The sequence below is a fragment of the Streptomyces sp. NPDC031049 genome, from assembly GCF_055571015.1.
The window spans coordinates 1-113981 of sequence record NZ_JBVIGC010000013.1; the positions used below are offsets into that span (position 1 = coordinate 1).

The window sequence follows — 113981 nt, forward strand, 5'->3', positions numbered from 1 at the left end:
AGGAACGGACGCTTCCTTTGTACTCACCCGAGAGACTCTCTCGCGGCTTTCCTCCGGGCGCTTCCCTTCGGTGTTTCCGACTCTATCAGATCTTTTTCTCGACCTGACCCCCAGTCAGCGGGGTTTGCCTTCCGGGCTGTTGGGCCCTTCCGACGTCTCAAACCTTAGCGGACTCTCTCCGTGATTCCCAAATCGAGGCGGAATCGCGTCGGGAATTGAATTCGGGCATGCCGAAGTCGTTCCCAGTGGGAGGTCGTGCTGTGGTGTGAGGTGCCGCTCGTGCGGCGGAAGTGCTGTCGCAGAACCGTTACGGCGCTGCGGCAACCCGAAGAACTTTACGGATCGCCCAGGGGGCTGTCAAGCGGCCGAGGTCGGTCGGTTCAGTCGAGGTCGCTGAGCCGGCCGCCGGCGTCCGGCTGGGCGTGCTCCACCCTGCGCAGGAGCCGGGTGAGGACCTCGCCGAGCGCCGTCCGCTCGTCGGGGGTCAGGTCCTGAAGGAGGTCCTCCTCGAACACGGAGGCGAGTCGCATCGCCGCCAGCCACTTCTCCCGGCCCTCGTGCGTCAGCTCCACGATGACGCGCACCCGGTTGGACTCGTCGCGCTCCCGGGTGACCAGTCCCTCCGTGACCATGCGGTCGATGCGGTGGGTCATGGCGGCCGGGGTGAGCCCGAGGCGCTTGGCGAGGTCGCCGGGGCCCAGCCGATAGGGGGCGCCGGAGAGGACGAGCGCCTTGAGGACCTCCCACTCGGCGTTGCTGATGCCGAGGTCGGCGGTCTGGCGGCCGTACGCGACGTTCATCCGGCGGTTCAGGCGGGACAGCGCGGAGACGATCTTCTCGACCTGGGGGTCGAGGTCCTGGAACTCGCGCTGGTAGGCGGCGATCTGTTCTTCGAGTGTCGGCTCGCCGGCCTCTGAGGTGTCGCCCATGGACCGCAGTATGGCACGGGACTGCTTTGCCTTGAAGTCCTTCGCTGTGTACTCTTTAGCTTCGAAGTTTAGCTTCTAAGTCTTCACTCCTAACGACTCGGGAGCCGGTCGCTCCCGGCTTCCCACTGCTCAGAGAGAGGTGAACGTGACCAGGGCGATGGGCGCAGCGATGCGCCGGATCCACGTGGGCAACGCACTCAGCGCGTTCGGACTCGGTTTCACCGTCCCGTACCTGTACGTCTACGTGGCGCAGGTACGGGGACTCGGCTCGGTGACGGCGGGCCTGGTGCTCGCCGTCTTCGCCGTGGCCGCGCTGATCGTGCTGCCGTTCGCCGGGCGGGCCATCGTCCGGCGGGGCCCGCTGCCGGTGCTGCTGGTCGCCCTGGTCACCGCGGCCCTCGGCGCGCTGAGCCTGGGCGTGTCCGCTCAGGCGGGCACGGTGCTGCTGTCCGCCGCCGCGCTGGGCGCGGGGCAGGCCGTGATGCAGCCCGCGCTCGCCACGATGATCGTCGACTGCTCGACGTCCGAGACCCGGTCGCGGGCGTTCGCCATGCAGTTCTTCCTGCAGAACCTGGGCCTCGGTGTCGGCGGGCTCATCGGCGGTCATCTGGTCGACACCTCCAGCGCCGCATCGTTCACCCTGCTCTTCGCCATCGAGGCGGCGATGTTCCTGGTGCTGGTCGCCGTGCTGGCGACGGTGCGGATGCCGCACGCGCCGCGTGTCGAGGAGGCGCCGGGGCAGTCGGGGCGCGGCAGCTGGAAGCAGTTGCTGGGCAACCGGGCCATGGTGCAGCTGTGTGTGCTGGGTTTCGTGCTGTTCTTCGCCTGCTACGGCCAGTTCGAGTCGGGCCTGAGCGCGTACGGCGTGGAGGCCGCGGGCATCTCGACGTCCGCGCTGGGTACGGCGCTGGCGGCGAACACGCTGGTGATCGTGGTCGCGCAGTTCGCGGTGCTCAGGTTCGTGGAGCGGCGCAAGCGCTCCCGTGTCATCGCCGCGGTCGGGCTGATCTGGGCCGTGGCCTGGGCGGTGGCCGGGTACGCCGGTCTCGGGCACGGCAGCCAGGCCATGGCGACGGCCGCGTTCATCTCGACGTACGCGCTGTTCGGGCTGGGCGAGGCGTTGCTGTCGCCGACGGTCGCGCCGCTGGTCGCCGATCTCGCGCCGACCGGGATGGCCGGGCAGTACAACTCCGCCTTCGCTCTGGTGAAGCAGCTCGCGCTGGCCGTGGGGCCGGCCGTGGGCGGCCCGCTCGGGGCCTCGCTGCACGCGCCGTACATCGTGATCTTCCTGCTGTTCTCGCTGGGGATCAGTGTGCTGGCCGTCCGGCTGGGGCGGCAGCTCACCGACGTGCAGAACCAGCCCTCGCTGGCGCGGAGCCGGGTGGTCACCCAGGGCGGCGCGCCGGCCGGGTCGGTGGCCGCGGCCGACGCCTGACCGGCCCGCGCGCCGCGCGGGCCGCCGCTGCGGCCGGGCCGTCACTGCGGCCGGGCCCGTCACTGCTTCGGCAGGACGAACTCGCACCAGACGGCCTTGCCGCCGCCGGGGGTGCGTCTGCTTCCCCAGTGGGAGGCGATCGTCGCGACGATGGCGATGCCGCGGCCGGACTCGTCCGCCGGTTCCGCGCGCCGGCGGCGGGGCAGGTGGTCGTCGCCGTCGGTGACCTCGACGATCAGCCGGCGGTCGGTGCGGCGCAGGCGCAGCCGCATCGGGGGCGTGCCGTGCTGGAGGGAGTTGGCGACCAGTTCGCTCGCCGCCAGGACGCCCAGGTCGTGCAGGTCGGCGGGGAAGCGCCAGCTGGTCAGGACACCGGAGGCGAAGGCACGCGCGCGGGGGGCCGCCTCGACGCCGCCGAGCAGTTCCAGTGCGGCGTTGCGGAACAGCTCGCTCTCCGGGCCGGTGCGGGCCGGGTGCTGGAGGACGAGGACGGCCACGTCGTCGTCGTGGTCGGCGGTGACGCCCGCCGAGCGGACGAGCCGGTCGCAGATCACCTGGGGGGTGCCGGTGGCACCGGCCAGGGCGCCCTCCAGGGCGGCGATGCCCTCGTCGAGGTCCTCGTTGCGCCGCTCCACCAGGCCGTCCGTGTAGAGGACGGCGGTGGAGCCGGGGCCCAGCGGGACGGAGCCGGAGGTGTGCATCCAGCCGCCGGTGCCCAGCGGCGGTCCGGTCGGCTCGTCGGCGCGCAGGACCTGGCCGCCGTCGTCACGGACGAGGATGGGCAGGTGCCCGGCGGACGCGTAGACCAGCCGGCCCTCGTTGGGGTCGTGGATCGCGTACACGCACGTGGCGATCTGGTTCGGGTCGATCTCGGCCGCCAGGCCGTCGAGGAGCTGGAGCACCTCGTGCGGCGGGAGGTCGAGCCGGGCGTAGGCCCGCACCGCCGTGCGCAGCTGGCCCATGACGGCGGCGGCGCGCACGCCGCGGCCCATGACGTCGCCGATGACCAGGGCGGTGCGCCCGCCGCCGAGGGTGATCACGTCGTACCAGTCGCCGCCGACCGCGGCTTCCGTGCCGCCGGGGTGGTAGGTGGCGGCGATGCGCAGGTCGTCGGGTTGTTCCAGCTCCTGGGGGAGGAGGGAGCGCTGGAGGGTGACGGCGGTCTCGCGCTGGCGGCGCTCGCTGGCGCGGAGGCGTTCGGCCGCCTCGGCGTGGTCGGTGACGTCGGTGGCGAAGACGAGGACGCCACGGCCGTCGCCGGGGCCGCTGTCGGTGACCGGGGTGCAGGTGAAGGTGTAGGAGCGGCCGTCGGGGGCCTTGCGTGACTTCAGGGTGCGGGGCCGGCCGCTGCGCAGGACCTGGTCGAGGAGGGGGAAGAGGCCCAGTTCGGCGAGTTCGGGGAGGGCCTCGCTCGCGCGTTCCCCCAGGGGGCGGACGCCGAAGGCCGTCGCGTAGGCGTCGTTGACGTAGGCGATGCGGTGGTCGGGGCCGTGGACGAGGGCGACGAGGGCGGGGACGCGGTCGAGGACGTCGCGCACCGGCAGGTCGTCGACGGCGGGCACCGGCGGTGCCTCATGGGTGAGCTGCTCGGCGCGGGCGGCGGGCACGGAGCCGTCTCCCCGTCGGTCGGGGCTGATCGTCGTCGTGTCGCTCCGCGCGGCGGCGCGGCGCTGCGTACCGGGGAATCGGGCGCTCCAGCGCGTGAAGTTCACGAATCCTTGCCTCGTGTAGTTGTCGGCGGCCGGCTCCGGGACCGGCCGGGGCCCCGGGGGCCGCGCGGGGGCGAGCGGCGGCCCGCCCGCGGTGGTGGACCAGTCTGGCAGGGTGCCGACCGGGCCGACATCCGTCAGACGCCCGCCCGGCCGGTGGAGTTCCTGGGTCCGGTCAGGACGACCCCTTCGGGTTGTCCGGGGGCTCCTGGGAAGGCTTTCCACCGGCCGCGAGTTCGAACTCCGCCCGGGGGTGTTCGAGTGAACCCAGGGACACGATCTCCCGTTTGAACAGGCCGGCGAGGGTCCATTCGGCCAGCACGCGGGCCTTGCGGTTGACGGTGGGGACGCGGCTGAGGTGGTAGGCGCGGTGCATGACCCAGGCGGGGTAGCCCTTGAGCTTGCGTCCGTAGACGTGGGCGACGCCCTTGTGGAAGCCGAGGGAGGCCACCGAGCCCGCGTACCTGTGGCGGTACGTCTCGAGTGGCTCGCCGCGCAGGGCGTGGGCGATGTTGTCGCCGAGGACCTTGGCCTGGCGCAGGGCGTGCTGGGCGTTGGGGGCGCAGTCCGTGCCCGGCTCGGCGGCGGTGACGTCGGGGACGGCGGCGGCGTCTCCGGCCGCCCACGCGTGCGTGGCGCCCTCGATCGTCAGCTGCGGGGTGCAGCGCAGCCGGCCGCGGGCGTCCAGGGGCAGGTCGGTGGCGGCGAGGACCGGGTGGGGTTTGACGCCGGCCGTCCAGACGACCGTACGGGTGGGGAAGCGGGAGCCGTCGCTGAGGACGACGACGCGGTCCGCGCAGGACTCCAGGCGGGTGCGCAGGCGTACGTCGATGTTGCGGCGGCGCAGTTCGGTGACCGTGTAGCGGCCCAGGTCCTCGCCGACCTCGGGCAGGATGCGGTCGGTGGCCTCCACGAGGACCCATTTCATGTCCTCGGGTGTGAGGTTGTGGTAGTAGCGGGCGGCGTAGCGGGCCATGTCCTCCAGCTCGCCGAGTGCCTCCACGCCCGCGTAGCCGCCGCCGACGAAGACGAAGGTGAGGGCCGCGTCGCGCAGGGCGGGGTCGCGGGTGGAGGAGGCGATGTCCATCTGCTCGATGACGTGGTTGCGCAGGCCGATGGCCTCCTCGACGGTCTTGAAGCCGATGCCGTGGTCGGCGAGACCGGGGATGGGCAGGGTGCGCGAGACGGAGCCGGGGGCGAGGACGAGTTCGTCGTACGGCAGCCGCGCCGCGCCGCGGCCCTCCTCCTCGGTGGCGAGGGTGGTGACCGTCGCGGTGCGCGCGGCGTGGTCGATGGACCGCGCCTCGCCGATGACGACGCGGCAGCGGTCCAGGACCCGGCGCAGCGGTACGACGACGTGCCGCGGGGAGATCGAGCCGGCGGCGGCCTCGGGAAGGAACGGCTGGTACGTCATATAGGGGTCGGGGGTGACGACCGTGATCTCGGCGTCGCCCCGCCGCAGCTCCGTCTCGAGCCTGCGCTGAAGTCGCAGGGCCGTGTACATCCCGACGTAGCCGCCGCCGACAACGAGAATGCGCGCACGTTCCTTCACCATCCCATGACGCACCCGCCGCTTGCGTTTGTCCACAGGCCCGGCAATTTGTGTGACCGGAGCGCCGGAACGCACGGGCTCGGCCGAATTGTCGCGGTGCCGGGAAAGCGCGCAGGTCAGCGGTAGTGTGGAAGAGATCGGGCGGGTACACATTCCGGGTGAGAACCGCCCGTACTCCGATCGTGGGGCACGCCGTGCGGAACCTGCCCCTTCTGAATTGACCCCCGCTCAACTATGTTCGTGTCGACGGGGCGTGGGGGGAAGTGCTGATCGGGTCCGCGACGGGCGGGGCCGGGAAGCGGCCCGTTTCGCACGCTCCGGCTTTCGATGGCGGGGAGAGTCTCCGGGGGGAGACGTCATTACCGGGGGATTGTCATGCATGTTCAGGACCCTCATTGGTCGTCCACCGTCGCCGCCGGCGGCACGATGAGTGCGGCGGCGGGCGGCGGACGCGCGGACGGGCCGCGCACGACGCCGTTGCGCGTGGACGCCCAGCGCAATCTGGAGCACGTGCTGCGCGCGGCGCGCGAGGTGTTCGGGGAGCTGGGGTACGGGGCGCCGATGGAGGACGTGGCGCGCCGGGCCCGGGTCGGGGTGGGCACGGTGTACCGGCGCTTCCCGAGCAAGGACGTCCTGGTGCGGCGGATAGCCGAGGAGGAGACGGCCCGGCTGACCGATCAGGCGCGGGCGGCGCTCGGCCAGGAGGACGAGCCGTGGTCGGCGCTGTCCCGTTTCCTGCGGACGTCGGTGGCCTCCGGCGCCGGGCGGCTGCTGCCGCCGCAGGTGCTGCGGGTCGGCGTGGCCGACGAGCGCGTCGACGCGGTCGCGGCGGACGAGCCGCGGGTGCCGCAGCAGCGGATGCAGCCGGGCTCGGGCGAGCTGCGCCTGGTGCCGGACGAGCCGGGGCCGGCTTCCGACGCGGCGACGGCGGAGGACGACGCGGGGGCGGCGGCGCTGCTGGAGGTCGTGGGCCGGCTCGTGGAGCGGGCGCGCGCGGCGGGCGAGCTGCGGCCGGACGTGTCGGTGTCGGACGTCCTGCTGGTGATCGCCACGGCGGCGCCCTCGCTGCCGGACGCGGCGCAGCAGGCGGCGGCGTCGGCGCGGCTGCTGGACATCCTGCTGGAGGGTCTGCGCTCCCGGCCGGCGTGAGCCGTCGGCCGCGGGCACTCGAGCCTTCCCCGAACGGGTGATCTTCAGTACTGCGTTCCGGCGATTCCCCACGGACGGGTGATGGTGCCTACCGAGGGGTACCGTCCGTGGGCCGCTGTGGCACGCTGACCCGGTGTTCAGGACGGGTCGGTCAGGCGGCGGGGGCTTTCCGCGATGAGCGTTGAAGAGCGGGGCGGGTCACTCGATGACGGGGACTCCGAGACCGGCGGTCCGCCACAGGTCCCGAGCCAGGGCGGGCCGGTGTCGGTGCCCGAGGCCGGGCCCGCCGTCCCCGCCCAGCGGGAGCTGCACGAGGACAGTGTGCTGCCGCCGCCGCGCGAGCTGCCGGCGTCCGACGCCGAGCTGATCGGGCGGATGCGCTCGGGCGACGACTCCGCGTACGAGGAGCTGTACCGGCGCCATGCGGACGCGGTGCGCCGGTACGCCCGCACGTGCTGCCGTGACTCCCACACCGCGGACGACCTGACCGCCGAGGTCTTCGCCCGCATGCTCCAGGCGGTGCGTGGCGGCTCGGGTCCCGAGCACGCCGTACGCGCGTACCTGCTCACGTCCGTGCGCCGGGTCGCCGCCGGCTGGACGCAGTCGGCCCGCAGGGAGCAACTGGTCGACGACTTCGCGGTGTTCGCCGCGCAGGCGTCCCGGGCGTCGTCGGGCTCCGACGACGACACGCTGGAACTGGGCGCCGATGTGCGGGCCCTGCACGAGGCCGAGCAGTCCCTGGCGATGCAGGCGTTCCGGTCGCTGCCGGAACGGTGGCAGGCGGTGCTGTGGCACACGGAGGTCGAGGACGAGTCGCCGAGCGAGGTGGCCGCGCTCTTCGGGCTGGACGCCAACGGCACGCGCGTGCTGGCCAGCCGGGCCCGTGAGGGGTTGAAGCAGGCCTATCTCCAGGCCCACGTCAGCGCCGCCCTCGCGGACGACGAGGAGTGCGCCCGCTATGCCGACCGGCTCGGCACGTACGCCCGGGGCCGGCTGCGCACCCGGGCGGAGCGGGGGCTGCGCAAGCATCTGGAGGAGTGCGCCAAGTGCCGGCTGGCCGCCAGTCAGCTCCAGGAGGTGGCGAGCGGCATTCCCGCGGTGGTGCCGGTCGCGGTCATCGGCTGGTTCGGCGCCGCCGGGTATGCCAAGGCGGCCGGGATCATCGCCGGGGGCGCCGGTACGGCCGGTGCCGCGGGGGCCGCGGCGGCTTCGGCGGGGGGCGGCGGCGCGTCCGGCGGGGCGGCGGCCTCGGAAGGGCTGGGGGCGCCGGTGAAGGCGGGAATCGCCGCCGGTGTCGTCGCGGCGGGGATCGCGGCGGTGGTGCTGGCGCTGGCCGGCAGCGAGGGTCCGCAGTCGCCGCCACCGCCGAAGGCGGCTCCGCCGACGTCCGCGCCGGCGGCCCAGCCGTCCCCCCAGCCTCCGCAGCCCCCGGCTCCGCAACCGCCGGCGAAGCCCCGCCCCACGCCGCCACCCCCGACGCCCAGTCCGACCCCCACTCCCACTCCGCCCCCCACTCCCACACCGACGCCCACACCGACCCCCGCGCCCACGCTCACCCCTTCTCCGACGCCGACACCCACTCCCTCGCCCACCCCTCCCCCGCCGCCGGCTCCGGAGGTCTACCGCTGGAGTGAGCTGTCGTACGACGTCACGGGGGACGGTACGGGGCCCGAGATGCGGTTGGGGGAGAGCAGTTGGGCGTGGCAGCGGTCGGGGGTGTCGATCGCCGGTACGCGGTACGCGCACGGCGTCACGGTGCACGGGCGGTCCGAGGTGACGATCGACCTCAACCGCGCGTGCTCGTCGTACGAGGCGCTGGTCGGTGTGGACGACCTGATGATGAAGCTCGGCAAGGTCCGCTTCTCGGTGCACGCCGACGGGGTCCGGCTGTGGCGGTCCGGGGTGGTCGAGGGGGGTGATCCGGCGGTTCCCGTGCGGGTGGGCCTCGCGGGCCGGGAGACGGTTCGCCTGGTGGTCGAGCCGGTCGGCCCGTTCGACAAGGTGACGCTGGCGGATTGGGCGGAGTCGCGGTTCACGTGCACGTAGGCCGCGCCCAGGAGATGCGCCGGCGGTGCGGCAGTGGCTGGCGTAGGGGCGTTGCGCAGCCCGGCGGAACGGGGTGCCGCCCGCGCCCACCCGTGCCGCCCCAGCGGCACGACTGCCCGCGGGCTGCGGCAGTCGCCCGCGGATTGCGGCAGTCGCCCGCGGCGCGCAAGCCGCGATCAGCCGGGGCGCTGTCCCGCAGACGCGTACGGCGCGCAACCAGGCAGAGGCTGGGGCGCTGCCCGCAGACGCGTACGGCGGGGAGGGGTCGTGTCGGGGGGTCTCCGCCCGCAGCGGTTGCCGCGTCAACACGGTCCACCCCCGTAACAGGCCGATTTCGCGACGTTCCGAGGACGGAGGCCCCCCGGCACGGCCCCGCACCACCCACCGGACCGTAGGCGCTACGCGCACCCCACCGAAGCCGCAGCGGCGCCGCAGGCATCCACCCACCACCCCGCACCCCACACGCGACCCGAACCCCCACCCACCCCACACCCCGCACAACCGCCGGAGGCACCCGCCTACTGGCGGACCGCCGGCGGGACTCCGCCTCCCAGGGCGCCCCTCTGGGGTGCGATGCCGGACGGGACCGCGCGGGCCCTCGCCGGGGTGCCCGTCCAGCAGGTGCCCCGCCGCGCGAGCAGGCGGATCAGCCACAGTTCCAGGGAGATCAGGTCCGCCAGCCCGTCCAACGGCAACGGCTCCCCCGCCGCGGCCGCCCGCAGGGCCTTCCGCACGACCCGCGCCTCCACCAGCCCCGCCTCCGCCAGCAGCGGCCTCTCGAACAGCCCCAGCAGGGTGTCCGCGGCCACCCGCACCCCCGCCCGCGCCGTCACCGCCGTCACCGCCTGCGTCGGGGCGCCCCAGCCGCTCGGCAGCTCGCTCACCCCGGCCCGCTCCAGCACCGTACGCAGAATCGCCGCCCGCGCCCCGGGCCGCACCCGCAGCGCCTCCGGCAGCGCCCGGCACGCCCGCACCACCTGGTTGTCGAGGAACGGCACGTGCAGCCGCTGCGAGCGGATCTCCGCCGCCTGCTCCAGCACCCGCACCTCCGCCGCCTGCCGCGCCAGCGCCGCCCGCGCCCGGAAGTCACCGGGCCGCTGCCCCGGCCCCATCCCCGACCGCTGCACCGCCGCTTGCAGCCGAACCGATACTTCAGCCAACGCCTCCCCGGTCAGCCACCGCGCCGCAGGCCCGGGTCTGCCCCAGGTCAGCGCGGCCAGCGACGCCTCGAGGGCCCCCGGCCCGGCCCCCGCGTCCCCGCCGCCCGGAACCGCACCCGACGCACCGCCCGACGACCCCCACGACGCCGACCCCCCGCCGAGCGCCCCGTCGAACCGCCGCCGCAGCAACTGCTCGGCCAGCGCCTCCAGTCCCACCCGGTACGGCGTCCGCGCCAGCCGCCGCGCCGCGGCGTACACGCGCGCCGGGACCATCACCGACCCGTCGGCCTTGGCCAGCGCCGCCACCGGACGCACCAGATGACGCCGCTTGCGGTCCATGAGCAGGTCGGCCAGCCGTGCCGGATGCGCGTCCAGCACCTGCCGGGCCCCGTACCCGGTGAAGTGGTCCGCGCTCCCGGCCGCCAGCCGCGCCCGGTGCCGCGCCGCCGTGACCAGGCACGCCGCCGGTTCGTCGGTCAGCGGCCCGTCGAGGTCGGCGTACGGCAGCGCCTCCTCGGCGCCGGTGACCACCACGTGGTGCAGCCGCGGGTTGGCCGCCAGCGCCCCGGCCCGTTCCAGCTCGGCCTCGCGCCCGCCGACCGCCAGGTCGTTGAAGGTGACGGCCAGCAGCCGCTCCCCCGCGCCGGTGCCGTGCCCGAGCACGGTCCCCGGCCTGCCCGGCAGCCCGGCCGCCAGCAGCGCCAGCGTTCCCGACGCCGGCCCCCCGGACAGGTCCGCGCCGATGCCCGGCACCGGCATCCCACGGGCGGCGCGCCGTTCCGCGGGCCCCATGCCGGGGACCGGCCCGGGGTCGATGCCGTCGCCCGGCACGTGCCGCGGCGCGGCGAGCCGGGTCCGCACCGCTTCCACCAGCGCGTCCCGTACGCCGTCCACCGCGCTGTCCGCGTCGGCCGGGGGTGCCGCCACCGCGAGCGAGGCCACGGGTTCGTATCCGGCGATCTCCCGGGCCCCGGCGCGCAGGATCAGCGCATGCCCCGGCGGAATGCGTTTCACGCCGTCGTAGGGGGTGGAGTCGTCCAGCGCGGCCGGTACATCGGGGGCGGCCAGCAGCGCGGCGAGATACCCGAAGTCGAGGTTGGCCTCGACGAGGTCGGCCAGCGGCAGTGCGGCGGTCGCGTAGGCCGTGCCGCCGGCCCAGGGGGTGTAGAAGACCGGGCGCGCGCCCGCGAGGTCGCCGCAGACCGTCACCCGCCGCCCGACCTGGACGACGGCCGTGTAGCTGCCCGGCCAGGCGGTCAGGTGCCGAAGTGCCCCGCCCCGTGCGGCGAACAGCGCGACCCGCAGCTGTTCGTCCGTCGCGCCGCAGATGCCGAGCACGGCGATGCGGGTCTGCGGGTCGGCGGAGACGACCCGCACCTCGTCGGGGCGCCAGTCACCGACGGCCCAGAGCGGATCGGGGTCGCCCCACAGCAGTTGGGAGCCCACCGGTTGCAGGGTCTCGCCGTCGTACCCGGTTGCCCCCGCGGAGCCGGTGCTCATGGAACCCGTCAGCCCCCCGGCCCCCGCCACACCGGCCGCACCGGTCGCGCCCACCGTCCCGGCGGCTCCCACTGCTCCCGAGGCGGTGCTGCTCCATCCCACCAACCACCGCATCGCCGCCTCCACAGGCTGTGGACAACCAGTGCACCGTACGAACTGGTTCCCCATGCTGCCATGAAGGGTGCGCCCCTGAGCGTCGGCGGAGCCGCTTGTGCTCCCCCGGATGCGCCCCCGCGGACACGCGCGCGAAGGTGCCGACACTCCGCGACCGGGTGGAGACTGCGACGTGAATGCGCCCCCGTTACGCGCCCCCAGAACACCCAACGCGCCCTCAACTGCCGTGGTGGGAGCGGAAGTCACCCGCAGAAGGCGGGGTCGATTTTCGGCCAAATCACCGTACCGGAGGCGTGTTCGAACACGCTCCGTACAGGGCCGCGCGCCCCTCGCCCGGCGCGCGGTCCGGGAGGCGGAGCACGCCTCCCGGACCCGTCCGCCGCCCGCGGGGATGAAGGCGGCGGTGTCCCCCAGCCCACTGGATCCAGTACAGCGGGCCGACCCACGCACGGCCCATGGAACCGCTCCCCCGGTGGCCGGAGAAGAGCGCACGGACGGGCGCACGGCCACACAACGGGAGCACATGGCAACAGTCCGTACAGAGGCCGCACTTCAGTACGGACCACAATCCCGCCATCCGGAACAATGCCTCTTAACGCTTGGGATGCGGCGAACTACGCTGGGTTTACGAATGCCGCGTGGTTATGCCAGTGCGGCAGCCGTCTGTGTCGAGGGGTGGCGCATGTCCAGGGAGCAACGCGGGCCGAACGAAAAGCTCGGCGCCGTTCTCGCCCTCGCGGGAATCTCCAACGCAGGCCTCGCGCGACGCGTCAACGACCTTGGCGCCCAGCGGGGACTGACACTTCGCTACGACAAGACCTCGGTGGCGCGCTGGGTGTCGAAGGGCATGGTGCCCCAGGGCGCGGCGCCGCACCTCATCGCCGCCGCGATCGGCCAGAAGCTCGGCCGTCCGGTGCCGCTCCACGAGATCGGCCTGGCCGACGCCGACCCCGCGCCCGAAGTGGGCCTCGCCTTCCCCAGGGACGTGGGGCAGGCGGTGCGCTCGGCGACGGAGCTGTACCGCCTCGACCTCGCCGGCCGCCGCGCCGGCTCCGGCGGCATCTGGCAGTCGCTCGCCGGATCGTTCGCGGTGAGCGCATACGCAACGCCCGCCTCGCGATGGCTGATAACCCCGGCCGACAGCTCGGTCGCGCGTGAGGCGAGCCCGGCGGAGGGCTCCGGCGCACCGATCAAAGTCGGCCACAGCGATGTGCAGAAGCTGCGTGAGGCCGCCGAGGACGCCCGCCGCTGGGACTCCAAGTACGGCGGCGGCGACTGGCGTTCGTCGATGGTCCCGGAGTGCTTACGCGTCGAAGCGGCCCCGCTCCTCCTCGGCTCCTACTCCGACGAGGTCGGCCGCGCCCTGTTCGGCGCCGCCGCCGAACTGACCCGGCTGGCCGGCTGGATGGCCTTCGACACCGGCCAGCAGGAGGCGGCCCAGCGCTACTACATCCAGGCGCTGCGCCTGGCCCGCGCCGCGGCGGACGTCCCGCTGGGCGGCTACGTGCTGGCGTCGATGTCGCTCCAGGCCACCTACCGCGGCTTCGGCGACGAGGGCGTGGACCTCGCCCAGGCCGCCCTGGAGCGCAACCGGGGGCTGGCCACGGCCCGCACGATGAGCTTCTTCCGCCTGGTCGAGGCGCGGGCACACGCGCGTGCGGGCGACGCCCAGGCGGCCGGCGGCGCCCTGAAGGCGGCCGAGAGCTGGCTGGAGCGGGCCCGGCCCGGCGACAGCGACCCGAACTGGCTGGGCTTCTACTCCTACGACCGCTTCTGCGCGGACGCCGCCGAGTGCTACCGGGACCTGAAGGCCCCCCGTCAGGTGCGCCGCTTCACCGAGCAGGCCCTGTCCAGGCCCACGGAGGAGTTCGTGCGCTCCCACGGCCTGCGCCTGGTGGTGTCGGCGGTCGCCGAGCTGGAGTCGGGCAATCTGGACGCGGCCTGCGAGCAGGGCGTACGCGCGGTGGAGGTGGCCGGGCGGATCTCCTCGGCGCGCACCACCGAGTACGTGAAGGACCTGCTCCACCGCCTGGAGCCGTACGGCGACGAGCCCCGCGTCGCGGAACTGCGCGAACGCGCCCGCCCCCTCCTCATGACGCCGGCCTGAGCCCGGGCGGGGAATGCCGCCTCCCGGGGTTTGAGGCGATTGTCAGTGGCGCAGTGCACTATCGAACCGGGAGGTGGAACAGGTGATCGCTCACGACTGCGACGTGCTGGTGATCGGCGGCGGCATCATCGGTATGTCGACGGCGCACGCGATCACCCGCGCCGCCCCCGGCACGCGGGTCACGGTGCTGGAGAAGGAACCGGGCCCGGCCCGCCACCAGACGGGCCGCAACAGCGGAGTGATCCACAGCGGCGTCTACTACCGCCCCGGCTCCCTCAAGGCGCGGTACGCGGTGCGGGGCGCCGCCGAGATGGTGAAGTTCTGCGCCGAGTACGGCATCCCGCACGCCGTCACCGGCAAGCTGATCGTCGCCACCGACCGCGCGGAGCTGCCCCGGCTGCACGCCCTGGTCCAGCGCGGAAGGGAGAACGGCATCCCGGTCCGCGAGCTGGGCGCCGCCCAGATCGCGGAGTACGAGCCGGAGGTCCGCGGCCTGGCGGCGATACACGTCGCCACCACGGGCACCTGCGACTACGTGGCGGTGGCCCGGCAACTGGCGCAGTCCTCGGGGGCGGAGATCCGCTACGGCGCGGAGGTGCTGCGCATCGACCGCCGGCCGTCCCTCGGCGTCGCGGTCCGCACCCGGTCCGGGGACGTGGTCCGGGGCCGGGTCCTGGTGAACTGCGCGGGCCTGTACTGCGACGAGATCGCCCGCATGACCGGTGACGACCCCGGCATGCGGATCGTCCCCTTCCGCGGCGAGTACTACGAGCTGGCGCGCCCGGAGCTGGTGCGCGGGCTCGTCTACCCGGTCCCGGACCCGGCCTTCCCGTTCCTCGGCGTGCATCTCACCCGCGGCATCGACGGCAGCGTGCACATCGGGCCCAACGCGGTGCCGGCCCTGGCCCGGGAGGGCTACGGCTGGGGCGTGCTGCGCCCGCGCGAGCTGGCCGGCACGCTCGGCTGGCCGGGGACCTGGCGGATCGCCCGGCGGCACTGGCGGTACGGGGCGGGGGAACTGCGGCGGTCCCTGTCCAAGGGCGCCTTCACGGCGGCGGTGCGGCGGCTGCTGCCTCCGGTCACCGAGTCCGACCTGGTGCCGACGGCGGCGGGGGTGCGGGCGCAGGCCGTCCTGCCGGACGGGACGCTGGTGGACGACTTCCTGATCCGGGAGGGCGCGCGGGCGATCCACGTCCTGAACGCCCCGTCCCCCGCGGCGACGGCGTCCCTGCCGATCGGCCGGGAGGTGGCCCGCCGGGCCCTGGAGGCACTGGGGCACGCATGAGTGACCGGCATGATCCTCACGCCCGGCGCCGCCGCCGGGGGCGGGGCATCACGCGGCCCGGCGGAGCCGGGTGCCGCAGGCATCGGACGCGGACCCCGCCCACCCGCACCGGCACTCGCGCCTGCGCCGCATGTCACGCCGTAAACCGGGCTCGCATGTCACGCCGTAAAATCGAGGGCACTGTGTCTGACTCCCAGCGTGCCTCCGAACGCCCCACCGCCCACGCCCCCGCCCCCGCCCAGGCCCCCGGCGAGTCGATTCGCCGTGTGCGGGCCAAGGGGGAGCCCCGCTTTCCCGACGGGCCGAAGGCCGACCCCGCCGGAGCGCACTTCGAGCGGCGGATCCGGAGTTTCCAGCCGCGCCGCAGCCGCGTCACCGCCGGCCAGGCCGACGCGTTGCAGCGCCTGTGGCACACGTGGGGCCTGGACATCGACGGCCGGCACGTCATCGACCTCACCGACCTCTTCGGCAACGCCAACCCCGTCGTCCTGGAGATCGGCTTCGGCATGGGCGAGGCCACCGCCCAGATGGCCGCCGCCGACCCGGACACCAACATCCTCGCCGTCGACGTCCACACCCCCGGCCAGGGCAACCTGCTCAACCTCGCCGACCGCGCCGGCCTGTCCAACGTCCGCGTCGGCAACGGCGACGCGATCATCCTGCTCCGCGAGATGCTCGCCCCCGGCTCCCTCGACGGACTGCGCGTCTACTTCCCCGACCCCTGGCCCAAGAAGCGGCACCACAAGCGCCGCCTCATCCAGCCGGACTTCCTCACCCTGGCCGCGTCCCGGCTGAGGCCCGGCGCCATCGTGCACTGCGCCACCGACTGGGAGCCGTACGCCGAGCAGATGCTCGAGGTCCTCACCGCACACCCCGACTTCGAGAACACCCGGCCCGACGGCGGATTCGCGCCCCGTCCCGCCCACCGCCCGCTGACCCGTTTCGAGGGCCAGGGACTGGACAAGGGTCATGTGGTGAACGACCTGCTCTTCCGCCGCGTACACCCCAGCCGATAACCACCGACCGCCCCGGGTACCTGAAGCCGGCTCCTCCCGCCGCACCGCGGGCGGCGCCCTCGTCTCGTTAGGGTCGATGCCGTGGCCACCTGCCCTCCGTCCGCCCACCGCGCCCTGCACTGGTGGCAGCACGCCCGGGTGCGGCACGGCGCGCTGACCGCCCTGCTCGCCCTGTCCGGCCTGGTCATCCTGGCCCTGGTCCGCGAGCAGACCGGAACGCAGGGCTTCCTCGTCGGCCTGGGACTCGCCGTCCTGCCCGTGCCCCTCCTCCTGGCCGCCTTCCGCTGGCTGGACCGGGTGGACCCCGGCCCATGGCACAACCTGCTGTTCTCCTTCGCCTGGGGCGCCTGCGCCGCCGCGCTGATAGCGATCGTCGCCAACAGTTTCGCGACCCGCTGGATAGCCACCGCCACCGCCGACCCGACCGGCGCCGACACCCTCGGCGCCACCGTCATAGCCCCGGTCGTCGAGGAGACCGCGAAGGCCGCAGCGGTCCTGCTGGTCTTCCTCTTCCGCAGACACCACTTCACCGGCATCCTCGACGGCGTCGTGATAGCCGGCGTCACCGCCACCGGCTTCGCGTTCACCGAGAACATCCTCTACCTCGGCACCGCCTTCGGCACCGACCAGCTCACCGGCGGCCAGGGCATCGCCTCCGTCACCGCGGCGACGTTCTTCGTCCGTGTCGTGATGTCGCCGTTCGCCCACCCGCTCTTCACGGTCCTCACCGGCATCGGCTTCGGCATCGCCGCGATCGCCCCCGCCGCCTGGCGCGTCCGCCGTCTGCTGCTGCCATCGGCCGGCCAGCTGCTCGCGATGGGCCTGCACGCCCTGTGGAACGGCTCGGCGTCCTTCGGCGAGTACGGCTTCTTCGCCGTGTACGCGGCCTTCATGGTCCCGGTGTTCGGGCTGCTGACCTGGCTGGTGATCCGGACCCGGCAGCGGGAGCTGCGCACGGTGCGGACCGAGCTGCCCGTGTACGTGGCGGCCGGCTGGCTGGCACCGGCCGAGCCGTTCGCCCTCGGCTCGATGCGCGCCCGCCGCATCGCCCGCGAGTACGCCCGCCGCCACGCCGGGAAGGCGGCGGCACGGGCGGTGGCGGAGTACGAGGCGCACGCGACGTCGCTGGCCCTCCTCCGGCACCGGGTCGGCCGGGGCGGGGCCGGCGCCGACTTCGTCGTACGGGAGGGCCGGCTGCTGGAGGAGCTGTGGCGCCGCAGGGAGGCGGCCCGCCCGGCGCTGGACTACGCGGCACGGGCCACGGCGCCTCCGGTGCCGGTGCTGACGGCCCACGCCCTGCACTGGCCGGCGTACGTCCCGCATGCGCCGTATGCAACGTATGCACGGTATGCACCACACGGAGCGTATGCCTCGCGTGCACCGCATGCGCCCTACGGCCCGTACGGGCCCCCGCCGGCCTCCCACCAGCCGTACCGCCCGTGAACCGGAACCGGCAGCCCTGACGTCGGGGGGTTTGCCGTCAGGACCGCCGGGGTTCGGTGCGGGGCGGCCGTCAGGGGTTGAGGCCCTTGCTCCGCAGCCAGGCCAGCGGGTCGACCCCGCCGCCGTCCGCGGTGTGCACCTCCATGTGGAGGTGGGCGCCGGTCACGTTGCCCGTGGCGCCGACGCGGCCGATGACGTCTCCGGTGGTGACCTTCTGGCCGACGCTGACGCTGATGGAGGACTGGTGGGCGTACCAGATCTCGGTGCCGTCGTCGAGGGTGAGCACCGTCTTGTAGCCGTACGACCCGTCCCAGCCGGCCGACGTGATGGTGCCGCTGTGGACCGCCTTGAGCAGCGTGCCCGTGGGGGCGGCGAAGTCGAGGCCCGTGTGGTAGCCGGAGGACCAGTAGGCGCCGGCCTGACCGAAGGTGGAGGAGATGGTGTACGAGGAGGTCGGCAGCGTGTACTGCTTGGCGAGCTGGGCCAGCCGTTCGGCCTCGGCCTTCTTGCGGGCCTCCTCCTCGGCCTTCTTCTTGGCCGCGGCGGCCTTGGCCTCGGCCTCCTGAGCCGCCTTCTCGGCGGCCTCCGCGGCCTTCTTCTCGGCGGCGGCCCGGGCCTCGGCGGCGGCCTTGCTCTCGACCTGCGCCTGCTGCTGCTCGGCCTGCGCCAGGATCCGCTCCCGCAGCGACTCACCGGCGTCGGCGGCGCCCTCCTCGGTGTCCGCGGACGACGCCACGGCGACGTTGCTGAGCGGCGTCGCGGAGCCCTCGGGGGCCTTCTCCTCGTCGGAGATGAGGGAGCCGACGTTCGGCAGGTCGGGCATGGAGATCGACACCGGCGGCTTGCCGGTCTGCGCGCTGGCCATACCGCCCGCGCCGACGGCCGCTATGACACCGACGCCGAGGACGGTGGAGCTGCGGGCGAGTCCGCCGCGCTGCTTGGCGACGCGGTGCCGGCCGCGGACGGGGCGGACGGACTCCGCGGTGGGGTTCCACTCCTCCCACGGGCCCTCGTCGCGGGTGGGCGCGCCGTAGGCGAAGGTGTCGCCGTCGCGCTGGCTGGGCACGAACGGGGCCTCGGGGGCAGGCCGGTTGGACGCCACGTGGGCGTACTCCTTTCCTTCCTTCTCCGCCTACCGGGTTAGCTGACGGGTTCGGAGCAGGAAGGTCTCCTACGCGCGTAAACGGGCCGTGTCTCCACGGCGGCATACGCCCGATTCACCCCAAGGTGGTGGTTCCCCGGTTCCTGTGCATCTCTGCGCAGGATTCGGCGCGTGCGCACGGAGCCGCCTTCTGTGACGGCTGGGACGACCGCGCTGCGTTATCGAACGTTAATAGACCCGGGGCTCTTATTCCAAGCCGTTCCTCTTGATCATTAACGATTTCGGCACGGACGCATGCCTCACGACCGGCGAAAAACGGGCGACTTGACCGCACCTCAGCCCGCCCTCGCCCGCCATCCTTCACCCCTCGACGCCTGACGGTATATCAGTTGTTATGCGGAGGGCGCCTGGCCGGTCACCGCTCGTGACAATGATCAAGGGCGGTGCGGCCGGCGCACCGCGAGCAGCGCCATGTCGTCCGCCATGCCACCGCCCGCATGCCGGCGCACGTCCTCGGCGAGCACGTCGAGCAGCTCGACGGGGTGGCCGAAGACGCGTCCGGCGAGCCGCTCCCGGGGATCGTAGAAGGCACCGCGGGCGTCACGGGCCTCGGACAGCCCGTCGGTGTAGAGCAGCAGCGTGGCCCCGCCGGGGAAGCGGGCCTCCTCCGCGCGGTCGGGCCAGACGCCCAGTTCCCCCATGCCGAGCGGCAGGGCGGCGTCGCGGGCGGTCAGGGTGCGCAGGGCGCCGTCGGCGTGCAGCAGCAGCGGTGGTGGATGGCCTCGGTTGACCAGGCGCACCACGCCGTCGCCGTGCGGGAGTTCGGCGAGGACGGCGGTGGTGAAGCCCTCGAAGTCGTCCAGCCCTTCCCGGCGGGCGCCCTCGCGGGCCAGCGCCCGCTCCAGCCGCTGCGCGACCGCCTCCAGCGTGGCCTCCTGCTCGGCGGCCTCCCGGAACGCCCCGATCACGACGGCCACGGCCCCCACGGCGCCCATGCCCTTGCCGCGCACGTCCCCGACGATGAGCCGGACGCCGTGCGGGCTGTCCTGCACGGCGTACAGGTCGCCGCCGATGAAGGCGCCCGCCTGGGCCGCCTCGTAGCAGGCCGCGATCTCGAAGCCGCCGATCCGCCCGGCGGGCTCGGGCAGCACCGCCCGCTGGGCGGCCTCGGCGATCTCACGGGCGGAGGCGAGCCGCTCGCCGGTGCGCCGGACCAGCGCGTTGACCAGGACGGCGAGGACCGCGACCGTCGCGATCGTGACGAGCTCGGTCATCGAGTCGATCTGGTGGGCGACGCCGAGCGTGAGCTGCAACGTGACCACCACGGCGACGGTCGCGATCCCGGTGAGCACGGTGCCGCGCCGCGAGTAGAGCGGGGCCGCGGTCAGGGGCGCGGCGGTGTAGAGGGGGCCGGCGGTGAAGTAGCGGGGGGTGAGGAGGTCGTACACGGCGCCGACGGCGATCAGCAGCACCGGGAGCAGGCGCACCAGCGTCCGCACGGCGGGCCGCCGCCGCCACGGGGCGCCGGCGGCGGGTACGGGCGGCGGATGAGGGCCGGGGCCGGACCTGCGGCCGGGATCGTGAGCCCCTTCGTGAGGCCTTGCGTACGGACGGCCGTACGGCCTCTCGTCCGGCCCCCCGTCCAGATCACCAGGCCGCACCAACTCGTCTCCCGCCACGCGCACGTCCATGCCGCTTGCCGTCCCGCCCGTCCAGGTTTGCCGGACCGGGGGCGGGGAGCGAGCGGTGAGGGCCGACCGGATGACGCACCGACGCCGAACGCACCGACGGCCGGAAACCCTGATGGGTCCCGGCCGTCGGCCTTCAGTAGCGGGGACAGGATTTGAACCTGCGACCTCTGGGTTATGAGCCCAGCGAGCTACCGAGCTGCTCCACCCCGCGTCGTTGTGTCACCAGCATACGTCATCCGCGGGACCCGAAGCACACGGGTTTCCCGTGACCTGCCCCACCACCCCCGCAGGCCCCCTGTCACCGCCCCGGATTGTCCGCGTGGGTCAGCGTCTCCCAGGAGACGAAGAGATCGTCGGTGCCGGCCGGCCGCGTCTTCACGGCGAGCTTGTGCGCGTCGGGGACGGAGTCACCGAGCCGGTTCTCCAGGTGGTTGAGGAGCACCTCCAGGTCGGGTCCCATGTTCCGCTCGACCTTGCCGCCGCACAGCCACTTCGGCGCGGAGCCGGCCAGCTGGTGGCGGGCGTGCAGGGCGAGCGCGGCCTTCAGCCGGTCCTCGGCCTCGCCGTACAGGTCGACGCCCTGGTGCCACGCGGTCTCGGCGATGTGCGCGGCGGCGGCGATCGAGTAGCCGACGTGCGCGAAGTTGCGGCACGTCTCCTGGGTGACGCCGTCCTTGTACACCGTCTGGCCGAACCAGTACGACGCCAGCTGCTTCGGCGTGGCGATGGTGCTGCCCGCGGGGGTGAGCGGCAGCTTGCCGTCCTTCTCCAGGTAGAAGTAGGCGGGCACCCGGTCCCGGAAGCGCTCCAGGGCGTCGTTGAAGGCCTTGTGGTCGTCGAGAAAGACCGCGGCGGAGACGGCGCCGTCGGTCATGATCAGGTCCCAGTTGCCGTTGAAGTCGGGGACCTTCTTCGTCAGTGCGGGCAGATGGGCGGTGCGCAGCATCTTCTCGAACCGCCGCACCCGGTCGGCCGGCCAGCCCCCGCCCGGTGTGTGCCGGACGATCTCGGCGGCGCGGGACCAGGTCGAGGCGGTCCACCCGGCCTGGAGCCCGGCGTTGTCCCCGGTGTGCTCGGTCAGCTTCGCCGACCAGGCGTCCATGATCTGCCGGGCCTTCGCCGCGTGCTGCTCCTTGCCGGTGACGGCGAACAGCAGGGCCTGGGTGTAGGCGGCGATGGCGTCCTCGCGCTCCTCCTCGCAGCCGCGGCCCGCCTCCTTCCCCGCGGGGCAGAAGACCGTGGCCGCCGGCCGGGGCCGGTGCCTGTAGGAGCCGTAGTCGCTGTCCCGCATGCTCAGGTACGCCGTCAGCCAGGGTTCCTTCCCGGCGGTGGCGTTCTTGCGTACGGTGTCCAGCTGGGCCTTGGTCACGAGGACACCGGGGTGGGTGAACTCGGTGTCGGCGGGCAGCGTGCGCACCATCGACCGGCTGCCCGGTTCCTGACCGCACGCGGCGAGCAGTCCCGCGGCGAGAATCCCGACGACCAGGGCCGTCGCCCGCCTGCCCACTGACCTCATTGCCACCTCCGCGTCGGCCTCCGGGACGGTCAGTGGCAGCGTGCCCGGGGCGGTGGCGGGACGCAGGTCGGGTTGGGCCGATCGGCGGCCCCGGGAGGGCGGCTGCCGGGCGGGCGGACAGGCGGACAGCTGCCGGACAGGCGGGCGACTGCGGACAGGCGGACGGCCCCGGGCGGGCGGGGTTACCGGGTCGGTCCGGTCAGCCCAGCAGGTGGTGGTTGGGCGCCTTGGCCCGCCCGGCGTACTCCTCCAGGACGATCACCTCCGCGCCCCCCGCCGCCAGCACCCCGCTCCCGTCGGCGCCGGCGACGAACGTGTCCGGCTCCCGCCACGCGGTCACGACCCGGCGCACGCCGGCGTCGAGGATCAGCCGGGCGCAGGGCGCGGGGCGGGAGGCCCGGCGGGCGCAGGGTTCCAGGCTGCTGTACACCGTCGCGGTGGTGAGCCTCGGGTCGGCCGGGTCGACCTTGGCGAGGGCCGCCTCCTCCGCGTGCACGACCGGGTCCCCGCCCTCCCGGGAGTGCCCGCGCGCCAGTTCCGTGCCGTCGGCGGCGACCACGACCGCCCCGACGCTGAACGCCGTCGTGGACGGCGGGCACAGCTCGGCCAGTTCGCAGGCGAGCGCCAGCCAGTGCCGGTCGGCGGCGGAGGCGAGGGCCCCGGTCCCGGGAGCCGTGGGCAGGTACCGCATGAGGACGACGTCCTCGATCCGCCGCGTCTCCACCAGGCGCAGCCGGCCGCGCTGGTAGCCGCCGGGACCGAAGAGGCGGGGCGCGTCCGGGTCGCCGACGAACAACGGCGCGAGCACCAGCTGGAGTTCGTCGGCGAGGCCCTGGAGCAGCAACTGGGTGTGGACGGTGCCGCCGCCCTCCACCATGAGCCGCCGTACGCCCCGTTCGTCGTGCAGGTACTCCAGTACGGCCCGCCACTCCACCCGCGCGCCCAGTGCCACGACGTCGGCCGCGAGTCCCAGCGCCCGGGCCCGTTCGGCGCCGCCCTCGGTGGTGAGGACGGCCTTGTCGCCGCCGGTGTGCCAGAAGTTCGCCGCCGGGTCCAGCTCACCGGTGCCGCTGACGGTGACCTTCAGCGGGTACTCCGGCCGGCCTGCGGCGACCCGGGCGGCGCGCCGCTCGGGGGAGTTGACCAGCAGCCGCGGATTGTCGGCCCGGATCGTGCCGGCCCCGACCAGGATGGCGTCCACGGAGGCCCGTACCTCGTCCACCCGGTCGAAGTCGGCCGGTCCGGACAGCAGCAGCCGCTCGGGACCGGTGTCGTCCAGGTAGCCGTCGAGGGAGACGGCGGCAGACAACAGCACGTAGGGCAGGGGCATGGGCGGGCTCCGGGCAGTGGGCGGAAGCGGGCGGGCGGGTGGTGGCGTCGCGGACAACGCTACGTACCGCCGGGCGGGCGCACCGCACCGGCCGTGCCGCTGTCGCGGGAATCCGGGCGCGCCGGGTGCGCCGGATACGCCGTGTGCGGCCCACGCGCTCCATACCGAAAGGATCTCGCCACTCTTCGATCGGAAGAGGTCGGTTTTACGATGTCGGCCGCGACCGCCTGGATGCCTGTCGGGTCGCGGTAGCGGTAGGGGTGGCCGGTGTGAGTACGAGCGGTGACCAGTCGTGGCGCGCCCTGGTGCGGCGGGCGCTGGCCGGGGAGGGCGGCGCGCCGGCGCTGGTGCTGGTGGAAGGGGTCGCGGGCACCGGGAAGACCCGGCTCGCCGAACAGATGGGGCGCCTGGCCGAGCAGCTGGGGGCGACGTGGCTGCGGTGGCGGTGCGGGGGCGTCCGCGGCGGTGGTGGTCTGCCCGGCGGTGGTGGTCCTCCTGCCGGCGGCTGGCTCCCTGAAGGCGGTGCTCCTCCCGGCGGCAGTGGCCCTCCCTACGGTGGCGGGCTCCCCGGCGGTGGCGGACTCGCTGGCGGCAGCGGGCTCCCCGGCGGTGGTGGTCCTCCTGACGGTGGCGGGCTCCCCGGCGGTGGCGGGTTCCGTGGTGGGGAAAGCTTTCCGCAACCCGGGCCCGCGGGCCGGGTGCTGCTCCTGGCCGACGACGTGCAGCGGGCCGGGCCGGCCGAACGGGAGTGGCTGCGCGACCTGCTGGAGCGGGCCCGGCCGGGCCTGGCGGTCGTCCTCGCCTACCGCGTCGAGGAGTTGGAGACACCCGGGCTGCCGCTGGGCGCGCCCGCTCCGCACTGCCCGGCGGAGCTGGAGATGCTGCGCCACGAGGTCCGGCCGTGGGATCTCGCCCGGGTGCGGCAGGCCGCCGCCGACGTGCTCGGGGAACGGTGCACGCCGGACGCGGTGGAGCGGCTGCACGAGCGGTCCGGGGGCGTGGCGCGGGTGGTGACCGACCTGCTGGCCGCGGTGCGCGACACCGGCCGGCAGCGGATCACCGCCGCCGACGTGGACGCCGCCGGGGTGCCGGCGCGGCTGGCGCACCTGGTGCTGGGCCGGGTGGCGGGGCTTTCCGCGGCCCGCCGGCCGGTCGTGTGGGCCGCCGCCGTGCTGGCCGAGCCGGCGACCGGCGACGAACTCGTCGAGGTCTCGGGCCTCGGACGGCTCGCGGGCCGGGCCGCGCTGCTCGGCGCCCTGTCCTCGGCGGCCCTGGTGGAGACCGCCGACGGGCGGTACGCGTTTCCCGTACCGCTCGCGGGAGCGGCCGTGTACGCCGTGGTCCCCGGTCCCGTACGGCAGGAGCTGCACGGCAGGGCCGCCGACGTGCTGGTCAGGCGGCAGCCGGTGCCGTGGACGTCGCTGGCCCGGCACCACCGGGCCGCCGGGCGGGTGCGGGGCTGGCTGCGGGCGGTGGAACGGGCCGCGGTGGCCGCCGCCGGTGCCGGACGGCACCACGAGGCCATCGGCCTGCTGGAGCGCACGCTCGCCTCGCCCCAGGTGCCGCCGCAGGCACGGGCCCGGCTGGCTCCGGTCCTGGCGCGCAGCGCGGTGGTCGGCCTGCGCTCCGACCAGACCGTCGAGGTGCTGACGCAGATCGTCGAGGACGAGGCGCTGCCGCTGTCGGTGCGCGGCGCGCTGCGGCTGGATCTCGGGCTGCTGCTGTGCAACCAGGCCGGGCTGCCGGAACGCGGCTGGCGGGAGCTGGAGCGCGCCGCGGCCGAACTCCGCGACGACCGGCCCGATCTCGCCGCCCGCGCCATGTCCGCGCTGGTCCTGCCCTACGGCGCCCACACGCCCCTGCGGGTCCACCAGGCGTGGCTCGAGAGCGCGACGCGGGTCGCGCGGGACAGCGGCGACGAGGTGGTGCGGATGGCGGTCGCCGCCAACCGGACCGGTCTCGCCCTGAGCTGGGGGGACCCCGAGGCCTGGCGACTGCTGGCGGCCCTGCCGCGGGACAGCGCCGACCCGGGCTGCCGCCGGCACGTGGCGCGGGCGCTGTGCAACGGCGTGGAGTACGCCGTCTGGCTCGGCCACTACCGGCGGGCCGAGGAGCTGCTGGCCGAAGGCATCGCCCTGGCCTCCAGCAGCGGCGCACCGTTCACCGAGCACACCGCCCTCGGGACGCGGCTGCGGCTTCAGTGGGCGACCGGGCAGTGGGCCGGGCTGGCCCGCCGCTGCGAGGAGTTCCTGGCGGCCAACGCCGGCCTGCCGGTCATCTGCTCCGACGCCCGGGTGGTCCGCGGGCTGCTGGCGCTCGCGCAGGGCGACTTCAGCGGTGCGCGGTCCTGGCCGGTCGATCCGCAGATGCCGCTGCCCTTCGACGCGGCGCCCGCCCTGTCCGCGATGGCCTCCGCGTCGCTGGTCCGGCTCGCCCTGGCCCGTGCGGACCTGCCGGCCGCGGTGGACGAGGCGCGCTCGGCATGGCGGGCACTGCGGGCCAAGGGCATCTGGGCCTGGGCGGCCGAACCGGCGCCCTGGGCCGTGGAGGCCGTGGCGCGCGGCGGCGACCTGGCGGAGGCCGCCGCGATGGCCGACGAGTTCGAGGCCGGTGTACGGGGGGCGGACGCGCCCATCGCCGTGGCCGCGCTGGCCTGGACGCGCGGGGTGCTCGCCGAGCTGTCCGGGGCACCGCTCGAGGCGGCGGGCCACTACCGCCGGGCCGCCGCGCACTACGCCGCCCTGCCGCACCCGTACGCCTGCGCCCTGACGACCGAGGGCGCGGCCCGCTGCGTCCTGTCGGCACCGGCCCACGCCGAGGGGCTGCCGCCGGCGACGGGGGGCGCCCCGGCGGACGCGTCGGACGCAGTGGGCGCGTCGGACGCGGTGGGCGCGTCGGACGCGGCGGACGCGGCGGACGCGGCGGACGCGGCGGGAGCGTCGGGGCCGTCGGGGGAGTCGGGGGCGTCGGGGGCGATGGCCGGTCCGGAGGGCGGTACGGGGGACGCGGCCGGCGGGATGCCGGGCACCCCAGGACCGGCAAACGCCCCCACCCCTGCCGACCCCCCGCCGCCGGCAGGCGGCCCCGCCCCTGCCGACCCCCCGGCGCCGGCAGGCGGCCCCACCCCGCCGCGCACCCCCGCCCCGGGCGCCCCGGACGGCGAGGTCGAGGAGAACTCCGTCACCTGGGCCCTGCACGCGCTGCGGTCCTGCGTGGAGCGGTACAGCGGGCTCGGGGCCGTATGGGACGCCGCGCGGGTGCGGGCCCTGCTGCGGGCCCACGAGCCGAGCAGCGCACCCGCCCCCCGCGGCCGGCCCCCCTACGGCTCGGCCCTCTCCCCCCGGGAGCGGGAGGTCGCCGAGCTGGCCGCCGCGGGCCTCACCAACCGGGAGATCGCCACCACGCTCCACCTGTCCCCGCGCACCGTCGAGCACCACGTGTCCGGAGCCATGCGCAAGCTCGGCGTGCCGTCCCGGCAGGGCCTCGCCGCCCGGTGGGCCACCCTGACCGCCGCGCAATCCGCGGAAGCGGGCAGCAAAGGGACGTAACACCCCGCCGGCAGGGGTTAATTGGGTATCCGTGACGCCGGGTTCCCCCATGGGCGGGCGTGCCCCGAGGTCATAGGTTCCAGCCACCGGCCGATGGGACACGGGGACGCGGAACTGGTCCTTCCTGATGTCGTCCCCGCACCCCACCCGGCCGGTGACCGCACCGGCGGCGGGTTCCCCGCGCCGTACGGACGGCCGGGCCGCCACTCCCCACACCTTCCCTGCCCGCGGCCACAGGGAGTGGCGTGTCATGCCCCGGACATAAGTGCCCGGGTGTGGACACGCCGCTGCGACCACGAGAGGAAGCACCCTTGAACGGGTTCAGACCCCTTCGCATATCGGTCCTCGCGGTGACCACCACCGCTCTGCTGGGCGCCGGAGCCGTCACCTCGCTCGCCGCCCCCGCACCGCAGGACCGGCCCGCCCCGCCGGCGGCCACACCCCTCGCCGCCGAACAGCCCGTCGAACGCCTCATCGTCGGCTACAAGCCCCAGGCCACCGAGGCGAAGTCGGACACCGCCGCCGACAAGGACGCCAAGGCCAAGGGCAAGAAGGCCGGCGAGTCCCTCGGCTTCGACCGCCGCCTGGGCACCGGCGCCGCCCTGGTCGACCTCGGCGCGGAGCTCGGCAAGAAGGACACCTCCGACGTCATGGCCGCCTTCCGCGCCGACCCGGACGTCGCCTACGTCGTCCCGGACCAGCGGATGTACGCCACCGCCGTCCAGCCGAACGACACCGAGTACAACCGCCAGTGGGACCTGTTCGAGACCGCGGCCGGCATGAACGTCCCCGGCGCCTGGGACAAGGCGACCGGCGCGGGCGTCAAGGTCGCCGTCATCGACACCGGCTACGTCGCCCACTCCGACCTGGCGGCCAACGTGATCGCCGGCTACGACTTCATCTCCGACCCGTGGATGGCCCAGGACGGGGGCGGCCGGGACAGCAACCCCGCCGACCCGGGCGACTGGATGAACCGCGGCGAGTGCGGCACCGACGCGAACGGCCAGCCCGTCCCCGCCCGCGACACCAACAACTCCTGGCACGGCACCCACGTCGCCGGGACCATCGCCGCGGCCACCGGGAACGGCAAGGGCATCGCCGGCATCGCCTACGACGCGTCCGTCCAGCCGGTCCGCGTCCTCGGCAAGTGCGGCGGCACCACGGCCGACATCATCGACGCCATCACGTGGGCGTCGGGCGGCTCCGTGGCGGGCGTGCCCGCCAACCCCCACCCCGCCGACGTCATCAACATGAGCCTCGGCGGCGGCGGAGCCTGCGACTCCGGCACCCAGAGCGCCATCAACGGCGCGGTGAACCGCGGCACCACCGTCGTCGTGGCGGCCGGCAACAGCAACGCCAACGCCGCCCAGTTCAACCCGGCCAGCTGCAACAACGTCATCACCGTCGCCGCCTCCGACCGCGAGGGCAACCGCGCCTCCTACTCCAACTACGGCACCGTCGTGGACATCGCGGCCCCCGGCGGCGAGACGGCGGTCAGCTCCGCGAACGGCATCTGGTCCACCCTGAACACCGGCACCCGCAGCGTCGGCAGCGAGACCTACGCCGCCTACCAGGGCACCAGCATGGCCGCCCCGCACATCGCCGGCCTCGCCGCGCTGATGAACCAGGCGAACCCCGCCATGACGCCGGCCCAGATCGAGACCGCGATCAAGAACAACGCCCGCCCGCTGCCCGGCTCCTGCTCCGGCGGCTGCGGAGCCGGCCTCGCCGACGCCACGGCCACCCTCGGCGGCGGCGGGACCACCCCGCCGCCCACCGGCACCGTGTTCACCAACGCCGACAACGTGACCATCCGCGACAACGCGACGGTCACCTCGTCCATCGCGGTCAGCGGCGTCAGCGGCAACGCACCGGCCGACCTGAGGATCGCCGTCGACATCAAGCACACCTACCGCGGCGACCTGAAGATCGAGATCGTCGCCCCGAACGGGTCCTCGGCCGTGCTGAAGAACACCAGCTCCAGCGACAGCGCCGACGACGTCGTCACCACGTACTCGGTCGACGCCTCCGGCGTGGCCGCGAGCGGCACCTGGAAGCTGCGCGTCACCGACGTCTACAGCGGTGACACCGGCTACATCGACTCCTGGAGCCTCACCTTCTGAGCCCTACGCACCCGAACACCAGCGCCCGGACCCGCCGACGCCGGTCCGGGCGCTGGTGCGTCCGCGGTCTCAGTCGGGTCCGGCCCAGTCGAAGGTGATGTGCTTGCTGGACTGGCCCTCCCGGCTCCACTGGAATCCGTACGCGTCGGCCCGGTCGACGGTCGCCCGGCCCCAGGTCGCCACCTGGCCCGGTCCCGTCTCGGAGCCCGGAAGACCGGTGACCCGCACCCGGACGCCCTCCGGGGTGGTCGGGCCGGTGAGCGCCTCGGCACGGGCCTCGACGCGACCGGGGATCGTCACGCTCCAGGAGCCCAGGTCGTCGTCGATCCGGAAGTCCACCGGGGCGTACTCCATGCCCCGCATCTCCATGGCGGCGACCTTCACGAACTCCGCGGGCCAGCCGCCCACCTGGCCGCTGAAAATGGTCTGGACGGCCTCGCGCTGCGCCTCGTCCGCCCGTTCGTCGATGAAGAACGCGGCGTACGAGTCGTGGTGCTCTCCCCAGACGTTGCCGACGAAGGAACCGAGCATCAGCACGTTGAGACCGTCCAGGGCGACGTCTCCGTAGCTGCCCTCGCGTATGTGCCAGGCCAGCACTCCGTCGCACTCGCCGAACGTGGGCGGCTGCGCGAAGGAGCACGGGCACGGAATGTTGCATTTACAGGCATCGAACCAGTCGCCGCTGATGTGCCAGCGGGGAACGGTCGTCGGTGTCTGAGCCGTGTCAGTCATCACGGAACCTCCTCCACCTCCCTTCCATCGTGCACCCGCCCCGGTCCGTACGGCCACGGGTGCGGGTGCCCCGGCGACGTGCTGTCCTGGAAGGAGACCTCCCACCGGCGGCCCGCCCGTGGAGGAGACCCGTGAACCAGCCCCGGACCACCCTCGCCCGTCACCGGCGGATGCCCGCCGCCCCTCCGCTGCGCCAGGGCAACCTGCTGCCGCCCCGGGTGCTCGCCACCGCGTGGTCCCTGCTCGTGCTGATCGCCGTGCTCGCCTGGGTGCTGACCGCCGGGCAGGCGGGTGACATGGGCGTCGAGCCGGGCACCATGGGGATGGACGTCCCCCTGTTCCTGCTGCTGTGGCTGGTGATGATGGCCGCCATGATGCTGCCGTCCGTCGCTCCGGTGGCGATCACCTGGGCGCGGTGGATCGGCCGGCGCTCGACGGGCGCCGCGCGGACGGCACGGACGGCGGCGTTCGTCGCGGGCTACCTGCTCGTCTGGACGGCCTTCGGCCTCCTCGCGTACGGCGCCCTGGCCCTCACCGGTGACATCGTCCGGGACCATCCCGGCGCCGGGCGCTGGATCGGGTTCACCGCGTTCCTGCTGGCCGGGCTGCAGCAACTGGGACCGCTGAAGGACGTGTGCCTGCGGCACTGCCGCAGCCCGATGAGCCAGCTGATGCGTTACGCGCAGTTCCGGCCGTGGGTCCGCGACCTCCGTGTCGGGGCACACCACGGCCTGTACTGCGTGGGCTGCTGCTGGGGACTGATGGTCGTCCTCGTCCCGCTCGGGGTCATGAACATCGCCGCGATGGCGGCGGTCGCCGTGGTGATCTTCGTCGAGAAGCTGTGGCGGCGGGGACCGGTGTTCTCGACGGTCGTCGGCCTTCTCCTGCTGGTCCTCGCCGTCCTCTCCCTGTCCCAGGAATGGCTGCTGCCGGGACTCGAGCCGGCCGACACGCCCATGGACATGGGCTGAGAGTCCGGGAACGACGAAGCGCCCCGACCGGCCGGACCGGTCGAGGCGCTGTCGCGGCAGGCCCGAGGCGCTGTCGCCCGCCTGCGCACCGTAGGCCCTGTGGGACTCGAACCCACAACCAATGGATTAAAAGTCCACTGCTCTGCCAATTGAGCTAAGGGCCCGGGCGGTGTTGCGTGATGTTGCCACCCCGAGCATAGCCCGACGCGGCCGTGACTCCGATCGGGTATCGGAGTCACGCCGCGTCGGGCGTGCTGTGGACTTGTGTACCAGTGTCAGCCGTTGCGCTTCCAGCGCGGCTTGTCGTCACGACGGCCGAAGGAGGAACCGCGGTGGTCGTCACGGCGGCCGTACGGACGCTCGTGGCCGCCGGAGCGGAAGCCGGGACGGTCGCCCTGGCGGTCACGGTTGAACGGGCGGTCGCTGCCGCGGTGTCCGCCGCGGTCGTCACGACGGAAGCCGCCACGGTCGTCACGGCGCTCGAAGGAACGGCCACCGCGGTCGTCACGACGGAAGCCGCCACGGTCGTCGCGCCGCTCGAAGGAACGGCCACCACGGTCACCGCGGTCGTCCCGGCGGAAACCGCCACGGTCGCCCCGGTCGCCCCGGTCACCGCGGTCGTCGCGGCGGAAACCGCCACGGTCGTCGCGCCGGTCGAAGGAACGGCCACCACGGTCACCGCGGTCGCCCCGGTCGTCGCGGCGGAAACCGCCACGGTCGTCCCGGCGGTCGTGAGCACGGTCCCGGTCACGGTCCCGATCGCGGTCGCGGTTGAAGCCGCCGCGGTCGTCGCGCCGGTCGAAGGAACGGCCACCGCGGTCACCGCGGTCGTAGGACCGGTCGCGGTCGAAGGACCGCCCGCCCCGGTCGGCCTTCTCCACGTCCCGCGCGCCCGGCTGCTCCGGAACCGAGACCTCCGCCTCGGCCGCCCCGCTCTCGGCGACGACGGCCCCGGCGATCACCGCCGCCGGGTCCTCACCGCGCTCCCGGGCGACCTTGGCCAGCAGCCGGTCGGCGTCCTCGCGCAGCTCGGAGGCACGCCGCTGGGCCCGCTCCAGCTCCTTGGTGAGCTGGGCGACCTCGCGCTCGGCCTGCTGGGCGGCGTTGCCCGCGGACTCCGCCTGGACCTCGGTCATCGACCGGGCACCGGTGATCTCGGCGACCTCCGGGTCGAAGGCCGCGCCGCCCTGGATGATGTGGCGGGTGGCGTCGACGCCCGCGTCCTCCATCAGGCGGAAGATCTGACGCCGCTGGTGCGGCAGCGACAGCGAGACGACCGTGCCGGTGCGGCCGGCGCGGGCCGTACGGCCGGCGCGGTGCAGGTAGTCCTTGTGGTCGCCCGCCGGGTCGACGTTGAGGACCAGGTCGATGCCGTCGACGTGGATGCCGCGCGCGGCGACGTCGGTGGCGACCAGGACGTTGACGTACCCGTCCTTGAAGTCCGCCAGCGTCCGGGTCCGGGCGCCCTGGGTCATGCCGCCGTGCAGCGCGTCGGCCTTCACCCCGGCCTCGCGCAGCTGGTCGGCGACGCGGTCGGCACCGAGCTGGGTGCGGACGAAGATGATGGTGCGGCCCTTGCGGGAGGCGATGGCCGCGGTGACCGGCGCCTTGTCCTTGGGCTTCACGACCAGGATGTGGTGGGACATGGTCGTCACCGCGCCCTGCGCGGCGTCGACCTCGTGGAGCGCCGGGTCCTTCAGGTACCGGTCGACGAGGGTCTTGATCTCGTTCTCCATCGTCGCGGAGAACAGCATCCGCTGGCCGCCCGAGGGCACCTGGTCGAGCAGTTCGGTGACCTCGGGCAGGAAGCCGAGGTCGGACATCTGGTCGGCCTCGTCGAGAACGGCGATCTCCACGTTCTCCAGGGAGCAGGCGCCGCGGTTGATGATGTCGCGCAGGCGGCCCGGCGTGGCGACCAGGATGTCGACGCCCTTCTCCAGGGCGTAGATCTGGTTGCCCATCGAGGTGCCGCCGCAGACCACCTTCATCCGCAGGCCGACCACGTCGCCGTACGGCTGGAGGGCGTCGGCCACCTGCATGGCCAGCTCACGGGTCGGGGTGAGGATGACGGCCCGCGGCTTCTTCTTCTCGGTGCGTCCGCCGGCGAGCTGCGCGAGAGTCGGCAGGCCGAAGGAGAGGGTCTTGCCGGAGCCGGTGCGGCCACGGCCGAGGATGTCCTTGCCGGCCAGGGCGTCCGGGATGGTCGCGGCCTGGATCGGGAAGGGGGTGGTCACGCCGTTCTGGGCGAGCTTGCGGACGACGCCCTCGGGGAGGCCGAGGTCCGCGAAGGTGACCTCGGGCGCCTGGACGGCCTCGGGGGCGTCCTCGGCAACCTCGGGCACGACGACGTGATCAGTACTGGTGATGGACATGCGAATGCGAAACCTTCCGGAGTCTCGTCGGCACGCGCCCGTCAACTCCGTGATTCGCGATTCGCAAAACGACCGCCTCGATGCGGTCCACCACGGCAAGGGAGAGTACGCGCCACACGGCGCGCTCTGCGTTGGCGCCGGGCAAATGGGATCAAACGATCTACCACCATACGCACCCTCCACCCCGTAACGCAAACCGAGCCGCCAGACCGCCCCCCCGAAGGCTCCGCTCCCGGGCGGATCGCCCCGGCGACGGCTCACGACGGCTCACGACGTCACGGCTGCTCCCCGGCCCCGGCGAGCAGTCGGCGCTAGACCGGCACCCCCGCCTCCGGTGCCGGCTCGCGCTGCGCCAGCTGCGGGTTGGGCGGCTCGTGGGCCGAGGACGACGGTTCCGGCGTCGGCTCCGGGGTCGGGGAGGGGGGCGGCTCCTTGGTCGGGGTCGGCTCCGGCGGGTCCGTACGGCTGGGCTCCGGGGCCGGCCCCGGGGGCGTCGGCCGGGGCGGTTCGCCCCTCGGCGGGTCGTCGCCGCCGGGGTCCGCCGACGGCTCGGCCGACGAGTCCCCGTGGCCCTTCCCGTCCGCCGCCTCGTCCTCGCCCTTCCCCTTGCCCTTCTCGTCCTCGCCCTTGCCCTTCTTCTTCTCCTTGCCGCCCTTGCCGTGTCCGCCGTCGGCCGCAGCGCCGTACCCCGCGCCGACGCCCGGCCCCTGGGAGCCGCCGTCGGGTTCCTCGCCGCCCCGCTCACCGGCGGACCGGGACGGCTCGGCACCCCCGCCGGAGGCGCCGTCGCCCACGCTCACACAGCCGGCGGCAGCGGCGACGGCCAGGGCCGCGGCGGCCAGACGGACGGGTACGTACAAGCGGCGCACGGGCAGCCACCTCCGGGGGTCAAGGAGTCGCCGTGCCCAACTCCCGTCCCCCACAAGAGGACACGCGCCCCGCTACGCCGGTCCGTCACCCGTACCCGAGGGCGTGCAGCCGGGCGTCGTCGATCCCGAAGTGGTGGGCGATCTCGTGCACCACGGTCACCTCGGTCTCGGCCACGACGTCCTCCCGCGTCTCGCACATGCGCAGCGTCGGCCCCCGGTAGATGGTGATCCGGTCCGGCAGCACGCCCGCGTACCACTCCCCGCGTTCCGTCAGCGGCGTCCCCTCGTAGATCCCGAGCAGCTCGGGATCGTCCGCCGGCGGCTCGTCCTCGACGAACACCGCGACGTTGTCCATCAGCCGCGTCAGCTCCGGCGGGATCCGGTCCAGCGCCTCGGCGACCAGTTCCTCGAACTCCTCGCGTGTCATCTCCAGCACAGGCCCATTGTCGGGTACGACACAGCCCGGCGGGCGCCGCCGGACCGACCGCATATCCGCCCCCGCACATGGGCATACGGGTCCAATGGCCCGCGTCCCAGCCGCAGTCCAGCACGCCCTCGCCCGTCTCCGCAGCGCCGCACGCCGACGAAGCGCCGCCCCGTCCGGAACCACCGCACCGCCGGATCCCACCGCACCGCCGGAATCCACCGCACCGCCGGAATCCACCGCACCGTCCCGGCGCGCCGCACCCCCCGGACGCCCTGCGCCCCCCGGGCGACCTGCACGCCCCGGACGCCCCGCACGCGGCCGGAAGCGGCGGGCGTCCGCCTCCCCGGAGCTCGCCCCCCGGCCCCGCCCCCTGCTCCGCGCCGCCGGACTCGTCGCCGTGGTGCTGCTCGGCGCCTGGCTGGGGCTGCTCGCCGTCGGCAACGTGCGGGTCCCGGTCGGACCGATGGACACGACGATGACCCTGCGCCCCTCCCTCACGGGCGGTACGAAGATCAACGTCTCCCCGCTCGGAGCCCTCGAGCTGGACAGTCACACGGCTCCGGTCCGGCTCGACGTGAACGTCGACCAGCTCGACCCCGAACGCTCCCAGGCCCTCGTCGACCACCCCGAGCGTCTGGCCGGCCTCCAGGACGAGGTGGCGCAGGACGTCGAGCGCGGCACGCTCGGCCTGGCCGTCCGCTCCTGCGTCGCCGTCGTCACCGGCGCCACCGCCCTCGGGCTCGTGGTCTACCGCCGCCCCCGGCGCGCGCTGGCCGCCGGCGGCCTGGCCTTCACCCTCCTGCTCGCCTCCGGCGGCGGGGCGTACGCCACCTGGAACCCGGACTCGGTCCTTGAGCCGAGGTTCTCCGGGCTGCTCTCCTCCGCGCCGTCCCTCGTCGGCGACGCCCGCAGCATCGTCACGGAGTTCGACGTCTACCAGAAGGAGCTGGCGCGCCTGGTGACGAACGTGACCAAGCTCTACGACGCCACGTCCACGCTGCCCGTCTACCAGCCGGACCCGACCACCATCCGCGTCCTGCACGTGTCGGACATCCACCTCAACCCGGCGAGCTGGAAGATCATCGCCTCGCTGGTGGAGCAGTACAAGGTGAACGTGATCGTCGACTCCGGCGACACGATGGACCACGGCTCGGCCGCCGAGAACGGCTTCCTGGACCCGATCGAGGACCTCGGCGCTCCGTACGTCTGGGTCCGCGGCAACCACGACTCGATGACCACCCAGCGCTATATCGAGGGTCTGGAGAACACCCACGTCCTGGACGACGGCCGGGCGGTGTCCGTCGGAGGGCTGCGCTTCGCCGGCATGGGAGATCCGCAGTTCACCCCCGACCGCACCCGGAAGCCGGGCGCCGAGGCGTCCCAGGAACTGGCCGGCGCCCGGCTGGCCTCGGCCCTGCGGGACCACCGCGCCGCGGGCAGGCCGGTCGACGTGGCCGTCGCCCACGAACCGCCGGCGGCCCGTGAGGTCGACGGCGAGGTGCCGCTCGTCCTGGCCGGGCACGTGCACCGCAACGACATGGAGGTCATGAAGTTCGGCACCCGGCTGCGCATCGAGGGCTCCACCGGCGGCAGCGGGCTGCGTGCGATCGAGGGCGAGTACCCCGACCCGATCCAGGCCTCGATCCTCTACTTCGACCGGGACAGCCGGCGCCTCCAGGCCTGGGACGAGATCAAACTCGGCGGCCTGGGCCTGACCACGGCCGAGGTCAGCCGCCACCTGCCCAAGGAGAACCAGCCGGGCGCCACCCCGTCCCCGTCCCCCTCGACCACCGGGACCCCGCCCCCCTCCGCCACCGGGACTCCGTCCCCGTCCCCGACGCCCTCCCGGAGCACCCCCTCACCCACCGGCTCCCGGCCGGCTCCGTAAACCGTTTTGGCGATACCTCCCGCCATCCCATATGCTTCTCACGTCCCCGACGCGCTGAGAAGCGCCCAGGCGGGCCGATAGCCCTCATCGTCTAGCGGCCTAGGACGCCGCCCTTTCAAGGCGGTAGCACGGGTTCGAATCCCGTTGGGGGCACGCAGTACGGTGTGCGACACTTGGCTTCGTTGGTTCGCACACACCCACATGGTCCTGTGGAGCAGTTTGGAGTGCTCGCCACCCTGTCAAGGTGGAGGCCGCGGGTTCAAATCCCGTCAGGACCGCTGAGGTTTCACGTGAAACCTCGTGGCTGGGTAGCTCAGTTGGTACGAGCGTCCGCCTGAAAAGCGGAAGGTCGCCGGTTCGACCCCGGCCCCAGCCACCATCCGAAGGCCCCGTTCCCAGAACGGGGCCTTCGTCGTTGCTCGGGCTCCGAGGGCGGCAGGCGACCGGGGAGCCGCTGCCGGAGGCAAAAGTGTTCGCCAGGAAATTCGCCGGGATGAGATCCTGGAATCCGTATGTCTACGCACCCCGCCCCCGCCCTCGGCACCCTCGCCCCCCGGCTGTCCGAGCTGTCGCTGCGTGATGCGCACCGGCTCGGGCGCAGGCTCGAGGGTGCGCGGAAGATCCGCAAACCGGAGGCCCGCGCCGCCGTTCTCGCCGAGATCGAGGCCGAGGTCGACCGGGCCGAGCAGCGCGTCGCCGAGCGCCGCGCCCGAGTGCCCGCCGTCACCTACCCCGAGGCCCTCCCGGTCAGCCAGAAGCGGGACGCCATCGCGGACGCCATCCGTGATCACCAGGTCGTGATCGTCGCCGGTGAGACCGGGTCCGGCAAGACCACGCAGATCCCCAAGATCTGCCTCGACCTCGGCCGTGGCGTCCGCGGCATGATCGGCCACACCCAGCCACGGCGGATCGCCGCCCGTACCGTCGCCGAGCGCGTCGCCGACGAGCTGGACAGCCCGCTCGGCGAGGCCGTCGGCTGGAAGGTGCGGTTCACCGACCAGGTCGACCCGAGCGCCACCTTCATCAAGCTGATGACGGACGGCATCCTGCTCGCCGAGATCCAGACCGACCGCGAGCTGCGCGCCTACGACACGATCATCATCGACGAGGCCCACGAGCGGTCCCTCAACATCGACTTCCTGCTCGGGTACCTGGCGCAGCTGCTGCCCAAGCGACCCGACCTCAAGGTCGTCATCACCTCGGCGACCATCGACCCCGAGCGCTTCTCCCGGCACTTCGGCGACGCCCCGATCATCGAGGTCAGCGGCCGGACGTACCCGGTCGAGGTGCGCTACCGCCCGCTGCTGGAGGAGGACGGCGACGACGCCGACCGGGACCAGATCACGGCGATCACCGACGCCGTCGAGGAGCTGATGGCCGAGGGGCCCGGCGACATCCTCGTCTTCCTCTCCGGGGAGCGGGAGATCCGGGACACCGCCGACGCGCTGGAGAAGAAGAAGTACCCCCGCGCCGGAGGCGCTGATTGGCACAGCACGGAGGTGCTGCCGCTGTACGCCCGGCTCTCGCACGCCGAGCAGCACCGGGTGTTCCAGCCGCACACCGGCCGCAGGATCGTTCTGGCGACCAACGTCGCCGAGACCTCCCTCACCGTCCCCGGCATCAAGTACGTCATCGACCCCGGCTTCGCCCGGATCTCCCGCTACAGCCACCGCACCAAGGTGCAGCGGCTGCCGATCGAGCCGATCTCGCAGGCCAGCGCCAACCAGCGCAAGGGCCGCTGCGGCCGTACGTCCGACGGCATCTGCATCCGGCTCTACAGCGAGGACGACTTCAACGCCCGGCCGGAGTTCACCGACGCCGAGATCCTGCGGACCAACCTGGCCTCCGTCATCCTCCAGATGACCGCCGCCGGGCTGGGCGACATCGAGAAGTTCCCCTTCATCGACCCGCCGGACCACCGCAACATCCGCGACGGCGTCCAGCTCCTCCAGGAGCTCGGCGCCCTCGACCCGACGCAGAAGGACGTACGCAAGCGGCTCACCGAGACCGGCCGCAAGCTCGCCCAGCTGCCCGTCGACCCGCGGCTGGCCCGGATGGTGCTGGAGGCCGACAAGAACGGGTGCGTCCGCGAGGTCATGGTGATAGCCGCCGCGCTGTCCATCCAGGACCCGCGCGAGCGCCCCGCCGACAAGCAGACCCAGGCGGACCAGCAGCACGCCCGCTTCAAGGACGAGACCAGCGACTTCCTTGCCTACCTCAACCTCTGGCGGTACCTCCGCGAGCAGCAGAAGGAGCGGGGCTCGTCGTCCTTCCGCCGGATGTGCAAGCAGGAGTACCTCAACTTCCTGCGCATCCGCGAATGGCAGGACATCTACACCCAGCTGCGCACGGTCGCCAAGCAGATGGGCATCCACCTCGACGACCAGGACGCGCCGGCCGACCGCATCCACGTCTCGCTGCTCGCCGGGCTCCTCTCCCACGTCGGGATGAAGGACGTCAAGGACGGCAACAAGAACGAGTACCTGGGCGCCCGCAACGCCAAGTTCGCGATCTTCCCGGGCTCGGCGCTGTTCAAGAAGCCGCCGCGGTTCGTGATGTCGGCGGAGCTGGTGGAGACCAGCCGGCTGTGGGCGCGGGTCAACGCCAGGATCGAACCCGAGTGGGTCGAACCGCTGGCCCAGCACCTGGTCAAACGCACCTACAGCGAGCCGCACTGGGAGAAGGACCAGGCCGCGGTGATGGCCTACGAGAAGGTCACGCTGTACGGCGTGCCGATCGTCGCCCAGCGCAAGGTCAACTACGGTCGGATCGACCCCGAGACCAGCCGCGAGCTGTTCATCCGGCACGCCCTGGTCGAGGGCGACTGGCGCACCCACCACCAGTTCTTCGCCGACAACCGCAAGCTGCTCACCGAGGTCGAGGAGCTGGAGCACCGCGCCCGGCGCCGGGACATCCTCGTCGACGACGAGACCCTCTTCGACTTCTACGACCAGCGGATCCCCGAACACGTCGTCTCCGGCGCGCACTTCGACTCCTGGTGGAAGCGCAAGCGGCACGAGCAGCCCGACTTCCTCGACTTCGAGCGCGAGATGCTCATCAACGAGAAGGCGGGCGCGGTCACCAAGGACGACTATCCGGACACCTGGCGCCAAGGACCGCTGAAGTTCCGCGTCACCTACCAGTTCGAGCCGGGCGCGGACGCCGACGGCGTGACCGTCCACATCCCGCTCCAGGTGCTCAACCAGGTCACCGACGAGGGCTTCGACTGGCAGATCCCCGGCCTCAGAGAAGAGGTCGTCACCGAACTGATCCGGTCCCTGCCCAAGCCGATCCGCCGCAACTACGTGCCGGCGCCGAACTACGCGCAGGCGTTCCTGGAGCGGGCCGTGCCCCTTCAGGAGCCGCTCACGGTGACGATGGCGCGCGAGCTGAAGCGCATGGTCGGAGTGCCCTTCGAGGCGGAGGACTTCGACTGGTCCAAGGTCCCCGACCACTTGAAGATCACCTTCCGGATCGTCGACGAGCGACGCCGCAAGCTGGCCGAGGACAAGGACCTGGAGGCCCTGAAGCTCCGGCTGAAGCCGAAGGCGCGCAAGGCCCTCTCGCAGGCCGCGGCGGCCACCGCGTCCCGGCAGGGCGGCGAGGCCCTGGAGCGCACCGGCCTGACGGACTGGACGATCGGCACGCTCACCCGCGTCTTCGAGACCCGCCGCGCCGGGCAGCCCGTCAAGGCCTACCCGGCCCTGGTGGACGACGGCGACACCGTCTCCGTACGCCTCTTCGACACCGAGGCGGAGCAGGCACAGGCGATGTGGAAGGGCACGCGCCGGCTGATCCTGCGCAACATCCCGGTCAACCCCGCGAAGTTCGCATCCGAAAAGCTGTCCAATCAGCAGAAGCTCGGTCTGTCCGCCAACCCGCACGGTTCGATCCAGGCCCTGTTCGACGACTGCGCCACGGCGGCGGCTGACCGGCTGATCGCGGACTTCGGCGGCCCGGCGTGGGACGAGGAGTCGTACCGGAAGCTGTACGACAAGGTCCGCGCGGACATCGTGGACACGACGGTGCGCACGGTGGGCCAGGTCCAGCAGGTGCTGGCCGCCTGGCAGGCCTGTGAGCGGCGCCTGAAGGGCGTACGCAGCCCCGCCCTGCTGCCGAACCTCCAGGACGTCCGGGGGCAGCTGGACGCGCTCGTGAAGCCCGGTTTCGTCACCGAGGCCGGGCTGAAGCGGCTGCCGGATCTGATGCGTTATCTGATCGCCGCGGACCGGCGGCTCCAGCAGATGCCGACGAACGTCCAGCGCGACACCACGCGCATGGAGAAGATCCACGAGATGCGGGACGAGTACGCGTGGCTGCTGGAGCAGATGCCGCGGGGCCGGCCGGTTCCGCAGCAGGTCCTGGAGATCCGCTGGATGATCGAGGAGCTCCGGGTCAGCTACTTCGCCCATGCCCTGGGCACGGCGTACCCGGTCTCCGACAAGCGGATCGTGAAGGCGATCGACGCGGCGATCCCGTGACGAGCCGCGCACGGAGGGTGAGTTCGCCAGGCGGGCTCACCCTCCTGTACAGTCTCTTCTCGCAGCGCACCGCACGAAAAAGCGCCGCAAACCTGGTCCTGTGGAGCAGTTTGGAGTGCTCGCCACCCTGTCAAGGTGGAGGCCGCGGGTTCAAATCCCGTCAGGACCGCAGCAAAGAAGGCCCGCACCGTTTGGTGCGGGCCTTCTTCATCCCCAGGCATCCCCCGCCCCGCGCCCACCACCCTGCCAAGGTGGAGGCCGCGCCCGCGGCGCAGCCGCCATCGAATACAGCAAATCCCGTCAGGACCGCAGCAAAGAGAGCCCGCACCGTTTGGTGCGGGCCTTCTTCATCCCCAGGCACCCCTACCCCGGCGCCCCCGGGCGCCCTCCCGTGGCCTTGACGGCGTCACATTCGGTCGGTACTCCGGAAGCAGGGCCCCGCACCCCGCGCGGGCCGGCGGAGGTGGCGTATGGCAGCGGCATCGGTGAGGCACGAGACACGGGCGCTGCTCCGCGCACATCTGTCGGCCGCTGCGTCCTACCGCCACCTGATGCGCCACTGCCCGATCTGCCACCGCCTGCTGCGGCTGGCGCTGGACTCCGCGCCCGCGCCCACACCCGCGCGCGCGACCGCCTCCGTCCCCGTTTCCCCCGCTTCCACCGCCTCCCCCGCCCCGCAGGCGCCGGAGGGCCGTCAAGAGGCCCTGGAGGCCGTCGAGGACGGCGAGCGCTCCGCCGCCGTGTGACCACCACGGGCCCACGCCACGCCCCACGCCGGGACCTTCGTCGGGACCTTCGGCCGGCCCAACACCCGTACGGCGGTGGGACGGTGGAATGCGTTCCTCCATTAGCGCAGACGGGCCGAGGACAACAAGCGCCGGGACGTGTGACGGGTGTCACCGCATGAGTTTTTGAAATGGTGGCACTTACGCCTCTCCTACAACTGGTCAATTTAATATGTGCAATTGCACCACCGCCGGAGTCGCCCCCTGCCGATCCCACACCCGTCCCCAGACTCCGACAAGGCCGCGCACAGAGCCGCCCACAGGGCCGCCACCAGGAACAAAAAAGATCGCGCCGGACCCGGCGGAGTCCGACGCGATCGACGACGCATCCGGGTCTGTTGGGGCAGAACCCGCGTCGTGTGGAGCTGTGGTTCGGGCGGTCGAGCAGGTTGGGGGACCTGCCGTTTCGCCCCGTTATGCAGTTGTTCAGGCCTCGCTGCGCTGCTGCGGGATGCCCGCGAGCAGGGCGCGGACCTCGGCTTCGCGGTAGCGGCGGTGCCCGCCGAGCGTGCGGATCGACGTGAGCTTGCCGGCCTTCGCCCACCGCGTGACCGTCTTGGGGTCGACGCGGAACATGGTGGCGACCTCAGCCGGGGTCAGCAGCGGCTCGGCATCAGGGGTGCGAGCGGTCATGAGCGGCCTCCTCGGGAGAACCGAACCTTCTCGGTTCTTTCCTCTAAATTCTGCACCTTGACCCGCGTTGCCCGAAATGGCGGACGCGAGTCGAGTCGGTTATAGGACGAACGGCTTGTCCTCGGCACTACAACTACACCATCTGTCCAGCCGCGTCGGCCAAACCGATGGAATTGCCCTCCCAGGTGTTCATCAGCGACGGAAGCCGATGGACCATGCCATAGCGGACAGTCACGCCACTGTGACGATCAGTCACAGTGGCGTTCAGGAGTCACCAGACCCCCCAAAGCGTGCAAGGACGGAGCCCTCCCCGGGCTCCTTGTCCTATTTTGGCACGAGGAGTGGCAAGCGGCGCAAGAGTGGGGTACGTGCGGTCCATCACGCTTGACACTTACGCCCGGATAGGGACCTACGTCCCTTGTTGACAAAGCATCAGTGCGCGTGGACGCGCGTCGAACGATCCACCCGACGAGCCGCGAACCGGCCTCGGAGCGCAAGACAAAACCTCAAAACGTGCGGTACGTCAAACATCAGTTCGCCGACCGGCGGTCCCGCACCGCCCGCCACCGCTCCACCAGCCGCCCGTACGCCGCCCCCGCCGCGGCCCCGTCACCCCGGCGCAGCGCCTCGATGCCCTCGGCGACGTCCGCCGCGGAGTGGTCGCCCTCCAGCTCACCGGCCGGCAGGGCGTGCACCAGCCCCCCGTAGTCCAGCTCGACCAGGGACCGGGGGTGGAACTCCTCCAGCCAGCGCCCCACGTCCACCAGGCCGTCGATCAGCGGCCCCTCGTCCATGGCCTCCCGCAGGGCCCGCAGGCCGCGCGCCACCCGGCGCCGGGCCTGCACCATCGGCGTCCGGTAGCGCAGCACCGGCGCCGCGTCCCCGCCGCCGCCCTTGTCGTACTCCCGCTCCTCGTCGGAGACCAGCACGAACCAGTTGATCGGCACCTGCCAGGTGGCCGTGCGGATCCACGGGCGGGCCTCGGGGTTGCGCTCCAGCCAGCGCTCGTAGTCCTGGACCGCCTGGCGCCGCACGACCGGGGGCAGGACGGCGTCCAGGACCGGCTCCGGGAAGTCCTCGGCCAGCTCCGTCAGGGCCTGCCAGCCGCGCAGCCGGGTGCGCCAGGGGCAGACGCAGACCACGCCGTCGGCCTCGGCGACGAAGGCGTCGGCGCTCTCGTGCACCGGCACGGCGACCGGCGGGGTGGGCAGCAGGTCGGCCAGCGAGCGGCGCAGCTCGTCCTGGTATCCGGGCAGGTCGGTGCGGCGGGCGTAGCGCTCCCAGTGGCCGCGCTCGGGCTCCGGGAAGGCGGCCAGCGGTTCGTACACGCGCAGGTACGCGGCGTAGGGCACGATCACCGAGGACACCTTGGGCACGCCTGCTCCCTCCCCCGCGCGCCGGTCCGGAAACCTGCGGGGGCCCTTCCCGGACCGCTCGCGGACCTGCTCGCAAACGCACGGAATCTCTGCAAATCGTCGCACGGGTGTACTCCGTGCGAAGGTGATCCTGAGCACTGTGCGGCGGGCCGGCACCCCCAGGCTCTAATCTCGTGCCACGGCCCCCGCCACCCCTACGGGAGCCGCCCTCCACCCGCCGCTACTTACTCAGGAGTCACCACAGTGACCGACGTAATCGGCGCACCTGCTGATGTACTGCACACCCTGTTCCACTCGGACCAGGGCGGTCATGAGCAAGTCGTGCTCTGCCAGGACCGGGCCAGCGGCCTGAAGGCCGTCATCGCCATCCACTCCACCGCCCTGGGCCCCGCCCTCGGCGGTACGCGCTTCTACCCCTACGCGACCGAGGCCGAGGCCGTCGCCGACGCGCTGAACCTCGCGCGCGGGATGTCGTACAAGAACGCCATGGCCGGCCTCGAGCACGGCGGCGGCAAGGCCGTGATCATCGGCGACCCGGAGCGGATCAAGTCCGAGGAACTGCTGCTCGCCTACGGCCGCTTCGTGGCCTCCCTCGGCGGGCGCTACGTCACCGCCTGCGACGTCGGCACCTACGTCGCCGACATGGACGTCGTGGCCCGCGAGTGCCGCTGGACCACCGGCCGCTCCCCCGAGAACGGCGGCGCCGGCGACTCCTCCGTCCTCACCGCCTTCGGCGTCTACCAGGGCATGCGGGCCTCCGCCCAGCACCTGTGGGGCGACCCCTCGCTGCGCGACCGCACCGTCGGCATCGCGGGCGTCGGCAAGGTCGGCCACCACCTGGTGGAGCACCTGCTGAAGGAGGGCGCCCGCGTGGTGATCACGGACGTGCGCGAGGACGCCGTCCGGCGGATCACCGAGCGGCACCCGCAGATCCGGGCCGTGGCCGACACCGACGCCCTGATCCGCACCGAGGGCCTGGACGTCTACGCCCCGTGCGCGCTCGGCGGGGCGCTGAACGACGACACGGTGCCGGTGCTGACCGCCAAGGTGGTCTGCGGCGCGGCCAACAACCAGCTGGCCCACCCGGGTGTGGAGAAGGACCTGGACGACCGCGGCATCCTCTACGCGCCGGACTACGTGGTGAACGCGGGCGGCGTCATCCAGGTGGCGGACGAACTGCACGGCTTCGACTTCGACCGGTGCAAGGCGAAGGCCGCGAAGATCTACGACACCACGCTGGCCATATTCGCACGTGCGAAGGAAGACGGTATTCCGCCGGCCGCCGCGGCCGACCGGATCGCCGAGCAGCGGATGGCGGAAGCGCGTAGCCGGGCCTGATCGGGGAAGCGGGTGCCCCGGGACCACGGGGTGCGGCGGTACCCGCCGGCGGAGGTTGGAGACAACTCTCACTTCTTCCGGCGGGTCGACCGTCCATAAGTGGTTAAAATCGCGGTTGACCAGCGAGGACGGGGCGCCTCGAGGGTCCTGGGCGCGGGCACGTCATGCGGGCGACGTACCGTATGGGCGCGGGCTCAGGTACCGTGGAAGCCCTACGGACCGGTCTCTCCACGGAGAGCCCGTTCGGGACCATGAACGCGTGTCAAGACTCTGGGGCCGTCGAGCCCCGTCGTTGAGGGGGTCGAGCCATGGGGCGCGGCCGGGCCAAGGCCAAGCAGACGAAGGTCGCCCGCCAGCTGAAGTACAACAGCGGTGGGACGGACCTCTCACGCCTGGCCGAGGAGCTGGGCGCATCGACATCGAACCAGTCGCCGAACGGCGACCGCTTCGAGGCCGATGAGCATGACGACGACGACCTGTACTCCCGGTACGCCGACCTCTACGAGGACGACGACGAGGAGGACGAGGACGGCCAGTCCTCGCAACATCGTCGCGGCGCTTGACCTAGTACTGGACACCTGCCCGGTCGGTGACTGACGTCACCGACCGGCTTCTGTGCTACCCGCACTTCTGTCAGACGTGGTCGCCGACCAGGGCCGCACCCGTGCCGTGGTCGCCGCGGTCGGTGATCTCACCGGCCACCCAGGCGTCCACACCGCGGTCGGCGAGCGTCGTCAGCGCCACGTCCACCGACTCCTGCGGCACGATCGCGATCATGCCGACGCCCATGTTGAGGGTCTTCTCCAGCTCCAGGCGCTCGACCTGTCCGGTGCGGCCGACGAGGTCGAAGACCGGGCCTGGGGTCCAGGTGGAGCGGTCGACCACGGCGTGCAGGCCGTCGGGGATCACCCGGGCCAGGTTGGCCGCGAGTCCGCCGCCGGTGATGTGGCTGAAGGCGTGGACCTCGGTGGTGCGGGTGAGGGCCAGGCAGTCCAGCGAGTAGATCTTCGTGGGCTCCAGCAGTTCCTCGCCGAGGGTGCGGCCCAGCTCGTCCACCCGGGTGTCGAGGCTCAGCCCGGCGCGGTCCAGCAGCACGTGCCGCACGAGTGAGTACCCGTTCGAGTGAAGCCCGGACGAGGCCATGGCGACGACCGCGTCACCCTTGCGGATGCGATCCGCGCCGAGCAGCCGGTCGGCCTCCACGACGCCCGTACCGGCGCCGGCGACGTCGAAGTCGTCCTCGCCCAGCAGACCCGGGTGCTCGGCCGTCTCGCCGCCGACCAGGGCGCAGCCGGCCAGCACGCAGCCCTCCGCGATGCCCTTGACGATGGCGGCGACCCGCTCGGGGTGGACCTTGCCGACGCAGATGTAGTCGGTCATGAACAGCGGCTCGGCGCCGCTCACCACGATGTCGTCCATGACCATGGCGACCAGGTCGTGGCCGATGGTGTCGTAGACGCCCATCCGGCGGGCGACGTCGACCTTGGTGCCGACGCCGTCCGTGGCGGAGGCGAGCAGCGGGCGTTCGTAGCGCTTGAGGGCGGAGGCGTCGAAGAGGCCGGCGAAGCCGCCGAGGCCGCCGAGGACCTCGGGGCGCTGCGTCTTCTTCACCCACTCCTTCATCAGCTCGACGGCGCGGTCGCCCGCTTCGATGTCGACGCCCGCCTCCGCGTAGCTGGCACCAGTTGTCTCAGACATGACTTTGAGAACCTTCGTGTCGTACAGCAGGTATCGCGGGCTGCGCTACGGGCGGCGGATCGCGTCGGCGGCGGCCGTCGCGGCCGGGCCGGCGGCCAGCTCCGTCTCCAGGAGCTGCTTGCCGAGCAGCTCGGGGTCGGGGAGGTCCATCGGGTACTCGCCGTCGAAGCAGGCGCGGCACAGGTTCGGCTTGGCGATGGTGGTCGCCTCGATCATGCCGTCGATGGAGATGTAGGCGAGGGAGTCGGCGCCGAGCGAGGTGCCGATCTCCTCGATGCTCATGCCGTTGGCGATCAGCTCGGCGCGGGTGGCGAAGTCGATGCCGAAGAAGCAGGGCCACTTCACGGGCGGCGAGGAGATCCGGATGTGGACCTCGGCGGCGCCGGCCTCGCGGAGCATGCGGACCAGGGCCCGCTGGGTGTTGCCGCGGACGATGGAGTCGTCCACGACGACCAGCCGCTTGCCCTTGATGACTTCCTTCAGGGGGTTCAGCTTCAGGCGGATGCCGAGCTGGCGGATGGTCTGGGAGGGCTGGATGAAGGTGCGGCCGACGTAGGCGTTCTTCACCAGGCCGTTGCCGAAGGGGATGCCGGAGGCCTCGGCGTAGCCGATCGCAGCCGGCGTGCCGGACTCCGGGGTCGCTATCACCAGGTCGGCCTCGACCGGGGCCTCCTTGGCGAGGCGGCGGCCCATCTCGACCCGGGAGAGGTAGACGTTCCGGCCGGCGATGTCGGTGTCCGGGCGGGCCAGGTAGACGTACTCGAAGACACAGCCCTTGGGCTTCGCTTCCGCGAATCGCGAGGTGCGCAGACCGTTCTCGTCGATGGCGACGAACTCGCCCGGCTCGATCTCCCGGACGAAGCTGGCGCCGCAGATGTCCAGCGCCGCGGACTCGGAGGCGACCACCCAGCCGCGCTCCAGCCGGCCGAGGACCAGCGGGCGGATGCCCTGCGGGTCGCGGGCGGCGTAGAGGGTGTGCTCGTCCATGAAGACCAGCGAGAAGGCGCCCTGGACCTGCGGGAGGACCGTGTGGGCGGCCTCCTCGATGGTCAGCGGCTTGCCGTCCTCGTCGACCTGGGCCGCGAGCAGCGCGGTGAGCAGGTCGGTGTCGTTGGTCGCCGCGACGCGCGGGGTGCGGCCCTCCTGCTTGGGCAGGTCGGCGACCATCTCGGCGAGCTGGGCGGTGTTGACGAGGTTGCCGTTGTGGCCGAGGGCGATGGAGCCGTGGCCGGTGGCGCGGAACGTCGGCTGGGCGTTCTCCCACACGGAGGCGCCGGTGGTCGAGTAGCGGGCGTGACCGACCGCGATATGGCCCTGGAGCGAACCGAGGGAGGTCTCGTCGAAGACCTGGGAGACCAGGCCCATGTCCTTGAAGACGAGGATCTGGGAGCCGTTGCTGACCGCGATTCCCGCGGATTCCTGGCCCCGATGCTGGAGGGCGTAGAGCCCGAAGTACGTGAGCTTTGCGACCTCTTCGCCCGGAGCCCAGACACCGAAGACGCCGCAGGCGTCCTGGGGGCCCTTCTCACCGGGGAGCAGATCGTGATTGAGTCGACCGTCACCACGTGGCACGCCTCCGAGTGTAGGCGAGATCGCCCACTGGTCCGAATGGGGGACCGGGCCGGCTCACCGGGTCACCGCTGTGCGACGGCTCGGACACTGGTGCCGTTTGCGCTGGTCAGCGTGAGGGTCTGCTGATCGATTCGGTACTCGACCTTGCTGTCGAAGAGCTTCCGCAGCCGCTTCTCGACGTCCATGAGTGAGTCTTCGCACACCATTCGGGTCGTGGCCGGGGCGCCCAGGGTGATATGGCCGTCGCGCACCGTGGCGTCGGCGTTGACCCGGTTGCAGCCGAGGCTGCCGGTGACGGTGTTCTTCTGTTTGTCGAAGGTCAGGTGGGCCTCCTCGCCGTCCTTGCCGGCGGGGGCCGTCACCGTCCACGTCGTCCCGTACAGGGCGGCGTCCCGCTGTTCGCTCAGCCGGACGGTGTCCCCGTCGGGGGTGGTGAGCGTGAGGCGGTCGCCCTCGGTCTCGGCGGTGAGCCGGCCGGCGGTGAGGGTTTCGGCGAGGGTCTGCTCGAACCGCATGGGCACGTCCTCGCAGCCCATCTCGGTCGACGTGGCGTCGCTGATCCGGACCCGGTCGCCCTCGACGTCGGCCTTGGCGCTGAAGCTGTTGCAGCCGAAGCTGCCCTCCGCCCGGCCGCCCTCGCCGATGCGGACGTGGGCGCCGTCTGGGGCCTTGTGGGTCGTGCCGTCGACGGTGACGCTGTCCACGCTCCAGCGGACGCCGGTCACGGTCGTACCGCCGTCGGCGCCGACCGCGCCGCTGCCGCCGTCGGCCTTCTCGGTGCCGCAGGCCGCCGCGAGGGGGACGAGCACGGCGGCGGCCGCCGTCAGGGTGATGCGCTGCTTCTGCCTGTACATGACCGTTCGACGGGGCCGGGGAAGGAACGGTTCCCCTTGGCCGGTCCGCTGGTGCCGCCCCAGGCTCACACCAGCAGCGGCAGCAGGTCCCCGAGGTCGGCCCGCTCGCCGCTCGCGCTCACCTTCGCCTGCTCGAGCGCCTCCTTCCAGGCCAGCCGCCCGGTCGCCAGCCGGACCCAGGTCAGCGGGTCGGTCTCGACCACGTTGGGCGGGGTGCCCCGGGTGTGCCGGGGTCCCTCGACGCACTGCACGACGGCGTACGGCGGGATGCGCACCTCCGTCGACCCGCCGGGCGCCTTCACGGCGAGGGCGTCGGCCAGCAGCCGGGTCGCGGCGGCCAGGGCCTGCCGGTCGTGGGGGACGTCGAGGCCGGGCACGGCGGCGTTGAGGTCGTCGGTGTGGACGACGAGTTCGACGGTCCGGGTGACGACGTAGTCGGCCAGCGGCAGCGCGCCCGCGCTGGTGGGCAGCAGCCTGCCGCCGGGGTGCGCGTCGAGCCGCTCGGTGAAGCGCCGCTCGACGTCGGCGAGGTGGGCGTCCGGGTCGGGGTGCTCCCGGGCCAGCCGGCGGGCGGTGCCGGCGATGGCCGGGGCGTCGGCGGCGATGGCGAACGGCCAGTCGAGCAGGTGCCCGTCCTGCCGCGCGGGCTCGGGTTCGGCCAGCAGCCGGTCCACCGCCGTCAGCGCCATCCCGATGTGCGCGACCAGTTCCCGTACGGTCCAGTCGCCGAGCCGGGTGGGCAGGGCGAGCTGCTCGGGGGTGAGGGTGCGGACCGCTGACCGTACGTTGCCGAACTGGGCGAGCACGGCGGCGCGGGTCCTGGCGGGGTCGTAGCTGCGGGTGCGCTTCTTGGCCGGGGGCATGGGGGTGAGCCTATGCGCGGCGGAAGCGGAAGCCGGAGGGGCCCGGGCGGGACGGGGTCCGTGCGGTGGGCGCGGGCGGGCTCAGGCGGCGGCGGTGCCGGTCGGGGCGGGGGGCTCGAAGGCCTCGCCGTTGCGGGGCACACCGATGCCGTGCCAGGTGAAGGGCAGGCCGCGGGCGGTGTCCGGGTCGGCGGTGTCCATGAGCTGGAAGTGCACGTGCGGCTCGGAGGAGTTGCCGGAGTTGCCGCAGCGCGCGATCCGCTGTCCGGTGCGCACCCGGTCGCCCGCGCGGACGGTGAGCGAACCGCGCTGGAGGTGGGCGTAGAGGGCGTAGGTGCCGTCGCCGAGGTCGAGTACGACGTGATTGCCGATGAGACGGTGGGCCCCGGCCAGCTGCCGCACGTCGGCCTCGGCCAGCATCAGGTAGAGCATGCCGGGCAGCGAGGTGCGGCTGAGGTGGTCGCGCTGGGTGTCGACGGCGCGGACGACGGTGGCGTCGGCGACCGCCAGGACGGGCGCGCCGAACGCCGGGAACGCACCGCTGCGCCGGGCGAGCGGCCACAGGACGCGGAAGCCGGGACGGGCGCCCGGGTGGGGCTCGGCGACGATGTCGATCGCGTAGGTCTGGCCGTAGGCGTGGGTGCCGTGACTGGGGGTGCGGCTGGCGGGGCTGTTCACGGCGGTCCAGCGGCCGGTCACGGGCGGGGCGACCGCGATCGGCTCACGAGCGGCCCGTTTGCCGTCGGGGGCGCCGCCCGTGCGGTTCACCACCGTGATCAGAAGGAAGGCGAGGAGCAGGGGCAGGAAGTTCCACCACCACGGGTGGGTCAGATCGAACACGACGTCGGCCGTGACCAGGGCGAAGAACCCGGCCAGCAGGCATCGGAAGGCGATCATGGCGATCTTGCGTCCGGACATCCGGTCCCCCTTGGTCAGTCCCCTGCTCTGTCCCCTGCTGCTCCGGCCCCTGCTCTGTCCCCGCCGGGATGTGTCCGTCCGCGCGTCACGGCTCAGGGCCGGGCCGTCGACAGTGCCACCAGCAGCGGCACGATCCGGCCCGGCGGCACCTCGTGGCGTCCACGGCCGGAGGTCTGGAGCCAGCCGGCGGCGGTCAGCTGCCGCAGGTGGTGGTAGATCTGGCCGGTCGTGCCCACCTCGTCCAGCTCGGCGAGTTCGGCGGCGGTGCGCCGCCCGCCGAGGATCTCGCGCAGCAGGCGCAGCCGGACCGGGTGACCGAGCGCCGCGAACGCCTCGGCGGCCTCCGCCCAGTCGGAGCCCATCAGGTCCTCCGTCAGCGCGCCGTGCTGCCAGACGTACCGCTCGCCGGCCGGGAGCCGGACGACGCCCGTGTACAGGACGCCGCCGTCCGCCGCGCCCAGCTCCGCGAGCTGCTCCTTCAGTCCCTCCAGGGCCCAGAAGTCGCCCTCGCCGAACCGGGGTGCCGTGCGCCCCGCCGCCTCCAGCGCCGCGAGGCGGCGTTCGAGGTCGGCGACGCGCTGTTCGAGTTGTTCCACTCCTTCGAGTTTACGGAAGTACGTAATTACGTGCAACCGTCGCTCGGCCGGGAGTCCTGCACGGTGACCGTGTACGGCGCCCCGGACCGGCAGGTCGGTGGTTGCCGCGACGCCCGTGTCGGTACCGAAGCCCTGAAGGGTTACGTGCGCTGACGCGTCGAAGGCCCCGCCCGGGGGCCGGGCGGGGCCTTCGTGCACAGGGACGGTTACGCCAGCAGTGCCGGGATCGTCGCCTCGTGGGTGGCGCGCAGTTCGTCCAGGGTGACGGAGAACTCGCCCTGGACCTCCACCGTGTCGCCGTCCACCACGCCGATGCGGGTGGCCGGCAGGCCGCGCGCGGCGCACATGTCGGTGAAGCGGACCTCCTCCGAGCGCGGCACCGCCACGACCGCGCGCCCCGCCGACTCGGAGAACAGGAAGGTGAACGCGTCCAGACCGTCCGGGACGATCAGCCGCGCGCCCTTGCCGCCGAGCAGCGCCGACTCCACGACCGCCTGGACCAGGCCGCCGTCGGACAGGTCGTGCGCGGCGTCGACCATTCCGTCGCGGGACGCGGAGACAAGGATCTCGGCGAGCAGCCGCTCGCGCTCCAGGTCGACCTGGGGCGGCAGACCCCCGAGGTGGTCGTGGATCACCTGGGACCAAGCCGAGCCGCCGAACTCCTCACGCGTGTCGCCGAGGAGGTACAGCAGCTGGCCCTCCTCCTGGAAGGCGACCGGAGTGCGGCGGGCGACGTCGTCGATCACGCCGAGGACGGCGACGACCGGGGTCGGGTGGATGGCGGCCTCACCGGTCTGGTTGTAGAGCGAGACGTTGCCGCCCGTGACCGGGGTGCCCAGCTGCCGGCAGGCGTCGGCGAGACCGCGCACGGCCTCCGCGAACTGCCACATCACCGCCGGGTCCTCCGGCGAGCCGAAGTTCAGGCAGTCCGAGACGGCGAGCGGCTTGGCGCCGGTCGTCGCCACGTTCCGGTAGGCCTCGGCGAGGGCCAGCTGCGCGCCCGTGTACGGGTCCAGCTTGGCGTACCGGCCGTTGCCGTCGGTGGCGATCGCCACGCCCAGGCCGCTCTCCTCGTCGATGCGGATCATGCCGGAGTCCTCCGGCATCGCCAGCACGGTGTTGCCCTGCACGAAGTGGTCGTACTGCTGGGTGATCCACTGCTTGGAGGCCTGGTTGGGCGAGCCGACCAGCTTCAGGACCTGATCCTTCAGCTCGTCACCCGTCTTCGGGCGGGGCAGCCTGCCCGCGTCGTCGGCCTGGAGTGCGTCCTGCCAGGACGGGCGGGCGTACGGGCGCTCGTAGGTCGGGCCCTCGTGGGCGACCGTGCGCGGGTCGACGTCGACGATCTTGCCGCCGTGCCAGTAGATCTCCAGGCGGTCGCCGTCGGTCACCTCACCGATGACGGTGGCGATGACGTCCCACTTGTCGCAGATCTCCAGGAAGCGGTCGACCTTGTCCGGCTCCACGACCGCGCACATGCGCTCCTGCGACTCGCTCATGAGGATCTCCTCGGGAGAGAGCGTCGAGTCGCGCAGCGGGACGTCGTCCAGGGTGACCCGCATGCCGCCGGAGCCGTTGGAGGCCAGCTCGGACGTGGCGCAGGACAGGCCCGCGGCTCCCAGGTCCTGGATGCCGACGACCAGCTTCTCCTTGAACGCCTCCAGGGTGCACTCGATGAGGAGCTTCTCCTGGAAGGGGTCGCCGACCTGCACCGCGGGGCGCTTCGACGGCTTGGCGTCGTCGAAGGTCTCGGAGGCGAGGATGGAGGCGCCGCCGATGCCGTCGCCACCGGTGCGGGCGCCGTACAGGATGACCTTGTTGCCGGCGCCGGAGGCCTTGGCGAGGTGGATGTCCTCGTGCCGCATCACGCCGATGCAGCCCGCGTTGACCAGTGGGTTGCCCTGGTAGCAGGCGTCGAAGACGACCTCGCCGCCGATGTTGGGCAGGCCCAGGCAGTTGCCGTAGCCGCCGATGCCGGCGACGACGCCGGGCAGGACGCGCTTGGTGTCGGGGTGGTCGGCGGCGCCGAAGCGCAGCGGGTCGACCACGGCGACCGGGCGGGCGCCCATCGCGATGATGTCGCGGACGATGCCGCCGACACCGGTCGCGGCGCCCTGGTAGGGCTCCACGTACGAGGGGTGGTTGTGCGACTCGACCTTGAAGGTGACCGCGTAGCCCTGGCCGACGTCGACCACACCGGCGTTCTCGCCGATGCCGACCAGCAGGGCGTCGCTCTCGGGGGCCTTCTCGCCGAACTGGCGGAGGTGGACCTTGGAGGACTTGTAGGAGCAGTGCTCCGACCACATCACCGAGTACATGGCCAGCTCCGCGCCGGTGGGGCGGCGGCCCAGGATCTCGAGGATCCGCTCGTACTCGTCCTTCTTGAGACCCAGCTCCGCCCAGGGCAGCTCGACGTCGGGGGTCGCGGCCGCGTGCTCGACCGTGTCCAGAGGCGTCTTGCTCATGCGTTGACCAGCTTCTTGAGGATCGAGGTGAAGAACGGGAGGCCGTCGGTGCGGCCGGTGCCGATGAGCGGCTCCACGGCGTGCTCCGGGTGCGGCATCAGGCCGACGACGTTGCCCGCCTCGTTGGTGATGCCGGCGATGTCGTTGAGCGAACCGTTCGGGTTGAAGTCCAGGTAGCGGAAGGCGACCCGGCCCTCGGCCTCCAGCTCGTCGAGCGTGTAGCGGTCGGCCACGTACCGCCCGTCCATGTTCTTGAGCGGGATGTGGATCTCCTGGCCGGCCGCGTAGTCGGCGGTCCAGGCGGTGTCCGCGTTCTCCACCCGCAGCCTCTGGTCGCGGCAGATGAAGTGCAGGTGGTCGTTGCCGAGCATGCCGCCGGGCAGCAGGTGGGCCTCGGTGAGGATCTGGAAGCCGTTGCAGATGCCGAGGACCGGCAGACCGGCCTTCGCCTGCTCGATGACGGTGTCCATCACCGGCGAGAAGCGGGCGATGGCCCCGGCGCGCAGATAGTCGCCGTAGGAGAAACCACCGCAGAGCACCACCGCGTCGACCTGCTTGAGGTCCTTGTCCTTGTGCCACAGGGCCACGGGTTCGGCGCCCGCGAGCCGGATCGCGCGCTGCGTGTCCCGGTCGTCGAGGCTGCCCGGGAAAGTGACGACGCCAATACGAGCGGTCACTTCGCGGCCTCCGCGACTTCCGCCGCTTCCTCGACCCGGACGGTGAAGTCCTCGATCACGGTGTTGGCGAGGAAGGATTCCGCAAGATCATGGATGCGGGCGAGGGCGGCCTCGTCGACCGGCCCGTCAACTTCCAGTTCGAAACGCTTTCCCTGACGGACGTCCGAGATCCCCTCGAAACCGAGCCGCGGCAGTGCGCGCTGCACCGCCTGGCCCTGGGGGTCGAGGATCTCCGGCTTGAGCATGACGTCGACTACGACGCGTGCCACTGGCACTCCCGGTGTGTGGTGCTGAGCAGGTTCCTTCAGACTACCCGCACAAAAAATCTACGCGTGTAGCGTTGTAGGAAACTACGTGAGCCCTGTCACGATTCGGCATCGCCCCGGCCCCGGAGGAAAAGGTTCGGGAAAGATCCCGGATCGCACGCGGTCCGCTATTGCGCAGTGGACACGCGGAGAGATTTAGTCGGGCTTCACATTGCAATGCCGGGCACTGTACAAATGAAATGCCAATAGCCGATACTTTGCCCAATAACAGGCGAACAGTCGGCATCTTCGCGACGTCCTGGCACGTCATCGCGGAGCTGCCGCACGAAGGGACCGATATTCGTGGCGCAGCGTGTCGTGGTCACTCTCTTTGACGACATCGACGGCTCGGAAGCGGCGGAGACGATCGCCTTCGGACTCGACGGCAAGATGTACGAGATCGACCTGAACGAAGCCAATGCCAGGAAACTCCGCAAGGCGCTCGAGCCCTATGTGGAGGCCGGTCGCAAGCGGTCCAGGTCCGGCAAGGCCTACCGGCAGACGCAGGTCGCCCCCGACCCGGCGGCCGTCCGCGCCTGGGCGCAGGCGAACCGGATGGAGGTACCGGCACGGGGCCGCATCCCCAAGAAGGTGTACGAGGCGTTCGCCGCCGCGCAGTGACCGACGGCCGGTCAGCCGCCCCTCGCGGCAACCGACTTGCACGACACCCCTGGTGATCAGCTAGAGTCTGGAGCGCGCCGCGGGGCGAGGCCGAAGGGCCCGGCTCACGGACTTGCGGGTGTAGTTCAGTAGTAGAACATCCCCCTTCCAGGGGGAAGGCGCAGTGTGCGATTCCTGTCACCCGCTCTGCACCGCCGTACGGACCACTGTTGTGGATCAGGTAGGCTGGTGCCCGCACCGATCGGTGAGAGCCGGTCGGGGGCAATGCGGACGTAGCTCAGTTGGTAGAGCGCAACCTTGCCAAGGTTGAGGTCGCGAGTTCGAGCCTCGTCGTCCGCTCGGGAATGAGACCCCGGTCCTCAGGGATCGGGGTCTTTTCGTGTCCACAGCCGGGTCCGTGTGTCCGAGGGCGTCGGGCCCACGTCTGACATTTGTCATGCCGAGTGGTGACAGCGCGCACTGCGGCCGGGCCCGCCGCGCGGGGAGGCTGGGGGCATGGAAGCGAACGGACACGAACACGTGATTGAGGTCACCGACCTGCGACGTGTGTACGGGGGCGGGTTCGAGGCCGTGGCCGGAGTCACCTTCTCCGTGCGCCGCGGGGAGATCTTCGCGCTGCTCGGCACCAACGGCGCCGGCAAGACGTCCACCGTCGAACTGCTGGAGGGCCTGGCCGCCCCGGCCGGCGGACGGGTGCGCGTCCTCGGGCACGACCCGTACACCGACCGGGCCTTCGTGCGCCCCCGCATCGGCGTGATGCTCCAGGAGGGCGGCTTCCCCTCGGAGCTGACGGTCGCCGAGACGGCACGGATGTGGGCCGGGTGCGTCAGCGGGGCCCGGCCGCCGGCGGAGGTGCTGGCGCTGGTCGGGCTGGAGTCGAAGGCCGGTGTCCGGGTGAAGCAGCTGTCCGGCGGCCAGCGTCGCCGCCTGGACCTCGCGCTCGCGCTGCTCGGCGAACCCGAGGTGCTCTTCCTGGACGAGCCCACCACCGGTCTGGACGCCGAAGGACGCCGCGACACCTGGGAGTTGGTGAGCGCGCTGCGCGCCGCCGGGACGACGGTCCTGCTGACCACGCACTACCTGGAGGAGGCCGAGCAGCTCGCCGACCGGCTCGCGATCATGCACGCCGGCCGCATCGCCGCCACCGGCACCCCGGCCGAGGTCACCGCCACCCAGCCGTCGCGGATCACCTTCGAGCTGCCCGAGGGCTACTTCGTGGGCGATCTGCCGCCGCTGGCCGAACTGGGCGTGACCGCCCACGAGACCGACGGCCGGACCGTGCGGCTGCGCACCCGTGAACTCCAGCGGGCGGCCACCGGCCTGCTGGTGTGGGCCGAACGGGCACAGGTGGAGCTGCGCCGCCTCGACGTCAGGTCGGCGTCCCTGGAGGAGGCGTTCCTCGGCATCGCGAAGGAGGTCTCCGCACAGGAGGCCCCGCAGACGGCAAAGGAGTACGCGGCATGAGCGCCACCGACACCCGGGCGCCCTCGGCACGCGCCCCGAAGGCGGCGGCCACCACCCCGATGAGCCGGATGGCCTCCCTCGCCCGTGCCGAACTGACGCTGCTCGGACGGAGCAGGGGCGCGCTCGTCGCCGGGCTGGTGGTGCCGCTGGTCATGCCGCTCAGCGTGCGGTCCGCGGCCGAGGAGATGGACCTCGCCGGGGCCGGACTGACCATCGGCACCCTGGTGCTGCCCGCGGCCGTCGGCTTCTCCCTGCTGTTCGCCGTGTACTCGACGCTCGTGGGCGTCTTCGTCGTCCGGCGCGAGGAACTCGTCCTGAAGCGGCTGCGCACCGGCGAGCTGCGGGACGTGGAGATCCTGGCCGGCTCGGCGCTGCCGGCCGTCGCCACCGGGCTGCTGCAATGTCTGCTGCTGGCGGTGGCCTGCGCCGCCCTGCTCGACCTGTCCGCGCCGTCCGCGCCCCATCTGGCCGTCGTCGGCCTGCTGTTGGGGCTCGTGATGTGCTGCGCCCTCGCCGCCGCCACGGCCGGCGTCACCCGGACCGGTGAGAGCGCCCAGGTCACGCCCATGCCGCTGATGCTCGTCTCGATGATCGGCTCCGGGATGTTCGTCCCGCTGGAGCTGCTCCCCGCCAAGCTGGCCTCCGTCTGCGAGCTGCTGCCGCTGACGCCCGTCGTCACCCTGGTGCGCGGCGGCTGGACCGGGGAGCTGTCGGCGTCCGAGACGCTGGGCGCCCTGGCGACGGCGGTGGCCTGGACCGCGCTCGCCGTGTTTGCTGTACGGCGGTGGTTCCGCTGGGAGCCGCGGCGCTGACGTACGAGGAGAGCGGGGCTGGCGGGCAGATGCGCAGGCCGGAGCGGTGGTGGCGGCGGAAGAGCACGCCGCAGAAGGTGGAGACGTACACACGGTGGTCGTTCCACTTCTTCGGGTTGATCGAGTTCGGCGTCGGCGGCCTGACCGCCTACGGCCAGGTCGACGCGCGACTCGCGAGTGTGCTGGCCCTGCTGGTCGGCGTGCACGCCGCGGTGTGCGCGGTGACCGCCTCGCGGGCGCTGGACTGGACGCGGGGGCAGCGGGAGCGGCCCGTGCGGATGCTGTGGCTGCTCGGCGCCCTCACCGCGGTCCTCGCCGTCGGCGCGGTCGCCCTCATGGAGCACGGCCCGGCCGGTGAGGCGGTCGACGGCGCGGCCGGCGCGGTCTTCGGGGGCGCGCTGAGTTTCGGCACCGGGACCATGGCGCTGGCGGTGCGCGGCCGGCGGCGGGTGATGGCGTTGGTCGTCGGCTACCCGCTGGGGGCCGGCCTGGTGACGTTGGCGTTCGGCCGGCCCGTCGTCGCCGCGCTCGTCACGGCCTGCTTCGCACTGATCGGGGCCGCGTTCATCGCCTTCACCTGCATCTTCTCCGTCTGGCTGCTCAACGCCGTGTACGAGCTGGACGAGGCCCGCGAGACCCGGGCACGGCTGGCGGTCGCCGAGGAGCGGCTGCGGTTCGGACGGGACCTGCACGACGTCCTGGGACGCAATCTGGCGGTGATCGCCCTCAAGAGCGAGCTGGCCGTGCAGCTGAGCCGGCGGGGGCGGCCCGAGGCGGTGGAGCAGATGATCGAGGTGCAGCGCATCGCGCAGGAGTCGCAGCGCGAGGTCCGGGACGTCGTACGGGGCTACCGGGAGGCCGACCTGGAGGCCGAACTCGCCGGCGCGCACGGTGTGCTGACGGCCGCGGGGATCGGCTGCGACGTCAGCGGCGAGACGGCCGGGCTGCCCGCCGAGGTGCAGTCGGCGCTCGGCTGGGTGGTGCGGGAGGCCACCACCAACGTGCTCCGGCACGGGGACGCGGAGCGGTGTGCCGTGACGGTGCGGACGGAGGAGGGGCGTGTGGTGCTGACCGTGGAGAACGACGGGGTGAAGGGGGCGGGAGCCGGTGGAGCCGGTGGTCTCGGTGGGGCGGGTGGTCCCGGCGGAGCCGGTGGTCTCGGTGGTCTCGGTGGGGTCGGTGGCCCAGGTGGGGGCGGAGGCAGTGGCTCTGGCGGTTCCGGTGGGGGCGATGGTTCCGGCGGGGCGCAGGGTTCCGATGCTGCCGGGGGCTCGGGGGGCTCCGGTCTGGCGGGGCTGCGGGAGCGGCTGTCCGCGGTGGGCGGGACGCTGGAGGCCGGCCAGGCCGGCGGCGGGCTGTTCCGGCTGGTGGCCGAGGTGCCGTTGACCGGCGGTGCGGTACTGGAGGCCTCGTCGTGAGCGCTGCGGTACGGGTGCTGCTGGCCGACGACGAGCACCTGATCCGGGGGGCGCTGGCCGCGCTGCTGTCCCTGGAGGACGATCTGCTGGTGGTCGCCGAGGCGGCCAGCGGGCCGGAGGCGCTGGCGATGGCGCGGGCCCATGTGCCGGACGTGGCCGTACTGGATCTCCAGATGCCCGGCGCGGACGGTGTGAAGGTCGCCACATCGCTGCGGGCCGAGCTGCCCGGCTGCCGGGTGCTGATCGTGACCGGCCACGGGCGCCCCGGCCATCTCAAGCGGGCGCTCGCGGCGGGTGTGCGCGGGTTCGTGCCGAAGACGGTCAGCGCCCAGCGGCTCGCCGAGATCATCCGCACGGTGCACGCCGGAAACCGCTACGTCGACCCCGAGTTGGCCGCCGACGCCATCTCCGCCGGGGACTCCCCGCTGACCGCGCGGGAGGCGGAGGTGCTGGAGCTGGCCGCCGACGGGGCGCCGGTGGCGGAGATCGCCGAGCGGGCCGCGCTCGCGGAGGGAACGGTGCGGAACTACCTGTCGTCGGCGGTGACGAAGCTGGGGGCGGAGAACCGTCATGCGGCAGTGCGTCTCGCGCGCGAGCGCGGTTGGGTATAGTTGCTCTCGCGCCACGGCGCAACGCGGACGTAGCTCAGTTGGTAGAGCGCAACCTTGCCAAGGTTGAGGTCGCGAGTTCGAGCCTCGTCGTCCGCTCGGGAAGAGCGAAGGCCCCGGTCGTCGACCGGGGCCTTCTGCGTTGCCGGGGAACGACCCTGGCCGGGGGCCGGGGCCCCCGGAAGAAGGGCCCGGGCCGGGGCCCCCGGAAGGGCCCCGGAAGGGCGGTCAGGCCCAGGGGACGCCCGTCAGGCGCTCGTAGGCCTCCACGTACTTGGCGCGGGTGGCGTCCACGACCTGCTGCGGCAGCGGCGGCGGGGGCTGCTCGCCCGCGCGGTCCCAGCCGGACTCCGCGGAGGTCAGCCAGTCGCGCACGAACTGCTTGTCGTACGACGGCTGCGCCCGGCCCGGCTCCCACTGGTCGGCCGGCCAGAAGCGGGAGGAGTCGGGGGTGAGGACCTCGTCGGCGAGGACCAGGTCGCCCTGGCCGTCGCCCTCGAAGCCGAACTCGAACTTGGTGTCGGCCAGGATGATCCCCCGCTCGCGGGCGATGTCCCGGGCGCGGGAGTAGACGGCGAGGGTCGCCTGGCGCAGCCGGGCCGCGGTGTCGGCGCCGACCTGGCGGGCGGCCTCCTCGTAGGAGACGTTCTCGTCGTGCTCGCCGACCTCGGCCTTGGCGGCGGGCGTGAAGATCGGGGCGGGCAGCTCCGAACCGTCGACCAGGCCCTCCGGGAGGGCGAGGCCGCAGACCGTGCGGGAGGCGTTGTACTCGGCCAGGCCCGAGCCGGTGAGGTAGCCGCGGGCCACGCACTCCACCGGGATCATCCGCAGCGACTTGCAGACCAGCGTGCGGCCCTGCCAGTCGGCGGGGGCGCCCGCGGGCAGTTCGGTGCTCAGAACGTGGTTCGGGACCAGGTCGGCGAGCTGCTCGAACCACCACAGGGAGAGCTGGGTGAGGACGCGGCCCTTGTCGGGGATCTCGGTCGGCAGCACCCAGTCGTAGGCGGAGATGCGGTCGCTGGCGACCATCACGAGGTCGCCCGCATCGTTCTGGTACAGGTCGCGCACCTTGCCGGTGTGCAGATGCACCAGGCCCGGGACCTCTGTCGGCTCGGGCTTTTCGACGAATCCGGACACGGTACCTCCCCGTGGTTCTGTCCAAGTGGGTCGATTGTCCCGTACGACCGGACGATCACGGACAGCGGGTCAGTCGCGTTTGCAGATGCGGTCCAGGAGGTTGGCGGTGGCCCGCTGGATCCGGGGGTCGACGTGGCCCGGCCGGTCCAGGGCCGGGGACCAGGCGAACGTTCCGGACGCGAAGACCCAGGCCCCCGACGGTGCCCGGTACAACGACGTCTCCTGGTGGCGCCGGGCGCCGTGGGCGTCGGTGTACGGGGAGTGGGCCAGCAGGACCCGCTCGTCGTGGTCGGGGAGCGGGGTGCGCGGGAAGTAGCGGTCGGCCTCGCCGGCCACCAGCCCCTCGATCTCGTCGCCCTCATGCGCGCCGGTCGCCTCCCACAGCCAGTGCCCGGCGTTGCGGACGATCAGGGGGTGCGGCTCGGGTACGTGGCCCGCGTACTGGATGCCGAGGAGTTGCTGCTCGGCGCGGTCGGCCTCCCGCCAGAGCACCGGTTTGCCCGGTCCCTTGCGCTTGCGGCAGGTCAGCAGCCGGTCCGGGACGCCGGACGGGGACGGGGCCAGCTCCACCTGCCAGTACATGGTGTTGGCGGAGAGGAAGACCAGGGACGTGCCGTGCTCGCGGGCCAGTTCGGTGGTGCGGCGCATGGCCGCCGACCAGTACTCGTCGTGGCCCGGGAAGACAAGGCCCCGGTAGCGGGCCGGGTCGACGCGGCCGGCGTGCAGGTCGCGGGCGTCGGCGTAGGCGAGGTCGTAGCCGTAGCGCTCGGCGAAGCGGATGACGTCGTAGGCGTGGCCGACGTGCAGCGGCAGCCCGGCGCCCGCGTACGGGCGGTCGAAGGAGACGGTGGTGGCGGCGTCGGCCTCGCCCAGCAGCCGGCCGTCCTCGTCCCAGGCGTGGTAGAGGCTGGCGCCGGTGCGGCCGTCCTCCGGATACAGGTTGTACGCCTGCCAGGTGACGTCCGGCAGCACGAGGAGCAGGTCGGCGGGGCGGTCGTCGCGGACCGTGAAGGGCACGTGGGAGCGGTAGCCGTCGGCGGTGGTCAGCACGGCGACGTACGCGCCGACGTTCCAGTACGAGGGGATCTGGAGCCGCCAGGACAGCCACCAGTGGTGGCAGGAGACCGTGCGGTCGGCGGCGAGCGGCGGGGGCTGGACGATGCCGGACAGCCGTGGGCTGGTGGTGATCTTGGCGGCGCCGTCTCCCCCGTAATGGCCGATGCGGTAGACGTCGACGGCGAACTCCTGCGGTGGGTTCACGGTGACGTGGAAGTCGATCGCCTCACCGGGGGCGGCGGCGCCCGTGGACGTGAACCCCTTGATCTGGAGCCGGACGTCGTCCGCGGCGCGGGGGCCGCCGTCGGAGTGGCGGACGGCGGTCCGGACGGTGCGGGTGGTGCCGGTGGCGCCTGCGGTGCCGTCGGTGCCGGTGGTGTCGCCGGTTGTCCGGCCGTCGTCGTGGGCGTCCACGTACCAGGGGACCACCTGGCCACCGTCGCCGAAGTACGTCTCACCGCCGCGCAGCCAGGGCACCGGGCCCTGGCCGAAGGGGTCCGTCACGGCGTGCGCGAGTGCTCCCGACTCCCAGCGGCGGACCTGCTCGGACCCCATGGGTCATTCCCCTCCCTCGTGCCCCCGTGGTCGTGCGTATGACGTACGCGATTGCCATGTGCGCGATTCGGTCCCAGCACATCACATTTCGCACGCGTGCGGTCACTGTTCGTCGTGAACTGGCCGAAAGTGGAATCGGAGGGTCCGGAACGAGGGTGGGGCGGCTCAGGTCAGACGAGGCGTACCGGCTTCTCCGGCCGTATCCCCTGCTCGGCCAGCCAGGCCCGCAGCGGGGCCGCGTCGCCGGTCTCGACCAGGGCGCGGACCCGGGGGGACAGGTCGGCGGCCCGCTCACCGCCGATCAGCAGGGAGGGGCCGTCGAGCCAGTCCAGGCCCGGGGTGGCGCCGGCGGTGTCCATCGCCGCGCAGCACACCATCGCGGTGACGTGGTCGGCGAGCAGCTCGCGGCCGGTGCGCGGGGGCTGCGGAGGGAAGAGGGGCAGCGCGCGGTCGTCCCACAGGACGGGATCGGGGCCGGGGGCGGGGGCCTGCGCGGGAGGCGCAGGGGCCGCTGTCGGAGCCGTCGCTCCCGTGGGGCCGGTATCGGTGCCGGTGCCGGTGGTGCCGGTGGCGGTGGTGCCGGTGGCGGGGGAAGCCGCGCTTCTGGCGTCCGCCTCCTCCCGGGCGAGTTCGGCACTGAGGCCGGCGGCCAGGGCGGCGCCGCGGGGGGTGGTGCCGAGGTCGTCCTCGTCGGGGTCGGTGTCGTCGAGGCCGGCTTCGGGACCGGGCTCGTCGCCGCCGGTGACCGGCGGGAGGTGCCCCTTGCCGTCGGAAGGGTGCGGGGCGGAACCGGGGGTGGTGTCGGCGGGCGGGGAGGCTGCCGGGCCGGATGCAGGGTCGGGTGCCGGGTCGGCGAGGTGGTCCAGGACGCGGGCCAGGGTGGGGGCCTCGGCGCCCGGGCCGTCGGCCGCGGAGGAGAGGTGGGCGGCGCCGGAGGACGGGCCGGTCGCGGCGGAGGCGTCGTCGCCCGGCACCGTGCGGACCGCGGTGCGGCGGACGCCCATGGAGTCCAGGACGCGGTGCAGCCGGGCGGCGTCGGTGCGCCAGGTGCGGTCGACGACCTCTTCCGGATATTCGTGCCACTCCACCGGCGCCCAGTCCGGGCCCGGCTCGGTGGGCCCGCCGTGGAAGAGACGGGCGGCGAGGAGGGAGGCCGCCTCGTCGACCGCGCCGGGCTCCTCCAGCAGGTCGCAGGCGGGGCGCTCGCCCAGCCGGGAGGCGAAGCCCTCGGCCAGCCGGTCGCGCCGGGACAGTTCGGTCAGGGCGGCGACGACCCCCGCGTCCAGCCGGGACGGCCAGCGGCCCATCCGCCAGGCGGGCAGCGCCACCCGGGTCAGCAGGCGGTCCCAGCCCGCGTACGCCAGCCCCACCTGCTCCTGGGCGACGATCCGCAGCCCGTAATCCACAGCCTGTGCACGCTCGGCCGCCGCGGCGGCGACGCCGCGCTCCATCTCGGCGGCGTGCACCCGGCAGCTGTGCAGCAGCAGCCTGGCCACCCGGCCGACGCCCGCCGCCACCGCGCGGGACAGCGGGTGACGGCCCCCCGCGGAGGCGACCGCGACCGCCGCGTCCAGGCCCCGCACGAAGCGCCGGGCGGCGGCTATGTCGGGGTGCGCCGACGGTCCCGTACCGGCGACGACGGGGGCGAGGACCGCGCGCAGCTCACCGACGCGCATCCACCACAGGAAGGGGGAGCCGATCACGAGGACGGGCGCGGCGGCCGGGCGGCGGTGCGCGGACCCGTCCGGGCCGGCGACGTCACCTCCGGCGGGCTCCTCCTCCGCAGGGGGGCCGTGGGCCGGATGGGTGCGGTCCTCCAGCCAGCTGTCGCAGTCGGGGGTGAGTGCTATCGCCGACGGCGCGGGGACCTCGAGGCGGTCGGCGAGGTCGCGCACCATCCGGTACAGGTCGGGGGCCGATTCCTCGGCGATCGGGACCGTGGGGCTGACGGCGGGACGGGCGCGGGCGACGACCAGGGCGATGCCCGCGGCGGCCAGCAGCACCAGGAGCGCGAGCACGGAGACCGCCCAGCGGACGGCGTCCCAGCCCGCGCCGGTCAGATGGCCCGTGGAGCCGCCCGCGAGCAGGATCACGGCGGCGGCAGCGGGCACCAGGGCGACGGCCAGGGCCCGGCCGCGGATGCGCAGCACGGCCACCGCCCGGGCCCGCGCGGCCTGCGCGCCCCGCTCCTCCACTCCCGTACCGGTCATGACCGAACCTCGCCCCCTCCCTGCCTCTCGTGACGCTGCCTGGTGGTGCTCACTCCCCCACTGTGGCACCCGCCACTGACATCGCAATGCCGGTGGGCCAAGTGCCGGAACGCTTGCGCCGCACCCTAGTTGGGGGCTCGGTGCCCGTCAGCCGTATGGGGCAGCGGTCACTCGATGGAATGGCTTTGGGGAAAGGTGGATGACGGACAGCGACGATCAGGCCTAGGGTCCCGAGCTGCACGGGAACCGATTTCCGGACGCGGGAACCGACTTCCGGACGGCTGTGGACAGCGGTTCCGGGACAGCGGCGGGCCCCGGTTCCTCAGACGGAACCGGGGCCGTAGGGGTTCACCGCGGACGGGGAAGATGCCGGGCGGCCGGAGGGCGGTTACGCGTCGGCCACCGGGGCGGTCAGGTGTCGGCCGGTCGGCGGTTACGCGCTGGCCGCCGGGTGGTTACGCGTCGGCCGCCGCCTTGGCCGCGATGTCCGTGCGGTGCTGGGAGCCGTCGAGACCGATGCGGGCGACGGCGCGGTAGGCGCGGTCGCGGGCCTCGGTGAGGTCGGCGCCGGTGGCGGTGACGGACAGCACGCGCCCGCCCGCGCTGACCACGGCGTCGCCCTCGCGCCGGGTTCCGGCGTGCAGGACGTAGACGTGCGGGGCGTCCTGGGCGGCCACCTCGTCCAGTCCGGTGATCGGGTCGCCGGTGCGCGGGGTGCCGGGGTAGTTGTGCGAGGCGACGACCACGGTGACGGCGGCCTCCTCGCTCCAGCGCAGCGGCTCGAGGTCGGCGAGGTTGCCGGTGGCGGCGGCCATCAGGAGGCCGGCCAGCGGGGTCTGGAGCCGGGCGAGGACGACCTGGGTCTCGGGGTCGCCGAAGCGGGCGTTGAACTCGATCACGCGGACGCCGCGCGAGGTGATCGCGAGACCGGCGTAGAGCAGGCCGGAGAACGGGGTGCCGCGGCGGCGCATCTCGTCGACGGTCGGCTGGAGGACGGTCTGCACGACCTCGTCGACGAGCTTCGGGTCGGCCCAGGGCAGCGGGGAGTACGCCCCCATGCCGCCGGTGTTGGGGCCCTCGTCGCCGTCCAGCGCGCGCTTGAAGTCCTGGGCGGGCTGGAGCGGGCGGACGTTGTCGCCGTCGGTGATGGCGAAGAGGGAGACCTCGGGGCCGTCGAGGTACTCCTCGACGACCACGCGGTCGCAGGCCGCCGCGTGCGCCTTCGCGGCGTCCCGGTCGGAGGTCACGACGACGCCCTTGCCGGCGGCGAGCCCGTCGTCCTTGACGACGTACGGCGCACCGAACGCGTCGAGGGCCGCGTCGACCTCCTCCGGCGTGGTGCAGACGTACGAACGCGCGGTGGGGACGCCGGCCGCGGCCATGACGTCCTTGGCGAAGGCCTTGGAGCCCTCCAGCTGCGCGGCCTCCTTGGAGGGGCCGAAGACCGGGATGCCCGCGTCGCGGACGGCGTCGGCCACCCCGGCGACGAGGGGGGCCTCCGGTCCGACGACGACCAGTCCGGCGCCCAGCTCGGTGGCCAGCGCGGTCACGGCCGCGCCGTCGAGGGCGTCGACCTGGTGCAGCTCGGCGACCTCGGCGATGCCGGCGTTGCCGGGTGCGCAGTGCAGCGCGGTGACGTCGGGGTCGAGGGACAGGGAGCGGCACAGGGCGTGTTCGCGGGCGCCGCTGCCGATGACGAGGACCTTCACGGGGTCAGCCTAACGGGAGCGCGCGGCGACGGTTGTGCGGGCTTCCGAAGGAGTGAGGGTGGCGGGCTCGTAGATTCCTCCAGGGGAGGGGCCGGCGGGCGGCTGCCCGGGCGCGGCCCGGCGCGCCGTCAGGTGCCGGGCCCTGGCCTCGGCGCCGGGGCGCGCTACTCGTTGACGATCTCCTCGACCACGGTCGCGCCCAGCTCCCGGACGAGGAGTTCCTGCCCGGAGAGGGCCGACTCGTCGAGGTCGGGGTCGTCGTCCTCGGGGATGTCGTCCTCGATGGAGACGGAGCGCGGCGCGGGAGCCGAGGCCCGCGGAACCGGGGCCGCCGGTGCGGTGGCGGGCGTGGACGCCGGTCCGGCGGCGGCCGACGCCTGGGGCGCCTGCGGTGCCGGGGACGGCGCGGAGGGTGCGGAGGCGGAGGGCCCGGAGGCGGAGGGCGCCGGTGCCGGTGCCTCGGATCGCTGCGCGGACGCACCACCGCTGTGGCCACCGCCGTAGCCGCCGGCGGGTCCGGTCGGCGGCGGGGGGGCCGAGCCGCCCGACGGGTCGACGACCGCCTCGATCTTCCACTGGACGTTGAACTGCTCGACCAGCGCCTGCCGCAGCACGTCCTCGCTACCGCTGCTCAGGAAGTTGTCGCGGGCGCCGGCGTTGACGAAACCGAGCCGCAGGGAGGTGCCGTCGAAGCCGGCCACCTGGGCGTTCTGGCTGAGCAGGATCCAGGTGAACCGGCGACGGTTCTTGACCGCCTCGAGGATGTTCGGCCAGAGATTGCGGGGGTCGAGCCCGCCGCTCGCGGGTGCGGGCGCCGCCGCGTGACCGCCGCCCGACGCCGGGGGCGCGGCCGGAGAGGCGGCAGGTGCGGCGGGCGTGGGAGGCGCCGCGGGCGGGGCGGGTGTGCCAGGGGCCGGCGCCTGGCCGCCGCCCGCCGATGCCGCCGTGGGCCAGCCGCCGGGCCGCCGGCCACCGCCCGCAGGGGCGGCGGTCGGCCAGGCGCCGGGCGCGGGCGGGTTGGCCGAAGCGGCTGAGGCGGAGTCGGCACGGGACGCCGCGGGGACCTGGCCCTGGTCCTGGCCACCGGAGCCGCCACCCGGACCGGAGGGCTGTCCGGCGTCGGGTCCGCCCGGCCCACCCCCTGCACCTGCCGCCCCGGAGGCACCAGCACCACCCCCCGAGGCACCACCGGGCGCACCCGGACCACCGCCGGACACACCCGAGCCGCCACCGGGCGCACCCGGACCACCACCGGACGCACCGAAGGCGCCCTCCCCCTCGGGAGCGGCACCCCCCGACGCCCGGACCGCCGCCCGGGCCGCGGCGGGCCCGCCACCGGGCGGTACGGGAGCCCCCACGCCCCCGCTGTCGGCGTGCCCCGCCTGCCCAGGACCCACCGGAGCGGCAGGGCCCACCGGAGCAGCCGAGCCCGAGGCCGCCCCATGGGCACCGGGCCCGGGCACGTACCCCATGGCGGGCGCGCCCGCCCCCGAGGCGAAGCTCACACCCCGCTCGATCCGGTCGAGGCGGGCCATCACGGACCGCTCGTCGCCGTACGCGGCGGGCAGCAGCACGCGCGCGCAGATCAGCTCCAGCTGGAGCCGGGGCGAGGTGGCGCCGCGCATCTCGGTGAGCCCCTCGTTGACGAGGTCGGCGGCGCGGCTCAGCTCGGCCGCGCCGAAGGACCGCGCCTGGGCCTGCATGCGCTCGACGACGTCGGCCGGGTGGTCGAGGAGGCCCTTCTCCGCGGCGTCGGGCACGGCGGCGAGGATGACCAGGTCACGGAGCCGCTCCAGCAGGTCGGCGACGAACCGGCGGGGGTCGTTGCCCCCCTCGATCACCCGGTCCACGACCTCGAACGCGGCGGCGCCGTCACCGGAGGCGAAGGCCTCCACGACGGAGTCGAGCAGGGAGCCGTCCGTGTAGCCGAGCAGGGCGGTGGCCATGGCGTAGGTCACACCGTCGGCCCCGGCACCGGCCAGCAGCTGGTCCATGACGGACATGGAGTCACGCACGGACCCGGCGCCGGCCCGCACGACGAGGGGCAGCACGCCGTCCTCGACGGGGATCCGCTCCTTCTGGCACACCTCTGCGAGATAGTCGCGCAGGGTGCCGGGCGGCACGAGGCGGAACGGATAGTGGTGCGTACGGGACCGGATGGTCCCGATGACCTTCTCCGGCTCGGTGGTCGCGAAGATGAACTTCAGGTGCTCGGGCGGCTCCTCGACCACCTTGAGCAGCGCGTTGAAGCCCGCCGACGTGACCATGTGGGCCTCGTCGATGATGTAGATCTTGTACCGGCTGCGGGCGGGCCCGAAGAACGCCTTCTCGCGCAGGTCGCGGGCGTCGTCGACACCGCCGTGCGAAGCGGCGTCGATCTCGATGACGTCGATGGACCCCGGGCCGTTGCGCGCCAGGTCCCGGCAGGACTGGCACTCGCCGCACGGCGTGGGTGTGGGACCTTGCTCACAGTTCAGACAGCGGGCCAGGATCCGCGCGCTGGTCGTCTTGCCGCACCCGCGCGGACCGCTGAACAGGTACGCGTGATTGACCCGGTTGTTCCGCAGCGCCTGCTGCAGCGGGTCGGTGACATGCTCCTGCCCGATGACCTCGGCGAAGGACTCCGGGCGGTAGCGGCGGTAGAGCGCGAGAGACGACACGCATACGAGGTTATAGGCGCCCACCGACAACCGGCCGGGCCCCGGGAACCCGGGCTTCGTCGGCGACCACGCACGGGAAGCACCCGGGGACGGAACGCGAACGCCCCCCACGCACCCGCCAGAGCCGACCTACCCTTGCTGCCTTCCGGCCCTGGGGGAGTTCAGTCAGATAGCGCCGCGTGAGGGGCTGCGCCCAGGTTACCTGATCGAAGCCGCTCGGAACGAGTTCGCGAGCACTCCCCGGCGTCATGTAATGTTTCCGGCGGAGGATTCGCCTAGAGGCCTAGGGCGCACGCTTGGAAAGCGTGTTGGGGGCAACCCCTCACGAGTTCGAATCTCGTATCCTCCGCCGGTTCAGAGGGCCGGGTCACGGATGTGGCCCGGCCCTCTGGCGTCATCCGTCTCGGGTGGCTTTTGTCTGGCCCCGGACGGTCGCAGCGGTGTTGTGAGCGTCACAGAGACGGCCGTGCCGCGCGCCCGCGTCCCGAAGCTGCCGCTGGTGCGGAGGTCGGTGTTCGGACCGGCTCCCCTCCAGGGCACCTGGGCTCCCAAGCTGAGGTCTCGCCGCTGGCTTGGTCGGTCAGTGCTGCCGGACGAGCATCGCGTCGTCCGGCCGGTAGAAGCCACTGGGAACTGGGGGGCTCCAGCAAAGGTGGGCTGGACCCGGATGGAACTCGGCACGCATCGGCGGGAAGCGGAGCCTGCCCGAGGTCTTGTACGTGCGTGACCCGGCACAGGCTCGGTTTCCTCGGCTCGGCTCACCGACGCTCGGCCAGGACCGGGAGCTGATTCCAGCCCATCCGGTCATGGCTCCTCTGACGCCGGGGTCGGGAGGGGGCTGATGCCCGGCTCGAAGTGGTCGCGCAGGTAGATACGGGTGCGGTCCGGGGCGTAGTCGTGGACGTGCAGTTCAAGGCAGTGCCGGTCGGCAGAAGGATCACTGGACGCGGGGTCGGTGCAGAGGTCACCGAACCGCATGCCCGACTTGAGCGACTCCGGCTCCGCCACGCCCAAGTGCCTGAAGTCGGTGGTCGGCACGTCGGTGACGGCCGCCTCGGGCTCCAGCAGCTTGCCCTCCGGCGGATACTTCACCAAGAAGCTCCGCGTCTGCGACCTGGTCAGCGTGAACGTGAGTACGCCGGTGTCGAAGCGGGAGGTCACTCGGTACCCGGCCCGCACGTCTTCGGCGCCGTCGGGGACGTCGATCTCCATATGTGCGCTCATCCACTCGGGTGTGATGCCTCCGGCCCACTCGTCCCCTTGGGCCTGGCCCGACGCTCCATCACTGACGGAGCATGCTGTCGCGGCAAGGCCCCCCAGGATGGCCAGCGCACCGACCGTCACCCTGGCGGCGCGTGTGCGCCGCCCACCGCCGCTATTGTCGTGGACATTCATCGGCCGACCGGCCTCCCCGGCGCACTGTCCGTCGTACGGTCCTGCTGTTGTTCCCGGCCAGGGTCCAGACGGCCGTCCCTGCCCCCTTCAGGGCTCGGCAGTGGGTCGTCGTTGGGTTGTGCGGAACCGAGATCGTAGCGATGGACGCTACTACTGCCCACCATGTCGAACTCCTGGGCCAGCCCTACCCGGTGCAGCTTGGCCATCTGACCGTCGGGGATCTCCATCGGTCCGATCTTGACGCCCTTGCCTTCGTCCCAGTTGTAGCGATCCCACACGTTCGTCTGGTAGTCGACGTAGATCTTGGGGTTGCCATGGGCGTCCGGCACTGCGGTCACGACACCGGTGACGTTGGCGTTGGCCCCGCCCACGGCGTAGAACCAGTTCTCGTCGATCTCCTTGGTGAAGTAGAAGCCACGGTCCCGTTTCGCCTCGACCGGGAAGGCCACTGGCTTGCCGCCGTTATTCCGGAACTCCTCCAAGGCCTGCTTGCGCCAGTCGTCCTGATTTTTCCGGATGATGACGTCGACGTATCCCTTGAAAGCGGGAACGTCCGCCATCATCTTGTCCACGGGCAGGGCCATCGGGGACCCACTGTTGCCCAAATAATGGGCCATATGGCGAGAGGCGTCCGTCATCCCCCGCCAGTCGGCGCCCTCCGACAGAAGCTCCATCTTCTGCTTGGTGAGCCATTCCTCCACGCCGGGGGACTCCGAGTCGTACGGCCCCGAACCAACGTCCGAAGCGATCTGCGGCATGGTGGGGCTCAGTATGCCCGCGGCCATCAGGTCGTCCTTCTGTGCGAGCCACAGTCGGGCGCGCGCCTCCGGGCTCAAGGACTCCCAAAGACGGCGCAGCTCGGCCCGCTGTTTCTGATCAGCGTCATCGCCGAGCGCGGCCAGTTCCTTGGCACGCGGCAGCTGTTCCTCGTCGAGGGAACTGTAGCGAGCATGCCCCGGATTGTGCGGGTCGTTGCCGTGGCTCTTGCGCAGGGCCCGCACTGCGGCGGCGTCGACCTCCGCCGCGTGCTGGACGATGTCGGTGAGCGTATCCGCAAACCACTGCATCCGGTCCTTGGTGCGCTGGTGAGGGCCCTCAGCTGTGCACACCGCTTCGCTGACGCGGACTGTGCCATTCGGTCCGTCGAACACCAGGAGCCCAGGATCCGGCGGAACGTGGGATGGGTCGCCTTTGCGTGCGTCTTCTGTAAGGGATTGAGCCTTCTTCTGATACCGCGTTAGCTCCGCGTGAGCGTCGGTGAGGATGTTGGCGATGCTCTCCGCCTCCGTCAGGAGGTCCGTGAACTCCTTGGCCGTCTTTCGCACGAAGCCCTTGGTCACACCGGCATTGACACCCTTCCAGCGGGCTTCCTCGGATTTCTTCGTCAGACCGTCGCGTACATCGACCATGAGCTTGGCCAGCTCGCCGGCCATCGTTCTCCAGTCGGAAGCCGCCGTGCCCAGCTTGGTGAGATCCAGAGTCATGAGATCTGAGTACGAGAGTCTCATGACGCTCCTACTTGAAGTAGTCGTTCAGCACCGAGACCGGCAGCGGCCCCGAGCGTCCCCGGATCTCCGCCGCGATCTTGGCGTCTTCCTGCGTGTACAGCTTCTTGCTGAAGTCCAAGTGGTTGGAAATGTGGGCGCAAGCCTGCAATACATGCTTCACCTGCGAAGTCCAGATTTCGACGGTCGACTCCAGTTCGGCGCCGAGTCCGAGGCCGTGGCTCTTGAGCGAGGTGGCAGCTTGCATGGTGGATCCGGCGCCGCTCGTGTCTGTACCCGCACCGGCGACATCTGCCCTCTTCTTCAGCTCACCGTGCAGGATGAACGCCTCGTGACCAACAGCGCCCAAGTCATCCTGGTGGACCACCAAGTCCCGCTCGCCGGTACCACCAGGTTCTGACTGATTCAGCTGCGTCCGAATCCCCGGCTCCCCTTGAGCCGCGGACTTGGCCCTCTCCCATTCGTCCCAAGCCATTGGTCCCCCGTCCTGCCCTGCGGTCCCGGGCCGGTTTCGGCGACGGACAACACGCCGTCGTAGCGGCAACCTATCAACTACCTGCATATCACCCCTAGTTGGCGCTTCCGGCCCGCTTTCCTCTGACCGCCCCCTGCGTCCCGTCACCCGGGCTCATCCCCAACCGGGCGGTTCCAGGGTCACTCGGGGCAGGATGCGGGCCAGCGGGGCCGGGAGCCACCAGGCGTGGTGGGACAGGAGGTGCATCGTCGCCGGGACGACCAGGCAGCGGATCAGTGCCGCGTCCAGGAGGATCGCCGTCGCCAGGCCCAGGCCGAACTGCTGGAGCATGCGGCTGGGGCTCAGGACGAACGCGGCGAAGACGACGATCATGATGGCGGCGGCGGCCGTGATGACCCGGCCGGTGGCGGCCAGGCCCTCGCGGACGGCGTGGGCCGGGTCGCGGGTGCGTTCCCACTCCTCGTGGATGCGGGCGATCAGGAACACCTCGTAGTCCATCGACAGGCCGAAGACGATCGCGAAGATCATCACCGGGATGAACGCCTCCACCGGGCCGGGCTGGACGCCGAACCAGCCGTGCTGGAAGACCAGCGTGATCACGCCGAGGGCCGCGGAGATGGACAGGAGGTTGAGGACGGCCGCCTTCAGGGGGATCCACAGCGAGCGGAAGACCACCAGGAGCAGCAGCGCGGACAGGCCCACGACGATCGTGACGAACAGGGGGATGCGGTCCGCGACGGAGTCGGCGAAGTCCTGGGCCGCCGCCGTGGGGCCGCCGATCAGGTACGTGGCCCCGGTGCTGTCGGACAGCGCGGGCAGGACGTCGTCGCGGAGGGTGTGGACCAGGTCGGCGGTCGGTTCCGCCTGGGGCGCGGTCGTGGGGTAGGCGATCACCGTCGAGACCGCGCCGTCGCCCGAGGGGAAGGGCGGGGTCGCCGCCGCGATGCCGGGGCTCTCGGTGAGCGTCGCGCGCAGTGCCGTCGCCGCCTCGGCGTCGCCCTGGGACACGACCACCAGGGGTCCGTTGAAGCCGGGGCCGAAGCCCTCGGCGAGCAGGTCGTAGGCCTGCCGGCTGGTGGACGCCGCCGGGTCGTTGCCCGCGTCGGCGAAGCCCAGGCGCATGCCCAGTGCCGGGGCCGACAGGGCCAGCAGGGCGACGGCCGCCGCCAGCAGGGCGGGCAGCGGGCGGCGCTGCACCGCCGTGGCCAGCCGGCGCCAGCGCCGGCCCTCCGCCGCGCCCTTGGCCTCGGCCTTCGCGGCGCGCGCCAGGACGTGCCGCCGGACCCTGCCGCCCAGCAGGGCCAGCAGGGCGGGGAGCAGCGTCAGGGACGCGGCCATCGTCACCAGGACGGTCAGGGCGACGGCGAGGGCCACGCCCTGGAGGGAGCCCAGGCCCAGGGCGACGAGGCCGAGCAGGGCGATGATGACCGTGCAGCCGGCGAAGAAGACGGTGCGGCCGGCGGCGTCCAGCGCGGTACGGGTGGCCGTGGCCGAGCCGGCGCCGCGCAGGAGTTCGTGGCGGTAGCGGTAGAAGATCAGCAGCGCGTAGTCGACGCCCACGCCCAGGCCGACCAGCATCATGATCGGCGGGGTGAAGTCGGCGACCGTGAAGACGTGTGAGGCCAGCGTGATCAGGCCGATCGCACCGCCGACCGCGAACAGCGCCGTGACCAGCGGCAGCGCCGCGGCCACCAGGGAACCGAAGAGGAGTACGAGGATGACCAGCGCCGCCAGCATCCCGGCGCCCTCGGCCGCGCCGCCGCCCTCCTCCTCGGCGCCGCGCACCGCCTCGCCGCCCAGTTCCACGGCCAGGCCGTCGCCCTCGGCGTCCCGCGCCGTGTCGATGATCCGGGTGACGTCCTCCCGGGGAACCTGCTCCGCCTTGCCCTCCAGGACGACGGTCGCGTAGCCGATCGTGCCGTCCTCGGAGATCGCGGCGGCGTCGGTGAAGGGGCTGCGGACCTCGGCCACGGAGGGCAGGTCACGCACCCGGTCGAGGGTGCCCTCGACCGCCGCCCGGTCGCCGGTCAGCCCGGCGTCGTCGTGGAAGACGATCTGGACGCTGTCCCCCGCCTGGCTCGCGCCGTGCCGTTCGAGCAGGTCGGCGGCGGCCTGGGAATCGGTGCCGGGGAGGCTGAAGTCGTTGCGGTAGGCGCTGCCGGCGCCCTGCGCGCCGACGGTGATGACCGCGACCACCGCGATCCAGAGCAGCACGGCCGCCCAGCGGTGGCGCTGGGACCAGGAGGCCAGGCGGCCGAAGACGCCGGGCCGTGGTGCGGCGACGGTGGCGGTGCCCGCCGGGTTGACGCTGTGTGTGTCCATGCCCGCAGCGTCCGGCGCCGGCACGGTGCCGTGCGTCGGCCCCCGGTGGGCAACCGGCGTACCCCGTGGGTTGCGGGCGCGGTCCCGTCGTACGTCGCCGGGTGTCAGGGTTCCGGTCGGGGTCGGTCGGGGTTCCGCCGGGGCCCCGGGCGGGGCCGTCCCGTCGTACGCCCGGCTACTCCCGCAGCCAGCCCGGGCTGACCATTCCGGACTCGTAGGCCAGCACCACCAGTTGGGCCCGGTCGCGGACGGCCAGCTTGGTCATGATGCGGCTGACGTGGGTCTTGGCGGTGGCGGGGCTCAGCACCAGGCGGGCGGCGATCTCGTCGTTGGTCAGGCCCGCCGCGACCAGGCACATGACCTCACGCTCGCGCTCGGTGAGGCCGTTCAGGCGCGGGCCGGGTTCGGGCGGGCGGACCCGGCCGGCGAACTCGGCGATGAGGCGGCGGGTGACGGAGGGGCTGATCAGGGCGTCGCCGCGGGCCGCGACCCGGACGGCGTGCACGAGTTCCTCGGGCTCGGTGTCCTTGACGAGGAAGCCGGTGGCGCCGGCCCGCAGGGCGCCGTACACGTAGTCGTCCAGGTCGAAGGTGGTCAGGATGACCACACGTACGTCCGTCAGGCGCGGGTCGGCGGCGATGTCGCGGGCGGCCTGGAGGCCGTCGACGCCGGGCATGCGGATGTCCAGCAGGACGACGTCGGGGTGGTGGGCGCGGCACGCGGCCAGCGCCTGGACTCCGTCGCCCGCCTCGGCGACGACCTCGATGTCGTCCTCGTCCTCCAGGATCGAGCGGAAGCCGGCGCGCACCAGCCGCTGGTCGTCCGCCAGCAGGACTCGGATCGGTTCCGGATCGGTCATGGCCGTGGCCAACGGGGGCTCCGTTCGGGGGCTCGAGTGAAGGGCGGGAGCGGTGGGGTTTGCGGGAGGGGCGGAGGCTGCGGGAGGGGTGGAGGCTGCGGAAGGTCGGGGCACGGGAGGGTCGCGCGGACCGTGAAGCCGCCGTCCGGGGCCGGGCCGGTGGTCAGGTCGCCGCCCAGGGCGCGGGCCCGCTCGCGCATCCCGCTGATGCCGCTGCCCGCCGGGGGACCGGTGAGTCCGGGAAGACCGGCGGGTCCGCGGCCGTTGTCGGTGACCTCGACGGTCACGTGCCCCGGCCCGTGCTCGGTGCGCACGGTGACCTCCGTGGCGTGCGCGTGCCGGGCGACGTTGGTCAGCGACTCCTGCACGATGCGGTACGCGGCGAGGTCCACCTCGGCGGGCAGCGGCCGGCGGCCGCCGTCGCCGAGCACGCGCACGTCGAGGCCCGCGAGCCGGGCCCCCTGCACCAGCTCGCCCAGCCGGCCGAGTCCGGCGGCGGGCGCGGTGGGCGCCGCCTCACCGGCCTGGCGCAGCACGCCCAGCGTCGCCCGCAGTTCCCGCAGTGCCTCCTTGCTGGAGTCCTTGATCGCGCCGAGCGCGTCCTCGGCCCGCCCCGCTCCGCCCGCCGGGTCCTTGCGCAGCCGGCGCAGCGCCGCCGCGGACTGGACGTTGATCAGCGAGAGGTGGTGGCCGACCACGTCGTGCAGCTCGCGGGCGATGCGCAGCCGCTCCTCGCTGACCGCGCGCTGCTCCGTCTCCCGGGCCAGGACCAGCCGGTTGTGCCGCACCCAGCCGAGCGCGACCACGCCGACCAGCCAGCCCGTCATCATGAACAGGGCGACGCCGTTGACGTCCTCGTTGCCGAGCAGCGTCCCGGTGCCCGTGAGCAGCAGGCCCAGCGCCGCCAGGACGATCGCCGCCCGCAGCAGCCCCTGGGCGGCGACGACGTAGAGGGCCACGACGAAAGCGACCATGAGCGGGCCGTCGTAGGAACTGACCAGGTAGTAGGCGATGGTGGCGGCCAGGACGAAGGTCGCGGCCGGCACCGGGTGGCGGCGGCAGGCGTACAGGGCGGCGCAGGCGGCGACGAGCAGGGACCAGGCGAGGGCGGTGGTCTCCCAGGACTCCTCCCGCGACCCGAGCAGGGACCACAGGCTGCCGACGGCGACCAGTGCCAGTACGCCCCCGGCCAGGGCGGCGTCCGCCGCACGGCCGCGCGGCAGCCGCACCCGGGGGACCGCGTGGGAAACCATGCCGCCAGCGTAGGCAGACGGGGCCCGCCGTGCCGTCCTCCGTACGGCGGACGGCACGCGCGGTGGGCCGCGACCCGGGGGCGCCCGGCCCGCGCGCTCACCGCATCCCGGGGACGGCTGGTCCGCGCGCTCACCGCAACCCGGGGGCGCGGCGTCGGTGCGGGTGCCGCAACTCCGGGTGCAGGCGGGGGCCCGGTGCCGCAACCGGTGGAGTAGGGCAGGTGTCGGCCGTCGGCCGACGCCCCGGGGTGGGCCGGGCTCGGACGCTGTCGTCATGAGCACCGATCCCGGAACCGTTCCCTTCTCCGTCCGCCTGCGCCGGGTGAACCGGCCGATGGTGGGCCTGCTGGTCGCCGTCGCCCTGGTCCGCCCGCTGTTCTCGGTCACGGGCCTGACCGACGCCCTCGGCAGGCCGCTGACGCCGCTGCTGCTGACCCTGGTCATCTCGCTGACCTGGATCCTCGCGGTCGGCCTGAGCCGGGTGCGGGAGCCGGTGCTCACGCCGGTCGTCGCCGGGGTCGGTTACGCGCTGGCCGCCCTGGTCCTCAGCGGTGTGCTGTCGCCGGTCCTCACGGGGGAGCTGCAAGGGCCGCTGGCGCAGCCTCAGGCCCTGCTCCCGATGTTCCTGGTGAACGGGGTGTGGGGCGCGGTCTGCGGTGTGTGCGCCCTCGGTGTGCGCCGGCTGCGGGGGGTGGCCGGGTGAGCGAGGGCCGGTGCGGCGGGTCCGGGGCCGGGTCCGGGGCCGGGGCCGTCCTGAAGGTTCACGGGCGGATGCGCACCCGTCGCGTCTCGCTCACCTGGTCCACCTCCGAGACCCGGATCGTCGCCTTCATCCGCCAGTCCCCGGGGATCGGCAGGGTGACGGCGTTCGCGCTCCAGTAACCGCCCCGGTCCACGAGTCCGGCGTCGATGGGTCCGATGTCCTTGTCGGGGAGGGTGAAGGAGAGGCGCAGTTCCGGGACGGCGGTCAGGCCGCCCCCCGCGGTGAAGACGACGGCCTGCACCGCGTTGTCCCCGGTACGGCCTGGGTCGAGGGTGACCTGGACCCGGCCCCGGCCACCGGGGGCGCCCACGTCGAAGGGGATCGTGGTGACGGACGCGGGCGGCAGCGCGCCCGCCGGTGCCGCCCGCGCCGCCTCGGTCTCGGCGCGGCCCGGCACGGTGCTGGTGAGCAGGCTCGTGACGAGGAGCACGACGGCGGCGGCGACGGCCTCCACCAGCACGGTGCGGCGCAGGGCCCGGCGGGGGTCGTGCGGGGTGGAGGGCGCGGCGGTGGCGGTTCGGCCGCCGCCGGGCACCTCCGGCTCAGCCACCGGGTCCGGCTCCGGCTCCGGCCCCGGGTCCGGCTGCGGTTCTCGTCCCGGTTCCGGCTGCGGTTCTCGTCCCGGGGCCCGCTGCGGCTCGGGCCCCGGTTCCGGCTGCGGCTCCGGGACGGGCTCCGGCGGCAGCGGTGGTCCCCCGGCCGGTTCCGGGACGCGTACCCGTGCGACGGCGACCGGCTTGGCGCCCGCCGCCGACACCACGCGCGCCGTCCAGCGCCGGGAGAGGGCCGCGGCGGCGAGCAGCACGGCCACCACGGCGAGCTTGGCGAGCAGCAGCCGGCCGTACGACGTGCCGGTGAGCGCCGCCCAGGAGCCGAGGCCGCGCCAGGACTGGTAGACGCCGGTGACCACCAGGACGGTCACGGAGGCGAAGGCGATGCGGGAGAAGCGGGCCACCACGGCGGCCGGCAGCGGTGCGGCGGGGGTGGACCGGCGCAGGGTGAGGAGCAGGGCCCCGAGTCCGCCGAGCCAGGTCGCCGTCGCCAGCAGGTGCAGCACCGCCGACGCCATGGCCACCGGTACCTGGATCCCGGCGGCGGCGTGCTCGGCGGCGGCCCACGTCAGCGCCAGCGCGACGGCGAGAACCCCGCCGGCGGCAAGGGCCCCGGCGCCGGTCTCCGCCGCCCCGGCCCCGACCTCCGCTCCCGCCCCGGCGCCGACCCTCACCTCACCGCCCGCCCCGGCCCACCGCCCACCCCGCGCCAGGAGCACCGCGCACAGCACCAGCAGCCCCGCCCTCGCCGCCAGCAGCGCTCCCGGCCGGGAGGCCAGCGTGTCGCCGAGCGCCCCGGCGTCGAGGGCCGCCGCCGGGCCGGAGCCCGCCTCGTACGGTGCGCGCAGCACCAGCAGGGCCACGGTGGCCGCCAGCAGAATCCACCAGGCGGCTGTCAACGGCCGGCGCAGCACGGCGGGGTCGGGCGGACGGCACAGCAGGGCGAACGCCACCGCGCCGACGAGCAGGGCGACGGCGAGATAGGCGAGGTGGCGTGCGCCGGTGTACAGGCCCTTGGTCAGCGGGTCGTCGGCGGGTGCCGCCGCAGCCGCGGAGCCGGCCGTGGCCGAGGGCTCGCCGACGGAGAAGGTGAACGCGCCGGAGACCGGGTGGCTGTCGGCCGACACCACCCGCCAGGCCACCGTGTAGGTGCCCTCCCCGAGCCCGTCCGGCAGGGCGACGCGGGCGGTGTCGGGGCGTCCGTCGGCGTGGCCCGCCTCCCCGAGGCGCAGCCGGTGGCCGTCGGGGTCGAGGACGCGGAAGGAGTCGTCGCGCAGGCCGACGGACTCGGTGAACGTGAGGGTGAGGTGACGCGGGGCCCCGTCCACGACGGCGCCGTCCTCGGGGTCGGAGGACGTGAGGGCGGCGTGCGCGGACGCCGGGCCGGCACCGCCGAGGACGAGCAGCAGCAGCGCCGCCCCCAGCAGCGCCAGCCGCCGTATCGCCGTAACCGCCGTACGCCCTCGATCCGCCCCGCCGCGCGCGACCGCCGTACGCCCTAGGCCCGCCTCGCCGCGCGCAACCGCACACCCCACGTCGCATCTCCGTCGTCGGACGTCACCGCTCCCGGAGGGATACGGACCCGGAGGGCGTCCTGCTCACCGCGGATCACGGCCACCGCGGATCACCACCGCCACCGACGACGCCCGCCACGACCACCACCCCCGCTCCCCAGAGCGTGCCGGACGGTGCCGGACGGCCGCCAGTCACCACGACAGCCGCCACTCACCACGACGGCCGCGCCGTCACCCCGCCGTCGACGACCAGGTCGTGGCCCGTCACCCAGGACGCCAGCCGGGAGGCGAGGAACACGCACGCGTCGCCGATGTCCTCCGGGCGGCCCAGGCGGCCGGTGGGCGCCGCCTCCCGCCAGCGCCGCACCCCGTCCGGCCACGCCTCGGCCAGGCCCTCCCGGTCGATCAGCCCGGGCGAGACGGTGTTGACCCGCACGCCCCACGGGCCGTATTCCAGGGCCGCCGCCCGGGCGTGCATCACGACCGCCGCCTTCGAGGCGCTGTAGTGCGCGTGGCCGGGGGCGGGCGCGCCCGCCTCGATCGAGGCGATGTGGGTGATCGAGCCACCGCCCGAGGGGCGCATCACCTCCGCCGCCGCCTGCGTGCAGGCGAAGACGCTGGTCAGGTTGGTGTCCACCACCGCACGCCACTCGGTGGCCGTCATCCCCGGCAGCGTGCGCACCGGCTGCACGCCCGCGTTGTTGACGAGTGCGGTCAGCCGGTCCCCTCCCCACTCGGCGGCCTCGGCCACCAGCCGTCGGCAGGCGTCCTCGTCGGTGAGGTCGGCGCGCAGCACCACCGCCCGGCCGCCCCGCTCCCGCACCCGCTCGGCCAGGTCCCGTGCCGCGTCGGCCGCGGTACGGCAGTGCAGGGCGACGGCCGCGCCCTCCTCGGCCAGTCGCAGCGCGACGCCCCGGCCGATGCCGCCGCCCGCGCCGGTGACCAGCGCGACCTGGCCTGCCAGCAGTCCCGTGCCGCCGGGGGCGCTCATGGGCGGCACAGCTCCACGATCCGCGCGGCCTGGGACGGGTAGCGCGCCGTCAGGGCGGCCGGGTCGCCGTGCTCGTAGTCCGCGTAGGTGAAGCCGGGCGCCATCGTGCAGCCGAACAGCGTCCAGGAGCCGCCCGGTGCGACCCGTCCGCCCATCCAGGTGCCCGCCGGCACGGTGAGCTGGACGTGCTGCCCGCCCAGGACGTCCGGGCCGAGCACGGCCGTGCGGGCACTGCCGTCGGGGGCGAGCAGCAGCAGGTCGAGCGGGTCGCCGAGGTAGTGGTGCCAGATCTCGTCGGTGGGCAGCCGGTGCAGGGCGGAGAAGTCGCCCGGGCGGGAGGTCAGCAGGGCGACGATCGCCGTGCCGGCCGGGCGTCCGTCGGGGCCCTCGGGGCCGGCCCAGGTGCGCCGGAACAGCCCGCCTTCGCGGGGGATCGGCTCCAGGCCGTAGTGGGCGACGAGATCCTCTGGATTCACCGGGCTCCTCCGGGGGTCCACCGGGCTCACCCGCCGCAGGCTACCCGCCGACGGCTCCCGCCCGGAGGAGCAACCTCAGCCGGAAACCCCGCCGGCCCGGACGGCGCCCCCTCCCCGCTCACTCCGAAAGGACGCGGCCCAGGCGGCGCCCATCCCGGCTGGACCTCCCCGCTCACCCCGAAAGCACGTCCTCCCGCCGCAGAAAGGCGAGCTGGGCCTTCTTCTCCGGCAGGTACACGTCGGGCAGGTCCACCTCCGGCAGCACCACCGTCGGTCCGGCGGTGAAGCCCTGCTTGAGGAAGCGGGCGATCGCCTTGCCGTTGCGCACGTCCGGGTCGACCACGATCCGGGTCCGGCCCAGTCCGAGCAGCAGGTACGCCATGAGGGACCCCGCCAGCGCGGAGGTCCAGCCGGGCCGGGCGCCGTCCTTCCCGGCGGGGGCCAGCAGCAGGTGGACGCCGATGTCGCCGGGCTCGACGTCGTAGCACTCGCCCACCCGGTCGGCGGCCGGCTCGTACGTCTGGAACAGGGCGACGGGCTCCTCGTCCATCACCACCAGGAAGGCGTGGTGGGTGTCGAGGGTGGCCATGTGGGCGTACATCTCCGCCACCTGATCCCGCGTCAGGCCGTTCATGCCCCAGAAGACGGCCCGCTCCTGGCTGACCCAGCGGTGGAGCACCTCCGCGTCGGCGGCGGCGTCGAGGGGCAGGACGCGGACGGTGCCGAACCCGTCCAGGGCCTGTTCGTGGACGGCGGTCCGGGCGGCGTACGCGTCGGTCTTCGGATCAGACATCGGCTTCCTTCGTCAGCTGGTCGAAGTCGGTGACCACCGGGACGAGCCGGCCGGTGAGCCACAGGGGTTGCTGGTCGCGGTGGTGCGGTGAGCCGGGGACGCCCGAGGCGCCGAACGGCACGACCCACAGACTGCCGTCGCGGTCGGCCAGGTCCCAGACGTACCGGGCGGCCGGGCCGCGCGCGGCGAGGTCGGTGACGCCGGGCACGGCGGAGGTGCACAGCACGCAGTCGTGGTCGCCGGACAGCCCGGGTTCCGCGGCGGACGCGTCGGGCAGCGCCCGCCAGGGGGCGAGGCGGTGCCGGTCGCCCCAGGTGCCGGCCGGCGGCTCGGCGGCCACCTCCTCCAGCGCCGCGCGGACCACGGCGGTGCGGTCGATGCCGTACAGCTCCGGGGCGCGCAGCAGGTGCTCCAGCGCGAAGGCGATGCGCGGCACCAGCGCCAGCCACGGCAGGAACACCTCCGGGTACGCGGGCGGCACGGCCAGCGCGGCGAACGCGGGCTCGGCCGCGAGGCGGCGTACGACCGCGTCGCGCACCGCCGCGTACGCCGCCGCGTCCGTGCTGCCGGCGTCCATCCGGCGGTCCCAGGCGAGGAGCCGCGATCGCAGGCCCGCGGCGCGCGGCGGCAGGCCGTCCAGGGCCGCCAGCCGGTCGAGCAGGGGGCCGGCCGAGGCCAGGTGGGTGTCGGTGTGGATGGCCGGCATGTCGGCGGCCGACCAGCGTTCCTTCCCGGCGAGCAGGGCGGTGATGCGCTCGGCGCGGTGCGGCGGCGCGAACTCGACGCCGAGCGGGGCGGCCGGCCCGCGCTGGTTGGCCATGACGGCGATGCCGTCGGTGAGTCCGGCGCGCGGCGGCCGGTGCCAGCCCCGCCATGCGTGGCCGGGCTCCCAGGCGGGCACCAGGCCGGTGCCGTTGGCGGCGGCGCGCACCGGCACCCGGCCGGCGACCCGGTGCAGCAGCCCGCCCTCGGTGTCGGCCGCCTGCACGACGTTGACCGGCTCGGCCCAGGCGTCCAGGGCGCGGTCGACGTCGGCGACACGGCGGGCCCGCAGCAGCGGCAGCAGGGCGCCGAAGCCGAGGTCGCCGGTGACGCGGGGCGGGTAGCGCAGGCTGAGGGCGGCCGGGGTGCCGTCGTCGAGTCCCTCGGGGCCGCCGGCGATCACCGGACCGCGGTCGGTCTCGACGACCTCGACCTCGACGGCCTGCTCGCCGGCCACCCGTACGGTCTCGGTGTGCCGGGCGGCGCGCCGCCACACCCCGTCCGGGCCGAGCGCCTCCACGCCCGCCCCGGTGCGCCGCAGCCGCTCGCGGTAGAGGTCCTGGTAGTCGGCCATGGCGTTGGTGATGGCCCAGGCGACCGTGCCGGTGTGGCCGAAGTGGGCGATGCCGGGGACGCCGGGCACGGCGAGGCCGACGACGTCGAACTCCGGGCAGGACAGGTGGATCTGCTGGTAGACGCCGGGGTCCTCGATGAAGCGGTGCGGGTCGCCGGCGATGACGGCGTGCCCGGTCACGGTCCGCTCGCCGCTCACCAGCCAGCCGTTGCTGCCGGCGGTGCCGGGGCCGTCGGTGGCGAAGAGGGCGACGGCGTCCGGGCCGAGGTGCTCGGCGACCTGCTCGCGCCAGAGCTTGGCCGGGAAGCCCGTGAACAGCACGTGGGTGGCGAGCCAGACGCCGAGCGGGGTCCAGGGCTCCCAGCGGCCGGGGGCGAGGCCGGTGCGCCCGAACTCGGGGGACGCGGCCTCGCCCAGGCCCTCGTTCACGCCGTCCACGTAGGCCCGCACCCAGTCGGCCGTCTCGCGGTCCCGTTCCTCGAGCGCGCTGAAGCAGCGGCGGGCGGTGTCGGCGAGGCGGGCCCGGCGGGCGAACCGGTCCCAGGGCAGGGCCGACGGGCCGAGGAAGGACGCGGAGGTGCCCTGGGCGCGGTGCCGCTCCACCTCCAGCTGCCAGGCCCGGTCGCGGGCGGTGACCCGGCCCTGGACGCGGGCGAGTTCCCGGACGTCGTCCGCGCGCAGGTGCGGGATTCCCCAGGCGTCGCGGTATATCTCGGCGCTCACCCCTGTGCCCCTACTTTCCTTTAGGTTAGGCTCGCCTAAGTCGAAGGCGTGGCCGAATAGTACGTGAAAGGTGAAGAAACGATGGGGCAGGGGCGGGGTTGGGAGGGCGCGGTCCTCAAGCTGATGCGTGCCAAGGACTTCGAGTTCACGGTGACCGGCGCCGAGGACGTCACGCCGGAGTTCCGGCGCGTGCATCTCACCGACGGCGGCATGCTGGCCGCCACCGGCGTCCACCCCACCATGTGGGTCCGCCTGTGGTTCCACAACGCCGGCAAGCCCCACCAGCGGGCGTTCACGCTGGTCGACCCGGACCCGGCGGCCGGCACCCTCAGCCTGGAGTTCGCCCTGCACGAGGGGTGCGCCAGCGACTGGGCCCGGACGGCGAAGCCCGGCGACACCATCGAGGCGACCGTCCAGGGCACCGGCTTCGAGCAGCCCGAACCCGCGCCTTCGCATGTCTTCGCCGTCGCCGACCCGGCGTCCCTGCCCGCCCTCAACTCCCTGCTCGACGCGCTGGACCGGGCCCCGGCGACGGTGTGGTTCGAGGGCGAGGAGACCGACGGGCTGCCGTTCCGCACCGACCCGGCCCGGCACGAGGTGCGCACGGTCGCGCGCCGGGACGCGGGCGCGCACCTGGTCGCGCAGGTGAAGGAGGCGCTGCCCGGCCTGCTCCGGTCGACCCCGGAGCCGTATGTCTGGATCGCCTGCGACACGGCCACCACCCGGGCCCTGGCGGCGTACGTCCGCAAGGAGCTGGGCCTGCCCAAGCAGCGGGTGAACGCGCTGGGGTACTGGCGCGCGACCTGAGCGGGTCCGCGCGATCATCGGGGCATGGACGTCACTCTGCACCTCGCCCAGGACCCCGAGGCCGACGAGCTGCTCGGCCGCAGTCCGCTCGCCGCGCTGGTCGGCATGCTGCTGGACCAGCAGATCCCGATGGAGTGGGCGTTCAAGGGCCCCTCGACCATCGCCCGCCGGATGGGCGCCGAGGACCTCGACGCGCACGACATCGCCGGGTACGACCCCGAGGAGTTCGCGGCGCTGCTGTCCGCCAAACCGGCGGTGCACCGCTACCCGGGCTCGATGGCGGGCCGCATCCAGCAGCTCTGCCAGTACCTGGTCGAGCACTACGACGGTGACGCCGAGGCCGTCTGGCGCGGCGTCACCACCGGCCGGGAACTGCTCGGGCGGCTCCAGGAACTGCCCGGCTTCGGCAAGCAGAAGGCGCAGATCTTCCTGGCCCTGCTCGGCAAGCAGCTCGGCGTCCGCCCGGACGGCTGGCGCGAGGCCGCGGGCGACTACGGCGCCCCCAAGTCCTTCCGCTCGGTCGCCGACATCACCGGCCCCGAGTCCCTGGCGAAGGTCCGCGCCCACAAACAGGAGATGAAGGCGGCGGCCAAGGCGGCCAAGGCATCCCGCCAGTCCCCACCCACGGGAGCGTGACTCCCGACGCCCACAACCGCGCCCCAAAGGGGCGCGGTTGAACTGCGCGACCAGCCACGCCCGACCCGCAGCCGCCCGACACCGCCCCCCACCACCCCTCCGCGCGCACTCCCCCCGCAACGACACCACCTCACCGCCCGGGCGATCCGGCGGGCGGACGGGCCGGCGAGGCGGCCACCGGCCGAGGCGGAGAACCCCCCGCCCGGCCTACCCCACGTGGCGGACCCCCCACCCCCGCGCCAAGCATGGGGCATGACCGAGCCACCGACCGGCACCCCCCACGGCACGGGCGACGACGACCGCAGGGTCCACGCCCGGCACGCCCCGCCCGCCGCCGGACCACACGCCGCCGGACCGCACGGCGCTCGCGAGGCCGAACCCCCCGTCGAAGGCCCCTTGCACCGGCTGTCCCGGACCGCCTGGCAGACCGTTCTGCTCACCGGCGTCGCCTCCCTGGCACTGGGCGTCCTGGTACTGGTCTGGCCCGGCGCCTCCCTCCTCGCCGCCGCCGTGCTCTTCGGTCTCTACCTCCTCATCAGCGGCGTCCTCCAACTGGCCGCCGCCTTCGGCACGCACCGCACGGCCTCGCTGCGCGTCCTGGCCTTCATCAGCGGCGCCCTGTCCGTCCTGCTGGGCCTGTTCTGCTTCCGCGGCCCCCTCCAGTCAGTCCTGCTGCTCGCCCTGTTCATCGGCATCGGCTGGCTGTTCCGCGGCATCACCCACACCGTCGCCGCCGCCCACGACCCGGCCATGCCCGCCCGCGGCTGGCAGATCCTCCTCGGCGTCGTCTCCGCCCTCGCCGGCGTCGTCCTGATCGTCTCGCCGTTCGAGTCCGTCGCCGTCCTCACCGTGCTCGCCGGCTGCTGGCTCGTCGCCGTCGGCGTCACGGAGATCGTCACCGCGCTCCGCATCCGCGGCCGCGCCCGGCAGGTCCCGCACTCCCGGTGAACGGCACGCCCGCGGCCTCCCGGATACGCCGAGCGAGCGGTTCTCCCGCCCGGCGCGGGAGACGGCGTGCGCCGCACGGGGAGACGACCTGACGTGAGCCCCGTACCGCGTGCCACCCCCCGCGCCGGGCACCGGAGCGCCTGGCTGCGGGTACTGGTCCTGCTGCTCGCCCTGCTCGTCCCGGGCACCGGCGCCCAGGCGCAGCCGGTGCCGCCCGCGATCCTGTCCGCCGAGACCGGCGGCGGCCCCGTCCTGGAACACGAGCCCGCGGACACGGCCGTGCGCGCCCCCGCCCGCGGCTCCCGAAGCCGCTGCGCGCCCCGGCGGCCCACCCCCGCCCCCGCGGCCCCCGCGCCCGCGTCTCCCGCTCCCCGCCCCGTCGCCGAGCCCCCGCCCGGGCCGCCGTCCTCGCTGCGCGGCCTGCGTTCGGTGATCCTGCGCTGCTGACCGGCCCGGCCACCGCGCCGACACCACAGATCACAGCGGATCACCGCGGATCACCGATCACCGCGGATCACCGCACAGGCGACCACAACCCCGCGACAAGGAACCAAGGAGCACGGTCATGCTCAAGGACCCCTACGCCGTCCTGCGCGCCCTGCTGCGCGCCGAGGCATCCCGCAGCGCACCGCACAAGCCTGCCGAGCCCAAGCCGGACCCGCGCACCCGCAGGCCGGCCGAACAGGAACGCCGGCGGGACTGACCCGCCGGGCCCGGCGGAGGCGCCCCGCTTCCGGCCACCGCCTCCGCCGGGCCGTGCCGAAGAGGGAGCGGGCGATCTCCCGCCCGATCCGGGTACCGACCGACCTGGCCAGCGACGTGAAGACGCCACTGCCGACGACGTGCTCCACGACGCCGGCCCACTCCCGCCCCTTTTGCCCCTCTTTGCTGCGTCTTCTTCAGCGTCGCACTGCGGCGCCGAGGCTGCGCCCGGGACGACTGGGCCGGTAGGCTTTCCGTGTGATCTTCAAGCGCATCGGAAACGGCCGGCCGTACCCCGACCACGGCCGGGAGAGCACCCGGCAGTGGGCGGACGTCGCGCCGCGCCCGGTCCGCCTCGATCAGCTCGTCACCACCAAGCAGCAGCTCGACCTGGAGACGCTCCTCGCCGAGGACTCCACCTTCTACGGCGATCTCTTCGCGCACGTCGTGAAGTGGCAGGGCGACCTGTATCTGGAGGACGGCCTGCACCGCGCGGTCCGCGCGGCGCTCCAGCAGCGCCAGGTGCTGCACGCGCGCGTCCTCGAACTCGACTGAGGACCGCCGGGTCTGCCGGGGTGTGCCCGGGGATGCGCCGGGTGTGCCCGGGGATCTGCCGGTGAGCTCCGCGCACGCGAGGGCGCCCGGCCGGCGGTTTGACCCTTTCGGGTTGCATTCGGGCCCGCCCGCACAACCTCCAATGATCATCTAGTAGGCATTGCCGCCGGCGCGCACTACGCTGCGCTCATGAGCATGCTGACTCCCCCCGGCATGGGCGGCCAGTACCGGATCACGGGTGACAAGTACCCGCGGATGCGGCCTCCCCGGCGGCGCGGCAGGCTCGCGGTCGTGGCCGTGGCCTGTGTGGCCGCCCTCGGCCTGCTCGGCTGGGGCACGCTCCAGCTCATCGACGTCTTCACCGGCGGCGACGAGGCCTCCGCGGCCGGCACCAGGGGCGACTGCCCGGTCACCCCGGCCCGCGCGTCCGCCGCACCGGCCGCCGCGGACCTTCCCGAGCCGGGGCAGATCACCGTCAACGTGCTCAACGCGACGACCCGCGGCGGGCTCGCCCAGAAGACCGCCGACGAACTGAAGAAGCGCGGCTTCCGCATCGGCGACGTGGCGAACGCGCCCAAGGAGTACGACAAGAAGGTCGAGGGCGCCGGGGTGCTGCTCGGCCCCGTCGCGGCCCGCAAGACCTCGCTTCCGGTGCTCGGCACCCAGCTGCCCGCCGCCGAACAGCGCACCGACGCCGCCCGGAAGGGCGGCACGGTGGACCTGATCATCGGCAAAGGCTTCAAGGGCCTGGCGGCCGAGGCGGACGCCGACACGGCCCTGGCCAAGCTGACCGCCCCCGAGCCGAAGTCCACGGCCACCACCGGGAAGACCTGCTGAACGAGCGCCCCGAAGGGGCAACCGCGGGCACAGACGCCGGCGGCGCCCGCCGGCCGGTCCGCCGCTCCCTTACTCGGCCGCCCCGTACATCCGGTCCCCGGCGTCGCCGAGGCCCGGGACGATGTAGCCCTGCTCGTTGAGCCGCTGGTCGACCGAGGCCGTGACGACCGTCACCGGCGTGCCGGCCAGCTCACGCTCCATGACCTCGACGCCCTCGGGCGCGGCGAGCAGCACCACGGCCGTCACGTCGTCGGCGCCGCGGTCGATCAGCTCCCGGATCGCGGCGACCAGGGTGCCCCCGGTGGCGAGCATCGGGTCCAGGACGTACACCTGACGGCCGGAGAGGTCCTCCGGCATGCGCGTGGCGTACGTGGAGGCCTGAAGCGTCTCCTCGTTGCGGATCATGCCGAGGAAGCCCACCTCGGCCGTCGGCAGCAGCCGGACCATCCCGTCGAGCATGCCGAGGCCGGCCCGCAGGATCGGCACCACCAGCGGGCGCGGGTGGGAGAGCTTGACGCCGGTGGTCCGCTCGACCGGCGTCTGGATGTCGACCTGTTCGGTGCGCACGTCACGCGTGGCCTCGTAGGCGAGCAGGGTGACCAGCTCGTCGGCGAGACGGCGGAAGGTCGCGGAGTCGGTGCGCTGGTCGCGCAGCGTGGTGAGCTTGTGAGCGACCAGGGGGTGGTCGACGACGTGGAGACGCATGTCCACCACAGTAACCGGGCCCCGGAGCCCCGGCGTCCCCGCGCCGGGGCAAGCCCCCACCTCGCCCTTCACCCGCTCGCTGGCGTCAAACCACCCGTCCGGGGGAAGGTGGAGGGGACGGACGCTGGGTGGTGGGACTGTGCCTGACCGGGAACTTCACGACACGCCGTCGCCGGGGGACGATCCGGGGCGGGGACGGCCGCCGGAACCGGAGAGCGACCCGGACGGCGAACGGCGGCGGCGCCGAGCCCAGTTCCTGCGCGATCTGGCGGAGGCCCGGGCGCTGCGCGACCGGGTGCAGCCGCGCCGCGCCAAAGCCGCCCGCCTGCGCCACGCGATGCGCATGCGCACGTTCCGCTGGTGACACCCCCCGCCGCTCTCCCACTCCCCGACAGCACCCTTCCGCCGGTCGGCCCGGCGCGCCGCCCGGCCCCGGCCCCGGCGGCGCGCCGGGCCGACCGGCAGGGCATCCGCGGACGCGGCGGAATCCCGCGTACGATCCGCAGACGGCGGCAAGAGTGCGCTGGTGAACCCCATCGGGACGCCTTCACCGGCGCCCCTCGCGGACCCGCCCGCGGGCACGTGGTCGAAACAGCCGGACACAGGGAGCCGAAGACATCCCCTGACGGCCCGGTTTCTGCCACGATTCCGAGTGGGTGGGGCGCGGAGCCCGCTCTCCCCGCCCGCAACCTCCGCCGGGGGGACCCCCAACCGGCACGCCTATGACCAGTGGGAGAGTCACGGTGTACTTCGCCGCACTGCTCGCGCGCACCGAAGACGGGTGGGAAGCGAGCGACACGGAGCTCGACGATGTGGAGACCCTGTCGGATCTGGCCGACCTGGCCCGGGAGGCATCTCCGGACGAGGACACGGTGCTCGTGCTGATCGAGCAGGAGGACGGGTGGTTCGGTGTCGTCCGCGTGGACGGCGAGGAGGACCCTCGTATCTATGTCTCCGACGCCGCGGCCGCTGCCCGCAGCAGCTACGGCGAGATCCTGCTCACCGACGAACTGCTCGGCCGGGAGCCCGGTGACGACGGCCCCGACCTCGACGCCCTCGACCTCGACGGCACCGAGGACGGCGAACCGGAGGACGGCGCCGACGACGGCGACGCGGACGCCGGTGCCGCCGAGTCCACCGTGCCGCACGGCCCGGTGGGCGACGCCGAGATCCTGGACGACCTGGGGGTGAGCGAGAAGGAGCTGCGCTCGATGGCCCACGACGCGCTCAGCGAGATCGCCGAGTCCCTGGGCGCCTCCGAGGTACTGGAGACCGTCCGCTGACCGCACCGCCGACCGCGCAGAACCGAGGAGACGGGCCGCCGGACCCGGTGCGCGACCCCTGGCGGCCCGCGATGCGCCGTGCCCTCGACGAGGCACGGCGGGCGCCCGGGGGCGGGGACGTCCCGGTGGGTGCCGTCGTCCTGTCCCCGGACGGCCGCACGGTCCTCGCCACCGGGCACAACGAGCGCGAGGCCACCGGCGACCCGACCGCGCACGCCGAGGTGCTGGCGATCCGGCGGGCCGCCGAGCGGCTCGGCGAGTGGCGGCTGACGGGCTGCACGCTCGTCGTCACCCTGGAGCCCTGCACCATGTGCGCGGGCGCGCTGGTGCAGGCCCGCGTGGACCGGGTGGTCTACGGGGCCCGCGACGAGAAGGCGGGCGCGACCGGCTCCCTGTGGGACGTCGTCCGCGACCGGCGGCTCAACCACCGGCCCGAGGTGATCGAGGGGGTGCTGGCCGCCGACTGCGCCCGGCTCCTCACGGACTTCTTCCGCGACCGGTGACCGGCTCGGGCCGGGGCGCGGATACCGATTTAGAACCATGCCGCACCTTGCTGTAAGGTCTCCCTCGGTAGCGTGTCCGAGCGGCCGAAGGAGCTCGCCTCGAAAGCGAGTGTGGCGCAAGTCACCGAGGGTTCAAATCCCTCCGCTACCGCTTGGGAAGGGCCCCGTCGAAAGACGGGGCCCTTCGTGCGATCATGAGCAGCGCTCGGGGCACAGCAGCGACAGGAGCGACAGGGGAGGCCGCGGTGGCGGTGAACGCAAAGAAGATCGCCGTCTATGTGCTCGTGGTCTTCATCCTGTACCTGATCATCACGGACCCGGAGAAGGCCGCGGAGTACGTCCAGGTAGGGTTCGAGGGCATATCCGAAGCCGCCAAGGCCATCGGCGACTTCATGACCTGGGTCGCCAACGGAGGAAAGTCATGATCCGGCACCTGGTCCTGTTCAAGCTCGACGAGGGCGTCGAGCGCGACGACCCGCGCGTGGTGAAGGGCGTGGAGGCGTTCCGCGCCCTCGGCGACCAGATCCCCGAGCTGCGCTCCTGGGAGTGCGCCTGGAACATCAGCGACCGGCCCATCGCCTACGACTTCGCGATCAACTCCGCCGTGGACGACGCGGAGGCCCTCAAGCGCTATCTGGAGCACCCCGCGCACCAGGCGGGCGTGGCCCTGTGGCGGGAGTTCGCCACGTGGGTGATCGCCGACTACGAGATCTGAGCCCGGGCGCCCGTACCCGCGCCGGCCCCTCGCCCGACCCCGCACCGGGGACGGGCGAGGGGCCATTCGCGCTTTATGCCCGTTTATCAACCCTCTTGTGCCCAACACGGCGTTATGCGGTGCTTGCACACAGTGCACATGTCTTGTGATGCTATGACCGCTTTTGACGGATGAGTTGACGGATACGAGGTGGAGTTGACCGTGCCGGCCAGTACTGCGCCTCAAGCGCCGCCCCAGGAGGCACCGCCCGCGGAGGCACCGCCCCGGGGAGCCGCGCCCCAGCGCAGCAGCCGGGGGGCCGATACCCGGGCCCTGACGCAGGTGCTCTTCGCGGAGCTGAAGCAGCACCAGCCGGGCACGCCGGAGCACGACCGGGTGCGCGGGGCGCTCATCGAGGCCAACCTGCCGCTGGTGCGCTACGCGGCCGCCCGCTTCCGCTCCCGCAACGAGCCGATGGAGGACGTCGTCCAGGTCGGCACCATCGGCCTCATCAACGCCATCGACCGCTTCGACCCGGACCGGGGCGTGCAGTTCCCGACGTTCGCGATGCCGACGGTGGTCGGCGAGATCAAGCGGTACTTCCGCGACAACGTCCGCACCGTGCACGTACCGCGCCGGCTTCACGAGCTGTGGGTCCAGGTCAACAGCGCGACCGAGGACCTGACCACCGCCTTCGGGCGCTCCCCGACGACCGCCGAGATCGCCGAGCGGCTGCGCATCTCCGAGGACGAGGTGCTGTCCTGCATCGAGGCGGGACGGTCGTACCACGCCACCTCGCTGGAGGCGGCGCAGGAGGGCGACGGACTGCCCGGACTGCTCGACCGGCTCGGCTACGAGGACCCGGCGCTGGACGGCGTGGAACACCGCGACCTGGTCCGCCACCTCCTGGTGCAGCTGCCCGAGCGGGAACAGCGCATCCTGCTGCTGCGCTACTACAGCAACCTCACCCAGTCGCAGATCAGCGCCGAACTCGGCGTCTCGCAGATGCACGTCTCCCGGCTGCTCGCCCGGAGCTTCCAGCGGCTGAGGTCGGCGAACCGGATCGACGCGTAACCGAAAGCGCGAGCGAGGGATAACCGCCGCGAGCGAATCGCTCACCAGGGCCGTTGCCGACATTTCCGCCCCGAAAGACCGTCAGACCCCCTGTTTCCAGGGCGGATTCGCGTCTCGGATGTCGACATGTCACTACAGCGCGTTGCCGACATGTGACATTCTGCGGGAAGCGCGTTTGCCGGAGCCCCGGCTCCGGTATTCAGGTGAAGGCTGTAGTTCCCGCAGCGGGGACGTCGGCCGCGACCGTCCCGCGACCCAAAGGGGGTGGCATGTCCGCAGACCAGGGCAGCTCGAAGGTGCTCGCGCTCGCGGAGAGCGAGACCGCGCCCGACGCGCTCGACGCGCTCGGCCCCATCGATGACGTCCCGGCCCTCGAAGCCGCGTCGGCACCGACACTGCCGACCGCCGACTTCCCGGCCACGCCGGCCTCGGCGAACATCGACACCCGCACCCTGTCCCGCTCCCTGTTCCTGCGGCTGGCCGCACTCGACGAGAACAGCCCGGAGCGCGCCTACGTCCGGGACACGCTGATCGAGCTCAACCTCCCGCTGGTGCGCTACGCGGCGGCCCGCTTCCGCTCGCGCAACGAGCCGATGGAGGACATCGTCCAGGTCGGCACCATCGGCCTGATCAAGGCGATCGACCGCTTCGACTGCGAACGGGGCGTCGAGTTCCCGACGTTCGCGATGCCGACGGTGGTCGGCGAGATCAAGCGGTTCTTCCGCGACACCTCCTGGTCGGTGCGCGTGCCGCGCCGGCTCCAGGAGCTGCGCCTGGCGCTGACGAAGGCCACCGACGAGCTGTCCCAGAAGCTGGACCGCTCCCCGACGGTCGGCGAACTGGCCTCCGTACTCGGGGTGTCGGAGGAGGACGTCGTCGACGGCCTGGCGGTCGGCAACGCCTACACGGCCTCCTCGCTGGACTCCCCGGCCCCGGAGGACGACGGCGGCGAGGGCTCGCTCGCGGACCGGCTCGGCTACGAGGACACGGCCCTGGAGGGCGTGGAGTACCGCGAGTCCCTCAAGCCGCTGCTGGCCAAACTCCCGCCCCGGGAGCGGCGGATCATCATGCTGCGCTTCTTCGCCAACATGACGCAGTCGCAGATCGGCGAGGAGGTCGGCATCTCCCAGATGCACGTCTCCCGCCTGCTCACCCGCACCCTGGCACAACTCCGCGAGGGCCTGATCTCCGACTGACCGGCCCGGACAGCTCCAAGAGCCCGAACGGCCCGAGGAGCCCGAGCACCCCGACCGGCCTGATCCGCAGGCCCCAGGCACCGTCCACCGGCCGCCGCTCCCGACCGGGACCAGCGGCGGCCGCCACGCGTACGGACGTACGGACCCACGGCACGGCCGCGCCGCACCGGCAGACGCCTGCGGCCATGCCGGACCGCCGCCGTGCCAGGGCCACCAGCCACGCCAGGGTCATTGCCATGCCGTGACCACCGCCACGCCGTGACACCGCCACGGCCGACCGGGGGCGGGAAGGCGGCTCCGGTTACTTCAGCGCCAGCCAGGCCACCGCCGCGACGATCGCCACCGCGGCCACGATGCCGATGATCACGCCGACGCGGGGGCCCGACGAGGTGGGGGCCGCCTGGCGGGACTGGGGGGCGCCCTCGTCGACGAACGCGCGGAACATCTGAGTGCTGCCAGCGGGGTCGTAATTGCCCTGGGGGCCCTGGTTGTTAGCCATGGCCCGAGACACTAGCGAACTCGCGGATGCCGCCCAAGCGCGGGTCCGGGCGCCCACGGGACGCTCACCCGACGCCCGCGCCCCCTGCCCATCACTCAGCCCAGCAGCCGCCCGCCACCCACCCGCCACCCCCGGTCACCTGCGCGTTTACGGTCGCAATACTTGCCTTTGCCAACTTTTTAGCGCACCCACCCCTCATTTTGTTTGCCTGTGGCAACTAACAGCTCTTATGGTTGCCCTAAGCAACAAACCTGGGAGGTGCGCATGGCCAGGAGGGCCCAGTACGAGGAGCTGCTCCGGCAGTTCGGCGCCTTCGGCGCCGTGAAGCGGGAGCTGGGCCGGATCCTGCCGGCCGAGTGCCCCAGCGGCTCCGCCACCGTACTGACGTTGCTCGGCCGGTACGGGGACATGCGCATGAGCAAGCTCGCGGAGCTGCTCGCCGTGGACCTGTCGGTGACCAGCCGGCACGTCGCGCACCTCGCCGACCGGGGCTGGATCGAGCGGTCCCCCGATCCCGCGGACAAACGCTCGCGCATTCTGCGGCTGACCCCCGCGGGCCGGGACCAGCTCGACGAGCTGTCCGAGCGGACCACCCAGCTGCTCGCCCACCGCCTGGGCGACTGGACCGACGAGGAGGTCGGCCAGCTCACCCGGCTGATGACCCGCCTGCGGGCGAGCTTCGACGACTGCCGCTCGGCACCCGCCCGGTCCGGCGCACCGCCCGTCCCCGAACAGTCCACCCGTACACCCGCGATCACCACGTAAGCAAAGGAAGTCCATGGCAACGACCACACCGGCCGGTGTGCGGGCTCATGCCAAGCACGGGGGAGGCTCCTCCGCAGGCGCTGCGATGACGCACCGGCAGATCATGGAGGCGCTGTCCGGGCTGCTGCTCGGCATGTTCTGCGCCATCCTGTCGTCCACCGTCGTCACCAACGCCCTGCCCGAGATCATCAACGACCTCGGCGGCGGCCAGAGCGCCTACACCTGGGTCGTCACCGCCTCGTTGCTGACGATGACCGCCTCCACTCCCCTGTGGGGCAAGCTCGCGGACCTGGTCAGCAAGAAGGCCCTGGTCCAGATAGCCCTGATCGTCTTCGTCGTCGGCTCCGTCGTGGCCGGTCTGGCGCAGAACCCCGCGATGCTGATCACCGCACGCGGCATCCAGGGCCTGGGCGCCGGCGGTCTGGCCGCCCTCGCCCAGATCATCATGGCCGCGATGATCTCCCCGCGTGAGCGCGGCCGGTACTCCGGCTACCTGGGCGCGACCTTCGCCGTCGCGACCGTCGGCGGCCCGCTGCTCGGCGGCGTCATCACCGACACCAGCTGGCTGGGCTGGCGCTGGTGCCTCTACGTCGGCGTGCCCTTCGCGGTCATCGCGCTGATCGTGCTCCAGAAGACGCTGAACCTGCCGGTCGTCAAGCGCAAGGTCAAGGTCGACTGGGCCGGTGCCTTCTTCATCACCGCCGCCGTCAGCCTGCTGCTGATCTGGGTGACCTTCGCCGACGACAAGTACGCCTGGCTGTCCTGGCAGACCGGCGTCATGGTCGGCGGCTCGGTCCTGCTGGCGCTGATCTTCCTGTTCGTCGAGACCAGGGCCAGTGAGCCGATCATCCCGCTGCGGCTCTTCCGGAACCGCACCATCACGCTGGCGTCGCTCGCCTCGCTGTTCGTCGGCATCGCGATGTTCGCCGGCACCGTCTACTTCAGCCAGTACTTCCAGCTGGCCCGGGACAAGTCCCCGACCATGTCGGGCGTCATGACCATCCCGATGATCGGCGGCCTGTTCGTGTCGTCGACCGTCTCCGGTCAGATCATCACCAGGACCGGCAAGTGGAAGGGCTGGCTCCTGGCCGGCGGTGTGCTGCTGACGGCCGGCCTGGGCCTGCTGGGCACCATGCGCTACGACACCCCGTACTGGCACATCGCCATCTTCATGGCGCTGATGGGCCTCGGCGTCGGCATGATGATGCAGAACCTGGTGCTCTGCACGCAGAACCAGGTGGCCCCGGGCGACCTGGGTGCCGCGTCCTCCGTGGTGACCTTCTTCCGCTCGCTCGGCGGTGCGGTGGGCGTCTCGGTGCTGGGCTCGGTGATGTCGACCCGGATCAGCCACTACGCCGAGGACACCATCGGGCAGCTCAGCCCGCAGGAGCAGGCGATGGCCGCCAAGACCTCCGGCGGCGGCGCCATCCCCGACATGGACCTGCTACCCCCGGGCATCCGCGAGTGGCTGGAGAGCGCCTACGGGCACGGCATCGCCGACATCTTCCTCTACGTCGCGCCGATCGCCCTGCTCGCCTTCCTGGTCACCGTGTTCATCAAGGAGGTCCCGCTGCGCACCTCCGGCGCCCTTGCGCAGGCCGCCGAGGCCACCGCCGAGTCGGCTCCGCCGGTCGCCCCGGCCCCGGCCGAGGCCGCCACCACGCCCGCCGCCGAGCCCGTCCCGGCCGCCGTGCCGTCCGCCGTCGCGTCGGCCACCGGGTCGGGCGCCGCGACCGCCGGCCAGCGGCTCGCCGCCGTCGCCACGGTGGCCGGCTCCGACCAGTCCGGGTCGGGCGGCGTCCCGGTGCGCGGGCAGGTCCGCGGTGAGGGCAGCGCACCCGTTCCCCGGGCCGCCGTCACGCTGATCTCGCTGGCGGGCCGGCAGCTGGGCCGGTCGGTCGCCCAGGCCGACGGCTCCTACACGCTGGACGCGCCGGGCGCGGGGTCGTACGTCCTGATCGCCTCCGCCGACGGCTACCAGCCGCAGGCCTCCACGATCGTCGTCGACGGCGAACCGGTCGCCTACGACGTACTGCTCAGCGGCACCAGCGGGCTGACCGGCCTGGTGCGGGCGGCCGGGACCGGGCTGCCGGTGAAGGACGCCATGGTCGTCGTCACCGACGTGCGCGGTGATCTGCTGGCCACCGCCACCAGCGGCGAGCACGGCGAGTTCTCCCTCGCCGAACTGGTGCCGGGCACGGTGACCGTGGCGGTCAACGCCGCCGGGTACCGGCCGCGCGCCCTGCCCGTCGAGGTGGGCGGCACCGGGGTCACCCGGGTCGAGGTAGACCTGGAGACCGGCGCCCGCGTCCAGGGTGTCGTCCGGGCGCCGCACGGCCCGCTGGCCGACGCCCGCGTGACGCTGGTCGACGCGGCGGGCAACGTGATCGGCACGGCGACGACCGGATCGGACGGGGCGTACGCCTTCACCGACCTGGACGCCGGCGAGTACACGGTCATCGCGACCGGCTACCCGCCGGTGGCCACGGCCCTCACGGTCACCGGCCCGGGCGCCGACGGCCACGACATCGAACTCGCCCACCCCGGCGAGTAGCGACACCACGGCCCGTGGTGGCCTGCGCGCCCCGGACTCGGGGGCGCGCACGCCGCCGCGGGCCGGTTCTTCGCGACCGATTCATGACGCTCGGCGGAGCTTTCCGCACCTGACCGAGGTTGACCAGGGAGAAAACGGGATGGGACTGACCGCGAGGATCCGTACCAGGGACGGATGGGCCGTGTCGCACGCGGTCGTCACGGTGACCGACATGACCGGCACGCAGGTGCTGCGCGCCGAGGCGGACGCCGAGGGAGCCGTACGGGACACCACACCGCTGGCGCCGGGGGCGTACACCGTGATCGTCACGGCGGTCGGCTACGCGCCCGCCGCGTCCAGCGCGATCGTCACCGCGAGCGGCCGGGCCGAGGTCGGCTCGGTGACACTGGCCCGGCAGGGCGGGACCGAGCTGCCGCCGCCGGGGCCGTGGACCATCGACCCGGCGCACTCCAGCGTGGCCGCGGTCGCCCAGCACCTGGGGATCTCCAGCGTGCACGGCCGGTTCACGGACTTCTCCGGCACCGTCGAGATCGCCCCGGACGACGTCACCGAGTCCCGGGTGGAGGCGGTGATCCGGGCGGCCTCCATCGACACCGGCAACGGTGTGCGCGACACCCATCTGCGGTCCGCGGACTTCCTGGACGCCGAGCGCTTCCCGGAGATCACCTACCGCTCCACCGGGGTGTCCGCGGCCGGTGCCGACCGGTGGACCGTCCACGGCGAGCTGAGCCTGCACGGCGTCGTCCGCCCGGTCGACCTGGACCTGGCCTACCTCGGCACCGGTGCCGATCCCTGGGGCGGCACGCGGGCGGCGTTCCGCGCGACGGCCCTGCTGCGCCGCGAGGACTTCGCGATGAACTACAACCAGGTCCTCCAGGCCGGTGTCGCCGCCATCGGCACCACCCTCAGGGTCGAGCTGGACATCCAGGCGGTCCAGGGCGCATCACTGCCCGCCGCCTGAGGACCCGTCGGCGATCCGGGCCACCAGCTCGCTGCACAGGTCCCGGAGTTTGACGTTGCGGCGCTGCGAGACCGTGCGCAGCCGGGCCATGGCGGCGCGGGAGTCGATGCGCTCACGGGCCATCAGGATGCCGACGGCCTGGTCGATGACGCTGCGGGAGAGCAGGGCGGTGCGCACGTCGGCGGCCGAGGCGTTGTGCCGCTCGATGCGCAGCGCCTCGTCGACCGCGTGGGCGGCCCGGTCGGCGAAGACCCGCGCCGTCTCCCGCCCGTCGTCCAGCGAGCCGGGTTCCAGGCCGTAGAGGTTGAGGGCGGCGCCCGTCTCGCCCTCGACGCGCAACGGCAGCGCCAGCACGCAGCGCACCCCGGTGGCCAGCGCGTACCGGGTGTACGCCGGCCAGCGGGTCTCGGTGGCCAGGTCGGCCGAGTAGCGGGGGCTCTCCGTCTGGGCGGCGTCCACGCAGGGGCCGGAGCCGTTCTCGTACTGGCGCAGGTCCAGGCCGGGCGGCAGCCCCGTGCTCCCGGCCAGGGTCAGCAGCCGGTCGCCGCGGCGCACGGTGATGCTGCACGCGGCGGCACCGGACACCTCCTGGACCGCGCGGTCGGTGAGATCGCGCAGCAGGGTGTCGAGCCCCTGCCTGCGGGCCATGGCCTGCTCGAGCGTGTCGGAGCTGTCGGGTCTCATGACCCTACGGATATCCCGTCATCGCTCGTTGACGCCCCGGGTTCCGGGGGCGTTCTGCGCCTCGACGATGCGGCGGGCGAGGTCGCGCAGCTTCACGTTCTCCCGCTGCGAGGCCTTCACCAGGCTGTCGAAGGCACCGGCGGCGTCGACGTCCATGCGCTCCATGAGGATGCCGGTGGCCTGCCCGATCAGGTCCCGGGTGCGCATGGCCTCGTTGAGCTGCTCGCGCTCCGCCGCCGAGTCCAGGGCGATGCTGACGTGCGTGGTGAACAGCCGGCCGAGGCGGGTGACGTCGTCGTCGAAGGCCCGCGGTTTGCGCGAGTACGCCGTCAGCACGGTCAGCCGGCGCCGGTCGGCGCGCAGCCGCAGGGACAGGGCCGAGCGCAGCCCGACGGCGGCGAGGGCGTCGCCCTGGCCGTCGGCCTCGCTGTCCTCCACCCGCACCACCGGCGTCGTCCACAGGCGCTCCCAGAGCGGGTGCGGCTCGCGCCCGCCGTTCCGGGTCTCGGCGGAGCGCACGACCTCGTCGGTCCAGGCGAGCGTGCGGCGCTGGTTGCCGCGCTCGATGACCGAGACACCGGCCTGTTCGGCGCCGGGCAGCAGCCGTACCGCCAGCTCGGCGGCGGTACGCAGGGTGCCGTTGGAGGTGGGCCTGTCGTGCAGCTGCTGTGCCGCTTCGGCGAGGGCCTCGGCCAGCTCGAAGCCCGCCGAGAAAAGCGGCAAATCAGTAAATTCGGACGCAGCCACCACGAACCTCTTCAACGTGCACGGCCGAAGCCGCGCGTCGGAGAGCTCCGCAGCACATTCCCGACTGCGAGCACAGGACGTACAGCACTCTAGCTGCTCGGTTGCGGTGCGGTGACGCCCGCCTGACGGACCGCCCGAGCTTCCGCATCGGGCACCGGGCGTGGTGGAATGGGCAGCGGGTCAGGAAGGGGCCTAGCCGGAATCCGGACGACCGTCTGTCAGGTGAGAGCCGTGACCTTCCGCCCCCATCCCTGCGACCCCTGCGAGCCGCGCACCCCGCCCGGCTACGCCCTGCTGCCGCTGCCCGCGGAGATCGACTTCTGCAACGCCGCCGACCTGCTGCCGCGCGTGCTGGCCCTGGCCGAGGCGCACGCGGAGGAGCTGCGCGTGCTGGTGCTGGACCTCACCGGCACCGAGTTCATGGACACCCAGGGCGCGCGGCTCGTCGGCGACGTCCACCACCACCTGCGCGGCCGGGTCCGGGTCCGGGTGGTGGCGGCGCCGCAGGGCGTGCCGAGCCGGGTCCTGGAACTGACCGGGCTGCGCCGCGACGTGCCGGTCTACGACAACCTGGCGGAGGCGCTGCGCCCATGACCCCGGCGCCCTGCGGAGGGGTCATAGGCTTGCGGCCATGGCACCGAACATCGCGACCAACACCCGGGTGTCCCGCGAGGAGCTGCTGGACTTCGTCCGCCCGCGGCACCGGGCGATCCTGCTCACCCGGCGGGCCGACGGCAGCCCCCAGGGTTCCCCGCTGACCTGCGGCGTCGACGACTCCGGCCGCATCGTGGTCTCGACGTACCCGGAGCGGGCCAAGACCCGCAACGCGCGGCGGGACCCGCGGGTCGCCCTGATCGTGCTCAGCGACGACTGGAACGGCCCCTGGGTCCAGGTCGACGGCACCGCGGAGGTCGTCGACGCCCCCGACTCCGTCGAGCCGCTCGTGGAGTACTACCGGAACATCGCCGGGGAGCACCCGGACTGGGACGAGTACCGGGCGGCCATGCTCCGGCAGGGCAAGTCGATCATCAGGGTCACGCCCGAGCGGTGGGGTCCGGTGGCGACGGGCGGCTTCCCGGCACGGCCGGCCACGGACTGACCCGCGGCGCGGCGCGCCGCCGGGCCGCCGCGCCGCCGTCCGGCGGTCCCGCGGGGCTCGTCGCCCCGGCCCCCGCGTCACCCGCGCGCGACCATCGCCTCGATGCCCGCGACGAGCAGCTCCAGGGCGAAGTCGAAGTCGCGTTCCAGCATCTCCGACACGTTGTCCCCGCCCCGGGCCGCCATGATCCGCCGGGACTCGGCGAGGACCTCGGCGGCCTGCGGACCCGGCGCCTGTGTCGCCTCGGCCATGGACTGCTGGAAGTACTCGTCCGCGGTCAGCCCGGAGGCGGCCACCCGGGCGAGGAAGTGGCCCTCGATCGTGCCGTAGCCGTAGACGAACTGGAAGACGGCCGCGATCGCGCTGGTCACCCGGTGGGCGGGCAGCCCCGACCGGCGGATCACCTGCTGGACGGCGCTGGAGAACTCCAGCGAGTTGGGACCGATGTTGAGGAAGGTGCCGGCCAGGGTCGACAGCCAGGCGTGCCGCACCAGCAGGGCCCGGTACTGCCGGGCCAGCGCCCCCAGTTGCTCGCGCCAGTCGCCGCCGGCGTCCGCGACGGGCAGCTCCAGCTCGCCGAAGACCCGGTCCAGGGCGAGTTCGAGCAGGTCGTCCTTGGTGTCGACGTACCAGTAGAGGGACATGGCCGTGACGTTCAGCTCGGCGGCCAGCCGGCGCATGGAGAACTTGGCCAGCCCCTCGGCGTCCAGCAGCCGCACGGCCACGTCCGTGATCCGCTCCCGGTCCAGCCCCGACGGCTGGGTCCGTCCACCGCGGCGGGGGTTGCCCTCCAGCCAGACACTGGTCCGGACAGCCCCGGAGCGCCCTTCCTTGGCCATCGCTTCTTCTCTCCCTCTCGGACACCGGCTCTCCCTCTCGGACACCGGTCGGCTGGGCCCCCGGACGAGCTTCTCAGGCGGCCCCGGTCCCAGCCTCCTCCTTCTCCGCCCGGCGCAGCAGCGCCGCCGCGACGAACCCGCCGAGCAACACGGCCGCCGCACCCACCAGCTGACTGGTCTCCAGGCCCGAGGAGAACGCCTCGACGACCGCCCTCCGCTCCGCCTCGCCGTCCGCCAGGGCCACCGCCGCCGGCAGCGAACCCGCCGCCACCGGCACCAGCGCCGCGAACCGCGAGTTCAGCACCGCGCCGAGCACCGCCACGCCCAGCCCGTTGCCGAACTCGGCCAGCGTGCCGTTGATCCCGGCGCCGACCCCGGCCTTGGCCGGCGGAATGGCGCTCATGATGGCGTGCGCCATCGCGGGGTTGGCGATCGCGCACCCGGCGCCGATCAGCAGCAGCCCCAGCAGCGTGCCGGGATAGCCGTGGGCGGTCAGCGTCGCGATCGACACCAGGCCCGCCGACATCAGCACCATGCCCAGCATGACGGAGACCGGCGTGCCGAGCTTCGCCATCCACTTCGCCGACACCCCGGAGAAGTTCAGGGCGACGACGGTCAGCGCCAGCGGCGCGGTGCGCAGGCCCGCCTCCAGGGGCCCGTACCCGAGCACGAACTGAAGATGCTGGGTCAGCAGGAACAGCGCGCCGCCCATGCCGAAGGTGATCAGTACGGCCCCGGCGACCGCGCCCGTGAACCGGCGGTTGCGGAAGAAGTGCAGGTCGAGCATCGGGTACGGGATGCGGCTCTCCCAGTACGCGAACAGCCCGAGCACGAGCACCGCGAGGGCGGCCGTGGCTGTCACCCGGCCCGACGTCCAGCCGTGCTCGGGGCCGGAGATGATCGCGAAGACCAGGGAGGCCATGCCGATCGTGGAGAGCACGGCGCCGACCAGGTCCGGCCGGTCGCCCTGCGGGTTCTTCGACTCGGGCACCAGGGCGAGGACGGCGCACAGGCCCAGGGCCGCGACCGGCAGGTTGATCAGGAAGATCGCGCCCCACCAGAAGTGGTCCAGCATGAATCCGCCGAGCAGCGGGCCGCAGGCGAAACCGAGCGCGTTGACCGCGCTCCAGATGCCGATGGCCTTGGGGTGCTCCGCCGGGGTGAAGATCTGCATCGCCACGGCCAGCGTCGTCGTCAGCAGCAGCGCACCGCCGACGCCCATCCCCGCCCGGGCGGCGATCAGCTGACCGGTGGAGTCCGCGAAGCCGGCCGCCAGCGAACCGACGCCGAACAGCGCCAGCCCGGTGACCAGCATCTTCTTGCGGCCGTAGCGGTCGGCGGCGCTGCCCGCGGTGAGCAGCAGACCGGACTGCACCAGGGAGTAGGCGTTGATCATCCACTGGATGTCCGAGGTGGAGGCCCCCAGTTCGCCGGTGAGCGAGGGGATGGCCACGTTGAGGACGGTGTTGTCCAGCAGGACGGTCAGCTGGGCGAGGCAGATGACACCGAGGATCAGCCAGCGCTGCGGGTGCCCCTGCGGGGCGGGCTCGGGCCGGGTCGGGACCTTCTCCTGGGGGGACGTTGACATGCCGTACACCGTATAGCGATCGCTATACGGTGTACAACGCAGTTCCGGCCCGGCTTCAGGCCGGGCGCGTCAGGTCCGGCGGTCGGTCGTGGTCACGTCCGGGGCGTCAGGTCCCGGTCGGGCGCGTCAGGTCGTAGAAGGTGGCCGAGCCCGCCGTGACCTTCGTGAAGGTGGCCTCGACCCAGGAGGTGATCCGCGCGGCGGTGCCGTCGCCGCCGCCCGTGCCGCCTCCCATGCCCGAGCCGGCGACGAAGTAGTGGATCCTCCCGTCCGCCACGTACTCCTGGAACTCGGCGAGCGTCGGCGAGGGGTCGGTGCCGTTGAAGCCGCCGATCGCCATGACCGGAGCGCCGGTGGCGAGCTGGTGGCTCGCGGCGTTCTGGGCGCCGACCGCCGCCGCGACCCACGTGTACCGGCCGGCGTCGGCCTCCAGCAGCTCCACGGCCTCCTCGCCGACGTCGGCGCCGCCGAGCAGACCCCCCATGCCGCCGGGGCCGCGGCCCTCGCCGGTACGGCCGGGAGGGGTGCCCCGGACACCCTGGACGCCCTGACCGGTGCCGCCGGGCGGGGCACCCTGCGCACCTTGCGTGCGCTGTGCTCCCTGGCCGGCGCCCGGGGCGCCCCGGCCCGTCGGCCCGCCGGGTGTGCCGCCGCCCGCGAAGCCGCCGCCCCCGGGACCGCCCTCCATCGCGCCGCCTCCGCCGGGACCGCCCCGCGCGCTCGCCCCAGCTGGGCCCGCCGTGACGATGGAACCGCTGTGGCCTTCCTGGACCGTGGTGAGGGTGTACGCCGTCGGACCCGCCAGCGCCGCGACCAGCGCCGCCCCCGCCACCACGGCCCCGAGCCGCCGCCCCGCGCGCCCGGCGAAGACCAGCCCCAGCGCGGCCGCCAGGCCGCCGACGAGGACCACCCACTTCAGGGCGGGCAGATAGCCGGGGGTGCGGTCGAGCAGTACAAAGCCCCAGACCGCGGTCGCCGCCATGGCCGCGGCGAGGACCGGCCCCGCCCACCGCTCGCGCCGCCGGCGCCACACGGCCGCCGCCCCCATGCCCACCACGACCGCCAGATACGGCGCCAGGGCCACCGTGTAGTACTGGTGGAAGATGCCCGCCATCCAGCTGAAGACCACCGCGGTCGTCAGCAGGGAGCCGCCCCAGACGAGGAAGGCGCCGCGGGCCGGATCGGTCCGCCCGGCCCGCCGGGTCAGCAGCAGACCGGCGACGAGCAGGATCAGCGCGGCGGGCAGCAGCCAGGAGATCTGGCCGCCGATCTCGGCGTTGAACATCCGGTCCCAGCCGGTCTCCCCCCACTGTCCGCCGCCCCGCCCACCGGGCCCGCCACCGCCGCCGACGCTTCCGGTCTCCTCGCCGTTGAGCCGGCCGAGGCCGTTGTAACCGAAGGTCAGCTCCAGGAAGCTGTTGCGCTGCGAACCGCCGACGTACGGCCGCGAGGAGGCCGGCCACAACTCGACGACCGCCACCCACCAGCCGCCGGAGACGACGACCGCGCCGGCCGCCAGGGCCAGTTGCGCCAGCCGCCTCCGCAGCCGCACCGGCGCGCAGACGCCGTAGGCGAGGGCGAGGGCGGGCAGGACCAGGAACGCCTGAAGGGTCTTGGTCAGGAAGGCGAAGCCGATCGCGACGCCGGCCCACAGCAGCCACCTGGTCCGGCCGTCCTCCAGCGCCCGTACGACGAGGTGGCAGGCGACGGCCAGCAGCAGCGCCAGCAGCGCGTCCGGGTTGTTGAACCGGAACATCAGGGCCGCGACCGGCGTCAGCGCCAGCACCGCTCCCGCGAGCAGCCCGGCCCCGGCGCCGGACCGGCGGCGCACGGCGGCGCACACGACGGCGACCGTGCCCACGCCCATCAGCACCTCGGGGACGAGGATCGCCCACGAGGACAGGCCGAAGAGCTTCACCGACAGCGCCATCGGCCACAGCGCCGCCGGGGGCTTGTCGACGGTGATGGCGTTCGCGGCGTCCAGCGAGCCGAAGAAGAAGGCCTTCCAGGACTGGCTGCCGGCCTGTGCGGCGGCGGAGTAGAAGGAGTTGGCGTACCCGGAGGCGCTGAGGCCGTACAGGTAGAGCAGGCCGGTGGCCAGGAGCAGGCCGAGGAGGGCCGGGCGGGCCCAGCGGGGGTCGGCGGGGCGGTCCGCGGGCGGGGCGGTCCGCGGCGCGGCGCTCCGGGAGGGGGTCCTGTGGTCCTGAAGGGTCATCGTTCGTCCCTGGAGTCGGTGGCGTGGCGGGGGGCACGGGCCGAGACCGGGGCCGGGGCCGTGCGGAGGCCGGCGGGGTCGGCGGGGGCCGCGGAGGCGGCGAGGCCTGTGGAGGCGGTGGGGGCCGCGGAGCCGGCGAGGGCCGCGGAGGCGGCGGGGGCGGGGAACACCCACGCCCGCAGGAGCAGGAAGCGCAGCACGGTGGCCGCGAGGTTGGCGGCGACGAGCACCGCCAGTTCGGTGGAGTGGGCGGGGTCGGTCGTCGCCGCGTTCAGCGCGGCGAGCGAGCCGCTGGTGAGCGCCAGCCCGATGCCGAACACGACCAGGCCCTGCGCCTGGTGCCGCACGGCGCCGCGCCGCCCGCGCACGCCGAAGGTCAGCCGCCGGTTGGCGGCGGTGTTGCCGACCGCCGACACCAGCAGCGCGAGCGCGTTGGCGGGCTGCGGCCCGGCCACGGCCCGGAAACCGCTGTAGAGCAGCAAGTAGAAGAGGGTGGAGAGCACGCCGACGGCACAGAACCCGACGAGCTGCCGGGCCAGGCCGCGCGGTACGCCGGTCAGCTCCCGGTCCCTCGGGTCGTCGCCGAACGGCCGGGCGAGCCGGTCCAGCGGCAGCGAACCGGAGGCCAGCGCCTTGCCGACCCGCCACACGCCCTTCAGGTCGTCGGCCGCCGTCCGCAGGATGCGGACGCTGGAGTCGGGGTCGTCGACCCAGTCGACGGGCACCTCGTGGATCCGCAGGCCCGCGCGCTCGGCCAGCACCAGCATCTCGGTGTCGAAGAACCAGCCGCTGTCCTCCACCAGCGGCAGCAGCACCCCCGCCACGTCACGGCGCAGCGCCTTGAACCCGCACTGTGCATCGGAGAAGCGGGCCTGGAGCGAGCCGCGCAGGATGAGGTTGTACGTGCGCGAGACGAACTCCCGCTTGGCGCCGCGCACGACGCGGGAGCTGCGCGTGAGCCGGGAGCCGATCGCGAGGTCGGAGTGGCCGGAGATCAGCGGGGCGACCAGCGGCAGCAGCGCGTTGAGGTCGGTGGACAGGTCGACGTCCATGTAGGCGAGGACCGGGGCGTCCGAGGCCGACCAGACGGTCCGCAGCGCCCGTCCCCGGCCCTTCTGCTCCAGCCGCACGGAGCGGACCCCGGCCAGTTCCGCGGCCAGCCGTGCGGCGACGGACGGGGTGGCGTCGGTGGAGGCGTTGTCCGCGACCGTGATCCGGAAGGCGTACGGGAAGGTCCGCGTGAGGTGCTCGTGCAGCCGGTGGACGCAGGGCGCCAGGTCCCTCTCCTCGTTGTGGACGGGCACCACGACGTCCAGGACGGGTGTGGGGGTCCCCGCGGCCGGGAGATGCTCCCGGGCCGGCAGGGTGCCGGGGAAAGAGTCGGTTCGCATGCGACCGACTGTTCTCAACTCCCCTGTTCCGCCCGTGTGGTGAGGCTGTGCCGGGCCTGTGAGCGGGCGGGCGGGGGCGGGGCGGAGTCCAGCGGGGGCGGGTCGTCCGAGCGCGGCGGGGGCGGGTCGTCCGGGCGCGGCGGGAGGGCCGGCAGGCGGACCGTGAACACGGTCCGCCCGGGCACGCTGTCGACGGTGACGGCCCCGGCGTGCGCGCCCACCACGGCCCGCACGATGGCGAGGCCCAGACCGGTCGACCCGGTGGCTCGGGAGCGGCCGGAGTCGCCCCGCGCGAACCGTTCGAAGACGTGCGGGAGCAACTCGGGCGGGATGCCCGGACCGTCGTCCTCGACGTCCACGCACAGCCCGGCCCCCCGGCCGCGCCGCACACGTGCGGTGACCGTGGTGCCGGGCGGGGTGTGGGTACGGGCGTTGGCGAGCAGGTTGACCAGGACCTGCTGGAGCCGGGCCGCGTCGGCCGGCACGAGCGCCGGCCCGTCGGGCAGGTCGAGCCGCCAGCGGTGCTCCGTCCCGGCCGCGCGGGCGTCGCCGACGGCGTCCACGACGAGCGGTACGAGGTCGGTGGGCTCGAACCGCAGCGGGCGCCCGGTGTCCAGCCGGGCCAGCAGCAGCAGATCCTCCACGAGCAGCGTCATGCGCGCCGCCTCGGACTCGATGCGGGCCAGCGCGTGCCGGGTGTCGGGCCCGGTCTCCTCCCCGCCCCTGCGGGTCAGTTCGGCGTACCCGCGGATGGAGGCGAGCGGGGTCCGCAGCTCGTGGCCGGCGTCCGCGACGAACTGCCGTACCCGCGTCTCGCTGCGCTGGCGCGCGTGCAGGGCGCCGTGCACATGGTCCAGCATCCGGTTCAGCGCGGCACCGACCCGCCCCACCTCGGTGTGCGGATCGCACTCGCCCTCCGGGACGCGTTCGCTGAGGTGCACCTCGCCGCTGTGCAGCGGGAGTTCGGAGACACGGGTGGCGGTGGCGGCGACCCTGCGCAGCGGGCGGGTGGCGATGCCCACGATGGCGGTGCCGGCGAGAGAGGCGGCGACGAGGCCGGCGGCGGTGACGCACAGCTCCACGAGGACCAGGGTGTGGAGGGTGGCGGCCACGGTCGTGGTGGGCAGGGCGACGTAGAAGGCACCGTTGACGCCGGTCCGGTACGCGGCGCGGTACTCGCCCGCGCCCGGGACGTCGACGGTGTGTGCCGTGCCGTCCTGCGGTACGGAGGCGAGCGCCGCGAGTTGCTCGTCGTCCAGGGCGACGGCCTGCGGCGGTGCCCCGGCGGCCTCGCTCTCCTCGCTGAGGACGCCCTCGGTGACCTCGCCGTCCTCCACCGTCGCCCCGATGGTGCCGATGTCCGGCGGGCCCATGGTGACGAAGCCGAGCGGGTCGTCCTGGCCGGTGCGGGGGCCGGGGCCCCGCGGACGGTGGTCTTCCGGGCCGCCCGTGGCCCGCATGGCCACCGCCCGCACCCGGCCGTCCAGTTCCTCGTACAGGTGCGCGCGCAGCGCCAGCGTCGTCACGGTGCCGATCACCGCGCACACCACCGCGATCAGCACCACGGACGCGACGACGAGCCGCGTCCGCAGGGTCCTCGGGCGCGGCCGTCGCCGTGCGGTCACGAGGCGGCGGGCTTGATCAGGTAACCGGCGCCGCGCCTGGTGTGGATCATCGGCTCCCGCCCGGCGTCGATCTTCCGGCGCAGATAGGAGATGTACAGCTCGACGACGTTGGCCTGGCCGCCGAAGTCGTAGGACCAGACCCGGTCCAGGATCTGCGCCTTGCTGAGCACGCGCCGCGGATTGCGCATGAGGAAGCGCAGCAGTTCGAACTCGGTGGCGGTGAGGTGGATGCTGTCGCCGCCCCGCGTGACCTCGTGGCTGTCCTCGTCGAGGGTGAGGTCCCCGACCACGAGCATCGACTCCGAACGGCGGTCGGCGGCTCCGGAGCGGCGGATCAGGCCGCGCAGCCGGGCGACGACCTCCTCGAGACTGAACGGCTTGGTGACGTAGTCGTCCCCGCCGGCGGTCAGCCCGGCGATCCGGTCCTCCACGGCGTCCTTGGCGGTCAGGAACAGCACGGGCACGTCGGGCAGTTCGCGCCGCAGCCGGCCGAGCACGCTCAGTCCGTCCGTGTCGGGCAGCATCATGTCGAGCACGACGGCGTCGGGGCGGAACTCGCGTGCCGCCCGGACGGCTCCCTGCCCGTCCCCCGCGCTGCGGATCTGCCAGCCTTCGTAGCGCAGGGCCATGGACAGCAGCTCGGTGATCGACTGCTCGTCGTCCACCACAAGCACCCGGACGGGGCTCCCGTCCGGCCTCAGCAGTTCGGTGCGCCCCTGGGGCGAGGTCGTGGTCATGCCGGTCACGATGGCGAGGGGCTCTGAGAGCACTCTTGCGCCAACCTGTGATTTCCCTGAGAAACGCCGCTCCGAGGCCTCAGCCGGCTCCGACGGGCCCCTGCGGGACGCGGCCGAGCCCGAACAGCCGCGCCCCGTTGTCGTGGCACACCGCCCGCAGCCAGTCGTCGCCCAGCTCCAGCCGCTCCAGGGCCTGAAGCTGGTGGAGGTAGGGGTACGGGATGTTGGGGAAGTCGCTCCCGAGCAGGACCCGGTCCCCGAGCGCGGCCAGCCGGGGCAGGGCCCGCCGGGGGAACGGGGTGAGGCGCTCACCGAAGTCGGTGAACGCCATCGTCGTGTCCAGCCGCACCTCGTCGTACCGCTCGGCGAGGTCGAGGAAGTCCTCGTACTCGGGCATGCCGAGGTGGGCGATCACCAGCCGCAGCCGGGGGTGGCGGGACAGCACGCGGGCGATCGGCTCGGGCCCGGTGTGCTTCCCGGGCGCCGGACCGGAACCGCAGTGGATCACCACCGGGACCCCGGCCTCGGCGAGCATCCCCCAGACGGGGTCGAGCAGCACGTCGGCAGGGTCGTACGCCCCCACCTGCACATGCGCCTTGAAGACCCGCGCCCCTTCCTCGACCGCCTCGCGCACATACGCCTCGACGCCCGGCTCCGGGAAGAGGGTGGAGGTGTGCAGACAGTCGGGCGTCCGCCGGGCGAACTCGACCGCCCACCCGTTCAGCCAGCGGGCCATGCCGGGTTTGTGCGGGTACAGCAGGGCGGTGAACGCCCGCACCCCGAACGCGCGCAGCAGCGCGACCCGTTCGTCCTCCTCCCTCCGGTACGTGATCGGCCACTCGATGCCGCCGGTCAGCGGCCCGAGCGCGTCGAAATAGCCCCAGACCTTCCGCAGCACGCTCTCGGGCATGAAGTGCGTGTGCACGTCGACCAGTCCGGGCAGCCCCAGCCGCGCCGCGAACCGCCGCACCGCGTCGACTTCACCACCACCGGAACCGGCACCGGCGCCCACCGCCCCCGCTACACCCGCCGCACCCGACGACCGGTCAGGCCCCATCCCCTGATCACACATCCCCCCACGATGAGCCCACCCCCGGGCCCCCGTCCACGCCCGGCGCCCTCCTTCTCCCGCAACTCCTCAGAACAACCCGTCCTGCACCCCCGCCCCACTCGCCGCCCGCACCGCCCGAACCGGCACGGAGAGCACCCCACCCCCTGACGCCCCCGCGGGCACCAGCCCCCACCCGGGCATCAGCCGCGTGTCGAGCACCACACCCCCCTGCTCCGTCGCCAGATGCAGATCGGGCCCGGCAGCCGCCACCAGCTCACCGCCGACCTCCCCGCCGGCGACCAGCTCCACCACCTCGACGACAGTGCCCCCACCCGCGCCCCCGCCCGACTCTCCGAGCCGGTCGAGCCCGAAGACCCGGACGTGGTCCACCGGCCGGAACGGCTCGGGCGTGAGCGACTCGGGCCAGCCCCCCAGCGCCCTCGCCCGCGCATGCAGCTCCCCGATCTCGGCCGCCCGCTCCGCCTCCGAGACCGGCAGCGCGGCCCGCACCGCCCGCTTCGCGGCGTAGGGGATCCGGTCCGGGACGCCGAGCGCGGCCCGCAGCAGTTCCTCGGTGCGCCGCGCGGCCATCAGCGGCCCGCTGCCCAGCCAGCTGAAGCAGACCGCCCCCTGCTCCAGCAGCCGGTCCGGCCCGCGCCCCAGCGCGGTGATGCCGACCTTGACGAGTCCCGGCCCGAACCACGCCAGATAGACGCGGTACGGCCGCGGATCCTCGGCGATCGTGTCGGCGGCCACGGAGTGCGCCCGGTCCAGCCGCGCACACTCCTCGCACCTCGCCCCCGTACTCCGCCCCGGCACCACCGCCCGCAGCGGACACCCATGCCCGCGCGCCCCCACGCACGTCCGCACACCCCCCTCCTCGACCCCGAAGGCCACCCGCTTCCCCCAGGCCGGCGCACTGCGCCGCCCGCCGTCCCAGACCAGCACGGGCCCACCGGCCGACCACCGCAGCCCCACGCACTTCCACGCCTGTGCCATCCCCGCCGACGGTAGCCGCCCCCACTGACAACACCCCGCCCGCGGCGGCGATCACGAGCAGGAAGTCAAGGCAAAAGCCAGAGGCCCTGTGGATCGCTCCACAGGGCCTCTGGTCTACTGCGCACTCGGCAGGATTCGAACCTGCAACCTTCTGATCCGTAGTCAGATGCTCTATCCGTTAAGCTACGAGTGCTTGTCTTTTTCTGTTGTCCGCCGCTCCCGGCCCTTCCGGCCCGCTCGCGGCGACAGGAAGAACATTACATGACTGCCGCCGTCATGTGAAATCCGTTAGCCGCACCCCTTGTGACCTGCATAAATGCCCTGTGAGCCGGGTCCCTGGCCGGGAAACGGGCGAAGCCCCGGCCGGGTGGGCCGGGGCTTCGCTGATCTTGTGCGGAGGCGGAGGGATTTGAACCCTCGATGGGGTGTAAGCCCCAAACCGCATTAGCAGTGCGGCGCCATAGACCGGACTAGGCGACGCCTCCAGACAACACAACCTCTCGCATGCGAGCGCGAGCGTTGCGTGCCGATGATGACACAGTCGAGCGTGCTGTCACCAATCGCCCCCCACGGTACTAGGCAGGCAGGCCGCAGAGCAAAGGTGTTACCGCCCGGTCGCGCGCCGCAACGTCCGGCGGGCCGGCGCGTTAGTCAGGTCATGCTCCAGGTCACCCGCCTCCTCGGCGCCACCGCCGTCTCCGCCGCCGCCCTCACCTCCCTGTCCGCGGCACCCTCGGCCATGGCCGCGCCCCACTCCGCGGCAGGTCCTGCCGCAGGTACCGCCGCAGGCCCCGTCGCCGGCGGCGCCCTCGGAACCCTCATGCCGCCGCCGGTCCGCGAGGCCGGCCACCTGACCGTCACCGTCGAGGGCGCCGGGCCGGGCATGGACGGCACGTACGAGCTGCGCTGCCGGCCCAGCGGCGGCAGCCACCCCGACCCGGACGGCGCGTGCGCCGCGGTCGACCGCAGCACGCGCGCCGGCCAGGACGTCTTCGCGCCCGTCCCGAAGGGCAGCGTCTGCACGATGCAGTACGGCGGTGAGGCCACCGCCCGTGTCACCGGCACCTGGGCCGGGCGCCCGGTCGACGCGACGTACGACCGGCGCGACGGCTGCCAGATCGCCCGCTGGGACCGCCTCGTCCCGCTCCTGCCCGACCTGCGGCCGGCGTCCGGCGCCTCGTGACGGACGCCGGGAGCCGCCGGTGGCGGTGGCTGCCGACCGCGCGGGGACGGCTGTGGACGAACGGTCGTGGAAGCGGTGGAAGCGGTGGATGGCCGCAAACGGGGCAGGGCGGGCGCCGTGAAGGTTCCGCGAAGGTCCCGCGGCGGAAGGGGACTCGGTCAGCCGTTCTACGCCACCTCCCCGTGCGACCTCCGCCTCATCCGGCGCCCCGGGCCGCTCCCCAGCCCTTAGACTCCCTCGCGTGACACGCCGCGGGCCGGTTGGCAAGATGGCCCAGGCGGTCGGCAAGTGCGGTAACAGGGAGGAAGGCGTCTCGTGAGCAGCAGGCCATCCCGAGGCGCTGCTCGCCTCGCAGCCATACTGGACGCCCTGCCCGACGCGTTGGTCCTGGTCAACGCCAACGGCACCGTCGTCAACGCGAACACCATCGCGCTGGAGGCCTTCGAGGCCCCGGGCACCGCGCTCGTCGGGCGCGGGCTGCTGGATCTGCTGCCGGAGTTCGACTCCAGGCTGATCCCCGGGTCCATGCGGCGGCCGGACCACATCGACCCACGGGCCCGGACCAAGCCGACGCGGATGGTCGCACGGCGCACGGACGGCTCCGAGTTCCCCGTCGAGGTCACCAGCGCCAACCTGGAGACCGGCCAGCAGGCCTACGACACCTACGGCTACACCGGCGACGAACTGCTGATGCTCGTCGTCCGCGACCTCTCCGGCACCGTCGACACCGAGGCCGAGCTGGCCCGGTCGCAGCGCCAGACCGAGATGATCCTGCGCGCCGCCGCCGAGGGCGTGGTCGGCACCGACACCGACGGGCGGATCGTCCTCGTCAACCCGGCCGCCGCCCAGATACTGGGCTACCGGGCCGGCGAACTCGGCGGACGCGAGCTGCACACCCTCGTCCTGCACTCCCGGGCCGACGGCTCCCCCTTCCCGTACGACGAGTCCCCGCTCGCCGACACCCTGCGCTCGGGCCGCAAGCACCGGGTGCGCGGCCAGGTGCTGTACGCCAAGAGCGGCGAGAAGGTGCCGGTCGACCTGACCACCGCGCCCGTCCGCGACGGCGACCAGCTCGTCGGCGCCGTGATGACCTTCACCGACCGGCGGCCCTACGACGCCGTCGTCGAGGAGAAGGAGGAGGCCGCCCGGCAGCACGCCGAGGAGCTGGAGCGGCTCGCCGAGGAGCACGCCTCCGAACTCACCGCGCTGCGCCAGCAGCACGTGACCGAGGTGGAGGAGCTGCGCGAGAAGCACGCGGAGGAGCTGGCCGCGAACGAGGAGCGCTACGCCGCCCTCGGGGAGCGCGAGAAGGACCGCTTCGAG

General features: G+C 73.3%; 93 protein-coding genes, 13 tRNA genes, 1 other RNA gene and 1 riboswitch (1 of these 108 running past the window's edge). Of the genes, 51 read left to right on the forward strand and 56 right to left on the reverse strand.

Going from position 1 to position 113981, the window contains the following annotated elements; translation table 11 throughout:
- Positions 1–380 precede the first annotated feature (380 nt).
- Complete coding sequence (locus tag ACZ45Q_RS21950) at positions 381–929, reverse strand: MarR family winged helix-turn-helix transcriptional regulator (protein WP_468263933.1); 549 nt, start codon at positions 927–929, stop codon at positions 381–383.
- A 157-nt stretch (positions 930–1086) separates the two neighbouring features.
- Here ACZ45Q_RS21950 and ACZ45Q_RS21955 point away from each other — a divergent pair, with 157 nt between their 5' ends.
- On the forward strand, positions 1087–2364 hold the full coding sequence (locus ACZ45Q_RS21955; RefSeq protein ID WP_468264410.1) for an MDR family MFS transporter: 1278 nt from the start codon (positions 1087–1089) through the stop codon (positions 2362–2364).
- Between the two features lie 59 nt (positions 2365–2423).
- On the opposite strand, the gene ACZ45Q_RS21960 is transcribed toward ACZ45Q_RS21955, so the two are convergent.
- Together ACZ45Q_RS21960 and ACZ45Q_RS21965 are read right to left on the reverse strand one after the other, a co-directional pair.
- On the reverse strand, positions 2424–4076 hold the full coding sequence (locus ACZ45Q_RS21960) for an ATP-binding SpoIIE family protein phosphatase (protein ID WP_468263936.1): 1653 nt from the start codon (positions 4074–4076) through the stop codon (positions 2424–2426).
- 172 nt (positions 4077–4248) lie between these two features.
- Positions 4249–5628: an NAD(P)/FAD-dependent oxidoreductase gene (locus ACZ45Q_RS21965; RefSeq protein WP_468263939.1), complete on the reverse strand. Its 1380-nt coding sequence runs from the start codon at positions 5626–5628 to the stop codon at positions 4249–4251.
- A 372-nt stretch (positions 5629–6000) separates the two neighbouring features.
- On the opposite strand from ACZ45Q_RS21965, the gene ACZ45Q_RS21970 reads away from it, so the two are divergent.
- A complete protein-coding gene (locus tag ACZ45Q_RS21970) occupies positions 6001–6774 on the forward strand; it encodes a TetR/AcrR family transcriptional regulator (RefSeq protein WP_468263942.1) in 774 nt (257 codons plus the stop codon).
- Between the two features lie 174 nt (positions 6775–6948).
- A complete protein-coding gene (locus ACZ45Q_RS21975; protein WP_468263945.1) occupies positions 6949–8820 on the forward strand; it encodes a sigma-70 family RNA polymerase sigma factor in 1872 nt (623 codons plus the stop codon).
- A gap of 518 nt (positions 8821–9338) precedes the next feature.
- On the opposite strand, the gene ACZ45Q_RS21980 is transcribed toward ACZ45Q_RS21975, so the two are convergent.
- The gene (locus ACZ45Q_RS21980) at positions 9339–11594 is read right to left on the reverse strand and encodes an asparagine synthase-related protein (RefSeq protein ID WP_468263948.1); all 2256 of its coding nucleotides are present in this window, start codon (positions 11592–11594) and stop codon (positions 9339–9341) included.
- 682 nt (positions 11595–12276) lie between these two features.
- On the opposite strand from ACZ45Q_RS21980, the gene ACZ45Q_RS21985 reads away from it, so the two are divergent.
- From ACZ45Q_RS21985 to ACZ45Q_RS22000, 4 genes are all read left to right on the forward strand, one after another.
- The gene (locus ACZ45Q_RS21985) at positions 12277–13701 is read left to right on the forward strand and encodes an MFS transporter (RefSeq protein WP_468263951.1); all 1425 of its coding nucleotides are present in this window, start codon (positions 12277–12279) and stop codon (positions 13699–13701) included.
- A 133-nt stretch (positions 13702–13834) separates the two neighbouring features.
- Positions 13835–14986 (forward strand): L-2-hydroxyglutarate oxidase, encoded by a 1152-nt coding sequence (gene lhgO, locus ACZ45Q_RS21990; RefSeq protein WP_468264412.1) that lies wholly within the window; start codon positions 13835–13837, stop codon positions 14984–14986.
- Between the two features lie 182 nt (positions 14987–15168).
- Positions 15169–16002: a tRNA (guanosine(46)-N7)-methyltransferase TrmB gene (gene trmB, locus ACZ45Q_RS21995; protein ID WP_468263955.1), complete on the forward strand. Its 834-nt coding sequence runs from the start codon at positions 15169–15171 to the stop codon at positions 16000–16002.
- Between the two features lie 81 nt (positions 16003–16083).
- The gene (locus tag ACZ45Q_RS22000; RefSeq protein WP_468263958.1) at positions 16084–17445 is read left to right on the forward strand and encodes a PrsW family intramembrane metalloprotease; all 1362 of its coding nucleotides are present in this window, start codon (positions 16084–16086) and stop codon (positions 17443–17445) included.
- Between the two features lie 70 nt (positions 17446–17515).
- Here the strand turns inward: ACZ45Q_RS22000 and ACZ45Q_RS22005 are convergent, their stop codons facing one another.
- The 5 genes from ACZ45Q_RS22005 to ACZ45Q_RS22025 form a co-directional block, all read right to left on the reverse strand.
- Entirely contained in the window at positions 17516–18547 is a 1032-nt protein-coding gene (locus ACZ45Q_RS22005) for a M23 family metallopeptidase (RefSeq protein WP_468263961.1), read from the reverse strand.
- Between the two features lie 12 nt (positions 18548–18559).
- Positions 18560–18727, reverse strand: a riboswitch (cyclic di-AMP (ydaO/yuaA leader).
- Between the two features lie 254 nt (positions 18728–18981).
- On the reverse strand, positions 18982–20046 hold the full coding sequence (locus ACZ45Q_RS22010; RefSeq protein ID WP_468263963.1) for a PP2C family protein-serine/threonine phosphatase: 1065 nt from the start codon (positions 20044–20046) through the stop codon (positions 18982–18984).
- A gap of 329 nt (positions 20047–20375) precedes the next feature.
- A tRNA-Met gene (locus tag ACZ45Q_RS22015) sits at positions 20376–20449 on the reverse strand.
- Between the two features lie 87 nt (positions 20450–20536).
- The gene (locus ACZ45Q_RS22020; RefSeq protein WP_468263966.1) at positions 20537–21754 is read right to left on the reverse strand and encodes an alginate lyase family protein; all 1218 of its coding nucleotides are present in this window, start codon (positions 21752–21754) and stop codon (positions 20537–20539) included.
- A 199-nt stretch (positions 21755–21953) separates the two neighbouring features.
- Positions 21954–23084, reverse strand: a complete 1131-nt coding sequence (locus tag ACZ45Q_RS22025) for a dihydrofolate reductase family protein (protein ID WP_468263968.1) — start codon at positions 23082–23084, stop codon at positions 21954–21956.
- 269 nt (positions 23085–23353) lie between these two features.
- On the opposite strand from ACZ45Q_RS22025, the gene ACZ45Q_RS22030 reads away from it, so the two are divergent.
- Positions 23354–26632, forward strand: a complete 3279-nt coding sequence (locus ACZ45Q_RS22030; RefSeq protein WP_468263970.1) for a helix-turn-helix transcriptional regulator — start codon at positions 23354–23356, stop codon at positions 26630–26632.
- Between the two features lie 350 nt (positions 26633–26982).
- Positions 26983–28755, forward strand: coding sequence for a S8 family peptidase (locus ACZ45Q_RS22035; RefSeq protein ID WP_468263973.1), 1773 nt, complete (start codon positions 26983–26985; stop codon positions 28753–28755).
- Positions 28756–28824: 69 nt separating this feature from the next.
- Here ACZ45Q_RS22035 and ACZ45Q_RS22040 read toward each other — a convergent pair whose 3' ends face one another.
- Positions 28825–29487: a DUF1326 domain-containing protein gene (locus tag ACZ45Q_RS22040; protein WP_468263975.1), complete on the reverse strand. Its 663-nt coding sequence runs from the start codon at positions 29485–29487 to the stop codon at positions 28825–28827.
- 170 nt (positions 29488–29657) lie between these two features.
- Between ACZ45Q_RS22040 and ACZ45Q_RS22045 the strand changes: the two genes are divergently transcribed.
- A complete protein-coding gene (locus ACZ45Q_RS22045) occupies positions 29658–30458 on the forward strand; it encodes a DUF2182 domain-containing protein (protein ID WP_468264414.1) in 801 nt (266 codons plus the stop codon).
- 91 nt (positions 30459–30549) lie between these two features.
- On the opposite strand, the gene ACZ45Q_RS22050 is transcribed toward ACZ45Q_RS22045, so the two are convergent.
- From ACZ45Q_RS22050 to ACZ45Q_RS22065, 4 genes are all read right to left on the reverse strand, one after another.
- Positions 30550–30622 (reverse strand) — tRNA-Lys (locus ACZ45Q_RS22050).
- 111 nt (positions 30623–30733) lie between these two features.
- Complete coding sequence (locus tag ACZ45Q_RS22055) at positions 30734–32830, reverse strand: DEAD/DEAH box helicase (protein WP_468263977.1); 2097 nt, start codon at positions 32828–32830, stop codon at positions 30734–30736.
- Between the two features lie 311 nt (positions 32831–33141).
- Positions 33142–33699, reverse strand: a complete 558-nt coding sequence (locus tag ACZ45Q_RS22060) for a hypothetical protein (RefSeq protein WP_468263980.1) — start codon at positions 33697–33699, stop codon at positions 33142–33144.
- Between the two features lie 85 nt (positions 33700–33784).
- The gene (locus ACZ45Q_RS22065; protein WP_468263983.1) at positions 33785–34135 is read right to left on the reverse strand and encodes a metallopeptidase family protein; all 351 of its coding nucleotides are present in this window, start codon (positions 34133–34135) and stop codon (positions 33785–33787) included.
- An 85-nt stretch (positions 34136–34220) separates the two neighbouring features.
- On the opposite strand from ACZ45Q_RS22065, the gene ACZ45Q_RS22070 reads away from it, so the two are divergent.
- The 7 genes from ACZ45Q_RS22070 (at position 34221) to ACZ45Q_RS22100 (ending at position 41241) form a co-directional block, all read left to right on the forward strand.
- Positions 34221–36014, forward strand: a complete 1794-nt coding sequence (locus tag ACZ45Q_RS22070; RefSeq protein WP_468263986.1) for a metallophosphoesterase family protein — start codon at positions 34221–34223, stop codon at positions 36012–36014.
- Between the two features lie 80 nt (positions 36015–36094).
- Positions 36095–36167 (forward strand) — tRNA-Glu (locus tag ACZ45Q_RS22075).
- Positions 36168–36217: 50 nt separating this feature from the next.
- A tRNA-Asp gene (locus tag ACZ45Q_RS22080) sits at positions 36218–36292 on the forward strand.
- Between the two features lie 24 nt (positions 36293–36316).
- Positions 36317–36393: transfer RNA gene (locus ACZ45Q_RS22085), tRNA-Phe, on the forward strand.
- Positions 36394–36526: 133 nt separating this feature from the next.
- Entirely contained in the window at positions 36527–40495 is a 3969-nt protein-coding gene (hrpA, locus tag ACZ45Q_RS22090; RefSeq protein ID WP_468263988.1) for an ATP-dependent RNA helicase HrpA, read from the forward strand.
- A gap of 94 nt (positions 40496–40589) precedes the next feature.
- A tRNA-Asp gene (locus ACZ45Q_RS22095) sits at positions 40590–40664 on the forward strand.
- Between the two features lie 301 nt (positions 40665–40965).
- Entirely contained in the window at positions 40966–41241 is a 276-nt protein-coding gene (locus ACZ45Q_RS22100; protein WP_468263991.1) for a DUF6274 family protein, read from the forward strand.
- 465 nt (positions 41242–41706) lie between these two features.
- On the opposite strand, the gene bldC is transcribed toward ACZ45Q_RS22100, so the two are convergent.
- On the reverse strand, positions 41707–41913 hold the full coding sequence (bldC, locus tag ACZ45Q_RS22105) for a developmental transcriptional regulator BldC (protein ID WP_003949541.1): 207 nt from the start codon (positions 41911–41913) through the stop codon (positions 41707–41709).
- A gap of 530 nt (positions 41914–42443) precedes the next feature.
- Positions 42444–43289, reverse strand: a complete 846-nt coding sequence (locus ACZ45Q_RS22110; protein ID WP_468263994.1) for a DUF8083 family protein — start codon at positions 43287–43289, stop codon at positions 42444–42446.
- Positions 43290–43532: 243 nt separating this feature from the next.
- Between ACZ45Q_RS22110 and ACZ45Q_RS22115 the strand changes: the two genes are divergently transcribed.
- Positions 43533–44627 (forward strand): Leu/Phe/Val dehydrogenase, encoded by a 1095-nt coding sequence (locus ACZ45Q_RS22115; protein WP_468263997.1) that lies wholly within the window; start codon positions 43533–43535, stop codon positions 44625–44627.
- A 308-nt stretch (positions 44628–44935) separates the two neighbouring features.
- Positions 44936–45190, forward strand: coding sequence for a DUF3073 domain-containing protein (locus tag ACZ45Q_RS22120; protein ID WP_468264000.1), 255 nt, complete (start codon positions 44936–44938; stop codon positions 45188–45190).
- Positions 45191–45260: 70 nt separating this feature from the next.
- Here ACZ45Q_RS22120 and purM read toward each other — a convergent pair whose 3' ends face one another.
- From purM to purS, 9 genes are all read right to left on the reverse strand, one after another.
- Positions 45261–46325 carry a phosphoribosylformylglycinamidine cyclo-ligase gene (gene purM, locus ACZ45Q_RS22125; protein WP_468264003.1) on the reverse strand — a complete coding sequence of 355 codons (1065 nt, stop codon included), beginning with the start codon at positions 46323–46325 and terminating at the stop codon, positions 45261–45263.
- A gap of 45 nt (positions 46326–46370) precedes the next feature.
- Positions 46371–47897: an amidophosphoribosyltransferase gene (gene purF, locus ACZ45Q_RS22130; protein WP_468264005.1), complete on the reverse strand. Its 1527-nt coding sequence runs from the start codon at positions 47895–47897 to the stop codon at positions 46371–46373.
- Between the two features lie 62 nt (positions 47898–47959).
- Entirely contained in the window at positions 47960–48751 is a 792-nt protein-coding gene (locus ACZ45Q_RS22135; protein ID WP_468264007.1) for an META domain-containing protein, read from the reverse strand.
- Between the two features lie 65 nt (positions 48752–48816).
- Complete coding sequence (locus tag ACZ45Q_RS22140; RefSeq protein WP_468264010.1) at positions 48817–49614, reverse strand: maleylpyruvate isomerase family mycothiol-dependent enzyme; 798 nt, start codon at positions 49612–49614, stop codon at positions 48817–48819.
- A gap of 81 nt (positions 49615–49695) precedes the next feature.
- Entirely contained in the window at positions 49696–50532 is an 837-nt protein-coding gene (locus ACZ45Q_RS22145) for a M23 family metallopeptidase (RefSeq protein WP_468264013.1), read from the reverse strand.
- A gap of 92 nt (positions 50533–50624) precedes the next feature.
- A complete protein-coding gene (locus tag ACZ45Q_RS22150; RefSeq protein ID WP_468264016.1) occupies positions 50625–51128 on the reverse strand; it encodes an ArsR/SmtB family transcription factor in 504 nt (167 codons plus the stop codon).
- Positions 51129–51334: 206 nt separating this feature from the next.
- The gene (purL, locus tag ACZ45Q_RS22155) at positions 51335–53593 is read right to left on the reverse strand and encodes a phosphoribosylformylglycinamidine synthase subunit PurL (protein ID WP_468264019.1); all 2259 of its coding nucleotides are present in this window, start codon (positions 53591–53593) and stop codon (positions 51335–51337) included.
- Positions 53590–54270 carry a phosphoribosylformylglycinamidine synthase subunit PurQ gene (gene purQ, locus ACZ45Q_RS22160; RefSeq protein WP_468264022.1) on the reverse strand — a complete coding sequence of 227 codons (681 nt, stop codon included), beginning with the start codon at positions 54268–54270 and terminating at the stop codon, positions 53590–53592. Before purQ ends, purL begins: the two co-directional genes overlap by 4 nt.
- The gene (gene purS / locus ACZ45Q_RS22165) at positions 54267–54539 is read right to left on the reverse strand and encodes a phosphoribosylformylglycinamidine synthase subunit PurS (protein ID WP_071380673.1); all 273 of its coding nucleotides are present in this window, start codon (positions 54537–54539) and stop codon (positions 54267–54269) included. The genes purQ and purS overlap by 4 nt, the downstream gene beginning before the upstream one ends.
- Positions 54540–54878: 339 nt before the next feature.
- Here purS and ACZ45Q_RS22170 point away from each other — a divergent pair, with 339 nt between their 5' ends.
- The 8 genes from ACZ45Q_RS22170 (at position 54879) to ACZ45Q_RS22205 (ending at position 59597) form a co-directional block, all read left to right on the forward strand.
- Complete coding sequence (locus tag ACZ45Q_RS22170) at positions 54879–55196, forward strand: histone-like nucleoid-structuring protein Lsr2 (protein WP_468264025.1); 318 nt, start codon at positions 54879–54881, stop codon at positions 55194–55196.
- A 114-nt stretch (positions 55197–55310) separates the two neighbouring features.
- Positions 55311–55382: transfer RNA gene (locus ACZ45Q_RS22175), tRNA-Gly, on the forward strand.
- 80 nt (positions 55383–55462) lie between these two features.
- Positions 55463–55535 (forward strand) — tRNA-Gly (locus ACZ45Q_RS22180).
- 156 nt (positions 55536–55691) lie between these two features.
- Positions 55692–56660, forward strand: a complete 969-nt coding sequence (locus ACZ45Q_RS22185) for an ABC transporter ATP-binding protein (RefSeq protein WP_468264028.1) — start codon at positions 55692–55694, stop codon at positions 56658–56660.
- Complete coding sequence (locus ACZ45Q_RS22190) at positions 56657–57472, forward strand: ABC transporter permease (RefSeq protein WP_468264031.1); 816 nt, start codon at positions 56657–56659, stop codon at positions 57470–57472. The genes ACZ45Q_RS22185 and ACZ45Q_RS22190 overlap by 4 nt, the downstream gene beginning before the upstream one ends.
- A 29-nt stretch (positions 57473–57501) precedes the next feature.
- Entirely contained in the window at positions 57502–58890 is a 1389-nt protein-coding gene (locus tag ACZ45Q_RS22195; RefSeq protein ID WP_468264416.1) for a sensor histidine kinase, read from the forward strand.
- Positions 58887–59501 (forward strand): response regulator, encoded by a 615-nt coding sequence (locus ACZ45Q_RS22200; protein ID WP_468264034.1) that lies wholly within the window; start codon positions 58887–58889, stop codon positions 59499–59501. The genes ACZ45Q_RS22195 and ACZ45Q_RS22200 overlap by 4 nt, the downstream gene beginning before the upstream one ends.
- Positions 59502–59524: 23 nt before the next feature.
- Positions 59525–59597 (forward strand) — tRNA-Gly (locus ACZ45Q_RS22205).
- A 129-nt stretch (positions 59598–59726) separates the two neighbouring features.
- Here the strand turns inward: ACZ45Q_RS22205 and ACZ45Q_RS22210 are convergent.
- From ACZ45Q_RS22210 to ffs, 6 genes are all read right to left on the reverse strand, one after another.
- A complete protein-coding gene (locus ACZ45Q_RS22210; protein WP_468264036.1) occupies positions 59727–60635 on the reverse strand; it encodes a phosphoribosylaminoimidazolesuccinocarboxamide synthase in 909 nt (302 codons plus the stop codon).
- A gap of 69 nt (positions 60636–60704) precedes the next feature.
- On the reverse strand, positions 60705–62246 hold the full coding sequence (locus ACZ45Q_RS22215) for a N,N-dimethylformamidase beta subunit family domain-containing protein (RefSeq protein WP_468264038.1): 1542 nt from the start codon (positions 62244–62246) through the stop codon (positions 60705–60707).
- Between the two features lie 170 nt (positions 62247–62416).
- Positions 62417–64456, reverse strand: coding sequence for a hypothetical protein (locus ACZ45Q_RS22220; RefSeq protein WP_468264041.1), 2040 nt, complete (start codon positions 64454–64456; stop codon positions 62417–62419).
- Positions 64457–64911: 455 nt separating this feature from the next.
- Entirely contained in the window at positions 64912–66165 is a 1254-nt protein-coding gene (purD, locus tag ACZ45Q_RS22225) for a phosphoribosylamine--glycine ligase (RefSeq protein ID WP_468264043.1), read from the reverse strand.
- A 164-nt stretch (positions 66166–66329) separates the two neighbouring features.
- Positions 66330–68825, reverse strand: a complete 2496-nt coding sequence (locus tag ACZ45Q_RS22230; protein WP_468264046.1) for a DNA polymerase III subunit gamma and tau — start codon at positions 68823–68825, stop codon at positions 66330–66332.
- Between the two features lie 93 nt (positions 68826–68918).
- Positions 68919–69017, reverse strand: an RNA gene (gene ffs, locus ACZ45Q_RS22235) — signal recognition particle sRNA small type.
- A 72-nt stretch (positions 69018–69089) separates the two neighbouring features.
- On the opposite strand from ffs, the gene ACZ45Q_RS22240 reads away from it, so the two are divergent.
- Positions 69090–69174 (forward strand) — tRNA-Ser (locus ACZ45Q_RS22240).
- A 455-nt stretch (positions 69175–69629) separates the two neighbouring features.
- Here ACZ45Q_RS22240 and ACZ45Q_RS22245 read toward each other — a convergent pair.
- From ACZ45Q_RS22245 to ACZ45Q_RS22270, 6 genes are all read right to left on the reverse strand, one after another.
- The gene (locus tag ACZ45Q_RS22245; RefSeq protein ID WP_468264049.1) at positions 69630–70049 is read right to left on the reverse strand and encodes a hypothetical protein; all 420 of its coding nucleotides are present in this window, start codon (positions 70047–70049) and stop codon (positions 69630–69632) included.
- Positions 70050–70216: 167 nt separating this feature from the next.
- Positions 70217–71704 (reverse strand): hypothetical protein, encoded by a 1488-nt coding sequence (locus tag ACZ45Q_RS22250; protein WP_468264051.1) that lies wholly within the window; start codon positions 71702–71704, stop codon positions 70217–70219.
- Between the two features lie 31 nt (positions 71705–71735).
- Positions 71736–72200, reverse strand: a complete 465-nt coding sequence (locus tag ACZ45Q_RS22255; RefSeq protein WP_468264054.1) for a hypothetical protein — start codon at positions 72198–72200, stop codon at positions 71736–71738.
- Positions 72201–72353: 153 nt separating this feature from the next.
- Positions 72354–74522: an MMPL family transporter gene (locus tag ACZ45Q_RS22260; RefSeq protein ID WP_468264057.1), complete on the reverse strand. Its 2169-nt coding sequence runs from the start codon at positions 74520–74522 to the stop codon at positions 72354–72356.
- 175 nt (positions 74523–74697) lie between these two features.
- Positions 74698–75381: a response regulator gene (locus ACZ45Q_RS22265; RefSeq protein WP_468264060.1), complete on the reverse strand. Its 684-nt coding sequence runs from the start codon at positions 75379–75381 to the stop codon at positions 74698–74700.
- On the reverse strand, positions 75378–76634 hold the full coding sequence (locus ACZ45Q_RS22270; protein ID WP_468264062.1) for a sensor histidine kinase: 1257 nt from the start codon (positions 76632–76634) through the stop codon (positions 75378–75380). Before ACZ45Q_RS22270 ends, ACZ45Q_RS22265 begins: the two co-directional genes overlap by 4 nt.
- Positions 76635–76908: 274 nt before the next feature.
- Here ACZ45Q_RS22270 and ACZ45Q_RS22275 point away from each other — a divergent pair, with 274 nt between their 5' ends.
- Entirely contained in the window at positions 76909–77337 is a 429-nt protein-coding gene (locus tag ACZ45Q_RS22275; protein WP_468264065.1) for a hypothetical protein, read from the forward strand.
- Positions 77338–77395: 58 nt separating this feature from the next.
- Here ACZ45Q_RS22275 and ACZ45Q_RS22280 read toward each other — a convergent pair whose 3' ends face one another.
- The 5 genes from ACZ45Q_RS22280 to ACZ45Q_RS22300 form a co-directional block, all read right to left on the reverse strand.
- Positions 77396–79375 (reverse strand): copper resistance CopC family protein, encoded by a 1980-nt coding sequence (locus ACZ45Q_RS22280; RefSeq protein ID WP_468264418.1) that lies wholly within the window; start codon positions 79373–79375, stop codon positions 77396–77398.
- A gap of 298 nt (positions 79376–79673) precedes the next feature.
- Entirely contained in the window at positions 79674–80453 is a 780-nt protein-coding gene (locus ACZ45Q_RS22285) for an SDR family NAD(P)-dependent oxidoreductase (protein WP_468264067.1), read from the reverse strand.
- The gene (locus tag ACZ45Q_RS22290; protein WP_468264070.1) at positions 80450–80929 is read right to left on the reverse strand and encodes a cupin domain-containing protein; all 480 of its coding nucleotides are present in this window, start codon (positions 80927–80929) and stop codon (positions 80450–80452) included. The genes ACZ45Q_RS22285 and ACZ45Q_RS22290 overlap by 4 nt, the downstream gene beginning before the upstream one ends.
- A gap of 172 nt (positions 80930–81101) precedes the next feature.
- Positions 81102–81722 carry a GNAT family N-acetyltransferase gene (locus tag ACZ45Q_RS22295; protein ID WP_468264073.1) on the reverse strand — a complete coding sequence of 207 codons (621 nt, stop codon included), beginning with the start codon at positions 81720–81722 and terminating at the stop codon, positions 81102–81104.
- The gene (locus tag ACZ45Q_RS22300; protein ID WP_468264077.1) at positions 81715–83781 is read right to left on the reverse strand and encodes a penicillin acylase family protein; all 2067 of its coding nucleotides are present in this window, start codon (positions 83779–83781) and stop codon (positions 81715–81717) included. Before ACZ45Q_RS22300 ends, ACZ45Q_RS22295 begins: the two co-directional genes overlap by 8 nt.
- Before the next feature lie 81 nt (positions 83782–83862).
- Here ACZ45Q_RS22300 and ACZ45Q_RS22305 point away from each other — a divergent pair, with 81 nt between their 5' ends.
- The 7 genes from ACZ45Q_RS22305 (at position 83863) to ACZ45Q_RS22335 (ending at position 88266) form a co-directional block, all read left to right on the forward strand.
- Positions 83863–84588: a siderophore-interacting protein gene (locus ACZ45Q_RS22305; RefSeq protein ID WP_468264080.1), complete on the forward strand. Its 726-nt coding sequence runs from the start codon at positions 83863–83865 to the stop codon at positions 84586–84588.
- A 24-nt stretch (positions 84589–84612) separates the two neighbouring features.
- Positions 84613–85224 carry an HhH-GPD-type base excision DNA repair protein gene (locus ACZ45Q_RS22310; protein WP_468264083.1) on the forward strand — a complete coding sequence of 204 codons (612 nt, stop codon included), beginning with the start codon at positions 84613–84615 and terminating at the stop codon, positions 85222–85224.
- Between the two features lie 252 nt (positions 85225–85476).
- Positions 85477–86172, forward strand: coding sequence for an HdeD family acid-resistance protein (locus tag ACZ45Q_RS22315; protein ID WP_468264087.1), 696 nt, complete (start codon positions 85477–85479; stop codon positions 86170–86172).
- A gap of 93 nt (positions 86173–86265) precedes the next feature.
- Positions 86266–86619: a hypothetical protein gene (locus ACZ45Q_RS22320; protein WP_468264090.1), complete on the forward strand. Its 354-nt coding sequence runs from the start codon at positions 86266–86268 to the stop codon at positions 86617–86619.
- Positions 86620–86737: 118 nt separating this feature from the next.
- Positions 86738–86875 (forward strand): hypothetical protein, encoded by a 138-nt coding sequence (locus ACZ45Q_RS22325; protein WP_468264093.1) that lies wholly within the window; start codon positions 86738–86740, stop codon positions 86873–86875.
- 257 nt (positions 86876–87132) lie between these two features.
- Positions 87133–87429, forward strand: coding sequence for a type II toxin-antitoxin system VapB family antitoxin (locus tag ACZ45Q_RS22330; protein ID WP_004943146.1), 297 nt, complete (start codon positions 87133–87135; stop codon positions 87427–87429).
- 213 nt (positions 87430–87642) lie between these two features.
- Positions 87643–88266 (forward strand): LytR C-terminal domain-containing protein, encoded by a 624-nt coding sequence (locus tag ACZ45Q_RS22335; protein WP_468264420.1) that lies wholly within the window; start codon positions 87643–87645, stop codon positions 88264–88266.
- 69 nt (positions 88267–88335) lie between these two features.
- Here ACZ45Q_RS22335 and upp read toward each other — a convergent pair whose 3' ends face one another.
- Positions 88336–88971: a uracil phosphoribosyltransferase gene (gene upp / locus ACZ45Q_RS22340; RefSeq protein ID WP_468264097.1), complete on the reverse strand. Its 636-nt coding sequence runs from the start codon at positions 88969–88971 to the stop codon at positions 88336–88338.
- 139 nt (positions 88972–89110) lie between these two features.
- On the opposite strand from upp, the gene ACZ45Q_RS22345 reads away from it, so the two are divergent.
- The 8 genes from ACZ45Q_RS22345 to ACZ45Q_RS22380 all read left to right on the forward strand — a co-directional run bounded on the left by ACZ45Q_RS22345 (position 89111) and on the right by ACZ45Q_RS22380 (position 93721).
- Positions 89111–89335: a hypothetical protein gene (locus ACZ45Q_RS22345; protein ID WP_468264100.1), complete on the forward strand. Its 225-nt coding sequence runs from the start codon at positions 89111–89113 to the stop codon at positions 89333–89335.
- Between the two features lie 379 nt (positions 89336–89714).
- Positions 89715–90254, forward strand: a complete 540-nt coding sequence (locus ACZ45Q_RS22350; RefSeq protein ID WP_468264422.1) for a tRNA adenosine deaminase-associated protein — start codon at positions 89715–89717, stop codon at positions 90252–90254.
- A 71-nt stretch (positions 90255–90325) separates the two neighbouring features.
- Positions 90326–90757: a tRNA adenosine(34) deaminase TadA gene (gene tadA / locus ACZ45Q_RS22355; protein ID WP_468264424.1), complete on the forward strand. Its 432-nt coding sequence runs from the start codon at positions 90326–90328 to the stop codon at positions 90755–90757.
- Between the two features lie 66 nt (positions 90758–90823).
- Positions 90824–90908 (forward strand) — tRNA-Ser (locus tag ACZ45Q_RS22360).
- A gap of 94 nt (positions 90909–91002) precedes the next feature.
- Positions 91003–91182, forward strand: a complete 180-nt coding sequence (locus ACZ45Q_RS22365) for a hypothetical protein (RefSeq protein WP_468264103.1) — start codon at positions 91003–91005, stop codon at positions 91180–91182.
- Positions 91179–91472 carry a Dabb family protein gene (locus ACZ45Q_RS22370; protein WP_468264106.1) on the forward strand — a complete coding sequence of 98 codons (294 nt, stop codon included), beginning with the start codon at positions 91179–91181 and terminating at the stop codon, positions 91470–91472. The genes ACZ45Q_RS22365 and ACZ45Q_RS22370 overlap by 4 nt, the downstream gene beginning before the upstream one ends.
- A gap of 201 nt (positions 91473–91673) precedes the next feature.
- Positions 91674–92525, forward strand: a complete 852-nt coding sequence (locus ACZ45Q_RS22375) for an RNA polymerase sigma factor SigF (RefSeq protein WP_468264109.1) — start codon at positions 91674–91676, stop codon at positions 92523–92525.
- Between the two features lie 269 nt (positions 92526–92794).
- The gene (locus ACZ45Q_RS22380) at positions 92795–93721 is read left to right on the forward strand and encodes an RNA polymerase sigma factor SigF (RefSeq protein ID WP_468264112.1); all 927 of its coding nucleotides are present in this window, start codon (positions 92795–92797) and stop codon (positions 93719–93721) included.
- A 301-nt stretch (positions 93722–94022) separates the two neighbouring features.
- Here the strand turns inward: ACZ45Q_RS22380 and ACZ45Q_RS22385 are convergent, their stop codons facing one another.
- Positions 94023–94220, reverse strand: a complete 198-nt coding sequence (locus ACZ45Q_RS22385) for a hypothetical protein (RefSeq protein WP_468264115.1) — start codon at positions 94218–94220, stop codon at positions 94023–94025.
- Between the two features lie 264 nt (positions 94221–94484).
- Between ACZ45Q_RS22385 and ACZ45Q_RS22390 the strand changes: the two genes are divergently transcribed.
- The 3 genes from ACZ45Q_RS22390 (at position 94485) to ACZ45Q_RS22400 (ending at position 98500) form a co-directional block, all read left to right on the forward strand.
- Positions 94485–94985 carry a MarR family winged helix-turn-helix transcriptional regulator gene (locus tag ACZ45Q_RS22390; protein WP_468264118.1) on the forward strand — a complete coding sequence of 167 codons (501 nt, stop codon included), beginning with the start codon at positions 94485–94487 and terminating at the stop codon, positions 94983–94985.
- 85 nt (positions 94986–95070) lie between these two features.
- On the forward strand, positions 95071–97539 hold the full coding sequence (locus tag ACZ45Q_RS22395; RefSeq protein WP_468264426.1) for an MFS transporter: 2469 nt from the start codon (positions 95071–95073) through the stop codon (positions 97537–97539).
- Positions 97540–97678: 139 nt separating this feature from the next.
- A complete protein-coding gene (locus ACZ45Q_RS22400; RefSeq protein WP_468264121.1) occupies positions 97679–98500 on the forward strand; it encodes a YceI family protein in 822 nt (273 codons plus the stop codon).
- Here ACZ45Q_RS22400 and ACZ45Q_RS22405 read toward each other — a convergent pair.
- A complete protein-coding gene (locus ACZ45Q_RS22405) occupies positions 98483–99184 on the reverse strand; it encodes a GAF and ANTAR domain-containing protein (protein ID WP_468264124.1) in 702 nt (233 codons plus the stop codon). The two genes, ACZ45Q_RS22400 and ACZ45Q_RS22405, sit on opposite strands and share 18 nt — an antisense overlap.
- An 18-nt stretch (positions 99185–99202) precedes the next feature.
- Complete coding sequence (locus ACZ45Q_RS22410) at positions 99203–99934, reverse strand: ANTAR domain-containing protein (RefSeq protein ID WP_468264127.1); 732 nt, start codon at positions 99932–99934, stop codon at positions 99203–99205.
- Between the two features lie 228 nt (positions 99935–100162).
- On the opposite strand from ACZ45Q_RS22410, the gene ACZ45Q_RS22415 reads away from it, so the two are divergent.
- Both ACZ45Q_RS22415 and ACZ45Q_RS22420 read left to right on the forward strand, forming a co-directional pair.
- Positions 100163–100525, forward strand: a complete 363-nt coding sequence (locus ACZ45Q_RS22415) for an STAS domain-containing protein (RefSeq protein ID WP_468264427.1) — start codon at positions 100163–100165, stop codon at positions 100523–100525.
- Between the two features lie 37 nt (positions 100526–100562).
- Positions 100563–101030, forward strand: coding sequence for a PPOX class F420-dependent oxidoreductase (locus tag ACZ45Q_RS22420; protein WP_468264130.1), 468 nt, complete (start codon positions 100563–100565; stop codon positions 101028–101030).
- Positions 101031–101107: 77 nt separating this feature from the next.
- Here the strand turns inward: ACZ45Q_RS22420 and ACZ45Q_RS22425 are convergent, their stop codons facing one another.
- The 10 genes from ACZ45Q_RS22425 to ACZ45Q_RS22470 all read right to left on the reverse strand — a co-directional run bounded on the left by ACZ45Q_RS22425 (position 101108) and on the right by ACZ45Q_RS22470 (position 111960).
- On the reverse strand, positions 101108–101869 hold the full coding sequence (locus tag ACZ45Q_RS22425; RefSeq protein ID WP_468264133.1) for a TetR/AcrR family transcriptional regulator: 762 nt from the start codon (positions 101867–101869) through the stop codon (positions 101108–101110).
- Between the two features lie 73 nt (positions 101870–101942).
- On the reverse strand, positions 101943–103457 hold the full coding sequence (locus tag ACZ45Q_RS22430) for an MFS transporter (protein ID WP_468264136.1): 1515 nt from the start codon (positions 103455–103457) through the stop codon (positions 101943–101945).
- A 106-nt stretch (positions 103458–103563) separates the two neighbouring features.
- Positions 103564–105672, reverse strand: coding sequence for an ArnT family glycosyltransferase (locus tag ACZ45Q_RS22435; RefSeq protein ID WP_468264139.1), 2109 nt, complete (start codon positions 105670–105672; stop codon positions 103564–103566).
- Positions 105669–107063: a bifunctional glycosyltransferase family 2/GtrA family protein gene (locus tag ACZ45Q_RS22440; RefSeq protein WP_468264142.1), complete on the reverse strand. Its 1395-nt coding sequence runs from the start codon at positions 107061–107063 to the stop codon at positions 105669–105671. Before ACZ45Q_RS22440 ends, ACZ45Q_RS22435 begins: the two co-directional genes overlap by 4 nt.
- A 14-nt stretch (positions 107064–107077) precedes the next feature.
- Complete coding sequence (locus ACZ45Q_RS22445) at positions 107078–108688, reverse strand: ATP-binding protein (protein ID WP_468264145.1); 1611 nt, start codon at positions 108686–108688, stop codon at positions 107078–107080.
- Positions 108685–109425: a response regulator transcription factor gene (locus ACZ45Q_RS22450; protein WP_468264147.1), complete on the reverse strand. Its 741-nt coding sequence runs from the start codon at positions 109423–109425 to the stop codon at positions 108685–108687. Before ACZ45Q_RS22450 ends, ACZ45Q_RS22445 begins: the two co-directional genes overlap by 4 nt.
- A 79-nt stretch (positions 109426–109504) precedes the next feature.
- A complete protein-coding gene (locus ACZ45Q_RS22455) occupies positions 109505–110482 on the reverse strand; it encodes an amidohydrolase family protein (RefSeq protein ID WP_468264150.1) in 978 nt (325 codons plus the stop codon).
- A gap of 81 nt (positions 110483–110563) precedes the next feature.
- A complete protein-coding gene (locus ACZ45Q_RS22460; protein ID WP_468264152.1) occupies positions 110564–111475 on the reverse strand; it encodes a DUF2797 domain-containing protein in 912 nt (303 codons plus the stop codon).
- A gap of 120 nt (positions 111476–111595) precedes the next feature.
- Positions 111596–111668: transfer RNA gene (locus ACZ45Q_RS22465), tRNA-Arg, on the reverse strand.
- Between the two features lie 201 nt (positions 111669–111869).
- A tRNA-Ser gene (locus tag ACZ45Q_RS22470) sits at positions 111870–111960 on the reverse strand.
- 173 nt (positions 111961–112133) lie between these two features.
- On the opposite strand from ACZ45Q_RS22470, the gene ACZ45Q_RS22475 reads away from it, so the two are divergent.
- A complete protein-coding gene (locus ACZ45Q_RS22475) occupies positions 112134–112658 on the forward strand; it encodes an SSI family serine proteinase inhibitor (RefSeq protein ID WP_468264155.1) in 525 nt (174 codons plus the stop codon).
- A 315-nt stretch (positions 112659–112973) separates the two neighbouring features.
- Positions 112974–113981: the start of a hybrid sensor histidine kinase/response regulator gene (locus tag ACZ45Q_RS22480; protein ID WP_468264157.1), read on the forward strand. 3963 nt of this gene lie beyond the right edge of the window; 1008 of the gene's 4971 nt are visible here — the first part of the coding sequence; the start codon lies at positions 112974–112976; its stop codon lies beyond the right edge, outside the window.

What these genes read in the sequence shown, in the direction of transcription:
- ACZ45Q_RS22140 (WP_468264010.1), bottom strand. Translation starts at nt 49,614, where the DNA reads ATGCCCCCGGCCAAGAAGCGCACCCGCAGCTACGACCCCGCCAGGACC.
- ACZ45Q_RS22455 (WP_468264150.1), bottom strand. Translation starts at nt 110,482, where the DNA reads ATGGGGCCTGACCGGTCGTCGGGTGCGGCGGGTGTAGCGGGGGCGGTG.
- ACZ45Q_RS22020 (WP_468263966.1), bottom strand. Translation starts at nt 21,754, where the DNA reads ATGAGGTCAGTGGGCAGGCGGGCGACGGCCCTGGTCGTCGGGATTCTC.
- ACZ45Q_RS22250 (WP_468264051.1), bottom strand. Translation starts at nt 71,704, where the DNA reads ATGACTCTGGATCTCACCAAGCTGGGCACGGCGGCTTCCGACTGGAGA.
- ACZ45Q_RS22395 (WP_468264426.1), top strand. Translation starts at nt 95,071, where the DNA reads ATGACGCACCGGCAGATCATGGAGGCGCTGTCCGGGCTGCTGCTCGGC.
- ACZ45Q_RS22305 (WP_468264080.1), top strand. Translation starts at nt 83,863, where the DNA reads ATGGGGCAGGGGCGGGGTTGGGAGGGCGCGGTCCTCAAGCTGATGCGT.
- ACZ45Q_RS22425 (WP_468264133.1), bottom strand. Translation starts at nt 101,869, where the DNA reads ATGGCCAAGGAAGGGCGCTCCGGGGCTGTCCGGACCAGTGTCTGGCTG.
- ACZ45Q_RS22310 (WP_468264083.1), top strand. Translation starts at nt 84,613, where the DNA reads ATGGACGTCACTCTGCACCTCGCCCAGGACCCCGAGGCCGACGAGCTG.
- ACZ45Q_RS21985 (WP_468263951.1), top strand. Translation starts at nt 12,277, where the DNA reads ATGTCCAGGGAGCAACGCGGGCCGAACGAAAAGCTCGGCGCCGTTCTC.
- ACZ45Q_RS22260 (WP_468264057.1), bottom strand. Translation starts at nt 74,522, where the DNA reads ATGGACACACACAGCGTCAACCCGGCGGGCACCGCCACCGTCGCCGCA.
- ACZ45Q_RS22025 (WP_468263968.1), bottom strand. Translation starts at nt 23,084, where the DNA reads ATGCCCCTGCCCTACGTGCTGTTGTCTGCCGCCGTCTCCCTCGACGGC.
- ACZ45Q_RS22190 (WP_468264031.1), top strand. Translation starts at nt 56,657, where the DNA reads ATGAGCGCCACCGACACCCGGGCGCCCTCGGCACGCGCCCCGAAGGCG.
- ACZ45Q_RS22045 (WP_468264414.1), top strand. Translation starts at nt 29,658, where the DNA reads ATGCCCGCCGCCCCTCCGCTGCGCCAGGGCAACCTGCTGCCGCCCCGG.
- ACZ45Q_RS22100 (WP_468263991.1), top strand. Translation starts at nt 40,966, where the DNA reads ATGGCAGCGGCATCGGTGAGGCACGAGACACGGGCGCTGCTCCGCGCA.
- ACZ45Q_RS22420 (WP_468264130.1), top strand. Translation starts at nt 100,563, where the DNA reads ATGGCACCGAACATCGCGACCAACACCCGGGTGTCCCGCGAGGAGCTG.
- hrpA (WP_468263988.1), top strand. Translation starts at nt 36,527, where the DNA reads ATGTCTACGCACCCCGCCCCCGCCCTCGGCACCCTCGCCCCCCGGCTG.
- ACZ45Q_RS22475 (WP_468264155.1), top strand. Translation starts at nt 112,134, where the DNA reads ATGCTCCAGGTCACCCGCCTCCTCGGCGCCACCGCCGTCTCCGCCGCC.
- ACZ45Q_RS22245 (WP_468264049.1), bottom strand. Translation starts at nt 70,049, where the DNA reads ATGAGCGCACATATGGAGATCGACGTCCCCGACGGCGCCGAAGACGTG.
- ACZ45Q_RS22265 (WP_468264060.1), bottom strand. Translation starts at nt 75,381, where the DNA reads ATGACCGATCCGGAACCGATCCGAGTCCTGCTGGCGGACGACCAGCGG.
- ACZ45Q_RS22460 (WP_468264152.1), bottom strand. Translation starts at nt 111,475, where the DNA reads ATGGCACAGGCGTGGAAGTGCGTGGGGCTGCGGTGGTCGGCCGGTGGG.
- ACZ45Q_RS22215 (WP_468264038.1), bottom strand. Translation starts at nt 62,246, where the DNA reads ATGGGGTCCGAGCAGGTCCGCCGCTGGGAGTCGGGAGCACTCGCGCAC.
- ACZ45Q_RS21975 (WP_468263945.1), top strand. Translation starts at nt 6,949, where the DNA reads ATGAGCGTTGAAGAGCGGGGCGGGTCACTCGATGACGGGGACTCCGAG.
- ACZ45Q_RS22270 (WP_468264062.1), bottom strand. Translation starts at nt 76,634, where the DNA reads ATGGTTTCCCACGCGGTCCCCCGGGTGCGGCTGCCGCGCGGCCGTGCG.
- ACZ45Q_RS22135 (WP_468264007.1), bottom strand. Translation starts at nt 48,751, where the DNA reads ATGTACAGGCAGAAGCAGCGCATCACCCTGACGGCGGCCGCCGCCGTG.
- ACZ45Q_RS22435 (WP_468264139.1), bottom strand. Translation starts at nt 105,672, where the DNA reads ATGACCCTTCAGGACCACAGGACCCCCTCCCGGAGCGCCGCGCCGCGG.
- purL (WP_468264019.1), bottom strand. Translation starts at nt 53,593, where the DNA reads ATGAGCAAGACGCCTCTGGACACGGTCGAGCACGCGGCCGCGACCCCC.
- ACZ45Q_RS22370 (WP_468264106.1), top strand. Translation starts at nt 91,179, where the DNA reads ATGATCCGGCACCTGGTCCTGTTCAAGCTCGACGAGGGCGTCGAGCGC.
- ACZ45Q_RS22295 (WP_468264073.1), bottom strand. Translation starts at nt 81,722, where the DNA reads ATGTCTGATCCGAAGACCGACGCGTACGCCGCCCGGACCGCCGTCCAC.
- ACZ45Q_RS22055 (WP_468263977.1), bottom strand. Translation starts at nt 32,830, where the DNA reads ATGTCCATCACCAGTACTGATCACGTCGTCGTGCCCGAGGTTGCCGAG.
- ACZ45Q_RS22400 (WP_468264121.1), top strand. Translation starts at nt 97,679, where the DNA reads ATGGGACTGACCGCGAGGATCCGTACCAGGGACGGATGGGCCGTGTCG.
- ACZ45Q_RS22195 (WP_468264416.1), top strand. Translation starts at nt 57,502, where the DNA reads ATGCGCAGGCCGGAGCGGTGGTGGCGGCGGAAGAGCACGCCGCAGAAG.
- ACZ45Q_RS22220 (WP_468264041.1), bottom strand. Translation starts at nt 64,456, where the DNA reads ATGACCGGTACGGGAGTGGAGGAGCGGGGCGCGCAGGCCGCGCGGGCC.
- lhgO (WP_468264412.1), top strand. Translation starts at nt 13,835, where the DNA reads ATGTCGACGGCGCACGCGATCACCCGCGCCGCCCCCGGCACGCGGGTC.
- bldC (WP_003949541.1), bottom strand. Translation starts at nt 41,913, where the DNA reads ATGACCGCTCGCACCCCTGATGCCGAGCCGCTGCTGACCCCGGCTGAG.
- ACZ45Q_RS22450 (WP_468264147.1), bottom strand. Translation starts at nt 109,425, where the DNA reads ATGACCACGACCTCGCCCCAGGGGCGCACCGAACTGCTGAGGCCGGAC.
- ACZ45Q_RS22185 (WP_468264028.1), top strand. Translation starts at nt 55,692, where the DNA reads ATGGAAGCGAACGGACACGAACACGTGATTGAGGTCACCGACCTGCGA.
- upp (WP_468264097.1), bottom strand. Translation starts at nt 88,971, where the DNA reads ATGCGTCTCCACGTCGTCGACCACCCCCTGGTCGCTCACAAGCTCACC.
- ACZ45Q_RS22390 (WP_468264118.1), top strand. Translation starts at nt 94,485, where the DNA reads ATGGCCAGGAGGGCCCAGTACGAGGAGCTGCTCCGGCAGTTCGGCGCC.
- ACZ45Q_RS22145 (WP_468264013.1), bottom strand. Translation starts at nt 50,532, where the DNA reads ATGTCCGGACGCAAGATCGCCATGATCGCCTTCCGATGCCTGCTGGCC.
- purM (WP_468264003.1), bottom strand. Translation starts at nt 46,325, where the DNA reads ATGTCTGAGACAACTGGTGCCAGCTACGCGGAGGCGGGCGTCGACATC.
- ACZ45Q_RS22440 (WP_468264142.1), bottom strand. Translation starts at nt 107,063, where the DNA reads ATGCGAACCGACTCTTTCCCCGGCACCCTGCCGGCCCGGGAGCATCTC.
- ACZ45Q_RS22385 (WP_468264115.1), bottom strand. Translation starts at nt 94,220, where the DNA reads ATGGCTAACAACCAGGGCCCCCAGGGCAATTACGACCCCGCTGGCAGC.
- ACZ45Q_RS21965 (WP_468263939.1), bottom strand. Translation starts at nt 5,628, where the DNA reads ATGGTGAAGGAACGTGCGCGCATTCTCGTTGTCGGCGGCGGCTACGTC.
- ACZ45Q_RS22275 (WP_468264065.1), top strand. Translation starts at nt 76,909, where the DNA reads ATGAGCACCGATCCCGGAACCGTTCCCTTCTCCGTCCGCCTGCGCCGG.
- ACZ45Q_RS21950 (WP_468263933.1), bottom strand. Translation starts at nt 929, where the DNA reads ATGGGCGACACCTCAGAGGCCGGCGAGCCGACACTCGAAGAACAGATC.
- ACZ45Q_RS22405 (WP_468264124.1), bottom strand. Translation starts at nt 99,184, where the DNA reads ATGAGACCCGACAGCTCCGACACGCTCGAGCAGGCCATGGCCCGCAGG.
- ACZ45Q_RS22040 (WP_468263975.1), bottom strand. Translation starts at nt 29,487, where the DNA reads ATGACTGACACGGCTCAGACACCGACGACCGTTCCCCGCTGGCACATC.
- tadA (WP_468264424.1), top strand. Translation starts at nt 90,326, where the DNA reads ATGCGCCGTGCCCTCGACGAGGCACGGCGGGCGCCCGGGGGCGGGGAC.
- ACZ45Q_RS21970 (WP_468263942.1), top strand. Translation starts at nt 6,001, where the DNA reads ATGCATGTTCAGGACCCTCATTGGTCGTCCACCGTCGCCGCCGGCGGC.
- ACZ45Q_RS21980 (WP_468263948.1), bottom strand. Translation starts at nt 11,594, where the DNA reads ATGCGGTGGTTGGTGGGATGGAGCAGCACCGCCTCGGGAGCAGTGGGA.
- ACZ45Q_RS22120 (WP_468264000.1), top strand. Translation starts at nt 44,936, where the DNA reads ATGGGGCGCGGCCGGGCCAAGGCCAAGCAGACGAAGGTCGCCCGCCAG.
- ACZ45Q_RS22285 (WP_468264067.1), bottom strand. Translation starts at nt 80,453, where the DNA reads ATGAGCGCCCCCGGCGGCACGGGACTGCTGGCAGGCCAGGTCGCGCTG.
- ACZ45Q_RS22430 (WP_468264136.1), bottom strand. Translation starts at nt 103,457, where the DNA reads ATGTCAACGTCCCCCCAGGAGAAGGTCCCGACCCGGCCCGAGCCCGCC.
- ACZ45Q_RS22335 (WP_468264420.1), top strand. Translation starts at nt 87,643, where the DNA reads ATGGGCGGCCAGTACCGGATCACGGGTGACAAGTACCCGCGGATGCGG.
- ACZ45Q_RS22255 (WP_468264054.1), bottom strand. Translation starts at nt 72,200, where the DNA reads ATGGCTTGGGACGAATGGGAGAGGGCCAAGTCCGCGGCTCAAGGGGAG.
- ACZ45Q_RS22380 (WP_468264112.1), top strand. Translation starts at nt 92,795, where the DNA reads ATGTCCGCAGACCAGGGCAGCTCGAAGGTGCTCGCGCTCGCGGAGAGC.
- ACZ45Q_RS22070 (WP_468263986.1), top strand. Translation starts at nt 34,221, where the DNA reads ATGGCCCGCGTCCCAGCCGCAGTCCAGCACGCCCTCGCCCGTCTCCGC.
- ACZ45Q_RS21955 (WP_468264410.1), top strand. Translation starts at nt 1,087, where the DNA reads ATGGGCGCAGCGATGCGCCGGATCCACGTGGGCAACGCACTCAGCGCG.
- ACZ45Q_RS22315 (WP_468264087.1), top strand. Translation starts at nt 85,477, where the DNA reads ATGACCGAGCCACCGACCGGCACCCCCCACGGCACGGGCGACGACGAC.
- ACZ45Q_RS22325 (WP_468264093.1), top strand. Translation starts at nt 86,738, where the DNA reads ATGCTCAAGGACCCCTACGCCGTCCTGCGCGCCCTGCTGCGCGCCGAG.